The sequence below is a fragment of the uncultured Dialister sp. genome (assembly GCA_900314595.1).
Taxonomy (GTDB): Bacteria; Bacillota; Negativicutes; order Veillonellales; family Dialisteraceae; genus Dialister.
In genome coordinates, this window is the sequence record OMVW01000002.1 from 1 (window position 1) to 115,343 (window position 115,343).

The window sequence follows — 115,343 nt, forward strand, 5'->3', positions numbered from 1 at the left end:
AGTGACAGAAGCACAAGCGCGTTAACGCGCAGCCAGTAATAAAAGGCCCTTGTGGCCGCATGTGAAGAACCACCAGCTATGCTGGTGGATTTCTTTTTTTATTCCTTTTACTGATTTTCTTTAAAGTCATTTTTGTATTTGAAGGTAAAGTAAAGAAAAACAATTCCTGCCATTATAAATCCAGTCAAAGCTGTGATTTGTGCGCTTTTAAGACCAAATGCAAGGGTACCATAGTCACCACGGAAAAATTCCAGGAAGAAACGAAGAATTGAGTAAAGCATGATGTAAAGGCAGAATACGGTTCCTCTGGCATGTCTGAAACATGAGTACCAGAGGAGAAGTCCTAAAATCAGAAGATCTCCCTGGCATTCCCAGACTTCCGCCGGCCATAGCGGCTGGGCCCCATATGTTTGATAAGCAAGCGTAGTCTCAGGGTAAAGAAGCCCAAAATTTGCACCAGTGGGATGGCCGAAAGCGTCTCCGTTCATGAAATTGGCGATACGGCCAATAGCTTGTCCAAAAATAATGGCAGGTGCCACTATATCGGCAAATGGAAGGACCGGAATTTTATTTCTACGCAGAAATATATAACCTGCCGTACAGGCAAAAATAACTCCTCCCTGGATTGCCATACCACCCTGCCATACGAAAGGAATCTCAAGGAGATGGTTATGGTAATAACTCCAATCAAAGAAAAAAACGTCCCAGAGCCTCCCGCCTATAATACCTGTGAATGCAATGGTGAGTCCAAGGTCAAAAACATATTCATGCCAGCCGCGGCCATCTTTTTTTAGGAGATAATAAGCCATAATGCAGCCAAAAATGATTCCAAGGGAAAAGAATATTCCATAAAAACGAATGGGGAAACCGCCTATAAATGTGACATATTGATGCATGATTGGCTCCTTTTTATGAATAATTTTATTCATTATACAATATGAAGGTTTATTTGTTCAGTATATGGAACATTTTTACCTTAATAGGCAGTTAATTTCATTACCGGTAAAAATACATTAATTAATAAATGTTCGATAAATCACATATCAATCTAATTGCGGATTAAAAATAAAAATATTTATACCCATAGGGGTATTAGTATATTAAGAATTATTAAGTTTTTCATTTTAGGTAAATATGAATTCAGGGAAAAGAAGAAATTGATGATTTATAACGATTTTATCGGATTTTTTTACATCTATTAGTTCTGAAACAATTCTAAAATTTATGAATTATCTGCAGGATTGATGAGAATAATGATTAGACAAAAACTAATTATTTACTTTTAATTATTCAAGAAAAGACTTGAAATCGTACAATCTCATGGTATGATGATTATAGCCAAATAAAATTCAAATGATGATTTTGCTTAAGCTGCATCTCGGAAACAGCCAAAATAATAATAAAAAGTGGCAGATAAGAATAAAAAATACTTGATGCAGCATCGCCTGTTTGCTATTTTGGGAGGTATCAAAATGAGAAACTGTATTTTAGTTATTGAACATGATCCAAGCGTCAGCCGTTTTATGCAGCTCAAGTTGGAGGAAGCCGGTTTTTCCTGTATTGTTGATAATTCTGGCGATTCTGCTGTAGATATGGCGGGACAGAGGCAGGCTGAACTGATTGTACTGGATCCGGATGAGCCTTTGAAGAATGGACCGGAAATTTTAACAAAAGTTCGTGAAGTCAGTCCCATTCCGGTTATTTACCTTTCTGCAGATGGCAGTGTTGATGCCAAAGTGAATGCTCTCAATGCCGGTGCCGATGATTATATGACCAAACCTTATGCGACAAAAGAACTGATTGCAAGAATTCATTCAGCTCTTCGTCGTCACGAGGAACCAAAAGTAATAGTGGATCCTGCTTTTACTATCGGAGATTTGTCAATTTACCCGGATCGTCACGAAGTCCGTGCAGGTGATGAGATTATCGATCTTACAAAAAAAGAGTTTGATTTGCTTCTGTTCCTTGCTAAAAATAAGAACCGCGTGATAAAAAGAGAAGAAATTCTTGAAAAAGTCTGGGGGTACGGTTATGCGGGAAAAACAAACATTGTAGATGTTTATGTCCGTTATCTCCGAAGCAAAATAGATGAGAAAGTAGGTAAGAAATATATCCATACCGTCCGCGGTATTGGTTATGCTGCCAGAGACTGATTATGATCAGGCAAGTTATTGTAGTCGAGGGAAAATCTGATATAGCACGTGTACGAATGGCAGTGGATGCAGACCTTATTGCAACTGGCGGCTTTTCAATCAGGAAGGAAACGATTGAACAAATACGTTACGCCTATGAAAAAAGAGGAATTATTATATTGACTGATCCTGACGGACCTGGTGAACGCATCCGCAGACGGTTATCTGATCTTTTTCCGCAGGCTCTTCATGCATTTGTGCCGAAGAAGGAAGCATCACTTCCGGATGATGTAGGTATAGAAGATGCTTCTCCTGAATCTATCCGAAAGGCTCTTTCAAAACTTCGGCTGTATTATCAGATTGATTCTGACTTATTCTCAATGAATGATCTTTATAATGCTGGATTAGTTGGAGCTGCAGATTCATCACGAAAACGAGCCGATGTAGGTGCTGCACTGGGAATTGGTTATGGTAATGGTAAACAGTTCCTTAAACGACTGAATCATTACGGGATTACTCGGGATGATTGGAATAAGGCATTAGCACAGTGCCGGGAGGGATTTTCATGTTAGAAGCAAATCTCGCGGATCGGCAGGTCGTTCAATATATAATCAGACGATTTGGTATTCATGCCAAACATAAATTGGGGCAGAATTTTCTGATTCGTCCAGATATAGTTGCTGCTATTGCGGAAGCGGCAGAATTGGGGCCCGGTATCCCGGTTATGGAAATAGGCGCAGGTATTGGGACTCTGACTCAGGCTTTAGCTGAGACCGGTGCTGACGTTATTTCTTTTGAACTTGACCAGGGACTAGAGCGGGTGTTGTCTCATACTCTGGAACATTACCCAAATATCAGGATTATTTACAAGGATGTACTAAAGGCGGATTTGAAGGAAATCCTGGGAAATAGAGAGTGGCGTTGTGCGGCCAATCTGCCTTACTATATCACTACTCCAATTCTTTTGTCCCTGATCCAGTCAGAACTTCCGATTTCTCTTTTTGTATTCATGATGCAGAAAGAAGTAGCTGACCGGATTCTGGCGATACCCGGTTCCAAGGATTATGGGGCACTTACACTGGCGGTGAATTTTGACTGCACTGCGGAACGGGTTCTTGATATCCCGTCATCTGCATTTATCCCAAGACCACAGGTCACTTCTACCGTGATTAAACTCAGACGCCGCAGCCGTCCTGCGGTAGATGTGAAAGATAGGAAACTTTTCTTCGGCCTCATCAGGATGGGCTTCGGACAGAGACGAAAGGTCTTTACCAATGCCATGAAAGCCGGCGGAATTCCTGCCGAATGGATTCAATCCATTCTTGAAAAAGCAGGAATCGATGGTAAAAGGCGTGGAGAGACTTTCTCTATAGAAGAGTACGGCCGACTGGCTGATGCCTGGTATGATAAAATTCACGAGTGAAAGGGAAGCAGGTTCTTCGGAACCTGTTTTTATTTGCTGCAAAGTTTTGCCTTTTGTCGGACGTGGATTTTGTAATGACCTTTCCGGTATTGGCGTACTTTACAAAAGGAATGGGCGGCGCTATAATAGGAACAACGCAGGGAAAGAGAATGTTTTTCTCAGATGTATTCAGAGACAGGGCGGCCGGTGAGAGTCCTGACAAAAGAGAAAAATTTCCACTCAGGAGCGGCTGATGAAGAATCGGACGGCTGGTAACCGATAAAAGACTGTGAGCCGGCTTTTGCAAATTGGGTGGTACCGCGATGACTTCGTCCCATAGGGGAGGAAGTTTTTTATTTTATTCTCATAAAGAGAATAATGAGTCATTACAGGGAGATGTAAGTATGCTTGATATCAAGTTTATCCGTGATCATGTGGAAGAGGTAAAACAGAACCTGACTAATCGTCATAATCCTTTCGACCTTGATCAGGTGCTGGCACTGGATGAAAAGAGAAGAGAACTTCTCCAGGAAACGGAAGCACTGAAGAGTGAAAAAAATGCAGAATCCAAAAAGATTGGCGAAGCGAAGAAAAAAGGACAGGATGCCGGTGAAATTATTGCGGCTATGAGAGAAGTAGGCAAAAAGATTTCTGCTATCGATAAGGAACTGGGAGAAGTAGAAAGTACTTTGAATGAACTTCTTCTTCATATCCCGAATATGGCCGACAAGACCGTTCCCATTGGAAAAGATGATTCCGAAAATCCGGAAGTCCGCCGCTGGGGAGAAATTCCGAAGTTTGATTTTCCCATTAAAGCTCATTATGAACTTGGTGATGATCTGGGAATCCTGGATGTGGAAAGAGCAGGAAAGGTTTCCGGCACTCGATTTTATTTCTATCTTTCAGGAGCAGCCCGTCTCGAAAGAGCCGTATATAACTTCATGCTGGATCTCCATACACAGCAGAATGATTTCACCGAAGTCATTCCTCCCTATATTATCAATGGCAATTCCATGCAGGGCACGGGTCAGCTTCCGAAATTTGCTGAAGATATGTATAAAGTAGAAGGGGAAAATATGTACATGACTCCGACTGCAGAAGTACCGCTCACCAACTACTTTGCCGGTGAAATCCTGGACGGCGATATGCTTCCGGTTCATCTGACTGCCCTGACTCCGTGCTTCCGCAAAGAGGCAGGATCTGCAGGCAAAGATACCCGTGGACTTATCCGCCAGCACCAGTTCCATAAAGTGGAAATGGTGAAGTACTGCAAACCGGAAGACAGCTGGGATGAACTGGAAAGTCTGACCGCTGAAGCAGAAAAGGTCCTCCAGCTTCTGAAACTGCCATACCATGTAGTCTGCCTCTGCACTGGCGATATTGGTTTCTCCTCCGCAAAGACTTATGATATTGAAGTCTGGATGCCGGCACAGGATAAGTACAGGGAAATTTCTTCCTGCTCCAACTGCCTTGATTTCCAGGCAAGAAGAGCCAATATCCGCTTCCGCAGGACTCCGGGAGCAAAACCGGAATTCGTTCATACTCTCAACGGTTCCGGACTCGCCGTAGGCAGGACTGTGGCAGCCATCATGGAAAATTACCAGCAGGCAGACGGGACTATCAAAGTTCCGGATGTGCTCGTTCCATACATGAACGGGACTACCGTTATCGGAAAGCGAAATGGTTTCCCAAGCTCCAGACCGGTTAAAAAGAAATAATTTGAATTAAATAAAATCCCGGAAGACAGATTGCCTTTCGGGATTTTTGCTTTCTCTCAGTCTTTATAAATGGATTCCATAGTCATGGGGAGATTATTATTGATTCCTTTACTCAGGATAAACTGCCCCACATCCAGGACACCGGTACGGAAGCCCGATTCGCAGCCTCGGAGGTAAATATCCCAGAGACGTTTGAACTTTTCATCATATCTGGCGGGAAGTTTATCCTTGTGGGCATTGAACGATTCTGCCCACAGGTGAAGGGTTCTGGCATAATGGCGGCGGAGACTTTCAAATCCGATCATGCGCATTCCAAACATGGGGAAAATATTTACAGTTTCACGGATTCCGGGGATATATCCGCCCGGGAAAATATACTTTGCTATCCAGTTTTTCGTCTTCTTTTCCTGAGCATTCATGTTGATGATGAAATGAAGGAGGAACAGCCCGCCGGGTTTCAGGAGGCTTGAAACTTTATTGAAATAAAGAGGCAGATATTTTTTACCTACATGTTCTGCCATGCCGATAGAGATAATTTTATCAAACTGATAATTATCGGAATCGAGATCCAGGTAATTTTCCAGAATGACGTTAACCTGTCCGTCCAGTCCTTCATGGTGAATCCTGTCTTTTTCTGCTTTGTACTGCTCTTCGGAAAGGGTGATTCTGTCGCATGGACGCCGTATTTTTTTGCCGCGTAAATAATGAGTTCGCCCCAGCTACAGCCTATATCAAGCAGATTTTCCCCTTTATCTGGGCTTCATAAAGGCTGTTTCCGGCATGTTTGAAATAGGCACAGCTGTAAGTCCGGGTGGAATCCAGAAATGAGTCGAAGAGGTCATTGCCAAGATCATAATGGGCATGGATATTGCCTTTTTCCCGTTTTTCTTCCTCTTTTATCATTTTCTGACGAAGCGAGGCCAGATGGTAAGGGAGTTCAACCGGATCTTTTTCAAATGCAGTCGCTACTATGTCATCCAGATTTCCTTCGAAATCCACAATGCCATCCACATAAGCGGAACCCATGAGTACGTCCAGGTCTTCTTTCATGTCCGAGGCGGAAAAGTCAGGCTCCCGGTTAAAAATAATTTTAAATTTTGGAGAAGTATTTCCATAGTTCTTTTCTTTACAATCCCAAAATTTTACAGTAAAACCACCTTTTTTCTATAATTTTAATGCCATATTTAAAGCTTCTTTTTTTAACATAGGCACATAACGATATAAATTCTCTATCTATCAATAAATTATATCACTTTTAACTATAAACTGTTATTGTAAATACTTAATATAACAAAAAGAAGAATTTCGGAGAAATTAATTAGGCAAACCATTGAAATCAACACAGGTGATTTCAAATAATTTGAAAAAGGTTCTAACGAAAAGCGAAAAACTACTTTATGAAGAAATTGATGAACCCGGTCATAATTGGGGGTCATTCAATATAATGGGGTTATCGGTTTAAATCACGGTATATATGCCGTGAGTGGTAGATTCATCGGCCATGGGTATAGTATAATTAAAAAGAGGTGGTGAAATGAGATCAAATCAAATGAGCCTCGGTATTCTGATGGTCTTTCTGCTTTTACCATCAGCTTCAGTTTTTGCTTTTGATAATGGGAATATTTCCGGTATGATACTGAGTCCTGTGGCAGAAGGAGTGCTGGCTGCAATGATTTTTTTGTCCCTTCTTGCGGAGATCAAGACTGCCGGTTTTTCCGGGGGATCCGTTCTGGCAGCCATTGCCGGCTCCATTCTCATTGGTGCTCACTGGACACAGGGGAACGGTTCAATAATTGAATTTATTCTTTTCTTTGGAGGCATGGCTCTGATTCTGGCTGATATGCTGATACTTTTTACAGGTGCAGCAGCTGCCGGTGGAGTTGTTTTCATTATAGCGGGATTGTACCTTGTCTTCGGTGGAGGCGTGCAGGCACTGTACATTCTTTCAATTGCACTGATTCTTTCCACAGCAGGTATTTATTTTCTTGCGGACCACCTTTCCAGAAGCAGGCTGTGGGAGAAAATTTCTCTTAAAACGACACTTAAAGGAAAAGAAGGATATCGATCTTCTTCTCTAAATCTGAAGGAATACACGGGTTTGAAAGGGATGGCTCTTACGGATCTCCGTCCTGTTGGGAAAATCATTGTTTCCGGACGGATTGTTGATGCGGTTTCTGATGGTCTTTATATTAATAAGGGCGAATCTGTTTTTGTGCTGAAGGCGGAATCCACCTGTGTGGTAGTATGCAGAGCAAAGGAATCTTTTCTATCTGATAGGAGTGAAAATTGATGGATCTGATGGTATTTCCCGGATTTGTATTTATTGTTGCGGTGGCGGCATTGTCCATACTTCTTCATTTTGTACCGGTTGGATTGTGGATTTCTGCGCTCGCTGCTGATGTAAATATTTCCCTCTTTAATCTGGTGGGAATGCGTATCCGCAGGGTAGAACCACGGATGATTGTATTGCCCCTCATTAAGGGAACAAAGGCAGGCCTTCCATTGAATGTGAACCAGCTTGAAGCTCATTATCTGGCCGGTGGGAATGTGGATAATGTGGTGGATGCTCTCATCGCAGCACACCGGGCTCAGATTGAATTGTCTTTTGAACAGGCAGCTGCAATTGATCTGGCCGGTCGTAATGTGCTGGAAGCTGTTCAGATGAGCGTTAATCCGAAGGTAATCGAGACACCTACGATTTCAGCTGTAGCTAAAAACGGTATAGAGCTGAAAGTAAGGGCTCGTGTTACGGTCCGGGCCAATATTGATCGCCTCGTAGGCGGAGCAGGGGAGGCAACTATTATAGCCAGGGTAGGAGAAGGCATTGTAACGACAGTTGGTTCTGCTGAAAGTCATACAGACGTGCTTGAAAATCCTGATCATATTTCCAGAACTGTTTTAGGTAAGGGACTTGATTCCGGTACTGCTTTTGAAATCCTTTCCATAGATATAGCGGATGTGGATGTCGGAAGAAATATCGGTGCTCAGTTGCAGACAGACCAGGCGGAGGCAGATAAGCAGATTGCTCAGGCCAGAGCGGAGGAAAGACGTGCCATGGCTGTTGCAAAGGAACAGGAAATGCGAGCCTTTACTCAGGAAATGCAGGCTAAAGTAGTGGAAGCCCAGGCGGAAGTCCCTCATGCAATGGCATTGGCTCTGGAGAAAGGGAAGCTCGGTGTTATGGATTATTATAATTTGAAAAATATCGCTGCTGATACAGAAATGCGTGAAAATATTGCGGAAGCCGGAAATCCTGAAGGCCATAAGTAATCGATAAAGACTTAAAGCAAGGTGGAAATAATTATGACACACCAGATGCAAAATCCCGGGGATGAATATGATTTTGCTTCGCTAAGAGATAAAATAAAGAATGCCTGGGGAATTAAGAAAAAATCAGAGGATTCCGGTGCTTTGAAAAAGAAATTTCAGGAATCATTTGACGAAGAAGAAAAAAATGCTACAATAGCAGGGAAGAACAGAAAATCGAAAAGGATAGCCGCGTCTCATGCTGTATTGAAGGATAAGAAATATTTGGCTTTCAATTCTTCTCAGAATCCCGGTTTCAGGTCGGATGGGAGAGGAACTGGCAAAGTCGCTGTTTCATCCCTCTGGACGTCAGACCGGGCTGCCCAATGGGTACTGTATGAGGCTGTTTTGGGTTTGCCCAGAAGCAGAAACCCCTGGAAACCGGTCCGGTAAACCGATTATAATCTTCGAAGGAGGGATTATACACAGTGGATACATATAACGAGGAAATTTACGGTAAAGTGCTTTGGGAGTGCTGCCGGTCAAACACATATATTGTGCTTATGTCTCTGCTATATGTCATCATGAGTGCCGGCGCTATCATCATGGCCATTACGCACGATTTGAATCATGGCATTATCCTGTATATTGTTGCTCTTGCAGTGATTGCTTTTTCACTGTTTCGTATTCACAAGCTTCATTGTCCTGTCGCCCTGATTTGTGAAAAGAAACTTCTCGTTGCGGTTCCCTGGTCTTTTGTTAATTCTGATTATTATATTTCCCTCCGTTCATTTTATATGCCCGTGGATTATAAAGAGGTGGCCGGGGTTTCCAGTGGCTGGAACAGGCTGTATATTGGTGCCCGGATTACCGGCGGTATTGTGGCACTGCCGGTACAGCTTTCTTATGTATCTCTGGGGGATAAGATTTATTTTCAGGACTGGGTAGAAAGAAAGCAGGAAGAAGCAGTCTGATTTCAGGACTTCGAAGTTCGGGTTCTTTTCGATACCAGTTGATTTAAAGGACATAGTATGATACGATTATGCCATGTTTATTACTCTATGAGGTGATTGAAATGGCAGCTAAAATTACTTATACCATTCAGGAGGAACTGGGGGATCTCTCGGTTGCGTCCAATGGTTGGAAAAAACAACTGACTTATACGAGTTGGAATAACAGGGATGAAAAATTTGATCTTCGCTCCTGGAATCCGGATCATACGGCGATGACCAAGGGCTTGACTCTGACTAAAGATGAGCTGTTGAAGCTCCGGGAAATCCTGAACAATCTTGATCTGGACAAGTATTGATTATAATTTAAAAAGGCTCTCCGACAGGAGAGCCTTTTGGCGTATTTAAGGGGTTTAGGTATTCCATCTCTTTTTTTATAGTCGGACGTTATTTATAAAATGCATCGTCTCTTAGCGGTTTTAATAATAGCTGGAAAGGAGTAAATATGTCATTCTTGTTTTCAGGGCCTCAGGGGTTAAGAACGAAGCAGGCGCTGACAGTGGGGCTCGTCGGGCTTCTGGTTAATTCTCTACTTGGTTCTTTTAAAATATTTGCAGGCTGGCAGAGCGGATTTCTGTCCGTTATCGGTGACGGGTTCAATAATATCACTGATATGGGATCTGTTACCCTTCTAATGATGACTTTTTATTATGCAGCTAAACCGTCAGACAAGGAGCATCCTTTTGGGCATGGCAGGTTGGAATACATCAATTCCACTGTTATGGCTGCAGTTATCCTTTATGTGGGAATTACTCTTCTGGTAGAGTCGGCTGAGAAAATCATGAATCCTGTCGATACGGCTTTTACGCCTCTTGTTACAGAAGTTCTGATTATTGGCCTTCTGGCAAAACTTTTTCTTGCCTGGTGGTACAAGCGGGCAGGAAAGAGATTGAATTCCACTTCTTTTGATGCTTACAGTGCAGATTCCCTTTCAGATATGCTTTCTACAACAGGCGTACTCATAGCAACTCTCGTAGAGTATTTCTTCCAGATTCATATTGATGGCATCATGGGAACCTGTATGTCTCTCTTTATCCTCTGGACCGGTTATGGAATCATGAAAAATGCCATCAATGCCATTCTTGGCTCCAGTCCGGATACGGAAGTGTATAAGAGGATTAAGGACTGCATTTTGTCCTGCCCCGGTGTTTACGGGGTTCATGATCTGATTGTCCATGATTATGGACCGGAAAATCATTTCGCCACAGCCCATGTGGAGCTGGATAGTGATTTGAGTCTTGTCCAGAGTCATGAACTGACAGAAAATGTAACGACTATCCTTCGAGAAAAGCTTCATGTCCAGGCAACGATTCATGCAGATCCGAAAGCGGTTTCCAATCCCCGGGAGGCTGAATATAGAAGAGACCTGGAATCGGCCATATATCGCAGCAGTCTGCCTTTGTCCTATCATGATTTCTTTGTGGAGGAACGGAATGGAGAAATTCATGTTTCTTTCGAACTGGCCCTTAAAGGTCCATGCAGGCTTAAGGATGAAGATATTTATACAATCATATCCGGAAATCTGAAAAAGATGAATCCTGCTTATACGGCGGAAATCATGGTAGACCGCAATTTCATCAGTGGTAAAGTATATGGGGTCGATAAAGACGAAGCGCAGAGAATTGCATCTTTTACGGAGAGTCATGAAAAGAGCAGGTAGAAAAATAAGTCCTGAAAATGACAGGTTCAATCCGATTATTGATAGCAAATGGGGTAAAGGCTCGAATTTGTAAAGAAATATGATTTCGTTTGTGATAAAATATAGACTGGATTAGCATAAAATAATCGGATTCTATGAAGCCGTGCATGGGTTTTCCATAACGGAAGCAGTAAGGGAGTGCAGATATGAAAAAGAAATTATACATACTGCTACTGACAGGCATCCTCGCTTTGGGTACTGCAGATATATCGATGGCGGATTATATGATCGGTTCAAAGGGGAGTGAAGTTAAAAGTCTCCAGAAGCGACTCAATGTATATGGTTTTAAAGTAAAAACTGATGGCAATTACAATAAAGCTACCAGCAATGCGGTAAAGAAGTTTCAGAAAAGAAAACATCTTGATGCGGATGGGATTGTCGGCCCTGTCACATACAAAGCATTGATGGGAAAGGTAATGCCGGAAGGAAAGAAAGCCGGGAAAAAAGGAAAATTGGGAAATACGAATTCCCGGATGGGGATTAATGATGCTCTTGTGAAATGGCACAAGGCGGGCAAGCTCAGTGATAAGGTCCGTGCCATTATGACGGAGGCACAAAAATATGTTGGTGTTCCCTATCAGTTTGGCGGAACAACCCCGCGGGGTTTTGACTGCTCCGGATTTATTCAATATGTATTTAACCGAAAGGGAATTTTCCTGCCCCGTGCTGCTGATGAGCAATATTTTTCCGGTAAAAAGGTTTCCGTAAACTCCCTGGAACCAGGGGATCTGGTATTCTTCCAAACATACGATCAGGGGATTTCCCATTCCGGACTGTATTTGGGAGACGGGTATTTTATCAGTGCTACCAGCAGTCGCGGGGTTGCTGTAGCTACTATGAAGAATGGCTATTGGCATGATCGTTATATCGGTGCCAATCGTGTCTTATAAGATGGATTGAAAAGGCTGTATTGGAATATTTTATTTCCTGCAGCCTTTTATTCGTAAATGAACCGGGAAGTGATTGAATGAAAATAGGGATGCTGCAGATGGATGTGGCAGAAGGGAACAAGGAAAGAAATATCAGGCATGCTTTTGATATGCTGGAAGAAGCAGCCCATCAGGCCAATCTTCTAGTTATGCCTGAATTATGGACTATTGGCTATAATTTCAGGGATTTCCAGGAAAGGGTTACTCATGCTAATGACGGATTGCTGAGCAGGCTGTCATCCTTTGCAGAATTTCATCACATAACTCTGGCTGCAGGAACCCTTCCTGTTGAGAAAAATGGTATTGTGAAAAATATGGGCCTCATATTTGGCCCCGACGGACGCCTGAAGGCACATTACAGCAAACGTCATCTTTTTTATGGTTATCTCGAAGCAGAACTTATGGCGCCGGGTACTCACCTTATGTGTACCGATATCAGTGGAATCAGAACGGGGATGGCCGTATGCTATGAATTTTATTTCCCAAAGATGTGGCGAAAAATGGCCAAATCAGGAATCACTCTTGTGCTGGCACCGGCTTCCTGGCCCAGAGTTCATCTGCACCAGTGGGGAATTCTGACCAGAGCGAGAGCTATAGAAAATGGCATGTGTATCTGCGCAGTCAATATGGTAGGAACCTATCATGGTGTCCAACTGGGAGGTCATTCCATGTTTATCGATCCCGTGGGGCAGGTACAGGTGGAAGGGGACTTAGAAGAACATATTTATTATGCTGACTACGATGAAATTAAGTATAAAGATCTGGGGAGACAGCTGGCGGTCATCCGGCTGGAAAAGGAAATCCGTCCGGAAGGACAATAGGGTTTCTGAATTTTAATGGTTCCCATGAAATGTATTTGCATGGTTGCCATAAGTCATATATAATGAAGAAACAACTACTTTAAGGGGGTATATCATGAAGGGTAACGATATTCGTGAAGCATATCTGTCATTTTTCGAAAACAAAAAAGGCCATCTGAGAATGAAGAGCTTTTCGCTGATTCCGAAAGATGACCCAAGTCTTCTTCTGATTGGCGCAGGCATGGCACCGCTCAAGCCTTATTTCACTGGAAAGGTGGAACCACCCAGACACAGAGTAACTACAAGCCAGAAGTGTATTCGTACAGGGGATATTGAAAATGTGGGTCATACGGCCCGCCATCATACTTTCTTTGAAATGCTGGGGAATTTTTCCTTTGGTGATTATTTCAAGAAAGAAGCCATTTCATGGGCCTGGGAATTCCTGACAGAAGTTATCAAGCTGGACCAGTCTCGTCTTTATGTCACCATTTATCCGGATGACCAGGAAGCCCATGATTACTGGCATAAGATGATCGGGATTCCGGAAAACCATATTTATCCTTTAAGTGATAATTTCTGGGAAATCGGGGAAGGACCCTGCGGTCCGGATTCCGAAATCTTTTATGATCAGGGTGAAGAATTTGGTACGGATCCTGAAAACCAGATGGGTGGCGATGGTGATCGTTTCCTGGAAATCTGGAACCTTGTATTCAGCCAGTTTGATCGTCAGAAAGATGGCTCCTATCTGCCTCTGGCGAAGAAGAACATTGATACCGGCGCAGGTCTTGAACGTATGGCCGCTGTACTTCAGCGTAAAAAGAATAATTTTGAAACAGACCTTTTCTTCCCAATTATTGAGGAAGCAGCAGCTCTTTCAGGCGTTCCATATGGGAAAAGTCAGCAGGGTGATGTGGCTCTCAAGGTGATTTCTGACCATGCCCGTGCCATTACTAATATGATTGCTGATGGTATTCTTCCTTCCAATGAAGGCCGCGGCTACGTTCTGAGAAGAATCCTTCGCCGTGCTGTCCGCTATGGCAAACTCCTCGGCATCCAGGACGCTTTCATGGGACAGATGATTGATGTTGTTATCAATATGATGAAACCGGCTTATCCGGAACTTGTGGATAAACAGGCATTTATTAAAAGGGTAGCCGGTGTGGAGGAAGAACGCTTCCATGCAACCTTGAATGCCGGAACCGACCTCCTCTCGGAAATGCTGGAAGATGCAAAGAAACATCAGAATACTGTCCTTACAGGAGATAAGGTATTCAAACTTTATGATACCTATGGTTTCCCCTGGGAACTGACCGATGAAATTGCAAAGGAACAGGGAATGACCATTGATGAAAAAGGCTTTGAAGCGGCCATGGCTGAGCAGAAGGAAAGAGCCAGGGCTGCCCGCGCTAAGGTTTCTGCCAAAGTGGCCACCCCGGATACCACAAAACTTGATATTTCCAAATTGACTGTTGAAGATAAGGATGGAGAAACGAAACTCCTTCTTCTCGGCAGGGATGGAAAAGAAATTACTTCTGCTGCTGATGGAACCGAAGTCACTGCAATCCTCTCCAATGATCCTTTCCATGCCGAGGGAGGTGGACAGATCGGAGATACCGGTCTCATTGTTGGTGAAGAAGGCACGATTTCCGTAGAGGATACGAAAAAATTGCCCGATGGCATCGTATATGTGATTGGTACGGTAACTGAAGGCGTAATCAACGAAGGGGAAACGGTAAAAGTGACGGTAGATCGGATCAGAAGAGAAGATCTGGCCAGAAATCATACTGGTACCCATATGCTTCAGGCAGCACTTCGCAAAGTGCTTGGAGATCAGGTCAATCAGGCAGGTTCCCTTGTATTGCCGGATCGTCTCCGCTTTGACTTTACCTGGCCGGAACCGCTGAGTGACAAGCAGCTTTCCGAAGTAGAACAGATTGTCAATGATGAAATCATTAAAGCCACTGATGTGGATATCACCGAAATGCCTCTGGAAGAGGCAAAGAAAACCGGTGCTATGGCATTGTTTGGTGAAAAATATGGAGATATAGTCCGCGTAGTCACCATCCCTGGTTACAGCAAAGAACTCTGTGGCGGAAGCCATGTCAGAAATACTGGCGAAATCGGTTCTTTCCGTATCATCGGCGAAGGCGGTATCGGTTCAGGCATTCGCAGAATTGAAGCTGTTACGGGCAAAGCCGCCTATGAACTGATGAAGAAAGACCGGGAAATGCTGAAAGATGTATCCCGGCTTCTGAAAGGTAAACCGGACCAGATTACGGAAAAGACCCAAAAGCTTCTGGCAGAAGTAAAAGAACTCCAGCACGAGCTGGATAAACTGAAACAGCAGCAGACAAAAGATGAACTGGGTGATCTGCTGAAAAATGTTCAGGAAAAGAAAGGAATTCCTTACTTTGGTGCAGTGGTCCATGCAGGAAATATGGATGAACTTCGCAAGGCAGCAGATGTGGTGAAAGCGAAGCTTAAAGGCGGAGCATTCATTCTGGGTACTGTTTCCGGCGATAAAGTCAACCTTGTCGGCATGGCTTCTCCTGAAGCAGTTAAAGCAGGCGTCCATATGGGCAAAGTCGTCGCTAAAGCTGCAAAAATCTGTGGCGGCGGTGGCGGCGGTAAACCGGCAGTTGCACAGGCAGGTGGTCGTGATACGGCCAGATTAAATGACGCAGTTGCGGAAGGCATAAAGGCAATCGCCGAAATGCTTGAATAAGGAGGAATATATATGTCAGTCTCTGATGAAACAATTTTATTTAATACCAATGCAGATGAAGGTGAAAATACCCAGGCAGCCATGATCCTGCAGGAAGTCTATGGTGCTTTAAAAGAAGCGGGTCATAATCCGACAGTTCAGTTAGTAGGATATCTTGTTTCCGGAGAGCCGACATATATTACCAGTCGTCATGATGCAAGAAGGCTTATCTCCGGAATCGAGAGAGATGAACTGGTCGAGGAACTGGTGCGCTTTTATGTAAAACATAAAGGACTTTAATATGCGTATCATGAGTCTTGATGTTGGCTCCCAGACCATCGGCATTGCAGTAAGTGATATCTTTGGCTGGACGGCCCAGGGAGTGGAAACAATCCGCCATACCACCAGGGAGGCAGATTTCAAACGTCTCCGGCAATTGACTGACCAGTACAAAGTAGAGGAGTTTGTGATTGGTATGCCCCTCAATATGAATGGTACCAAGGGAGTTCGTGCAGAACGGACTGAGGAGTTTGCTGCTGAATTGGCACAGGCCTTTCCGGACATTCCCTGCCATTTCTGGGATGAACGACTTACTACGGTAATGGCACAGAAAGAACTGATTGCGGCAGATGTGAGCCGCAGGAAACGAAAAAAAGTCATTGATAAAATGGCGGCCGTAGCTATCCTTGACGGATACCTCCAGCATTTGTCTTTTAAAAACAGAGGGTAAATTTATGACGGACAATAAAGAAGAACCGGTCTGCGTCGTTATTACCAGTCCTGAAGGTATAGAAAGTGAATATGCCCAGGATACGGTCATTCCTTTTGCGGGAAAGCAATTTGCCGTCTTGGTGGAAGTACTGGATGAAAAAGATGGTGACAAAGAACCGGATATCCTCTTGGCCAGGATCGATATTGGCGAAAATGGGGAACCGGAGTATGTTCCGCCAACCGATGAAGAATATGACGCTGTAGCTGATATATACAATGCTATGTGACGAATCAGAAAGAACTGCAGATGCTGCAGTTCTTTTCTTTTGCCCTTTTTCATATAGAACATATTGGCGCCATACTTTTCAAAATATGATAGAATATATAGGAAATTGGTTTTTCAGGAGGAATCATGGGTAAACATTTTTCTTTCATCCATTGTGCAGACCTGCATCTGGGAGAGCCCTTCAGTGACATTCATATGAGCGGGAGCGGTCCCTGGAATGAGAGAATCGGGCAGGCAACTTTCAAATCTTTTGAAAAGATAGTTGATGCAGCGCTTGATAACAGAGTGGATGCTATTCTGATTTCCGGAGATGTGTACAACAGCGACCATCACAGCCTGGCTGCACAGATGGCATTTGCCCGGGAACTGTATCGTGCGGCACAGGCAGGTATACAGGTATTTATCGTTCACGGAAACCATGACCCGGGAGAAGCCTGGCGCGCAGATATTCCTCTTCCTGAATCAGTGCATATTTTTCCTTCCGGTCATGTATCTTCTTACCCTCTCATCAGAGATGGAGAGAATGTGGCAGTCGTTTATGGCATTTCCTATAAAACTCGTCATGTCAGTGAAAACCTGGCCAGAGAATTCCGGAAAAATGGGAATGATCTTTTTTCTATAGGCATGCTTCATACAGATGTCGGCTCATCTTCAGGAGACTACGCACCGTGCTCATTGGATGACTTGAAAAGTGTGGGAATGAACTACTGGGCTCTGGGGCATGTACATACGAGAACGACTCTGTCCACGGATCCTTATATTGTCTATCCCGGCAATACCCAGGGGCTTAATTCCAAAGAAACCGGGCCCAGGGGATGCTGGCTGGTTGACGTGGGGGCCTATGGTACAGTAACAATGAAGTTTATAGAAACCGATACTATCCGGTGGCTTGATATGCCTGTGGATATTACCGGTCTTGGACAGATTGAAGAATTGATCCGTCTCATTGAAAAACAGCGTGCAGGTCTGAAGGAACAAACAGGGCGGCCCAATGTTATACGTCTCATCATTGAGGGGAACGGAATACTCCATCGCGCCATCGGCAGCGAGGATGGAAAAGATTATATCCTTCAGCAACTTAACGATAGGGAACAGCATCGTTACCTGTTTGCCTGGTTTATAGATTTGCTGGATCATACAAAGGCAGGCATTAATATCAATGAACGCAGGGAGTTTCCTGACGTGACAGGTAATTATCTGAAGGCTTATGAACGTATGAGACAACGGGATGAATCTTCCCTGAAAAGAGAATTGCGCCGGATTGCGGAAAAACAGCCGGAACTTGTTAAAAATGCAAAATTAATAGACATGCTTACTGATGATGTATTAATGGATTCGTTCAATAAAGCGGAACTTCTGGGGGCAGAAATGCTTTCGGAAGAGGAGGAGCATAATGAAGATCACTGATTTGCAGCTGGAGCAATATGGCATTTATCATAATGCCTCCTGGCAGCCTTCCCAGACCGCTTTGAATGTGGTCATGGGAGAAAATGAGAGCGGTAAAACCACGATGCTCCGGTTTATCAGAGATATGTTGTTCGGTTATGGCCGCGGAAAATGGCAGGGACGCCGGGGCAGTATGGGTTTTATCAGGGCTGATGGAAATGATTACCGTGTATACCGTAACGAAAAAGAAAGATGGTTTGAAGATAAGAATCATGTGAAATATGCGGAAGAGCTGCCTGCCATATGGTGGCATGGACTGAATCGTTATATGTATGAGCAGATTTTTGCTATGGGACTTGAAGACCTGCAGGGCACTGCATTTCTTGCTGATGATACAGTGAGGAGCCGTTTCTTTATGCTTCAGGGCGGCGATAAATTATCGGATGTGAAAAAAAAGATTCAGGATTCCAAAGCGGGTCTTCTTACAGGTTCTTCCCAGGGAAAAAGGAAAATCAATCAACTACTTTCTGACTTATATGAAATTAACCGGAATCTTGACGAACTGTCAAATCAGGAAAAAGAGTTTTCAAACCTTCAGAAAAAACAGGATGAACTGAAAAAACAAACTGCTGCTCTGGCGGACAAACTGGAAAAAGATAAAGATGAAGACCGGCGGCTGGAAAAAAGGCTGGGTGCCTGGGATTACTACCGGAAGGCTGCTGAAGTCAAACGGCAGAAGGAGCTTTCCCAACAAGTGACTATGTTTCCTTCTAATGGGAAGGAGCAATGGAATAAATTGATGAACCGGATGAAAGTCCTTTATGACCAGAAAACGGCTCTTCAAGAAAAACTGGATGAGTATAGCCCGGTGAAAAAGGAAGATATTATTCCATGGGCAGGTATGGCAGGAGAGCTGGAAAAACTTTATGTGGATCTGGGGCAATGGCGCCAGACTGAAAAGGACGCGGAGGCGTTGGAGCAGGAAAAAGAAAGCTGGCGGATCCACTTCATTAATCTGGGATATACACTTCCTCTATGGGATCACCCTTTAAATCTGAAAGACGCCTGTGTCAATGTGGACTGGGAAGAAGGGCGGCGCCTTTCCAAGAGCCTCGGCGTACGGGCAAACGAGCTCCATTTCTGGAAGCGGCGGGAGCCGGAAGTTGAAAAGCTGAAGGAAGATCCGGATGAAAATGAAGGTATCCGGACTGAGGAAGAATGGCAGAAAGTGGAAACCATGGCAGCTGAACTGGAAAAACTTCTTCATCATGAGGCTGATATTCATGCTGAACTTGAACGGCTGAATGGGGAAGAGGAGAAAAGGTTTACCCCATGGCTTATAGTTTCCATCCTGTTCGTCTTTGGTGCTGCAGGAGGTTTCGCTTCATTTTACATGGCCGCTGCCGGTTATGCTGCCATATATGCAGGTATGGCTTCTATTGCTTTGGGAATTTTCTTTTATGTTCTTCATGACCGGGCGGTTCATAAAAAGGAAAATACAGTGGCCGCACTGGATAAAGAGCTGGGTGAGATAATTAAAGAAAAACATGTTATTTCTACTCGTTTTCCTGACAAAATCCCTGAAACAACGGAAGAACTTCAGGCTTTTCACAATCTGATGCAGGAAAGACGGACTGATTTTTATAAAAACCAGGCTAAAAAGCAGGCAGCTTCCTGGAAAATGGAAACCATCAGGAAACAGGAACAGGATCACCGGAAATGGGTTGAAGAAGGTAAAACACTGACCGAGAAAAAACAACAGGCTGAAAAAGACTGGAATTCCTGGCTCGAACGGAATAAACTTCCAATTACAGATCCTGAAAACCTGTCTGCTCTTCAGGAACAGTGGCAGAAAATCTATTCCGAGGAAGGCAGAGGAAAGATTCTGGATGTCCGGCTTGAGCAGATTGATGCGAAACTTGATGCATTCTCCAGGCGTGCGGCGTCAATTATTTCATCCACCGGCCTATCCTGCCCTGTCAATCCGGACAGTATTGCTCTTATTTATGAGGAAACTCACAAAAAAAGTCTTGAATGGGAAGCTTTGCAGGAAAAAAATAGGCAGCATGAAGCCTATGAAAGAGAAATGAGTGAACTTGATGATTCCTGGGATTCCTGCAAGAGAGAAATGGATACTCTCCTTAATCTGGTAAATGCAAAAAATGCAGAGGAATTTGCAGAAAAAGTAAATGCCCATGAACACAGGGACCAGATTAACCGAGATTGGGATCGAATCCGGCAGGACCTCAGGATGTATGCAGGGGGAGAAGAAGAATTCAAAGCTTTATGGAAATCTCTGGAGACCGGACAGTATGATGACTGGATGAATTCCCATAAAAACCTTTCCCGTGCTATTGAAGAAGAATCGATACACCTGGGTGAGCTGCAGAAAAGCCAGGGAGCAGTGGAAAATGAGATTTTTCGCCTGGCTGGAGATAATTCTATTACCAATGCACTCCAGAGGAAGGAAAGAATCGAAGCGGAAATCTGCAAAAATCTGAAAGAATGGCTTACCCTGACTTTTACGGAAGAAATACTGGATCAGGCTCAGGCTCTTTATGAAAGTGGAAAGCAGCCGCAGATCGTAAGGCAGGCTAATGAATTTCTTAAGGAAATGACAAGGGGCAAGTACTCCCTCCTGCTTTCTGATGACGGAAAGCGTATTGCCATAGAAGACAGTATGCATCGTCAGAGGGATGTAAAGATCTGGTCATCGGGCACTGGCGATCAGGTATATCTCTCCATCCGTCTTGCCATGGCTCTTTCTTTCGGGAGTCAGCTTGAACCTCTTCCCATCGTGCTGGATGATATATTTGTCCGCTTTGATGAAGAAAGGCAGCGGGAAACGCTCCGGTTTCTCATGGATCTTGGCAGGAATCAGCAGATATTCCTCTTTACCTGTCATGAACGGACCATGCACATTGCGGAAGAAGTGGGATATGAAAAGGGGACCGGCGCTTTCATCCGGCTTCATTCAGGTCAGATCGAACAGGCAGGCTATTAAGCGATTAGTAAAAGGCTTTGGAATATAATTCCAAAGCCTTTTACTATGATTTGTTTTCAAATGAGCTTATTGAAATAAGGAATCTTTTTGAGAAGCCATGTAATGAGTAGGCCCAGGGCATAGGCCATGATGATCCAGATGATCGCATCTATAAAGGGAATCCGGTACAAGTATTTGAGAAGCAGGCGTGCATAAATGACATGAGTCAGATTTCTTGTGATTTCTTCAAACAGCATGACACCGAAGGACATACTTCCAAGGAAAATACAGATTTTCGACATTCTTACAGACACTTGGTGCTCGTGGAACCACCAGCGGCAGGCGCAGTAAACGAAGGTTGTATTTAGGAAAAGAAAACTGTCATAGAACCGTTCTGAAATCGCTTCAGTCATACCTCCGGCAATTACACCGTGATACCAGGTCATTCCGCCGGCAATTAAAGTTCCAAAAAGAGCAGAGAGACCAAGACGGAAAATATTTTTTCCGGTGAGCCAGCTTTGGGGCAGTATATTTTCAATCCAGTATCCCATAAGGAAATAAAAAGTTGGTTCACTTACGGCAAGAAGAGGATTCAGGAAATAATTCATTTCCCCGGTCCCTTTAAAAATCAGGAAGGATGTCACCGGTATAAAGCCTACGAAGAAAATATTGAGGCAGATGAGATAAAGATAAAGCTGCTCTGTCATAGCGCTGACCAGTTTCCGCCAGATGGGCAGCATAAGCAGGAAAGAAATATAGATATATAAAAAGTAATAGGCTGTTGCCAGATCAGAAGTATAAATCATGGTAATAAATTTAGCCATATGACCCGGAATAGAGAGAGGAAGGTTGTGATAAAACCATATATAATTGATCACGGAAAAAATAAAGATGACCTGCAGAAATCTCCATATCCGTTTTTTCCATATTCGGGCAATAGATTCTTCCCGACCCAGAAGCAACGCTCCAGAAATCATAAAGAAAATAGGTACTGCTGTTTTGACCCAGAATGGCACAGCCAGATAAAGAGGATAAAAAAACGACTGCGGCCTTGCTATATACAGAGAAAAGCCTGCTGTGGATGTATGAGTGAACATTACCAGCCATATACACAGGGCTCTTAGAAATTCAATATGCAGCTTTTTCGGCTTTGGATGTGAAAAGCTGTGGGAGGATTCCGGAGAAGCGGTCATGGGAAAACCTTCTTTCTTTTAAATATGTATATATGGATATATCATATCACAAAGGACTTTGATTATCAGTCTTTGCCTCCATGGTACTAAGCGGACAAAAGTTTTCAAAGTTCAATTTTGAGGTAAAATTGTTAAAAACAGGGGAATTGAAAAAATTTTGACTTTATACTTGCAAGAATAATTTCTTTTTGATAAAATAAAAAAGCTTGAGTACACATGTCTGTGGATTCTGCATCTGTGCCGGATTGGTGTATGCGGAAGGTGAAGCAGGCAGAGGTTATTAACAGGAGGCTTTATTATGTCAGTTGTATCCATGAAACAGTTGTTAGAAGCAGGCGTTCATTTTGGGCATCAGACCCGCCGCTGGAACCCGAAAATGGCTCGCTTCATTTTCACCGAACGTAACGGAATCTACATCATTGATCTGCAGAAAACCGTTAAGAAGGTAGAAGAAGCTTACGCTTTCATTCGTGAAGTTGCTGCCAAAGGTGAACCGGTCCTTTTCGTAGGTACCAAGAAACAGGCTCAGAATTCTGTAAAAGAAGAAGCGGCCCGCTGCAATCAGTTCTATGTAAACGAACGCTGGCTGGGCGGCATGCTCACCAACTTCCGTACCATTCAGACCCGTATTAACCGTCTGAAAGAACTGGAAAAAATGTTTGAAGAAGGAACCACCGACCAGTATCCGAAGAAGGAAGTTATCCTTATGAAACGGGAACTGGAAAAACTGGAAAAGAACCTTGGCGGTATCAAAGATATGAAAAAACTTCCAGGCGCAATCTTTATCATCGATTCCAAGAAAGAAGAAATCGCCGTATCCGAAGCTCACAAGCTTCACATCCCGGTTGTTGCAACAGTTGATACCAACTGCGATCCGGATGTCATCGATTTCCCGATTCCTGCAAATGACGATGCAATTCGCGCAGTAAGACTGCTGACTAGCAAGATGGCTGACGCAGTTCTCGAAGGCCGTCAGGGCCAGCAGGAAGCTGAAACCGCTGCTGCTGAAGAAGCTGAAACTCCGGCTGAAGATGTGGAAGAAGCTCCGGAAGCTGAAAAAGAATAATCCATAATTGGGCTGTGGTTGATGGTTTAAAACCGGGCCACAGCCTTTTTTAAAAATTGACAAACACCTTGAGTTTTATGATGGAGGTCATAAGATGAAAATTACAGCTAGTATGGTAAAAGATCTGCGGACCAAGACCGGTGCCGGCATGATGGACTGCAAAAAGGCACTCGTTGAAGCTGAAGGCGATATGGAAAAGGCCGTTGACATTCTTCGTGAAAAGGGACTTTCCAAAGCCGCTAAAAAAGCAAGCCGCGTAGCTGCTGAAGGTGCAGTAGTTTCTGCAATTTCTGCTGATGGAAAGACCGGCACCATTGTCGAAGTCAACTGCGAAACCGACTTTGTTGGCGGAAACGATGCTTTCAGAGCTCTCGCATCATCTATTGCACAGCAGATTCTTGATACCAATCCTGCCGATGTGGAAGCTCTTCTTGCTACAGAAATGAACGGCAAAACCGTAAAGGATACCGTTACCGAAGCAGTAGCAAAGATCGGTGAAAATATTTCTATCCGTCGTTTCGTACGTTATGAAAGCCAGGAAGGCCAGGTTTACAGCTACATCCATGGCGGTGGCAAGATTGGTGTTCTTGTCGAACTGAAGGGCGGAGATGCTGAACTGGGCAAGGATATCGCTATGCAGATTGCAGCAGCTAATCCTTCTTATCTTGATCGTACCCAGGTTCCGCAGGCTGAAGTGGATCACGAAAAAGAAGTCCTTGCAGTTGAAGCAAGAAATGAAGGAAAACCGGAAAAGATTATCGAAAAGATGGTCATGGGCAGAATCAATAAATTCTATAAAGAAGTCTGCCTCGTGGATCAGGAATTTATTAAAGATGGCGACCTGACTATTTCCAAACTTCTTAAATCCAAGAAAGCAGAAGCTGTCCGCTTTGCTCGTTTCCAGCTTGGTGAAGGCATTGAAAAGAAACAGGACGATCTGGCAGCAGAAGTTGCAAAACAGCTGAATCAATAATCGCAAATTTGTAAGAGGACACTTTTTAGTGTTCTCTTATTTTGTAAATGGGATTTTGTAAATGGAGTAAAATACTATATAATATATAGAGGTAGTTTTATTTTACTCACGGGGGTGTAAAATGGCAGTTGAAACAAAACATTATAAAAGAGTCATGCTGAAATTATCCGGCGAAGCTCTGGCTAATGATAAAGGCTTCGGCATTGATCCGGAGGTCGTTTATCGTCTGGCAAGCGAGATCAGGGAAGCTGCCGAGTCCGGCGTGGAAATCGCCGTTGTCGTGGGCGGCGGCAATATCTGGCGGGGCCTGAAAGGAAGCCAGGGCGGAATGGATCGTGCTTCTGCCGACTATATGGGAATGCTGGCAACCGTCATCAACTCCGTGGCCCTTCAGGACGCATTGGAAAAACTGGGAGTTTCCACACGTGTTCAGACAGCTATTGAAATGCGGCAGATTGCTGAACCCTATATCCGCCGCCGTGCAATCCGTCATCTTGAAAAAGGCAGAGTTGTTATTTTTGGCGCAGGTACCGGAAATCCTTACTTTACTACGGATACCACAGCAGCACTTAGAAGCGCTGAAATAGAAGCGGATGTCATGCTTATGGCAAAGAAACAGACTGACGGTGTCTATGATGCGGACCCTAAGTTCCATCCGGAAGCAAAGATGTTTACCCATCTCACTTACAACGAAGTCCTCCAGAAACAGCTGGCTGTTATGGACAACACGGCTATCACACTCTGCATGAATAACAATATCCCCATTGTAGTATTTAATATTGATGTACCGGGAAATATCATCAAGGCATGCAAAGGGGAAACCCTTGGTACTCTTATTGAAAGGAAATAATTATGTACGAAGATGAAATGAAGCGGCTTTCCGAAAAAATGGATAAATCCATTATTGCATTAAAAAATGAATTTACTTCCATCAGGACCGGGCAGGCCAGCGCAAGCCTTCTGGACCGCGTATTTGTTGATTATTACGGTACTCGTACACCGGTTACCCAGGTGGCATCAGTGACCGTTCCCGAAGCAAGAATGCTTGTCGTTCAGCCATGGGATAAATCACTTCTGAAAGACATTGAAAAGGCTATTCTCCAATCTGATCTTGGCCTGGTACCGATGAATGACGGCAACCTGATCCGAATGGCCATTCCCCAGCTGACTGAAGACAGACGCAAGGAACTGGTGAAGATTGTCAATAAGAAATCGGAAGAAGCCAAAGTGGCAGTCAGAAACATTCGCCGGGACGGAAATGTATTCCTCAAGAAGGAAGCGAAGAAAAGCGATGTTTCCAAAGATGTCATCAAGGAAATGGAAGATAAGGTTCAGAAACTGACCGACAAGAAAATCAAGGAAGTTGAAGCTGTAACTGAACATAAAATCAAGGAAATCATGTCCGTTTAATTGAGTTTCGGAAGATTTAAAGGTTTTCCGGAGTGGTCAATTGAAGAGAAAGTTAAAGAAATCGTATCGAAGGGTACGATTTCTTTAACTCATTGTCAACCTGATTGAAATGGTACTGAGGATCTCGGCCGGCGGAATGGGATGCCTGGTTTGATTTAATAAGGAGTAAAGCCATGTCGGATAAAAAAGCTTTTCCTGAACATGTGGCCATCATTCTTGATGGGAATGGCCGCTGGGCAGAGAAGCGGGGGAGAGAAAGGACTTTTGGTCATCAGGCCGGGGCGGCCAATGTGAAAACTATTGTTCGTGCCGCGGGCCATATGGGAATCAAAGTATTGACCCTGTATGCCTTTTCAACGGAAAATTGGAAAAGGCCGGCCCTGGAAGTCCGTTTCCTCATGAGACTTTTTAAAAACTATCTGATCAGCCAGCTCCGGGAGCTTGTTGTCGATAATGTGCAGGTTCACATCATTGGAGATGTTTCAGCCCTGACGGAAAGCCTTCAGAAAGAAATCGATGCATGTGAGCGGGAAACTGCCGCCAATGACGGCATGGTACTTAATGTGGCGATCAATTACGGTGGCCGTAGAGAAATCGTGCGGGCCGCAGGCCTCATGGCGGAAAGCGTGAAAAAGGGGGAAATGGATATTTCTGAAATCACGGAAGAATCCTTTGGCTCTTTTCTCTATCCGTCTGCTTCAAGTGATGTAGATCTCCTTATCCGCACAGGCGGAGAGTCACGGATATCCAATTTCCTTTTATGGCAGGCCTCCTACAGTGAGCTTTATTTTACACCTGTCTTATGGCCCGATTTTACAGAAGCTGAACTTCGTAAGGCTGTAACCTGGTATACCACCAGAGATCGAAGGTTTGGCGGTCTCAATGAGGAGGAATCATGAAAGTACGCGTCATTACGGCGATCGTCGGCATCATCGCTGTACTTGCCCTTGTCTGGCTTGGAAGCTGGTTCCTGACGGGAGCTGTACTTATTGTTTCCCTGATTGCACTGGCTGAATATGACAGGATGCTGAAAAATATTTCCATACATATTTATACTATTCCTGCAGGCCTTGCCATGGCCATTATGATTGGTGCGGCCGGTTTTTATTCTCTGAAGATTTTAATGGCTGCCCTGCTTTTGTGTTTCTGTTTCATGCTGTTCCTGATTCTTTTCATAAAGAAAGAGAATATGACCAATATCATTTATTCTGCATTTGGAATGATCTATTTTGGCCTTGGCTTTGGGACTCTGGCTTATCTTAGAGGGTGTCATGAACTTCTTCCTGCAGGAGCAGTCAATATAGACCCCGGAATTTTTCTGATCCTTTTTGCGCTGGTTTGTACCTGGGCCAGCGATTCTTTTGCCTATCTGGCTGGGAAACGGTTCGGCCGTCATAAGATGGCTCCTCATATCAGCCCGAACAAAACCATGGAAGGCCTTGCCGGAGGTGCCCTTGGCTGCGTGATTCTTGGTTTGGCATTATCTGCAGGGTTCCAGTTCAATCTTCTTCAGGGATTTATTCTGTCTATTGTTTCTTCTGTCATGGCTCCCATGGGGGATCTTTTTGAGTCTTATGTAAAACGGGCCTGTGATATCAAGGATTCGGGAAATATCCTTCCGGGGCACGGGGGAATGATGGACCGCTTTGACAGCCTTCTCTTCGTGGCTCCTTCCCTGACAGCACTTTTAGCTATATTTCATTGATTTCAAAGGAGTTTGAATGAAAGAACTGGCAGTTTTAGGAAGTACCGGTTCTATCGGTACGCAAACTTTGGATGTAGTAAGGATTCATCCGGACTTGTTTCATGTTTCTGTTCTTGCCGCTAATACGAATGTGGAGCGCCTGCTGCAGCAGGCAAGAGAATTTCATCCCTATGCCATAGTCATCAGTAATCCGAAAGCCGGGGCTTCTTTCAGGGAAGCCTATAAAGGGAATGCTGAAGTTATCATTGGCGATGAGGGGCTTACAGAAGTCTGCCGCCGGGATGATGTAGATCTAGTCCTGGTTGCAGTAGTAGGAATTGCAGGACTTCGTCCTACTCTCGAAGCCATTGATGCCGGTAAGGAACTGGCTCTTGCTAACAAAGAAACTCTCGTAGCCGGAGGATCTCTTGTCATAGAGGCGGCACGACGGAAACATCTGCTTATACGGCCGGTGGACAGTGAACACAGCGCTATTTTCCAGAGCCTTCTCGGGCAGGATCATAAAGGTATTCATAAGATTCTTCTCACTGCTTCCGGTGGTCCGTTTCGCGGTAAAACAAGAGAGGAACTGGCTCATGTCACCCTTGGGGATGCCTTGAAGCATCCGACCTGGAATATGGGCATGAAAGTGACTCTGGACTCAGCAACCATGTTTAACAAAGGGCTTGAGGTCATTGAAGCCCACTGGCTTTTCGGTACGGATTATGATGATATTGAAGTACTTGTTCAGCCGCAGAGTCTGATTCATTCCATGGTGGAATTTAATGATGGCTCTATCATTGCCCAGCTGGGAAATCCCGATATGCGTCTTCCCATTCAGTTTGCCCTGACCTATCCGGACAGGCTCCCTTCACCATCCGGGAAATTTGTAGACTGGCGGCAGATTGCGTCTATTGCCCTTGAAATTCCCGATTATGATACATTCCGTTCCCTGAAGCTTGCTTATGAAGCCGGAAAGAGCGGGGGAGATGCGGCCACTGCTTTTAATGCTTCCAATGAAGAAGCAATCCGTGCATTCATTTCGGGAAAGATTTCTTTCCTTTCCATCTTTGATGTGGTAGAAAATACATTAAACAAGTGGGCTGTGAGTCCCATCAGAAATTATGAAGATGTTCTGCGGGCAGATCACAAGGCAAGAGGATTAGCCAATCAGGAAATCCGGAGGGTTTCTTTATGATTGTGAATATACTTGCTCCTGTATTTGTCTTTGCCGTGATTGTCCTTGTCCATGAAGGTGGTCATTTCCTCCTGGCCAAGGCAACGGGAATGAGGGTCATTGAGTTTGCTGTGGGGTTTGGTCCCAGGATTGTTTCTCGAAAAATAGGTGAAACTCTCTATTCGTTACGAATCATTCCCCTTGGCGGTTTTAATCGTATCGCCGGCATGGATTCTGAGGCGACAGAAGATCCCAAAGCTTTTTCGAAACGTCCGGTGTGGGCACGTCTGCTTGTCATTTCTGCTGGTTCTGTGTTCAATGTCCTTTTGGCATATTTTATTTATGCCGGAGTCTTTCTTTATGAAGGGTACTATTCCTTCCCCGATATACCGGTAGTGGGAACGGTTCTGGAAAATTCAGCGGCTGCGGAAAGCGGAATCCGACCGGGAGACAGGATTATTTCCATCAATGAAAAAGACATCTCCACATGGACCGATATCGGAGAGGAAACCAGACTTTCTGGAAATGGGGAAATATCCATGGCTCTTCAAAGCGGAGAAGAAAGAAGAAACCTGCATCTGTCCCTGAAAGAAAATGAAGAAGGAAGGCGTATTATTGGAATTACGCCGTATATGGAGCATCAGGAAGCCGGATTTTTCAAAGCATTGTCTCTAAGCTTTAATCGCTGCGTTTTCCTTATTCGTATGATGGGCGGCGGACTGATCAACATGATTTCCGGCCATGAGGCAGATGTAGCTGGACCAATCGGTGTGGCCCGCATGGCTACTGAGGTTGCCGATACGGGGATCCTGCCATTATTTCTGTTTATTGCCCTTCTCAGCCTGAATCTTGGCTTTCTGAATCTTCTTCCTATTCCCCTTCTTGATGGAGGAGTCCTTGTCATGACTCTGATTGAGGGAATATCGGGGAGAAAACTTCCGGAAAAAGCGCTCTACTATATACAGGCAGTGGGAGTCACCATTCTTTTAGGACTTTTTATCTTTGCTATGTGTAATGATATTAATGGATTGTTGAAATAAGGTGGATTTATCAGTATGACAAGGAAGGTTAAAGTAGGTCATGTAACAATTGGCGGGGGCAGCCCTATCGCTATTCAGTCCATGAGTACCTTCAGTCCTGTAGATACGGAATATGCGGCTGCCCAGATCAATGCTCTCAAGGAAGCGGGGGCGGATATAGTCCGGGTCGCCGTTCCTGACAGAAAAGCCGCAGAAGCACTGGGGGAACTCAGGAGTCGTGTAACCGTTCCGCTTGTTGCAGATATTCATTTCGATTATCGACTGGCTCTGACCGCCATGGAATCAGGAATTGATGCACTTCGGATTAATCCCGGGAATATAGGTCGGCGGGAAAACGTGGTCAAAGTGGTGGATATGGCAAAGGAAAAACATATCCCAATCCGTATCGGGATAAATGCAGGTTCTCTTCCTGCCGAAATTCTTGAAAGATTTGGTGGTCATCCCACAGCAGAAGGAATGGTGGAGGGAGCATTAAACCATGTGAAAATTCTTGAAGAAGAAGATTTTCACGATATCGTTATTTCAGTCAAGTCAACAGATGTTCCAATGATGGTGAAGGCTAACCGGCTCCTTCATGAAAAGGTAGATTATCCTCTCCATTTAGGAGTTACTGAAGCGGGTACCCTGTATAGAGGAACAATAAAATCAGCAATTGGAATCGGGGCACTTCTCCTCGATGGAATTGGTGATACAATAAGAGTATCTTTAACGGATGATCCCGTTAAAGAAGTCAAAGCAGCCAGAGAAATATTGAGCGCTGCAGGCATGCAGCAATATGGTCCGGTCCTTGTTTCCTGCCCTACCTGCGGTCGTACACAGGTGAACCTGATTGAAATGGCTCAGGAAGTGGAAAAGAAAATTGAACATTTCAAAAAACCGATTCGTGTAGCCGTTATGGGTTGTGCAGTTAATGGTCCCGGTGAGGCGAGAGAGGCTGATTTCGGCATAGCCGGAGGGAAAGGGAGCGGGCTCCTTTTCCGGAAGGGTAAAGTGATTCGCAGCGTACCGGAAACAGAACTGATTGACGCTTTGATGGAAGAAATTGAAACATTTGAAAATGAAGGAGAATAAACATGTTAGCATCCAGGTTATATAGTCCTACTTTAAGAGAATTACCTTCTGACGCTGTAGTTATGAGCCATAAATACATGCTCAAGGCCGGAATGATGAGAAAGATTGCAAATGGTACCTATGCTTACCTGCCTTTGGCTTTTCGGGCTATTCAGAAAGTAGAAAAGATTGTTCGTGAAGAAATCAATAAGACCGGTGCCCAGGAAATCCTCATGCCTATCGTGCAGCCTGCAGAAATCTGGCAGAAAACAGGTCGATGGGATGTTTACGGTGAAGAAATGTTTAAACTGAAAGACCGGCATGGCAGAGATTACTGCCTGGGACCAACTCATGAAGAATTGGTTACCACTCTTATTCAGATGGATACATCTTCCTACAAACAGCTCCCAGTATCGGTCTATCAGATTCAGAACAAGTACAGAGATGAAAAACGCCCTCGTTTCGGCCTTATGCGCAGCCGTGAATTCATTATGAAAGATGGCTATACTTTTGATGCGGATCAGGAAGGTCTCGATAAACAGTACAAGCTGATGTATGATGCATACACCCGTATTTTTACAAGATGCGGACTCAAATTCCGTCCAGTGATTGCGGACTCCGGTGCTATTGGCGGCAATGCATCCCATGAATTCGAAGTTCTTGCCGATTCCGGGGAAGCTGATATCGTTTACTGCAAACACTGTGATTTTGCTGCCAATATTGAAGCTGTAGAACCAAATACTCTACATTCTGATATCAAAAACGATAAAGAAAAGGAAATCGTAGAAACCCCAGGACAGCATACAATTGATATGGTATGCAATTACCTCCACGCACCGGTCAAGCAGTCCGTAAAGGCTGTTGTTTACAAACTGGATGATACCGTGGTTCTTGCTATGGTAAGAGGCGATCATGAAGTCAATGAAGTCCGGTTGCAGAATATTTATGGCGCTATCAATGTAGGTATGGCTTCTGACGAAGACCTTGATCGTGCAGGCCTTACCGCCGGCTATATCAGCCCGATTGGACTCAAAAGGACAAAAGATTTTGATATCATCTGTGATACTACTGTCATGGAAATGCAGGATGCCTGCTGCGGAGCCAATGATAAGGACAAACATTATATTCATGTCAATCCGGCCCGTGATTTCGGAGATGTCCGTGTGGATACCATCCGTCAGATTGATGCTCATGACGTATGCCCTGAATGCGGCGGTGAAATCGTATTAACCAAGGGAATTGAAGTAGGTCAGGTATTCAAACTGGGGACCAAGTACAGTGAAAAGCTGGGAGCCACTTATCTGGACAATAATGGCAAATCTCATCCCCTTGTCATGGGATGCTATGGGATCGGAGTTACCAGAACTGTAGCTGCCTCCATCGAACAGAACCATGATGATGATGGCATTATTTGGCCTGCAGCCATTGCTCCTTACGAAGTGGTTATTGTTCCGGCCAACAATAAATCGGAAGAAGTTATGGAGGCTGCCAGAAAACTGTATAAAGATATGGAAGACAGCCAGGATGAAATCGTTCTTGATGACCGTAATGAACGGGCAGGTATCAAGTTTAAGGATGCCGACCTGATTGGTTATCCCGTGCGTGTAACCATCGGTAAGAAATGGCAGCAGTCCGGCAATGTGGAAATCCGTCTGCGCAGGACCGGTAAAGTGATTGAGGTACCTCTGGCAGACTGCAAAGATAAAGTCCTGGAAATCCTGAAACACCTTCACGATAACAACCTTTAATAAAACCATTAACCCTTTCACGGGAAAAGAGCCGTAAGGCTGGAACGGGAGATAGACTATGGAAGACAGGGAACTGGATGTCCTGCGGGATTCAATCAGGAAAATTGATAAAGATATGGTTGTCCTTTTTGAAAAGAGGATTGCCCTGTCAAAAAGTGTTGCTCAGTGTAAACTGAAATCCGAAATTCCAATTTTCGATGCAAAACGGGAAGAGAAGAATATTGAAGAACTTTCCGGCATGATTGAAAATATTTCGCTTAAACCGGATTTTGTTAACTGGTACCAGATGCTCATGGATATAAGCAAAAAGGTTCAGAAAGAATTTATTCGGGGGAAGAAAAAATGACAGAAGAACTGCGCGGCACCGTCAGAAAAATCATATTTTCCAGCGATGACGGCAGGTTCTGTGTTTTTCTCCTGGATGACGAAAAAAGCGGCAAAATAGTGACTGTTTCCTACAGGGGGAGTGCGCCCTATGCAGGTCAGTGTATTCTGATACGAGGATGCTGGCAGCGGCATCCCCGTTTTGGCATGCAGTTTAAAGGGAATTCCCTGGAAAATATTAAACCGAAAGAAATGGATGAAATGCGCCGCTTTCTGGCATCCGGCATGATTGATGGCATTGGTCCCGCCATGGCGGACAGAATCGTCGATTTTTTTGGAAAGTCCACCATGGAAGTTTTTGAGCAGCGCATAGAAGATCTGATCCAGGTCCCCGGAATCGGTAAGAAAACATTGGAACGTATCAAGGAATCTTATGAGCAGATCGCCCAGCAGCAGGAACTGATTATGTTTCTACAATCCATGGGAATTTCAGAACGATTTGCCGGGGATATCCAGAAACTTTATGGTGATCAGTATGAAGAGGTTTTTATCCATGATCCCTATCGCATGATAGGAGAAGTGCCAGGGCTGGGGTTCCGTGATGTGGACAGGATTGCGCTGGAAAAAGGAATTTCTCCCAACGATTCTGACCGCATCATGTGTGGAATCAATTATATGCTTTCTATTGCCCTTGGCCAGGGGCACGCCTGCGTTCCCAGTGCGTCTCTTTACAGGAATACGGCCCGCATTCTGAACATACCGGAAGAAATTGCTGCTGCCGGCGGGGATGAGTCCATTGAAAGCGGGATGATACCGGCGGCCCGGTACAAGGACGAAATTTATCTGTACCTGCCTTTCCTCTATGAGGCGGAAACGGAGTGCAGTATACGGGTTAGGAATCTTCTGAAAGGGGAGAAACTCGGTTCTGCAAAACTTGCCATAGAAAAGTTTGAACGGGAAAACCGGCTTGAAATGGCGGAAGAACAGCGTCTTGCAGTTGAGAAAGCCATGGAGTCGGGCCTTCTTGTCATTACGGGAGGTCCTGGCACAGGGAAAACAACCATTGTCAGAGCCATTATTGCGGCAGCAGGTCAGCATGAACTCAGCGTACGGCTCATGGCTCCCACCGGTCGTGCTGCCAAGAGACTTTCCCTTTCAAGCGGAATGGAAGCAGATACGATTCATAAAGCACTGGAGGCAGAAATGCGCGAATCCGGAGGCACCTGGTTTGGGAAAAATGAATCGGAACCGCTGAATGAAGACCTTGTTATCGTAGATGAAGCTTCCATGATGGATATTTCCCTTTTCTATCATCTTTTATGCGCCTTAAAACGGGGGGCACGACTGATTCTTGTGGGGGATGTGGATCAACTGCCTCCCGTAGGCCCGGGCGCTCCCCTGAAGGCATTGATTCAATGGGGAAAAGTGCCTGTTGTGCGCCTTATCCATATTTTCCGTCAACAGGAGGGAAGCGGGATCATACGGAACGCAGGTCTGATTCGGGATGGCGAGTCCTGCGTTCCGGATGAAAAAGGCGAATTTTCCATTTACTATGTCAACTCTGAAGAAGAAGCTTTTGATGATGTCATGGAACTTTGTGACAGATATCACTATGGCGATGATGGAGTCAAAATGACCATGCAGGTCCTTTCTCCCATGTATAGGGGACTCTGTGGTGTCGACCATCTCAATCATGCTTTACAGGAAAGAATTCATCAATGCTCAGTGCCGGAAGGACCGTCTCATTTCCTTCCCGGTGACAAAGTCATGCAGAAAAGAAATGATTATGATAAGGGGATTTATAACGGGGACACAGGCGAAGTATGGGCTGTGGATAAGAATAAGCTTTTTGTCCATTTTGACAGTAAAGAAGTCATCTATGAAGGAGAGGAAAGAAATAATGTGCAGCTGGCTTATGCGTCTACTGTCCATAAATGCCAGGGCAGTGAGTATGATACAATCATATTGATTCTCCTTCCTACCCAGGATATTATGCTTCGTCGGAATCTTCTCTATACCGGGGTGACAAGGGCAAAGAAAAAAACAATTCTGATTACTACCGAAGACGCCATCTACAGGGCGGTCAGCAGGGGAGAAATGACGAATCGTTATAGCCTTTTCCTTCCTCTCCTGAAAGAGGAGGTGGAAATATGAGTTTCTTCTCTTTTTTGATTCACAGCATCAGGCATGATTTGCTTGAAACTATTTACCCAACTCTTTGCCCGGGCTGTGGGGCTTTGACGGATGAGAACCATATCTGGTGTAGTAAATGCATGAAACGTATGTGGAATCCAAGACTGATTAATTCTTCCCAATCCAGATATTTAAAAGGATGTTATACACTGTGCTTTTATAATGAACCAATACGTAAATGTATTATTCAACTGAAATATAATGACAGAACAGAGAGGAAGAGAGCGTTTTCCAGTCTTTTAAATAGATTTCCCTATTGGGAAAGACTTAAAGAATATGATATCGTGATTCCCATACCTCTCTCAAAAAAGAAAATGAGACTTCGCGGCTACAATCAGGTTGATCTGATTTTTGAAAAATGGATGAAACGACAGGGAAAGACCTATCTTCCCGACGGGTTGAAAAGAATTCGTACCGCCCAAACGCAGTCGCTCCTTTCCAGGGAGGAAAGACAGCAAAACACGAAAGGTGTATTCTGGATTAACCATAATTATGATATTACCGGAAAGAAAATCCTTATCGTAGACGATATTTATACTACCGGCGCAACCATGAACGCGGCAGCGGAGGAATTGATCCGTGCCGGGGCAAAAGAAGTATTCGGTCTGACCATTGCCAGCGGTGCCTGGTAAATTCATGGATATTTTAAAACTGTAGACTGATATAAAGAGGTGAAAGAGCATGAGAACGGTTTATACGGAACAGGCGAAGCGTACCGTAACTGAATTATGGAAGCAGTATCTTTTAACTGCTGTGGCAGGAGATATTCTCATGGGTGAGATTTCTGACCATCTGTATGTGGAAGATATTGATTTTAAAGGGCTGGCAGAGAAAAGAGGAGAAGAGTATCTCGCCTCGGCAGTTGTTGAAACTGCGTTTGGTGATACGATTGAAGATGCGGTCAGCCAACTGATGTATAACAAGGAGGAAATGAAACCCTATTCAGAACTTCTTGACTTCATGGATCCGGCGGAACTGGAAGATTGTCTTCTTTCCTATATCGCCTCGCATATCACAAGATATTCACCGTCAGCTGTAAAGGATAATCCTTATTTCCGCAATATTCGAGTCAGAGGGAAGACAGCCTGCGGCAGGATTGCATTGACTGAAAATGATTATCTGCCGGGGGAATTTATCCAGACCTATAATGGTATGTTTAATAGAAATGACCCGTTTGCCTATTGCGAAGCCGGTTATTTTGATGGCAGAATCCGATTCCCTGTTCTTCTTGAAAATGGAAATGTTTGGATGAGTATTGTCCTGAGTGAAATACAGTCCATGGCCTTACCGATAGAAAGAGCGTCCGGGAAGGTTATTACTTACGGTTTGGGGCTTGGCTACTATGTTTATATGGTTACATCCAAACCGGATGTGGAATCCATTACGGTCATTGAAAAAAATCCGGATGTAATTACACTCTTCAGAAAAAATCTGATGCCCCAGTTTCCTAATAAAGAAAAAATCCGGATTATCGAAGGGGATGCATTTGAATTCGTTAGAAAACAACAGGATGGTGAATTTAATTATGCATTCAGTGACTTCTGGGGCGGTTTTTATGATGGATTGGAATTGTATCTCCAATTTGCTTCAGAAGCAGCCAGATTTGTTAATACCATTCATGATTTCTGGATAGAAAGCTGTTTTGCGGACTTCTTTTTCCGCCCGGCCATGATGCAGTTTTTAATGGAAGCGATTTTAAAGAAGAAAATCCGTATTACTGACCAGGGGAAAAAAGTCAGGAGAATCCAGAAAAATTTTATTGATTTTTTATGTAATGAACAACTTTCATTTAGAAATACGGATGAAATTGTTCAGCTGCTTGATTATTCTTCCCTGATTCCACTGATGAGAAAGTTCGCCGTTTACTGCAGGCATAGATGAGGAAAATATGTTTAAAAAGATAGCAACTCTTCTGGGAATTCTCCTGCTCCTTTTTTCGGTCGTTGAGGCATCGGAACCTCTTTTATTAAAAGTTAAGGGAATCAAAGGCAGTCCTGTCGCCTTTGATGTGGATGGAACTGTCTATATGGAGCCTTCTTTTCTGGAAAAAGGCGGGATAGTGAAAATCCTTTGGGAAAACGAAAAACTGTATATCATTCCCGAAGGATTTACCAGCAGTGAAAAGGTGGAAATCCCTTTTAGTACAGTTAACGGTACCTCCTGCATTGACTTTTCTTATTTTTGTGAACCGACTGGTTTTAGCTATTCTTATAAAAAGGATAAACAGAAAATTTCTATTAAAAAGACGGATTTTGAAAGGAAAAAGAAAAACAGGGCCGGAAAGCGGAATTCTGATTCCACCAGGCCCCTGATTTTATGGGACCCTGTTCATTTATATACGTCTGAAAGTGCAGGCTTTAAAAAGACTTCCGGTTTTCGTATCCTGTCACCGGAGTGGGGATGTTATGACAGATTCGATACAATCATTCCGTTGAAAAATTTCTCCTACCTGAAAACAGCAAAAGACAATGAAATAGCAGTGATGCCGCTTGTTCATAATAACTTTAACCCTCCAGCCACTTCATCATTTCTGCATGATGAAAGAAAACAGGAAGAAGTGATTTCCCGGATGGCTTCTGTGGCTAGGGTGTATGGTCTGTATGGATATAATATAGATTTTGAGAATATGAATCCTGACGATAAGGACAGATTTACCGCTTTTGTAAAAAAACTGTCTGAGGCTCTTCATAAGGATGGAAAGGTCCTTACCGTGGATATTACTGTCTATAATGAATCAGCTCCTTACTGGAGCCTTTGTTATGACAGAAAAGCGTTGGCCGGGTTCTGTGACTATGAAATTGTCATGGGCTATGATGAGACGCCAAGAATCAGTCAACATGCCGGTTCGGTTTCTTCCTGGAATTGGCTGAATAAAAATCTGAATCAGCTTTTGACGATGGTTCCATCTGAAAAACTGGTTCTGGGCCTCCCATTTTATACGCGTATTTATGAAGGGAAACCGGGTTCAGTTAAATCCCGGGTGCTGCAGATGAAAGATCAGTCTTTGATGATTGCCAGATATCATTTAAAGCCGGTATGGCATTCGTCAGAAAAGCAATTTGTTGCGGAATGGAAGCATAATGGCCGTCCGCAAAAGGTATGGCTTGAAGAAAGAAAATCTCTTGCGGCTAAAGTAGAACTTGTCAGTAAGTATGGACTTGGCGGACTGGCTTTCTGGCGATATGGTTTTGAAATGCCTTCTATTTATAGTGATATAGAGACAGTGCTTGAAAATTCCGGTACTATGGAAGAAGTTCCAACGAAGGGGGACAAGAGCGACTAAGCATTGTTATGTGTACGGCTCCCAGAACAAGAGAGCTCAGGCAAAAGTGAAGAACAGTCAGCAGCAGATATTGGAAAAAGTCAGGAACATTAATAATAAACGATATGATATTTCGCAAAATTTCCCCCTTTTTCAATATTAGAAAAATCCTGTCCTTATAATTTAAGGGCAGGATTTTTATTCGTAAATTATCTGGTAATAGAATTACTGTGTAAAATCACCTTTAAAAATGCCGAGATGACTTCAGGATCAAAAAGAATTCCGGAGCCGGTCATGATATCTCTGGTCAATTCCTTAATGGATTTCATCTTAAAATCAGGTGACGAATAAATCGTATTGTCATAGTAACTGGCAACAGATATAATTCTGGCGCCTAAAGGGATATTTACGTTTTTCAAGTGCTTTGGATAGCCGGTTCCATCCCATCGTTCGTGATGAGAACGGATGTAAGGAAGAAGATCCTGACAGCCTGGAATGGATTCCAGCATGTTGGCGCCCAGTTCTGGATGTTTTTTATAAAGGGATAATTCCCTTCTTGACAGGTAAGGTACTTTTGCCAATATATGGTTGGGAATGCATAACAATCCGATATCGTGCAATAATCCGGCATAACGGATAAGCATGATTTCGTTGGAAGGAAGTCTCATATATACAGCCGTAGCACCCGCATAATTGGAAACCCGGACAGAATGATCATATAATTCCTGTGATTTTAATCGCAATAGTTCAGAGAAACTGGTGACGATTGAATCCAGTATATTTTGTGTATCCCGAAAAGTTCCGGGACTTTGAAACAGAGATGAGCTGTACATATAAAGCTCCTGATTTTAAATAAACAAACACTGTCTGCCGGGAAATTATACGGCAGCCGGGAAATGATTTCGTAAAAATAGAAGGCGCAAAGAGTCACCGACATAAAACCGATCTAGTAAAATTTTCGGAAACCCATAAGCATGTCAGCAGTTACAATGATATTTTACCCAAGTCAGAGAGAAAGGTCAAAGGAATATTCATTCGCTCTTTGGAGGAGAAATATACTATGACAGGCAACCCTTATGTTATAATCATTATACAGTTTATCCTTTAAATAATCATCTCAGTTAAAATTTATAGTCCCATAAAAAATGATGATACAAATACAAGTTCTATCTCAGGAGGAAGGAAATGAAACCATTTATAATTCACTTTTTGCATCATAGCGGTTTTATAGTGGAAACTGACCGGATAGTACTTGTTTTTGATTATTACAGGGATCCTTTACATGTTCTTGAAAGTATTCTTTCTGAACAGGAAACAATAAATAAAGCGGTTTATTTCTTTGTCAGCCATGTTCATGGGGATCATTTCAATCCGGAAATCAGAATGTATGAAGAAAAGGCAGCAGCCTATTTCATGCATGAGGATTGTCATATGCCCCTGAACAATGGGGAAAAATGTCATCTCATGAAACCGGAAGATTCTTTTGATGGAGATGATTTTTCCGTTAAAATGTATGGCTCCACCGATGCGGGAGGTTCTTTTATGGTCCGGTTGGGAGATAAAACCATATATCATGCTGGAGATCTGAACTGGTGGCACTGGGCCGGTGAACCGGATGATAATAATCGGGAAGCAGCAGAATTATTTTTCAAGGAACTTGAAAAAATTGAAGAAACCCGGGTGGATCTCGCTTTCCTGCCGGTTGATTACCGACAGCAGGTTGCCAGGGAATGGGGTGTCAGGCAGTATCTGGAGAAAATGAATATTGAGGTTCTGGTACCAATGCATTATTTTGGTACGCCATGGATTCCATCTTATGACTTTCGGTGGCATCATAGGGATCAGAAAATATGGATTCCTCAGGCTGATGGTGATAAGTTTAGAGGTGAATGGTAATGGCCTCTTCCTGGCTCTATGCACTTCCGGTTTATCTTACAGGGAGATTTATCCTTCAGTTGATTCCGCTGATGTTTTATGTGCCTGCGATATACAGCATTAATCTTGCCGTCGCATTTGTTTCATGTTTTATTTTCAAATCCGGATCAAAAAAGTCTTTCCCTATAAATATGGGGTTGATAATGATTCTTACGGCTTTAGAAATCCTTTGTGATCTGGATATTTTGTCGGGCCTCTTTTCCTGGTGTATATTTGCTGCATTCATTGCTTTTTCAATTCTGGGCAGTCGTTGGGAATAATTGAAATTCATGCAGGCGGATATACTTTATTTTCTCTTTTAAGTATAATAAAAACCTTGGGCAGGTCTGTTTCTATTGTCCTTGACAATATTTTGTAAAAATTTTAGAATTAATTCAGGTGCTGGACCAAGTGAACATTCCTTTAATGGATTGATTCTGACTTATATATAGATGCTCCTTGGAGACATGGTGTCATGGCTTGGGAGCTTTCATTGTAATGAACGGAAATATTTCCGTATAGAGGAAAATCCATCTGCTTCGGCCTTAGCATCCCCGCAGGGAGATGCTTTTTATAGTTACTGAAATGATTTTAAAACCAAAAGAAGAAAGAGGTGAATCGTTTGACACTGGATGAAGTTTTACTTTATGTAATTATCGGCTGTATTATTGCAGTGGTTATTGGGGCAGGTATTGGTTATATCCTTAGAAAACGAATTGCGGAGGCCAGAATTGGTTCTGCAGAGGAAAAGGCACGCCAGATTGCCGATGATGCTCAGAAAATGATTGATTCTGCATCTCGTGAGGCTGAAACGTTAAAGAAGGAAGCCCTGGTACAGACTCGTGAGGAAATTCATAAGCTTCGCGAAGATGTTGAACAGGAAAATAAGCAGCGCAGGGATGAACTGCAGAAGTATGAACAACGCCTTGTCCAGAAAGAGAATAATCTTGACTGGAGGAGTGGAAATCTGGAACAAAGAGAATCCCAGTTAGATAAAAAAGAGAACCAGATTAAATCCCAGAAGGAAAAACTCAATCAGCTGTACGATGAGCAGCAGAACAAATTAGAAGAAATTTCACAACTTTCTGTGGAACAGGCTAAAGAAATGATTTTGGGCCGCGTAGATGAAGAGCTTACTCATGAAAAGGCTATTCGTATCCGGGATGCTGTTGAGGAGGCAAAAAATACTGCTGATATCAGAGCCAGGGAAATTATTGCTTCTGCTATTCAGCGCAATGCTGCCGATACGGTATCTGAAACCACGGTTTCTGTCGTATCTCTGCCAAATGAAGAAATGAAAGGCCGGATAATTGGTCGTGAAGGTAGAAATATTCGGGCTATTGAAACATTGACAGGCGTAGATCTCATTATTGATGACACTCCCGAAGCGGTTATTCTTTCCTGCTTTGATCCGATCCGACGTGAAATAGCAAGGCTGGCTCTTGAAAGCCTGGTCAAAGACGGAAGAATCCACCCGGCACGAATTGAAGAAATCGTGGCAAAGACGAAGAAAGATGTAGAAAAAGCAATTCGCGAAGCCGGTGAACAAGCGGTCATGGAATGCGGTATCCGAGGCATGAATCCGGATCTGATAAAAATTCTTGGCAGGTTGAAATATAGGACCAGCTATGGTCAGAATGTCCTGCAGCACTCTATTGATACTTCTTATTTTGCTGGCATACTTGCCGGTGAAGTTGGGGCTGATGTAGAACTTGCAAAACGGGCCGGTCTTCTTCATGATATAGGCAAAGCAGTGGACCGTGAACAGGAAGGTACACATGTAGAACTGGGTGTGGAACTGGCCCAGAAATTCCATGAAGCCCCGCAAATCATCAATACGATTGCTTCTCATCATGGAGACACTGAAGCCACCTGTGTGGAAGCTGTGCTTGTGGCAGCTGCTGATGCCATTTCAGCGGCACGTCCGGGAGCACGCCGCGAAACGCTTGAAAATTATATCAAGCGCCTGACGAAGCTTGAAGATATCGCAAAATCCTTCCCGGGGGTTGCCAGCTGTTATGCAATTCAGGCAGGCAGGGAACTTCGCGTAATTGTCAAGCCGGAAAAAATTACTGAAGATCAGACTACCATTCTGGCTCATGATATTTCCCAGAGGATTGAAAAGGAACTTCAATATCCTGGTCAGGTAAAAGTTGTCGTTATCCGTGAAACAAGAGCTACTGATTTTGCAAAATAACATACTGTGCAAAAAGATTTTATCCATCTCAACAGATGGGTAAAATCTTTTTCCTTTTATGGGATTATGCTATAATTTTATAAACACATTAAAATAATCTGTCCTTGGGGCAGGGAAAGATACGAGGTTTATCAATGGATAGAGAAGATCTGGATAAACAGCTGAAAGAACATGGGGAAAACATGAATTTTGTCAGTTCCGACCATCACAAAGGAAAAGTGAAAATTGCTGCTTTGGCTCTTGCTCTCCTGGTCATCGGGGGCGCTGGTGGCTGCTTCTTTGGCGATTTTAAAACGGAAAATAAAAATCAGGGTGCTTCGTCTTCCTATCAGCTTCCTGCTCAGGAAGGAAAGAAGCTCCAGGAGCTGCCTGCTATAAGAAATACCGCAGTCGTTCAGGCGGTCAAGGAAGTCGGACCGGCAGTAGTAGGTATTACTACCAGGGTTTACGATAGAGATATTTTTAACCGCCGTGTGGAAGTGGGGCATAGCGTAGGATCCGGAGTCATTTTTGATAAAAAAGGATATATTGTTACTAATAATCATGTAGTGTCTGGAAGCAAAGATGTCAATGTCAGTCTGTCTAACGGGACTACAGTTCCTGGCAAAGTTGTTGGTACAGATGCATCGACTGACCTGGCTGTAGTGAAAATTGAGGAAAATGACAACCTGCCGGTTGCCCAGTTTGGAGATTCCGATGCACTGCAGGTTGGTGAAACAGCTATTGCTATCGGTAATCCGCTGGGTCTTGAATTCCAGGGGACGGTCACAGTAGGTGTAATCAGTGCGCTCAACAGGAGTCTTGACAACATTGACCAGCGTTTCAAGCTGATTCAGACGGATGCTGCCATCAATCCGGGAAATTCCGGCGGTGCCCTGGTTACGGCTGATGCGAAAGTTGTAGGTATAAACAGTGCTAAGATTGCCAAAGAAGGCGTAGAAGGTATGGGATTTGCCATTCCGGTTAATTCTGCCAAGGGCATTATCAGACAACTTATTGATAATGGCAGGGTTGTCCGGGCTTATCTTGGCGTATATGCGGCGGATAAGGATATCGCCATGAGGTATGGTTATAACTGGGATCATGAACATGGTGTCCTTGTCATGAAGATTGCTTCCCGGAGTCCTTTGAGTCTTACAGAGATCCGTCCTGGCGATTATATTATGGCCATTGATGGAAAAGCTTTTGATACGGTCAAGGCCATGCGGGAAATACTGGACAATCATAAGCCGGGAGACAGGATTACGCTGACCTATGAACATAATGGCAGGGAGGAAAAGACAGAAGTGCTTCTTGCTGCAGCACCGGAGAGCAATAAATAATGAAATTTACCATTCTGGCCATTGGCAAAATCAAGGAAAAATGGATGCGGGACGGTATTAGTGAATATGTGAAACGGATTGCCCCCATGGCTAAAATAGAATTCATTGTAAAAGATGAAGAAAAAATGCCTGAGCATCCTTCGCCGGCCCTCAAAGAAAAGGTTATGGAGGAAGAGGGTGAAAAGCTTCTTAAATATCTGAAAGGTGATGATTTCCTGATTCTTTTGGACCTAAAAGGAAATCCTCTTACCTCAGAAGGCCTGGCGGAAGTCCTCCAGAAAAAAATGGTGGGCGGGATCAGTCATTTTTCCTTTATGATTGGAGGACCTTTCGGAAATGGTGAAAATATCCGTAAAAGGGCTGATCTTAAGATTTCCATCAGTGCTATGACCTTTACTCATCAGATGGCAAGACTGATTTTGACTGAACAGCTTTATCGGGCCATGAAAATCATGAGACACGAGCCTTATCATTTATAATGGGAGCCCGAATATTTATATGAACAGGCCTGTATAAACCTGCAGATGATTTCATAAAATCATTTGCAGGTTTTTTGAAATTTCGTTAAAATATAAACAGGTAAGATGACCGTATATATCGATTGCTTCACATGTTTTTCTGTTGGAAGAGGGGATTGATCATGACTGCCAAATCGATGAAAGTCAAGGATTTCATGTCGAAATATGTGTTTACTGTGTCTGCGGATACCACTGTTCATGAGCTGGTAGGGCTTTTCATTACCCATCCGGTGAGTGCCATTCCTGTGGTAGGAGATGATAATGAACTTCTTGGCATTGTTTCCGAAGGGGATCTTTTATACAAAAAAGTAAATCCGAAAATTCCGCAATATGTGGATGTACTGGGAGGAAATCTGTATTATTGTGGTTTTGGACGGTATGAAAGGTCTTTTCGTAAACTTCTTGCTACCACTGCTTCGGAGATTATGACTAAAGATGTACGTTGTGTTACGTCAGATACAGATATGGAGACACTGACTACTCTGATGGTTGATGAACATTTAAAGACCGTACCGGTAGTTGAAAGAAAGAAAGTACCCAATTCCGATATCCAGCCGCCGGCCCGTCTGGTCGGTATTATTACCCGGCACGATATTCTGGGTGCTATTGCTGCCACAGAGGCAGAAGAGCTTCTTAAAAACCGGGAGCAGTTGGCTAAAGAAGGTTATCAGGACGAATGATAATGAATCTTTCCATTTTTAAATAAATAAAAAACTGCATGAGATCATGCAGTTTTTTATTTTGATTCTCCATTGTATAATATAGGAAACATGAATTTATATTCGCAGTACCGGCGCAAGGTAAAATATGTCCAGGGAAATAATTCACTTTCTGAATAAACTTCATAGAGGAGTTTTGATTTGCGGGGGATTTGCCCTTTTTATGCTGCTTGGGGCACTTCTTTTGATGCTGCCTTTTGCCCAATCTGGCACGAGAAGCATAAGTTTTATTGATGCTCTATTTATGTCAGTAAGTATTGTCAGTGTTACGGGTATGAGTATGTTTGATCTTGGGCGGGATTTCAGCCTTGCCGGTCAACTTATCATACTTTTTCTGATGCAGGTTGGCGGATTGGGGATAATGACCATTATGGCAATGGTCAGCATATCTACCGGGCGTAAAATAAGGCTGCAGGAAAGGCTGTTAATCAGGGATTCCTTCAATCTTCAATCTCCTTCCGGAATGGTTATGCTTGTTAAAAAGATTATATTATGGACTTTTACAGTAGAATTGATATCGGGAGTTCTCCTTTCTGTTTATTTTTGCTTCAAATTTGGATTAAAAGGAATTTACTTTGGGCTCTGGTATGCTGTTTCTTCTTTTACTACCTGTGGTCTCGATCTTATTGGTGAAAATATCGGCTTCCCCGGTATGGCAGCCGACAGTTTTGTAAGTACTGTTATTGTTGTCACTATGTTTTTGGGAGGCGTCGGTTTTCTTGCTTTAGATGATGTAATCAGGCACAGAAAATGGTCAAAACTTTCGTTTAATACTAAATTCGTGTTTACGCTGGAATTCATCCTCATTCTGTCAGGGGTTATTGTATTTTACCTGCTGGAAGGGGATAATCCGGCAACTCTTGGAAGGCTTGGAACTCTTGAAAAATGGCAGAGTGCCTTTTTTATGTCCCTATCATCTCGTCTGGCAGGTTTTGCTGTATTTGATATCCATTCCATGATGAATCCAACTGTACTCGTGGTTATGATGTTTATGTTTATTGGAGGTGCTCCTGTTTCTACTGGAGGCGGGATACGGACGACCACTATGGGTCTTTTAATTCTTTCCATGTTTGCATGGATTCGTGGCAGAAGAGAAGTTGTTATTTTTCACAAACAGATAGATCCCGGATGTCTTGTTAAAGCTTCTAATGTTTTTACTCTGGCGATGATATTAACTTTCTTTACAGCTTTTCTGATATTTCTGCTGGAACCAGCTGACTTTAATTTTGAAAATGCTCTTTTTGAGTCTGTATCGGCTTTCAGTACGGTGGGATTCAGTATGGGACTGACCGGGGAGTGGAATACATCATGCAAGATCGTACTGATTGTTGCTATGTATATAGGGCGAATAGGCGTAATGACGCTGGCGATTGCCTTCGCCGGTCATCATAATAGATTGATGAAATATCCAAAGGAAAATGTAGTCATAGGATAGAGGTTATTTATATGGGACAGAAACTTCAGTTTTTTGTTGCCGGTTTGGGAAGATTCGGAAAAAGTGTTGCTGTAACACTGGAAAAAATGGGCTATGATGTTATGGCCATGGATATTAATGAAGATGTCGTGCAGGATTTATCAGATACGCTGGGATACGTAGTTTGTGCAGATTGTTCGGATGAAAAGAATCTGACAGCCATTGGTGCCGGTAATGCAGATGTGGCGGTTGTTTCTCTTGGCGATTTATCAGCCAGTCTAATGACAACCTTGATCCTTAAAGATATGGGAGTTAAAAAGATAGTCGTTAAAGCTCTGGATCCACTCCATGGTAAAATGCTTCAGAAGATAGGGGCGGATAAAATCATATATTCGGAAAAGGAAATGGGAGTCCGGGTAGCGCATAACCTGATTTCACCCGGGATTGTAGATTATATAGAAATGGAAAATAATATCACCATCCTTTCTATTCATGTTCCTTCCGATTGGATCGGCAAAAGTATACTTGATATCGATGTCCGCCGAAAATATAATATTACTGTTGCAGCTATTAAACGGAGAGGAGATATGTATGTCAATCCCAGACCGGATATGGAAATGACATCAGATGATATGCTGATTATTTTGGGAGACTCAGAAAGCGTTAAACGTGTTACGGAAAGTCTGGAACAATAACGAAATTTTCGAAATTTCCGGTTGGTGTCAGTTATTGGCACTCCAATAGGTCTTCTTGAAATCATATAGGATTTTTGCTATGATACGTATGATTCTATGATAGTGGGTTCTGAAACACTTTAAGTGGAAAAAATTATCAGATAAGATTAGAACTTGATTTAAAAATTTAAATAAGTAATGTAGATATCGTTACGTTAAAGCTGAACAGTCATATTGTAGTTTGAACAGTAGGAGTGATTCCTTTTGGAGAAATTAGTAATTCATGGCGGTCATCCACTTCGTGGACATGTTCGTGTATCCAGCGCAAAAAATGCGGTACTTCCTATTATCGTTGCCACATTGCTCCCGGATACGCCATCATCCATTGTAGATGCGCCAAACCTTGATGATGTAAGCACAATCTGCAGTGTTCTGGAGTCTTTGGGCGTCAAGGTTATAAAAGAAGATAATGTAATAACCTTTGACTCATCAATGCTGGAGAATACGGAAGCTTCTTATGAACTTATGAGTCGAATGAGGGCTTCTTTTCTGATCATGGGACCACTCCTTGCAAAGCGTGGGCATGCCAAAATTGCCTTGCCCGGAGGCTGCATGATAGGAAGCCGTCCTATTGATCTCCATCTCAAAGCTTTTGAAGCGTTAGGCGCTGAAATTAATGAAAGCAATGGTTATGTGGAAGGCTTTGCTCCCCATGGGCTTAAAGGCACTACTATTTATCTCGATTTCCCAAGTGTTGGAGCAACAGAAAATATCCTGATGGCTGCCGCTACGGCTGAAGGCAGGACGATTATAGAAAATGCGGCGGAAGAGCCCGAAATCGTTGACCTTGTTACTTTTTTAAATTCCATGGGTGCCAATATCAAAGGCGCGGGAACTAATGTTATTCGGGTCGAAGGCGTCAAGGAGCTGCAGGGAGTATCACATACTGTCATTCCAGATAGAATTGAGGCAGGAACTTTTATGATTGCTGCCGCTATGGCTGGTGGTGATGTGGTTGTTGATAATGTTCTTAAAGAACATTTAAAGCCACTTCTGGCTAAATTAAACGAGGCCGGGGTCAAAGTTATTACGGATATTGATAGTATCCGTGTGATTAGTGATGGGCATATTCGATCCACTGATATTAAAACACTTCCTTATCCCGGGTTTCCAACAGATTTACAAGCTCAATTTATGGCTTTAATGACTATAGGAAACGGGATTAGTCGTGTGACAGAAACAGTTTTTGAAAATCGTTTTATGCACGTAGGTGAATTGCAGCGAATGGGTGCTTCCATTATGGTGGAAGGCCGTTCTGCTATCGTCAGGGGAGTTCCATTCCTTACTGGCGCATTTGTACGTGCAACGGATTTACGCGCGGGTGCAGCCTTGACAATCGCTGGTCTGGCGGCACGTGGTGAAACAGAAATAGGCGAACTTCACCACATCGATCGTGGATATGATCACCTCGTTGAAAAACTGCAGGGGTTAGGAGCGGACATTGTCAGAGTCGACAGGGATTAATCTTATTTCCCGAAAATTCAGGATATCCAACCCAAATTCTCTCATGGATTGGATAGGTTCTTTCGGCACAGAAGATATCGGAGTAGATATAGGAACATCTAATACGGTCCTTTTTGTAAAACATAAAGGGCTGGTATTTCCAGAAGCTTCCGTGATAGCCAGAAATGATTTGACAAAAGAATATTTTGCCTTTGGAACAAAAGCAGAGGAAATGGAAGGGAAAACTCCATCAGCGGTCAGGGTTATCCGGCCAATGAAGCAGAGTGCAATTATTGATTATAGTGGTGCCGCCTATCTTCTGAACTGTATCGTTAATCATTCTTATTTAAAAGGACTCTTCTTTCATCCTCGTCTAATGATGTGTGTTCCTACTGGTATTAATGGTGTTCAGCGCAGGGCACTCCTTGAGGCGGCTGTTGCTATTGGAGCAAGAAAAACAGTCTTGATTGATCAGCCGATCGCGGCCATGATGGGAATTGGGATTGGGAAACAACCGAAAGAAGGAACCATGATTGTGGACCTCGGGGGAGGTTCTACCAAGATTGCAGTCTTGTCTAAACATGGTATTGTGGCTAGTCATTTTTCTATTGCCTCAGGTTCAGAAATGGATCAGGCAGTGCTTAATACGGTGAGGGATAGGTACCATATACTGATTGGACGCAAGTCGGCAGAGAGTCTTAAAATTGCTCTGGGGGCCCTGTGGGATTTGAAGAGTGGTCCACAAATTGCTGAGATAAGCGGATTATCTATTGTTTCAGGACTCCCTGTTAAAATGGCAGTAACAGGAGAAGATATTGCTCATGCAATCAATCCTGTTTTGTATAAAATATTTAAAGATATCCGGGATGTCCTCCAGCGGACTCCACCATCTCTTCTTCAAGCCATTAAGGAAGACGGAATTATCCTGGTAGGGGGAGGAGCTCAACTTCGCGGGATTGATAAACTTATTTCCCGTGTCATAGGGGTTCCTGCTTATGTTGCTGAAAGGCCGTCATATGTTAATGCAGTGGGAGCAGGTTCGGCCCTCGATTACATTAATGAATTTCGGGATTCTCTCCAGGATCTCCATTGAACAAAGTAAAAGGCAGCAGGAATGCTGTCTTTTACTTTGCCATAAACAAGAATTCAGGATATGAAAATATTATGCAAAAAATTTGAAGAACGAAAATATAGAAAGAATTATCAGGAAAATATTATTTAAGCGTGGTAAAATAAAAGCAAAACAACTATTTATTCGTCTTAATGACAGTGAGGTACTTATGAATAGAACAAAAATAATTGGATTGACCGCAGGAATTGCTGCATTGCTTGCAGGCAGTGCCGGGGCTGCAGAAATTTCTCAGAATGCTGTGATTTCAGGAATGGTCACTTCTGTAGTTGAAGCGAATGTCCACGTCAAGGAAGGACAGGTACTGGCTACAGTGGATTCACTGGTAGGGCCTGTGCCTGCGGCAAGGGCAGATTCAGATGGTTTGGTGAAGAAAGTGCTTGTTACTAAAGGACAGCAGATTGGCAAGTCAGACACTGTAGTTATTATTGAAACTGAATAGTTCAGGGAGCAGACAATGCATGTGATTTTGAAAAAGAACATTAAAAGACTGTGCATTTCTTTATTCCTGTCTTTAAATTTAATTGTTCCGGCTTCGGCAGCTGCTGAGGAATTTATGCCTCTTGCAGAAGTCCGGGAGGGCATGCATGGATATGCAAAAACGGTGATTCATGGCACCCGGATTGATACTTTTGACGTCGATGTACTTGGGATTATGAAAAACAAGGGCGCTGCCGGTGGTGATCTTGTGCTGGTGCGCGTTTCCGGACCTGTCATTGATGAGTCCGGCGGGATTGCTCAGGGGATGAGCGGAAGCCCTGTATATATAAATGGCAAACTTCTTGGGGCGATAGCTTATGGTTTCCCGCAGTCAGATGGCAGGATTGGCATGGTTACTCCAATTTCAGATATGCTTCGACTGTGGACTGTAGATAATAGCAGAGACAAGAATGTTTTGAATCATGCAGATGGATTTATTCCGCTGGAAACTCCAATCATGGCCTCAGGCTATACATCAAATGGCATGGCTTTCCTGACTGGTCAAATGAAAGATTTCAATATGGTACCCTGTTCAGCTGCTTCAACAATAGCGGATGACAGTCCATTTCCTCTGGAAGCAGGTGGATCCGTTTCTGCAACTCTTGTAACCGGGGATTTAAAACTTGGGGCGGTAGGGACTGTGACTTATGTAGATGATGACCATGTGGTAGCCTTTGGTCACCCTTTTATGAATAAAGGCAGTTCGCATTATTTTATGCACAATTCCTATATATTTACTGTTATACCCAGCAGAAATATTCCATTCAAACTTGGCTCAGTCGGAGCGGAAATTGGTACAATTACAGAAGACCGCGGAGCCGGTATAAGTGGAATTAACGGTAAAATTCCCCAATCCGTCCGGCTTCATGCCGAAGTGAATGATCTGGACACAGGGAAAACCGGAAACCTGAATGTACGAATGATACAGAACGAAGCGTTGCTGCCAATGCTTTCTTCTACATCTGTTTATAATAATGTCAGCAATACATTGGATAGGACTGGTGAGGGCACAATTTCTTTATCCTATACTCTATTCCCTGAGAATATGAAAAAGAAGCCTTTTACCCGCTCAAATATGTACTGGTCCTCCAAAGATATTGCCGCCAGAAGTGTAGATGAATTGTACAATGTGGTAAGGATTTTGGAACAGAACCGGTTTGAGCCATATAAGCTGCGGAATATTGCCGTTCATATGGATGTAACGCAGAATAGAAAAACTGCCAAACTTCTGGATGCATCTGCCGCTCCTACTGTGGTGAGTCCCGGTGACACTATTTATGTACGTGCCAGACTGGAACCCTGGCGTGGAGAAATCTTTTACAAAGAGTTGTCTTTCAAAGTCCCTGAGGACCAGCCTTTGGGAAATATGATTCTCGAAGTGAGAGGTGGAGGGGTGACACCACTTCCATATCTTCTCCAGCAGCAGAAATACAACCTTACCGATGAGATTCTTGAAAGACTCCGGAATTATGAGGATTTTGATGATCTTTTTGATAAACTTGAAAATGAAGACAAGAACAATCAGATTGTTGTTGAAATTCTGGACCCCAATGTCAGTATGATATCCAAGGATGAAAGCGATGGGGCTAAAGCGGAAATTCAGGATAAGCGTCCTTCAAAATCACCGGAATATCTGAAAGGAGAGTCAAAACCTGTAAGAGGAAACGATAAGGAAGATGATTCACCAAAGAGCAGGGTAGATACGAATTATGTCATTTATGGGGACGGGCAATTTACATTCCATGTTATGACCCCTGATGATAGAGATAGAGAATTAAAAAAATTATCACATTCTAATAAAAAGTTGTCAGCTGAAATGAAAGATAGTGAAAAGAATTCTTCATCTGGTGAATCAGAGAGAATTAAAGATTCAAAGCAAAATAATTCATCCGGTCCGATCAATAAAAATTAAAATCTCCGATTGATTTGTAAAAAATAGAAGGGAGGGGTATGCTTGGGGTTCTTGGAATTACTTGGCCATTATACTCTCAGCATTTTTCATCAGCTGGGAGCGGTTATACTGCTTTTGGTTCAGGCACTTAAAGAGTTGGGAAGTCTTCGCATTAATGAAACCTGTAAGCAGTGCCTTGCGCTAGGCGTACTTTCCTTTCCTATAGTGGCATTGACACTCCTTTTTACAGGAATGGTTCTTTCCGTGCAGATAGCAGGGGAACTGACCAAGTATGGTGCTGATTTTACAGTAGGCGCAATCGTGGCAATAGGTATTGGACGTGAATTGGGACCTGTATTGTGTGGTGTAGTACTTGCCGGCAGGGTGGGTGCTGCTATTACAGCAGAAATTGGCACTATGAGGGTAACTGAACAGATAGATGCCCTTCGTTGCATGGCAGTAAGTCCTGTGGGTTATCTCGTAGTTCCTCGTCTTCTTGCCTGTATGTGCATGCTTCCTCTCTTGAATGTATTTGGCGTTACCATTGGTGTTGGCGGAGGTATGATTGTGGCATCTTTATCTCACGGGGTTTCTTCCTATGTGTTTATGCATTCCATTCATACATTCTGCGTTCCATCTGATTTATACATTGGAGTCCTTAAATCTGTGGTCTTTGGCGCTATCGTGGCTCTTGTTGGTTGTGACAGAGGTATGACCTGTACAGCCGGAGCTGAGGGGGTAGGTAAAGCCACAACCCAGTCAGTCGTTTATTCCATCATTATGCTTTTTGCGGCAAATTATCTTCTTTCGTCGATACTCTTCTGAGGACTGTTATGATTGATATAAGACATGTATACCAGACCTTTGGTACGAGAAAAATCCTGAAGGACGTGAGCCTTACAATCAGGGATGGAGAAACTATGGTCATCCTGGGGGCTTCGGGTTCAGGAAAATCAACCCTTTTAAAACTGATTATCGGTCTCCTGAAACCTACTTCAGGAGAAGTTCTCGTTGATGGAAAAGATATGGCTCTTCTGAGCGAGGCAGAACTCAACCATGAGCGCCGCCATATGGGTTTTGTATTTCAATATTCTGCCCTTTTTGATTCGATGAATGTAAAAGAAAATGTGGCTTTTGGCCTTCGAATGCATACAAAACTTCCTGAAGGGGAAATAGACAGGATTGTCAAAGAAAAACTGCATCTGGTAGGACTTGATGGTATAGAAAACCTGATGCCTGCGAATCTTTCCGGCGGCATGAAAAAAAGGGTGAGTCTGGCCAGAGCTATAGCTCTGGAACCAAGGATTATTCTCTATGATGAGCCGACGGCCGGACTTGATCCTATTCGTTCCACCGATATCAGTTTATTGATTAAAAATACACAGAAAGCCATGCATGCAACAAGTGTCGTAGTTACCCACGATCTGAAGTCAGCTGAAATGATTGCTGACCGGATGGCTTTTCTATATAAAGGCTCTTTCCTGGCCATTGGCAGACCTGATGAATTGTATCAATCGAAGGATCAGAGAGTTCGACAGTTTATGGAGGGTCTGCCATCAGACCCGGATTTTTTGAAGGAAGGTGATGTTGGATGAAATGGTCTACTGAAGCGAAGGTAGGTGCTTTTTCATTAGCCGGAATCGTTTTGTTTGCATTGATCATCATCCAGCTCAGCAGTCTTGTTATATTTGGGAAAAGCGGCTTTCATGTGACAGGCTATTTTAAGGAGGCAGAAGGCATTGAACCGGGAAATCCTATCCACTATGCAGGTGTTGAAGTAGGAATGGTAGATGGTATTTCCGTAGAAAACGGGGAAGCCGTTCTAAAGCTCCGATTTTATAATGAAGCAAAAGTACCAAAGGATGCGGATTTTTCCATTCAGACCAGCAGTGTGATGGGCGGTCGGTTCGTAAAAGCTTCCGGTGGACATCAGGACAGGGGATACCTGTCTGACGGAATGACTGTGGAGGGGAAAGCGGTTCCCGGCATTGATCAGGCAATGGATAAAATGGATAAACTGATTAATTCTGCTCAGACCATGCTTGATGGAATTAATACGGTCGTAGGAGATCCTGCATCTCAGAAAAATGTGAGAAACAGTCTTAGTAATTTTGACGCCGTATCCCAGAACCTGGCTATCTTGACTGCTCAGGGGATACAGACGGCTAATGAAATCGAAGGCATTACTGCACAGATTAATTCCATGCTTTATCAGCTGAATGGGGATGGTAAAGCTGTGGCCGATGCAAGGCAGATTATGGATAATCTGGCAGTGGCATCGGAAAATGCAAAAGCTATTTCCAGTGATGCCAAAAATATTTCCGGAAAAATTAACGGAATTATGAGTGGAACAGGCGATTTGGGTATATCTGTTTCCGGAGAATTGTTATATAATACTAAGAAAGATGATTTTTCACCAAATCTGTCTCTCCGTTTTGGGAAAGACAGTTACGGAATTCTGGGGATAGAATCCGCAACCAATGATCCCGTGTATGATGCTATGTTTGGCCGAATGAGAGGGAGCTACGGCATTCATGCAGGGATTATCCGAAACAAGCTTGGCCTGGGAGCCGATTATGAGAAAGACAGATGGAAGTTTACAGCTGATTTGTTCGATCCGAATGATGTATCCATGAGGATTGGCGGAAAATATGCGCTGGATGATCATTTCTTTATTACCGGTCAGTCGATATTCCCACATCGCCGGAGAGGTGGCGGAGAATACTTCGGCGTCGGTTACAACTTTTGAATAAGAAGACATCTGTCTTAGAAGGGATGAATTTTTATGAATAAATACACCTGCCGTATTTTGGCGGCATCCATTGTCATTGCTCTCTCCTGCGGGATGATGGGTGTAGAGGCAAAAGGTTCAAAAACAAGGATTACTACAGATCCGGTGTTGACGGAAAAAGCGCTGGCTGCTCAAATGGATCAGGTCAGCACTGATAAAAATGTCAATTTTAATAATATGCTTCTCCAGAAAAATATCTCCGATTCCCTTGGTGAAGTTGCTGCACCGGAAGCTTCCAGCCTGGATATTGATCTGAAAGGTGCGGTTGTTACTTCTATTCAGAACAATCGAGACATCACAATTGCTGACTTGCAGAGAAAAGAAGCTGAATCTGATGTGAGAAAAGCAGCAGCGGCTAAAAATCCACAAATCGGTTACAGCTGGAGCGGTAATCAGTTTAAAACAGTTTATAATCCGGCAACTGGTCGTTCTACTAACCGTTCCTATAATCAGGGCGTAAATGTTTCTATGCCAATCTGGACTGGCGGAAATATAGAAGGTGCTATTAATCAGGCTAGATATGCAAAGAATATTTCTGATTTGGAATACTACAAAACGGAAGCGGATACCAAATTATCAGCCGTGGAAGCTTACTATAAGTATCTGGAAACTATTAAACTGGCAGGTGTGCAGGCTGAATCGGTCAGCGATTATGCCAGCCATCTGAATAATGTACAGCAGCAGTTTGATGCAGGTATCGTGGCAAAACTTGATGTGTTGACTTCCAATGTTTCTTTGGCAAATGCGAAACAGAAGAGCATTGCTGCTGATAATGCAAGAGATTTGGCCGAAGCGAATTTGAATAATATTATGCGTATTCCTATGAATACGAAACTGAATCCCCTTGACAAAGATTTCCCGGAACCGGAGTTTGACCTGACTCTGGAACAGGCTATTGCTATGGCGGAGAAATACCGCTGGGAACTGATTGAATCTGACTATAATGTTCGTATTGCGAAAGAAGCTCTTCGCATTGCAAGATCCGGCTATATGCCCACGATTTCCGTAGGTGGCGGATACAGCTGGGATGAAGCTGCTTTATCAAAAATAGATAAAGATGATTGGGCTTTACTGGGCAAAATCAGCTGGAGCATCTGGGATGGTGGTTCTACTGATGCGGCAATCAAGAAAGCCAATGAGGAAATCAAGGTGGCTCAGGAACAACTGTTGCAGGCAAGAGAGGGTGTAGAGCTTGAGGTCCGTCAGGATTATCTGAATATCCTTTCTGCCAAGGAACAAATTCGTGCTACTGAAGCAGCTGTTGCGCAGGCAGAAGAAGCTTACAAGATTGCTACCGTCCGTTACAGCAGCGGTGTAGGTATCAACCTGGATGTGCTGGATGCTGAGTTACAGCTCAATACGGCAAGAACGAACTATATTACTGCTCTTTATGATTACAATATCGGTCTGGCAACTCTGGAACACGCCATGGGGATTCCGGCAGTGATTCATCCTGAATTTGCCAACGCAAAATAAGTGAAATGATTGTGTGAAATCATTTCACCCAATCATTTTCAAAAAACTGGGGAGATTATTTTGAAGCATAGTATGAAATGGTGGATAAACACCATAGCGGCTGCCATTTTTATGGTGCTCGTCGTGATTTATCTGCTAATCCGGCCTATTATCGTGCAGAATCTGGAACCTGTACTGGCTGAAAAGCTGGGAGACAGGGTGAATGGTACCCTGTCCTGGTCTTCCATCGATCTGGACCCAAACCTGGATCTTTCTTTTGCCTATCTGGAACTGAAAGATGAAAAGGGGGAGGATGTTTTAAAGACACCCTCATTGACCGTAGGCTGGTCCATGTCTTCTCTATATAATTATCTCCTTCACGATGACGGTATCGCTACTGTTATTCGTGATGTAACTATTGAAAAGCCGGAACTTTCTCTTTCCCAGAAGGCCGATGGAACCTGGAATATCAGTGATATCCTTAAACCTTCTGATGATTCCGACAGTGGGAAGTTTACGGGAAAGGTCATCATTACAAAGGGAAGGGCCCTGATAAAGACAAATGAAGCTGGTCAGTTCGACTTCACAAAGGTGGAGGGCACTTTTGCCTGGGATAAGGATGCCCATATTGATGGCAGTCTAACGGGAGCCATCTTTGACAGCTCTTTTGATGGCAGGCTGAAATATACTGACAGCAATAATCTGGAAGTGAATATAAAGACAGATCCGATTCCATTGAAATCCCTGCAGCCGCTTATTGAAAAACTGCCGCAGTTTCAGAAAAAGCTGACACCGCAGGATGGGACGGGAAGCATAACGGAAGCCAAAATCTGGAAAAGCGACGGGATCGTCGTTTACCGGATGACCGGCTCTTTTAATCATGCTGCTCTTGGCTATGAAAATTACATTCTGGCTGATGGAGCGGCTTTTTTTAATATTGAAAATAACAGGGCAGATGTCACAAAAATTTCCGGAACGGTGAATGGGCAGAAAATCAGCGGTGAGGTCCATGTGGATCTTGCCGGAGAGGATACTCCTTTTTGGGGCACTGCTGCTTTATCCAAAGTTGATATAGCAAAAGTTGTCCCGGATTATGAAGCAAAAGGGATTGTGACAGGGGATCTTTCTTTCTCCGGAACAAAGGAACATCCATCTGTCAGTGGCGATATTTCCATTGTCGATGGAGCCTATGAAAATCTTTCAGTGGAAAAAGGAAAAGTATCTTTTTCCTATGATGATGGTTCCATCACTATACCGTATCTGGAAGCAGATGCCGCAGGAGGGCATATTCTTGGTCATGGCAGCTATAGCATGGATGCCGGATTGTTTTCGATTCAGGCCTTTGTCGATCACGTTTCTATGGATCAAATCCCTGCAGGACAGGTTTTGAATGGACTTGTGAGCGGTTATTGCCAGGCAGAAGGTTCCTATAAAGATGGTATCCTCAATCTAGTCAGGGCGTCAGCCAACGGGGAAGCACTGAATTTGGATTTTAACGGTCTGTCGGCAGGAAATCTACGGGGATTTGGCAATTATCGGAATGGGAACTGGGATGGAACCCTGAATGGTCAGAATATTTCTTATAAAGGGGTATTCCTGAATAATATAGCGGCATCCATTTCTGAAAAAGACGGTGTTATAGATATTCCTTATGCCAGCGGAATCAGCGGTAATGGCGCATTCTTTGCCACCGGTTCTTATGGCGGGGATCTGATGAATATAAATGTGGACGCATCAGATATTGATATGTCCATGTTTACGCAACTGACCGATGAAGATATAGCCGGTATTGCATCGTTCAAAGGTAATATTTCCGGGACACTGGATCAGCCGGATGGAAATGGTACTATCAGGGCCAGAAATGGCCATTTCCGCAAAGCGGCTTTTGATACTGTTGATGGAAGTATGGCTCTTCATGATGGAAAACTGAACATTCCTTTATTAAATGTGGCTGGGGCCTCTGGAAATCATGAATTCAGCGGTACCATAGATATCCACAACTATGATATGAATATAAAAGTAAAGACTGATAAAGCAAGGATAGAAAATCTTCTATCCATAGCTGGGCTGGATTATCCTGTGACTGGCTGGATTTCAAATGAACTTACGGTCACCGGAAAACCGGAGAACCCGAAAGTTCAGGGAGATTTTCATGCCTGGAGCGGTTCGGTCATGGGGGAATTATTCCAGAGTATTTCCGGTCAGTATGGTTATGATAATAAAAAATTTGATTTGAAGAACTGCATGGGCTATATGTATGATGGGGTAATCGTAATAAACGGTGGTGCAGAAGAGAACAATCTGAATCTCACTGTTTCCATGACGGATATTGATATTGAGCGTGTGCTGCCTGACAAAGGCGTAAAAGGCAAAATTACACTTAACGGTCTCGTTAAGGGGAATTTTGACAGCCCTGATTTTGATGGTACGGCATCATCCCGGGAAATTACGATTGCCGGAAATACGATTCGGAATGTTTCTACCGGTGTCCATTATAAAGATCAGATTGTAACTGTTGATGAAGGCTCTTTCCATCAGAAGAAAGGAACTTTCCTCTGGAAGGGAAGTTACAATCTCTCCAGTGATGCATTGAATGGTTATCTGGATTTCAATGGCTGGAACATCCGGGATATTATGGCCTTCTTTGGGCGACCTGATGAATCTGTGGACGGACTTGTTGAAGGCGGTATGAAAATCAGTGGCACAAGAGATTCGCCTAATGTTAATTTCAGGGCCCATATTCTTGGTGGTCATTTAGGAAATACTGCTCTTGGAGAAGGAAATATTGATTTCTCTTATATGAATGGGGCGCTTTCTATTCGTCAGTTTTCAATACCCGTGGGTGATGGTATCCTTGCGGCTAAGGGATCCATGAATAGCAGGGGGGATCTTGATATCCAGGCTGCAGCCCGAAATATGGATATTTCCTGGATTCCTCAAGTGATTGGAAGGAAAGATATTTCAATAGGTGGTAATCTGACTGCGGCTGTTTTCCTTTCCGGAAATAAATCAGCTCCGGAAGCAGATGTTTCCGTTGGTCTTGATCATCCGAAATATGGGGATATAGCTTTTGACAGCATGTCTCTTATGGCCAATGCCTCGAATAATGTGATCACTATACAGAATGCTCTGATTTCCAGAGATGCTTACAGGGCCAGTATGAAAGGAACCATGCCGGGGAATATCTTTACCGGCAGTGAAACTGACAAGGCTGTCCCCCTGGATCTGGATATCAATCTGGACGAAGCGGATCTCAATATGCTTGCTCTTTTCTTCAAACCGGTTACGTCGGCCAGCGGTCCTATTCAGGGACATTTAAAGGTGGCCGGCAGTTATAAAGACCCGTTTCTACTTGGTGGTGTGAGCGTAAAAGATGGCGAATTTACGCTGCTGACGCTGAATGAAGTTGTGAAACCGGTCAATATGAATATGGAATTTAATGGAAATTCAGCTCATGTAGAAAGCAGTGCTTCTATAGGTAATGGCGCTGTTACCGCTAATGGAACGGTTTCCTGGGATCATATGAAGATTTCCCAATATAATGGAGATTTCCATATTCATCTACCTGCTCTGGATTCCCAGTATTATAAAGGGAAAGTAGATGGAGACTTTACTTTGGGCGAAATTGCGGGACTGGAGAGACCGGGAATTGACGGGAATCTGAAGATTCAGGATGCGGTAATAGATGTTCCTTTAGCACTACTTAGTGATTCCGATACAACCCCATTGGATATACTGACACGTATCAATATCCAGGTTGGAAATAATGTGCGCCTTTATAATTCGGCTCTTTATGATCTTCTTGTGAGAGGAAATATTTCCATGATGGGGCCGCTTTCGGAACCTGTCATGGCTGGACGGGTTAATGTAGAGAAAGGTACTGTCAAAATCAATACTTCAGAATTCAAAGTAGATACGGCCAATGCCATCTGGGGGGGTGAGCCGGGGTCTTTCCTTCCTGTTGTTCACGCCAAAGCATTTACTAAAGTTGGTCATTATTCCATTACAGCTGAACTGGATGGTCTTCCCGGTGAAATGAAGACCACTTTCCACAGTGAACCGGCATTGAATGATTCCCAGATTCTTATGCTTCTTGTTTTTCACCAGAATCCGAAATCTGATAACGATGGAGCTATGGAAGGCGCACTTTTCAATGCGGGACTCACTATGCTTTTGGGGAACGGGGTACAAGATTTTATGAAAGATAAGATAGGACTTGATCTGATTTCCATAACTTCCAGCCTGACCGATTATTATGACAATGAAAAGGATAACAATGACAGTTATTATTATCTGAAAATCGGAAAGTATCTTTTTAATGATTTTATGCTTACTGCAACTATGGGGATGAACAATAATGAGACAAGTTATGGCGCTCATTATGATTTGAACTCGCGAACTGGCATTTCCACGTGGTATAATAATAAACATGACAGTTATATTGGGATTGATTGGAGTTTTAAATTCTAGGAGAGGTACATGCTGGAAGAATATATGGCTTCTCTTTCTGCAATTCATAAGCTTGGCAGGAAGGAAGAAGCCGACCTGTGGAAACAGTATAAAAAGTCTGGGCTGATTGAAGCAAGACAGTCTCTTATTGAACATTACCAGCCTCTTGTCTTCGGTGAGGCAATGAAATATTCTCTTCAAGAAGCAGTGACACTGGACCTGATTCAGGAGGGGACTGTGGGATTGATGGAAGCTGTCGAAAGGTATAATCCTGATACTGGAGTGGCTTTTTCCCTGTATGCTCTTCATCGGGTTCGTGGGAGAATGATTGATTTTCTGCAGAAGAATGGCAGAGAACTCCTGCTGGAGGATGGTCAGGAAGAACAAATCTTCTTTTCCAAAGCTGGGCCGGATACGGCTTTTGAAACAGCTGATAGAAATTCGCTCCATATGAAAGTCAGTCAGGCTGTTGACCGCCTTCCTGTGAGAGAACAAGATGTAATTAGGAGTGTCTATCTCAAGGAACAGACTGCCCAGGAAACTGCGGATGCTTTGGATGTCAGCACAGCCTATGTTTACAGGTTGGAAAAAAGAGGAATTAGGCGGCTGAGAGGGATGCTATCCCGGGTGATTCATGACAGAAAATGATTCTACATTGTGTATTCATTTGAATTTAAAAGATAATTGATGAAAATAGAAGAATTATGTGGTTAACGACTGTTCATTTATACTTCTCTTTTTCTGATTATGTAATAATAAAGAAATCACTATGCTCTTTTTGATACGGGCAAAATTCCTTATTATTGGGAGGTATCATGTCAGGAGATAAGATCAAACGGGTCCGGGCAGTAAGAAAATGGCTTGAAAAAGCCGAAAATTCTTATTCCAGCCACAGGGAAATAACAGGTGAAATAAACTTGATCATGGCACAGGCGGAAATGCAGCGGCTTCATGAGACAAGAAAAGAGTCCTCGACCAGACGCTGGGGCTTGAGGATTGTTGCTATGATTGCTGCCTTTGGCATATTTCTGGGAATCAATGCGTTCTGGAATTTACTTAATTCTCCTGTTGAGCCACAACAGAAACCTGTCCAGATTGTTATTAATGAAGTGACTTCGGCAGAGCCATCTGAGACAATATCTAATTTAGATAAAACAGAGGTGGTCTTGAAGGAGAAAGACAGCTCAAATGTTTATTCTCGCGAGGTATCGTCTGAAAACTTACGGGCGGCAGCTTATTCTGAGCCTGTACAGATACGGACAAAGGAGCAGGCTGCAGTTCCATCCCGCTATGTACCTGCACCAGCCTTATCAGATAAAGAAATTCAAAGTGTTGTTGGAGAGGCAGGAAGGGCCCTACGTGGTCAGGCTTGACTTTTAATAAATAAAATTAAGCAGAAGTAAATGCTACTCAAAAATTAGGGAGGATTTTATGATTACTTTTGAAAACAAAAAGGCTCTTATCCTGGCAGCAATTTTTACAGCGGTTAGTGGTGCAGGAGCATTGGCCGATAGTCCGGATATGACATCAGGGCAGGGAAACATGTCTCAGAGTGATATGATCAGCGTAAAGAACGGTCAGGCTGTTGGAACATCCGGTCAGATTTCTGATGAAACTGAAGCTAAAGTGGAAGATTCTTCACTTCAGGTTCAGCAGTCCCAGCAGACCGTGGCTGTCGGAGATGCATCTTTATATTTAACAAAAGCTGATGACGAAGCTATTGAAGCACAAGTAGGAAAGACGATTACTTCTGTTGATTTCTCAGGAATTCCCGAATCAGTTAAACCGAAACTTGCTCCATTGCTTCAGAGCAAGCCTGGTATAAAGATTAGTGAAGAAGGGATTCGCAATGATGTGGCATCTCTTGGATCTACCGGGGTCTTCGCCCAGATTACTCCCGCATTCAATACTGTTAAGGAAGGTGTGGATGTCATATACCAGCTCGTTTCCAATCCGGTTGTTCATGATGTCGACTTTTCAGGGAATACCGTTTTTACCGGAGATTATCTGAAGTCTATCATGAATATTCCACAGGACAGCGTGCTTAATTTTGTTCTTGTTAACCAAAAGTTAAAGGAAATTGAAAATCTCTATCTTAAGCAGGGATATATGCTGGTTTCCATTCCTAATGTTCAGGTTTCTCCTGATGGGATTCTTCATGTCAACATTTCGGAAGGTACCGTCGAAGATATAGTCCTTGTAGGTAATGAGAAGACAAAAGATAAGGTCATTACACGTGAACTAAAACTCAAAAAAGGACAGCCATTTAATAAGTTCCTTGCCAGCAGGAGTATGGAAAGATTATACAACCTGGGTTATTTTGAAGATGTAAATATGAAACTTCTCCCAGGTAAGGAGAATGAGCATAATGTCATTATTGAAATTGACGTTATCGAACAAAAAACAGGTGTTGTAACGGTTGGTGCAGGTTACTCCGATTCTGATGGTACCGTTGGTATTATTGAACTTGGCGATACAAACTTCCGTGGAACTGGCGATAAAGTTAATTTCCATTGGGAATTTGGCGGTGCCGGTGATGGCAAGAACTATACGATTTCTTACACCAGACCCTGGATCAATTCCAATGGCGACTCCCTGGGTGCATCCATTTTCAACCGTATCTACACCTACGATGATTATGATGCCAAAGGTCATGAAATTGCTGAATACGACAAGAGAAGAAAAGGCTGGAATCTTACCTGGGGTCATGTAAGCAGCGAATACCGTACCAACTATTTCAATTTTGAATCATCCAAGGAATCCTATGATGATCATGATGGATTTGAATGGGGCGGAGCAGCGGAAGGCAAATTTAATAATGCAGAAAAGTATGGCTATACTGCAACAACGGATTCTGATGGTAATACTGTTTCTGCTCGTGAAAATATGAAAAAAGCCTGGCGGAAGGCTATTGATGATAACTTCGGAACCACAAACAGCTTTACTTTCACGCATGTATTTGATAATCGTGATAATTACTTCAACGCGAGCCGTGGCAGACGTATTTCTTTCGCCCTCCAGTATGGCGGCCATGGACTTGGCGGGGATTATGATTTCTATAAATTCACCACAGAAGGCCGCTTCTATAAGGGGCTGGGCAATGGACACATCCTTGCGCTGCGCTTGATGGGTGGCTATATAGATGGAGACGTGGCATATGGCAACCTCTTTGATCTTGGTGGCTCCAATACACTTCGCGGCTATGAAGATGATCAGTTCAAAGGCAAGAAGATGTATGCGGCTACGCTGGAATATCGTTTCCCAATTGCCAAGAAAGTTCAGGGTGTACTCTTTACCGATGTCGGCAGTACCTGGGATATTGATGATGGTAAGATTCCGTGGTATGATGACGATGATTCTATAAATTGGTCCGTAGGTGTCGGCCTTCGTCTCCAGACCCCAATCGGACCTATTCGCCTTGATTATGGTCATGGTGATCAGAACAAGTTCCATTTTAGCTTTGGTACACAGTTCTGATTGAGAGAGGAGGAACATGATTTCTTCCTTGAAAAGGAGTATGCTTGGGGCAGGCCTATTTCTGATGACGGGAGTTTTTTCTGGAAGTGTTAGTGCTGCCTCTATTCAGAATGTGGATGTCCATCTTTCCGTAACTGATGGAAATGTTCCGCCAGTTGTGGCAAAACGGATTGTATCAAGTATATCTTCCATCGGAAATCGTATACTTATCGGAAAAGAGGAAAATCTTTTTCGCCTGAACAGTGCCGAATACAATAAAGTGATTGCTGATATCATCAATCGTGTTGTTATTGGTTATGTAGTTTCAGACCTTTCCGTGGATTATGGTAGCAATACGTCTATCAATGTGTCCCTTCAACCGGTTGGCAGAATGATTCGACATGTGAATACAGAAATCGATTATGGAAATCTTTCAGGAGATGCAGAACGGTATATTAAAGCGGAAACTGCGGAAGTACCGGTTCTTATGAATAATCTTTTGATTGGGCTTCCTGTTGATTCCGTAGGATGGGCGGAAAGTGTTTCCCAGTCGGCAGGTCGGGATCTTCTTAAGCAGATCCTTCCGGAATTTCAGGCTAATTTTGAGGTTCTCTCAGGTGAAGATACGAAAGTAAAGATTTACTTGATTCCTCAAGGAAATATTATCAGGTCCACCAGGCTTACACTGGAAAAATCTACCGTACCTCGGCTCCTTATGCTGAGGGCGGTGGATGAAACGGAAACTGCTCTTAAGAATCTGGAAGGTCTTCCCGTCGGCTTTGTAAGCAGGAATCAGGGAAAAATTGCTTCTGAACTCAATGGAATCCTGAGCAAAGATTTCTTTGTTGAGAAATATGGCATTGAAACAAGGTCAAGGCTGATTCCGGGAGAAAAAACGGAACTTGTAGTTGATGCCCTGACAGACCACTGGATTATCCGGACGGAAGCCTGGCTTGATGCCGGCCGTGACGGAGACCGCAATACTACGATTGAGGGCATGCTCGGTCATTTTGTGGGTGGAAACAATGTGGTATTCGGAGAGGCCCGTTTTTATCCCGGACCGGTGGACTGGGATGTATATGGGGGATTTTACCATCATTTCCGGGGTCTTATGGATCTCGGCTACAAATATAATTTTATCGAGAATAGTAATCATGTCTTCGGAATAGTTCCCATTGGGAGTAAATTTTCGCTCCGTTATGAGCGGGATTTTAAAGATGACGAGAATGAATTTGGTCTTTCCTATAAAGTTCATAATTATATGACTCTTGAATATGTGTATAATGATGAAGATGGAAAATGGCTGCGACTTGTAGCCAATTTATAAAGGAGTGATTTAAATCATGATGACAACTCTTGGAAACAAGAAGAATGTTAAGATTTTCTCTTTCGCCCTGGCGGGAGTATTTATTGCATCCGTAGCTGTGATGGCGGTTGTATCCATGGGGGATACGGCCAGTGCTGCGCCAACTACGGATATTGGCGTAGTTGATCAGAGAGAAGTGATTTCCTCCAATGGACAGCTTGCCATTGATTATCAGACCAAAATGAAGCAGACTGCTGAAGAAATGCAGAAAGATTTTGATGCAAAATCTGCAGGCATGTCCGATGCGGATAAGGAAAAGCTTTTTGCTGATATGCAGCAGCAGTTTAACCAGAAGCGGACTGCTATTGAAAAGGATATGGAAGATCAGGTAACTGGGGCAGTAAAATCTGTAGCCTCCAAAAAGGGTCTTTCTCTGGTAGTTGATAAATCTGCAGTCATTTATGGTGGTACCGATATTACCAGAGAAGTGTCTGAAGCGTTGAATAAATCTGTTTCCTCTGCACAGTCTGTGGCAGCTTCCCAGAGTAAGTAACAGGAGTGGTTACCATGCGTTCCGGCTCTTTTGCCCGAATAGCTGCAACTGCGATGATTGTTTTTACTTTTGTCTTTTCCGGCTGTGGACCCAGGAAAGAGGAAACTCCTCCGCCTGCTGTCCAATATGGTGTGGCAGACCTGGAGACAATGGTGAAAGCACATCCCCAGTACAGCAGCTACTTCAAATTGCAAACTGAATATAACCAGTTACTGGAACAATACCGGAATGAACGGAATCGATTGATTCAGGCCGCCTCTCAGCAGAAAAGAATCAATGCGGCTTTGTCCGATCAGACACGGCGTCTGGCAGCAGAAAATGAACTGAAAGCCAGGGTAAAAGCTAAAGAAGATGAATTGAATGATGGTCTTAAGAAGCTTTACTCTGATATCTCTAAAAATCATGCTGCATCTTCCTCTTTAAATGTGGAAACGCTGACACCGGAAGAAAGGGCGGAAATGGCCAATCTTCAAATGAAGCTTACGATTCTTGGTGTAACAGGGGAAGAAAAAGAAAAGATTAAGGATAGACTTCATTTCCTGATGGAGCTTCGGGCGTCCCGTGAAAAAGCTGATATGACTGGCTGGACAGCAGACGAGGTTAAGCGGATGAAAAATGCTAAGGAGAAGGCTGAATCTGAACTTACCGAATTCTCTCGTGTTACTGCCGAAGACATTAAAAAGCGGCTGGCATCTGACAATAAAGCCCATTTGGACCCAATTGAACAGAGCTTTGATGCGGGTAATCAGGAATGGAATAGGGCCTGGCAGTCCCGTATCGATTCCAAACAGAAACAGATGGCCGATTTGAAAAAACAGATTATGGCTGATATAGAGAAGGAGGCGGCGCGTGTCGCTTCTGATAAGCAGCTTGCTATGATTTTTGTAAAGTATAAAGCTAATATTAACGCGACCGATGTAACCGGAGATATGGTTAATCGGATTGTAAATATAAAGCAGGAGGAAATAAATGGATAAGGCTGTGTTGAAAAAGATAGCCTGCGTGGGATTACTTGCTTTTGCAGCTGTATTTTCCGGCTGTGGCAGTGAACATAAAGTAGCAGTTATTGATTATCAGAAAATTGAATCCCAATCTCCTAAAATCAAGGCAATACAGAAGGAGATTACTGACAAGGATAAAGAAATCAGTGCCCGTCTGGCAGAGGATTCAAAAAAGGGTCTTTCTGATGAGGAAATGCAGAAAAAAGTACAATCTGCACAACAGGAAAGAATGATTTTCATTCAGAGCAAGCAGAAACAAATTGAATCAATGATTCAGTCCCATTGCAGCTCCATTGCAAAAGAAAAGAATCTTGGAATCGTTATGAATAAAATGGCTGTACCGAGTGGGGCAGTCGATATTACAGATGAAGTTCTGGCTAAAATGGATGGAGGATCATCCAAAGCAGCTTCTTCAGCAACCAAGTGAGGAAGATTATGAAAAAATCAGCAGGCGAATTGGCTCAAATTGTAAGCGGTACGCTTTACGGAGATGAATCGGTTCTTATTGATGATGTGCGCAGTGCAGAAAGTGCAGGCCCCTCTCATATTACCTTTGCCCGTGGCGTCTATGCCGAGCACATAGAAGAAATACAGGCCGGCGTTATTTTGGTGGATGAGCTTCCAGCCCATTATACTAAAAATTTGATTGTGGTTCCTGACTGCCGCCGTTCTTTTGGAGAGCTGGTTGAACTTTTTCATCCGGAAAACCATATTAAACCCGGGATTCACCCGACTGCTGTAGTAAGCGATACCGCTGAAATCGGACAGGATGTTTGTGTGATGGCTTATGCAGTCATTGATGATGGAGCCATGATTGGTAATAGAACTATTATTTATCCTTATACTTATATTGGGAAAAACGCTCATATAGGAGAGGATTGTGAAATTAACCCCGGTTGTGTCATTCATGAAAATACAGAAGTCGGTAATCGTGTCGTTTTACGGGCACATGCGGTTATCGGTGGTCAAGGTTTTGGATTTTCTACAGATGATAAAGGGCATCATCATCATATACGTCAATTAGGAAAAGCTGTTATCGGTGATGACTGCGAAATCGGAGCAGGTTCTACTATAGATAATGGTGCCTTGAATGATACGGTAGTAGGCAGAGGAACCAAAATTGATAACCTTGTCCATCTTGGTCATAATGTTCAAGTTGGTGAAGACTGTTTTATTTGTGCACAGACTGGCGTAGCAGGCAGCACAACTATTGGCAGCCATTGTATTCTTGCGGGCCAAGCGGGGGTTAATGGACATATAAGCATCACAGACCATGTTGTCCTTGGCGGGAAAGCAGGTGTTATTGGTTCCATTAAGGAACCTGGAGTATATATTGGCTATCCTGCAAGGACTCATGCCCAGTGGGGAAGGGTTGAAGTAGCTGTATCTCATCTTCCTGAATTGATGAAGAAGATGCGCCTTCTGGAAAAGAAACTGGCAGCACTGGAGAAAAAATGAAACTTTTATGACTTGCGTATTTCGCCTTGTCTTAATTTTGAAATGTATTGAAAGGAAGATGCAGGGTCCTCTATCCTCGGATTTGGACAGGGCCTTGTATTTTCTTTTATTTTTCAATGAGGTTTTCCATGAGCGCTACTTACAGATTACTCAAAATGCTTGGATGGATTGCCTGTCATTTGCCGCCGGGGTCGGCTGAATCCATGGGGCGGGGACTTGGTAAGTTTTTTTGGACTTTTGTTCCATCCAAAAGGAAAAAACTGGCGGTCAATAACATAATACGTGCCGGTATCACGGATGAAAAGGATAAAGCCATTGAGATTGCCAGGGCTTCTTCAGTTCGCTTTGGCCCTTTGGGAATTTCCATGTTCCGTTTCCCTCTTTTGACAAAAGATAACATCAGCACCTATGTAACTATCAGGGGAAGAGAAAAACTGGATGCTCTTGTAAAAGAGGGTAAAGGATGTGTATTGGCTGCCACTCATTGTGGAAATTGGGAAATAGAAGGAGCAGCACTGGCCTTGTATGGATATCCGCTTCTTTCTGTGGCCATGAAGCAAAAAAATAAGGGCTTTGATCGTTTCCTATGCGAATATCGTTCTATGCCCGGACAGGTAGTGGAATACAAGACCGGAGTCCGTGATATGCTCCGAAGGCTCAAAGAGGGGTATTTCGTGGGCCTTTTGTGTGACCAGGACCCTGGTGATACAGGTATACTTTCCGATTTTATGGGACAAAAAACGTTAACTGCTACTGGTCCTGCCCATTTTTCCCTGCTTACCCATCTTCCGGTTATGACTGCACTTATCCATCAAACTGGTCCCTGGCAGTATGAAATCATTATCGGGGATCCTATCACGGCTGATCCGGGATTGAAGAAGAAGGAAGCTATTCAGAATATTACCGATAAAATCAACAGGAGACTTGAGGCCTGGATTTATAAGTATCCGGAGGAATGGTTCTGGCTCCATAACCGGTGGAAATGGACGGACCATTTCTATCCGGAACTGAAAGGAGTACCTGTCGTTCATGATTCGGCTGAACATTGAAAAAACTTTTTGTAAAGATATTCCTGTCATCATTGTGCATCCATTTGGTGAAAGTCTTGGACCTGCTGTTTTCTATCATGGCTGGAGCAGCCGGGGAGAATACCAGCTTAGCAAAGCCGCTGTTCTTGCTGCTAACGGGTATACCGTATATCTGCCTGATGCCATCAATCATGGAATGCGTAACCAACTCTGTGATTACTACAAAGTCGAAGATTATCAGGTTTTCTGGGAAACCCTGTTTCAAAATGTAAATGAATTTCCAAAGCTTGTAGAATTTATCAGGAACAGGGAAACGGAAAAAATCGTTATTTGTGGTCATTCTATGGGCGGGATGACGGTTCTTGGAATCGCCAGTCGGTATGCTGATGATTTAAAAGCTGTTGTTTCATTCAATGGATCCGGAGACTGGCTCCTGACCCATCTCTTCATGCAGGCCAGGTTTGGCGTATACATGAAACGGGATTGGGAAATGTATGGGAAAATAGAAAATCAGTCTCCATTGGCCCATATAAAGGATATGACCGGAATTCCGATACTTCTGACGAATGGGGAAAGTGATACTTCCATCGACCCCAGAGCTCAGGCTCATTTTTATGAATCCTTAAAAGATGGGGGAGGATGTGTCGAACGTATTACATATCCCGGGTTGGGTCATTTTGTTACCACAAATATGCTGGATGATGCCATGAATTGGCTTGACAGTCTGAAATTAAAATAAATCCGGTTATTTAGTGTGCAGATGCATAAATCCATTTGATGAAAGGAGGAACTTTGGTTAGAAATAAAAGTATCATCATTCTGGTAGCCAGCATGTTCCTCGTTTCTTCAGGATATACCATGGTTATTCCTTTTCTGCCCTTATATCTGGGGCAGCTTGGTGTACCTTCTGAAGAACTGTCTCTTTGGACAGGATTTGTTTTTTCGATTTGTTTCTTCATTGCGGCAGTTATGGGTCCGCTTTGGGGGAAACTGGCCGATACGGACGGTAAAAAGAAAATGGCTGTCCGAGCTGCTATTTTATTGGGATTTTCATATTTATTCTGCGGCCTGTGCCAGAATCAGTATCATCTGCTTGCTGCTCGCGCTTTTCAGGGATTTGCCAATGGTTTTGTGGCGGCTGCCATGGCAATTATTTCAGACAATGCGGAGCCGGGAAAACTTGGCGTTACTCTCGGAATGGCCCAAACTTCACTTGTGGTCGGAGGCATCCTGGGGCCTCTCATGGGTGGGGCTTTATCGCATGCAATAGGGATGAGGAATACATTTTTCCTGTCAGCAGCTTTTCTGTGGGCTGTGGCCCTGACAGTCATATTTTTTGTTTCTGAAATTAAAAAGGGACTTCCTCCAGAGATGAGGAAGTCCACATCCATTAGTCAGGACCTGATTTATGCCTGGGAAAACCATGATCTCCGTGGACTTCTTTTCATTACATGCCTGCTTCAGACAACGATTCTGATGATCCAGCCGGTAACAGCTATTTATGTAGGAAATATTATGAATCATTCCGGAAATATCGAACTGGCGGCAGGAATCATTATGTCGAGCGGTGGAATTGCCGGTGCCCTGACTACGACTCTCTGGGGTAAGTTTGGCCAGTCCAAAGGTTACTATCGTGCTATATTTGTAACTCTTGGGGCTGCTGGCGTATTGACTATAATCCAGTCTTTTCCAAATACTATCTGGGGATTCGGGCTTTGCCAGTTTCTGGTGGGCTGCTTTGTAATTGGCGTCAATCCTTCCCTCAATGCGGCACTTGTAAAATATTCCCCCTCTGATTTCAGAGGAAGGATTTTTGGACTTTCCAATATGGCTCAGCAATTTGGGAACATGACCGGTCCCCTGGTGTCTGCAGCGGTTTCCATGTCCCTGGGAATATGGGAAGTTTATGTTTTTGCAGGAATGATTCAACTCTCGGCTGCGTGTGTCATCTATTTTAAACGGGTGAGGTCTCCTCTGCAAAATAAATAATTTCATTCTTATAAAAAACAGACAAGCTATCCGGGATAAGCCTGTCTGTTTTTCTTTTGAGAAAATTATTTTACGGTATTGCGTAGAGTGCCGATTGGGTCGATTGTGATTTCGACTACATCTCCCTGCTGCAGGAACTTTGGAGGATTAAAGCCCATGCCCACACCCTGGGGAGTGCCGGTCGCTATGACATCTCCGGGAAGGAGAGTCATTCCATTGGAAAGGACTTCAATCAGTCTGGCAATCGGGAAAATAAGATCAGTAGTGGAACCTTCCTGACGAAGTTCACCATTCACTTTTGTATAAATTGTGAATGGTACTGGCCAATCTCCAATCATGACTGTCGGCCCCATGGGGCAGAAAGTGTCCAGACTTTTGCCGCGGAACCACTGGGAGTGTTTTTTCTGGAGGTCTCTTGCAGTTACATCGTTGACTATTGTATATCCATAAACATACTTCATAGCATCTTCGGCACTTACGTTGTAGCAGCGTTTTCCAATAATGACACCCAGTTCGCCTTCATAGTCTACCTGGCTGGTAGCATAGGGATGGCGGTCTATTTCTTCATCGGGACCAATAACAGAGGTCGTGGCCTTGGTAAAGAAAATGGGATTTTCCGGATTTTTAGCATTCACATTCTGATCAAATTCCTTAACATGGGCCTGATAGTTCTTGCCAACGCAGAGAATATTTCTCCGTGGATAAAAAGGAACTTCCAAACGTACCGTGCTGAGAGGGACGGGTTCAATGGATTTATCCGTCTCATTGAGCTCAAGTGCCTTTGCCAGATTAAGAAGGCCTTCTTCACCGGACTGTATGAATTCTTCCATTGTTTCTCCGAGGGGAATAAAGTATGTTTCTTCCAGTTCCTCAGCCGGATAGATAAACTTGCCGTCGGTGCTTAAAATACCCCACTGGCGCTGACCATTCTGATTATAAGATACGAGTCTCTGCATAATATACCTTCTTTCTTTAATGTTTACTGGTATTATACCATAAAGAAAGACTTGTCATATCTGATGAATATGAAGTATTTTTTTAATAATCAGTTCGGTGTATAATCCTATCTATGTCACATAAAATCGATAGAATTGTGGTATAATTAAAAAAAATAACTATGTGTTTTTATGAATGGAGGAAGATGAAATGGAAGAAAATAAAACGGCCGCTAATTTTATCGAAGCGGAAATCAATAAAGATATTGCCAATCATGTTTATTCCAATGACCGGGTGCTGACCCGGTTCCCGCCGGAACCAAATGGTTACCTGCATATAGGTCATGTGAAGAGTATCTGCCTGAATTTCGGGATTGGTGAAAAATATCATGGAGAAACTAACGTTCGTTTCGATGATACAAATCCGACCAAGGAAGACGTGGAATATGTAAACTCCATCCTTGATGATGTGAAATGGTTAGGATTCAAGTGGAAGGAACCCGTTCATTATGCTTCTGATTACTTCCCTGAACTTTACGAATTTGCGTGCAAGCTTATACGTATGGGGCTTGCCTATGTTGATGATCAGAGCAGCCAGGAAATTCATGATACCCGCGGGGATCTGGAACATCCGGGTAAGGAAAGTCCCTGGAGAAACCGTTCTGTAGAAGAGAACCTGAAGCTTTTCCAGGAAATGAAAGAAGGCAAGTACAAGGATGGTGAAAGATGTCTGCGTGCTAAAATTGATATGGCATCTCCGAACGTCGTTATGAGAGATCCGGTTATTTATCGTATACTTCACGCAACCCATCATCGGACGGGGGATACCTGGTGTATTTATCCGCTCTATGATTTTGCACATCCACTTTCTGATGCTCTTGAGGGAATTACTCATTCCATTTGTACTCTTGAATTTGAAGAAAGACGCCCTCTCTATAACTGGTGTCTGCAGGCCTATGAAGGCAAGGAAAAACCGAGACAGATTGAATTTGCCCGTCTGAACGTGACTACTATGATTACCAGTAAGAGAAAGCTGCGCAAGATGGTAGAAGCAGGACTGGTATCCGGTTGGGATGATCCTCGTATGCCTACGGTCAGCGGTATCCGCCGCAGAGGTTATACGCCAGAATCGCTCCGCCATTTCTGCGATCTGATCGGAGTAGCAAAAGCTGATAATATGGTAGATGTATCGCTCCTTGAATACTGCATCCGGGAAGATCTGAAGGCCAAAGCTCCCAGAATCATGACAGTTATTGATCCTGTCAAAGTTATTCTTACCAATTATCCAGAAGAGAAGATTGAGTATGTGACTATGGAGAATAATCCGGAAGTCGAATCCATGGGCAGCAGGCAGGTTCCATTCAGTAGAAATCTTTATATTGAAAAAGATGACTTTATGGAAACTCCTGTGAAGAAATTTTTCCGCATGACCCCGGGTAAGGAAGTCCGGCTGAAAGGCGCTTATATCGTCAAATGCGATGAAGTTATTAAAAATGAAGATGGAAGCATCAAAGAAATCCATTGCACTGTTGATTTTGATACCAGAAGTGGTACTCCGGGGGCCGATCGAAAAGTAAAAGGGACCCTGCACTGGGTATGCGCTGATAAAGCGGTGGATATTGACACACGGCTTTATGATTACCTGATTCCACCGGATGATACGGATGACGGCCGTGATTTTATGGAAAAAGTCAATACCCATTCTCTGGTTGTCATGCATAGCAAAGCTGAACCCGCAATTCTTGATTATAAGGTGGGGGATCGTTTCCAGTTCCTGCGGAAAGGTTACTTTATTATTGACAAAGATACCACAGAAGGTCATATAGTCTGCAACCGTATCGTGGGTCTTCGTGATTCCTGGGCAAAAATTCAGAAAAAGCAGAATAAGGAAAACTAAGCATGAAGCGGTCTACTGTAATTGGTATTTTAATGACTCTTGGATTAATGGCAAGTACCTGTGCTGTTCACGCAGCTGATGTGCTGACCTTGCAAGGCATTGGAACTATGTCGGTTCCCAAAAATATTTCTTTTGTAGAAGGTGTTCAAAGTGCCCTGCCTTTTCTCAGCGAAGGAGGGACGAAAAGGTATTTTATACGAAACGGTTTCACAAAGAGTCAGTATTTTACGATGACTTATAAGGATGGTCCGGATTTCTCTTACGGCTGGGCTATGTCCCATGAAATCGGGATTCCTTATCTCTTGGAAATTGGTGAAATCAGGCACAAAAATGATTCCGCAGAAGAGCAGATGGATGTGGTTGCAGCTTATCTGAACCAGAAACTTGCTGCAGATGGAGTTGTATTTACGGGGCCATCTCCGCTGGTCAAAGTCAAAGACAATAAATATCCCCGCTGGGAGGGGTCTTTTGTTAAAGAAACCAGGGAAAATGGTATCATTTATCGGGAAGCCTATGTAGTGGTCCTTCAAAGTGACGGATATTTCAATACTCTTGGAATCATTAATTCTGATGCAGATCGTTCAGATATTACGGACGCATTAAAGAAGATGATGGCAAAACGCAAATTCCCCAAACGATCAAGTGTAATGAATTTATCCAGCAGAGTTCCTTCCCTCACGGAATTTGAATAACCGGTGATTTTCAAATTGACAAGAGCCGATTGAATCAGTAAGATAAAGAAGTAAGCAAATTTTTAATTTTGCATTGATAGGAGGAAATTTTAAATGGCAAAGATTGCAATTGTATATTGGTCCGGTTCCGGTAATACGGAAGCTATGGCTCAGGCTGTAGAAGAAGGTGCAAAAGCTGCAGGAGCAGAAACTGAACTGAGCTTCGTCAGCGATACATCGGCTTCTGATGTAGCAGCATTTGATCACATCATTCTTGGCTGCCCGGCAATGGGAAATGAAGAACTGGAAGAATATGAATTTGAACCGTTCTTTGAAGAACTTCTCCCGCAGCTTGGCGGTAAAGTTGTTGCGATTTTTGGTTCCTATGCATGGAATCAGGGCGACTGGATTTTAAACTGGAAGAATCGTTTCGATGAAGCTGGAATTAAACTGGCTGCAGATCCGGTCAAAGCTTACAGCTATCCGGATGATGATGCACTGGAAGCATGCAAAGCTTTGGGCGAAACCGTGGCAAAGGCATAATTTAAAGCGGAAAAAGGGCGTTCTCTTCAGAGCGCTCCTTTTTTTACATGGAAAAAGGAGGGTTTCCATATGAGAAATAAAGTGGCAGTGGTTTATTACTCGGCAACAGGCAATACAGAAGCTATGGCAGAAGCTGTGGCAGTCGGTGCAAAAAGAACAGGTGCGGAAGTAATTCTGGCCCCGGTTTCCGATGTGGATCCTGTTGAAATCGGAAATACTTGTCACCATATCATACTTGGCTGTTCTGCCTGGGGCGTCGAAGTAATAGAAGAGACACAGATGCGGCCTTTCTGTGATAAGCTGAAGCCCTATCTGAAAGGTAAGATTATGGGGATTTTCGGCTCTTGTGGCTGGAGCCGAGGCGCATGGCTGAATTCCTGGTATAACGAACTTCATTTTGCCGGGGCTGTATTTCCCGCTCAGCCGCTTCTGGCTTATGGCTACCCGGATGAACCTTCACTGAAAAAATGCGAAGAACTTGGTGAAAAGGTGGCTTCTGCAAAATAAGAGCCATTCCGTTTCCCGGCATCACTGATGTGTATATTTTATATTCTGAAGTAGAGAGGATTTAATGATGGATTGGGACTCAAAAGTCGCATCAAATATCAAGGCAGTGGAATTTTCAGGTATCCGTAAATTCTTTGATCTAGCCAGCACAATGAAAGATGTCATTTCTCTTGGGGTGGGTGAACCTGATTATTCCGCACCGGATCCGGTGATTGAAGCCTGTATAGCTAGCCTGAAAAGAAAGGAGACATCATATACTTCCAATTGGGGCCTTCTTGAACTAAGAAAAGAAATCGGCAAACTCTTTGAAACCAGGTATGGTGTGAAATACAATCCGAATGATGAAATTATGGTGACGGTTGGGGTTTCTGAAGCTATCGGTGTTATCCTGACTGCCATATTGAATCCGGGTGATGAAGTCCTGATTCCGGATCCTGCCTATCTGGCATATCCGGCCTGCGTTTCCATCGCTCATGGGAAACCGGTATTGGTTCCGACTTTTGCTAAAGATGAATTCCGGTTGATTGTTGAGGAACTGGAAAAGAAGGTTACTCCCCGCACTAAAGCCATTCTTATCGGATATCCTAACAATCCAACGGGAACTGTTATGAACAGAGATTCCCTTATGAAAATCGCATCTTTTGCAGAAAAACATGATTTGATTGTTATCTCTGACGAAATCTATTGCGATTTAACTTACGAAGGGCAGCATACCTGTTTTGCATCTTTTCCCGGTATGCATGACAGGACTTTTGTCATGAACGGATTTTCTAAATCCTATGCCATGACAGGACTACGAGTTGGATATATCTGCGGACCTGCACAAATCATGCAGCAGGTATATAAGGTTCATCAGTATGAAATCCTCTGTACCAGTGTGACCAGCCAGTATGGTGCCATTGCCGCACTCAAATATTGTGATGATGATGTAAAAGCTATGTTCAGGGAATACAAAATCCGAAGAGATATTGTTTATGATGGTTTGTGCCAAATGGGACTTTCCGTAGTTAAGCCGCAGGGGGCGTTTTATATTTTTCCGGATATCAGCGTGACCGGTATGAATGATGAGGAATTTGCAGACCGGCTTTTAAAAGAGGAAAAGGTCGGGGTTGTACCTGGCAGTTGTTTTGGCCCGGGAGGGAAGAATCATATACGAATTTCTTACGCAGCAAGCCGGGAAAATCTTGTGGAAGCTTTGAAAAGAATGGCCCAATTTGTAAAAAAATACAAAAAATTGAATGATGCGGGACACCTGTTTCCTTAAAATATTGTCATTAAGGAATGGAGATTAATTATTCTTGGGTATAAGTCAAAATATTCCGATATAACGAGATGGTGCTGATCCTTTTGTGGACAGTGCCGTTTTCGGCTTGACAGATAATCATAGGACTAGCATAATAAGGATTATGTTCTGAAAAGAGAGGTGACTGCCATGAGATTCCAATTGAAAAATGTTTTGACAGTTTTAACCGTATTGGTTTTACTTCCGTACTGTTTCAAGTATGCCGGAGCTGAAGATCCTGCTGGGCATCATGAAGGTGATGGTTTTTCATTGAATGGCAGCTATTCAGGCAAGATGCAGGAAGAAGTTCTGAATGATGGCAATTCTCATCATAGTGATGAAAGAAAGGAGAATGCCCTGATCTCTTTTGATTTATCTCCATTAGGAGATAAAGATTTTGGCATTGGTGGAATCAGCCTCATGGATCCTTTGAAGCGAAGTATCGATTTAAAAGGACAGCCGGATTCCATAGTAAAAGGTCCTGTTATTGAAGAATATAGGTGGAAAGGGCTTGATATACGCCGATATAACCCATTCCTTTTAAAATATACCGGACGGGAAGATTTGCCTTCTGATTTCAATTCCATTAAAGCAGGAATTTCAGAAATCCGTTTGAATGATGGCGGTGAGCACACTTCCAGAAATATAGGGATAGGAAGCAGACGGGAAGACATACTTCGAAGTTATGGACCACCGAACCGGGTTTTTTGGAATGAAGTTCAGGGAAACCTTTATTTTATTTATGCTTTGGATAATCGGGAAATTGATTTTTCTTTAAAAGAAGGTAAAATTTCCGGAATTCACGTTCTATTTAACGATAAAAATGTTTCCGATTCGTTTTACGGGATTCTGCCGGAGAGGAAAAAATTAATTTCCGACAAGGATTTCTATATTGCCGGTTATAAGCCTGGAGACAGGTTTAATTCCCAAAATTCCGGTAACTGGGAAAAGAAAATTGCCAATCCCAAAGAGGAGATATGGTATTATGCCGGATATGCAGTTCGTATGTCAGCTAAAGGACAGGATATCTCATCTCTTCTGCTTACGGATGATCGTATGGTCACATCACGCGGTATAACATTGGGAGATGATATATCTACGGTGGAAGCCATTTATGGAACACCTCACCGTATGGAGATGGATATCTCCGGCAGCAGCCCGAAAACCACCTATATTTATTTTTCTTCCGGTAAAAATCGCATATTGATGTTTGGGTTTCTGAATAACAAAGTAGATGGTGTGATTAGTGCATTAAATCCAAAGAATTAGGACCGGATATTTTCGGGATAATTTTAAAAATTCTTATATTGAGGTGTAATGTGTACGAATATTTCTGCGCTTTGATTGTAGGCATTGTGGAGGGGCTTACGGAATATATTCCTGTATCGTCTACAGGACATATGATCATCATTGGGCATATGCTGGGGTTTGAAGGGACACTTGCAGATCTTTTTGATGTATTTATCCAGCTTGGAGCCATCCTTTCGGTGTTGGTTATATATCATAATAAATTTACTTTTATTATGAATACGCATCATTGGTTTCGTAAAAAAGGCCCCTCTGTTTTTAATCTTTGTGTTTCTATGTTTCCGGCATGCCTGTTAGGTCTTATTTTTCATGATTTCATCAAGTATTATCTTTTCAGCCCGTCTACTGTCATTGCCGGACTGGTCCTGGGCGGTTTATTTATGATTTTTGCCGAAAAAAGCCGCAGAGGCAAACCATTTGCAATTAAAAGCGTAGACAAGATTACATCAAAACAAGCTTTAATTATAGGCTTGTTCCAGTGCTTGTCACTTTGGCCCGGCTTTTCCCGAAGTGGAAGCACGATAGCTGGTAGTCTTCTTCTTGGAATCTCCCGTAAAGCCGGTGCGGATTTCACTTTTATCATGGCTGTTCCGCTAATGTTTCTGGCCTGCTTTTATGATTTATTAAAGGTCATTGGAAGTCTATCTTTTTCCGACTTCGGAGTGCTGGCAGTTGGTTTTGTAACTGCTTTCATTGTGGCATATATTTCAATCTTGTGGTTCCTGAAATTTCTTAACACTTCTACTTTGACAGGTTTTGCTATTTATCGTTTTCTGGTGGCAATATTTGCATTTATTTATTTTTGGTAGTTATAATCGGGATATCCTTGTCGGGATATCTCTTTTTTATGATCATCTATTCAATAAATATATGCAGTACTGGTAAAAATATAACATTGATGATATCATTAAACATATAGTAGTGTGTTTTTATTCTTCCGGAGGAAGTTCATGAAAGCTTATATCCGCATCAGGCATACGGGAGAGTTTTACGATCCAAGCTGTTATTATGCTTTCACTGGCTGTAAACAGATGGGAATACCCGTTGTCAAGTACAAAGCCGTATATTCAATTACGGATAATGGTCCGGAAGATCCGGTAGTTGGTACCGTTTCAGATGTAGAAGTAGCCTTGGAACGTTTTGGCGTCAAGCTTGCTCCTCTGGATTATCCTGAAGAGCTTATGCCTTTTACGGGAAGGAAGATTTGGAAATCAACATTGTTTACAATTACAAGTCATCCGGAAGATTGGCATGTATTTGTAAAACCGGTAGAAGATATCAAACGTTTTCGAGGCACAGTCCTTGACAAGTCTGAAGATTTGATAAAGCTTGGTGGCGGTCTGGAAGATATTGATGTATGGTGTAGTGAAAAGGTGAATTTCATTTCTGAGTGGAGATTATGGGTACTAAACAGGAAAATTGTCGGACTGACTCCATATAGGGGACGCTGGGATGTTTTTCCTGATGTTTTTGTTTTGAAATCTGCAGTTGAATCTTATACCAGTGCACCTGCCGGTTATGCTATAGATTTTGGTATTACGGATAAGGGGCAGACATTATTGGTTGAAGTAAGTGATGGTTATTCATTGGCTAGCTTTGGCTTACTTCCCAGTCTTTATATGAATGTTCTCTCTGCCCGTTGGCATGAATTAACCCATAATGCGGCAATGGGTATTAATTAAATACCAGATTGCATTGTGATGAGCACCGATGAGTGAATTGTTAAGTAATTCCCTTATGTATCGGTGCTTCCTTAGTCTGTTTTTATGTTTGCCTCATAAAAGAGTGAAATATATAAAATCGGGGAGAGTTATGGCTTATTTTGACAATGGCTTTCTACAGCGATTAAAAGAGAATATTAATCTTGTTGATTTAATCGGTTCATATATTAAACTTCAGAAAAAGGGACGCTATTATTTTGCATCTTGTCCGTTTCATGGTCCTGAAAGAACGCCTTCTTTTTCAGTATCTCCGGATAAGGGCTTTTATTATTGCTTCGGATGCCATGCTGCTGGTAATGCAATAACCTTTGTCATGAAAATGGATAATTTGACTTTTACAGAAGCTGTTGAAAAACTTGCACAATATGCGCATATGGAAATTCCCAGACAGGAAGTTACTCCCGAAGAGAAAGAAAAAGCGGCTTTAAAACAAAAACTTTATGAAACGACGGAATTGGCAGGATCTTATTTCTACAACTGTCTGACAAAGACGAATATGGGTAGAACAGGTCTTGATTATTTCAGTAAACGTCACTTGTCAAAAGATACGATTGATTATTTTAAACTTGGATACGCCCCTCCTGAATGGCATAGGCTCTATCAGGATTTTACAGTAAAGAAGAATATAGATAAGGATATACTTGTTAAAGCGGGATTATGTGCTTATAAAAATGGTCACTATTATGATGTGTTCAGAAATCGGTGTATATTTCCTATCTGGAATTTAAAAGGGAGAATTGTGGCTTTTGGCGGGCGGGTTCTAGACGACTCTAAGCCCAAATATCTTAATTCACCGGAAACAATCATTTTTAATAAAAGAAAACTCCTTTTTGCTTTGTATCAGGCATTACCTTCTATACGACGGAAAAAACAGGTCATTATGGTAGAAGGATATATGGATGCGATTTCTCTCCATGCACATGGAGTAACAAATGCAGTGGCTTCTCTAGGAACTGCATTCACAATTGAACAGGCCAGATTGTTAAAAACATATGCAGATGAAGTTGTATTCAGCTATGATATGGATTCTGCCGGACAGAATGCTACAAAACGGGCATTAAGTATTGCCAGTTCCATTGGACTTAAATTAAGGGTAGTCCACCTTGGCCAGGGAAAAGACCCGGATGAGTTTGTTAATCTGAATGGAGGAGAGGCTTATTTAGAAGCCGTTAATCAGGCTGAACCGGCTTTGGATTTTCTGTTTCATTCTTTAATGAAGCAATATGATGGGACAACTCTTGATGGCCAGCATCATATTCTTGAAGAAATGTTTTCAATTTTGCTTGAACAGGGAGATGCTTTTCAATTTAATTCTTTTATTAGAAAAATGGCAAATGTTATGCATATGGACGAAGGAATGATACGCAGTGAGGCGCTCGTGTTTGCCAAGAAAAATCATTCATCTTTGTATGTTTCACAAAGAGTTCCTGTGGAAAGTGATACTGTCAGAAACGATCCGGATAAGCAGCGTCAGAGTAAGCTGGAAGCCGCATTTTTAAATTATTGTATAGTACATCAATCTCTTCCGGATGGATGGGAATTATTAAATGATTATCGCTTTGTTGACGAATTTTATGGCAGGTTATTTGGAATTTTAAAAAATCTTTCTGAAAGTGGAAACCCGCTCAGTGATAAGTTGATAGAAGAAAAACTATCAAGTGAGGATATCATCCATTTTGCCCGTCTTCGTATGGAAAGCGGTCAACTTGGAACAATACCTAAGGAGGAGTATATCTTGCCGATGAAAAGGATATATCTTCAGGATGAATACAGATTACATACTAAACGGGCACAAGAGTTGATGATTACTGATCCAAACAAAGCCAGAGAGGAACAATTACTATGTATTAAATTAAGCAGGGAAATTATGACGTTGGGAAAAGTGTAGATCAGAGATTGATATTTTAATAATATTTGGTCCTTATTACTTTGCAAGCCTGTTCCGGGTTTTCGGGAGGAAATACTATGACAGAACGTTCTGTTTTAATTGATAAGTGGCTGATTGAACTGAAAAAGAAATCCAGGAATGGCGTTGTATCTAATAAGGATATTATGGATCTTATTGAAAAAAAGGATCTTACGGAAGATGATTTGTCATCTCTTTATGAAGCGCTTCATACGGATAATTATGAAGTGAATTTTGATGCTGATGTCTCCGATGAAGATCTGGAACAAATAGAGGAAGAATTTGAAATAGAGGAAGCTAAGGAAGGCGTTCTCAATGATGAGTCTTCAGTAACTATTGATGATCCGGTTAAAATGTATCTAAAAGAAATTGGTGCGATGAAGCTTCTGGATAGCGAAGAAGAAATCAGGCTGGCCAAACTTGTAGAAAAAGGTGCCCGGAGTGATGCCTCTTTAGAAGATAAGGCGGCGGCAAATGCGGCGAAAAAAGAGTTAGCTGATAGAAATTTGAGGCTTGTCGTATCTATCGCAAAAAAATATCTGGGCAGAGGCATGCAATTTCTTGATTTAATTCAGGAAGGAAATCTGGGACTTTTAAAAGCCGTGGATAAATTTGATTACACAAAAGGTTATAAATTTTCTACTTATGCCACATGGTGGATCAGACAGGCAATTACGAGGGCTATTGCCGATCAGGCTCGTGTTATAAGAGTTCCTGTACATATGGTTGAAACTATCAATAAACTGAACCGTATAGCCCGTCAGTTGCTTCAGGAAAAAGGAAGGGAAGCGACGAATGAAGAGCTTGCAAGGGCTATGGGAGTAACAGCAGCCAAAATAAGAGAAATTAAGAAAATTGCACAAGACCCAATTTCTCTTGAAACACCTATTGGCGAAAAAGAGGATTCTCATCTGGGGGATTTTATTGAGGATCATGAATCAGTTTCACCTGATGATGCAGCCGGTTCAATTCTTCTTAAGGAACAGATAGAAGGATTATTGCAAGGATTAACAGAACGGGAAAGACAGGTTCTTGAACTTCGCTTTGGCCTTGTCGATGGAAGAACAAGAACCCTGGAAGAAGTTGGAAGGTACTTTGACGTAACAAGAGAAAGAATTCGTCAAATTGAAGGAAAGGCCTTATCCAAGTTGAAGAAGTCAGCAAGAAATTTGATTAATCAGTGAATTTGCATAGATATTTTATTTTCATTTGACAAAAGAAATTCTAAACTGTACTGATTTAATTATCCTTGTTCACTTGAGTATCAGACTGCTTAACTTGACGCATATCCAATTAGCTGATAAAATAACATAAGTTGGTGAATGCGGGCCCATAGCTCAGTTGGTCAGAGCCGACGGCTCATAACCGTCTGGTCCCAGGTTCGAGCCCTGGTGGGCCCACCAATTTTAAATTTTCAAAGCTGAGCATATGCTCAGCTTTTTTGTTTTGACTGTTATATTATTTATTGATAAAACTCTTTACGAGGAAATATGAAACTGACACCCCGTTTAATGAAGATTGCAGAAATGGTTCCTCTTTCAGATTCCATGGCCGATATTGGCACTGATCATGCCTATTTGCCCATTTTTCTGCTGGAACAGGAAAAAATAAGAAGAGCAGTGGCATGTGATATCCACAAGGGCCCTCTTCTTCGGGCTGCTTCCAATATAGCGGACCGAGGAATGAACGGCCTTATCACGTTGCGTCTGGGCAGCGGATTTGAAACGCTGAGATCGGGTGAAGTGAATGGGGCTGTTATTGCGGGAATGGGCGGTCTGATGATGATTGATATCTTAAAAAAATCGCCTGTCGTATCTTCGTCCTTTCAATGGATGATTCTTCAACCGCAGAATCATGTGGCGGAATTGAAAAAATATATTTGTGAGCATTATTTCCAAATCGTTAAGGAATGTCTTGTGGAGGAAGCGAATCAGCTATATGAAATTATGAAAATCGTTCCGGGGAAATCGTCTATGATTACTCTTTTTGAGGCTGAAATTGGGGTTACAAATGATTATAGACGAGACCCTTTATTTGCAAAACATATAGGAAAACTGATAAAGAAAAGGGATTTTCTTATAAATGGCATAGCTTCGGATACTGATAATGATATTAATCGGAGGAAAAGAGAGAAAGCTATGAATGAAAAAAAGGAACTGGAGGAATTGATATGGCAGTAAAAGCTGGTGATCTGATTTCGCTCATGAATGAACTTGCTCCACAGGAACTGGCTGAGAAATGGGATCATCCCGGTTTACAGATAGGGAATCCGGAATTGTCGGTGAATAAGGTGCTTATCTCGCTTGATTTAACAGAATCGAATGTTGATTATGCGATTCAGCATGGAATTTCTATGATAATTTCCCATCATCCGTTTCTTTTTCATCCCATTCAACAGCTTGATTTAAGAACTGCCAAAGGCCGTATTATAGAAAAGCTGATAAAGAATGATATCCTTTCTTTTGCTGCGCATACGAATCTTGATACCGTTTCCGGAGGGGTTAATGATGCATTGGCAGCAGCCCTGAATTTATCAGATTTAGAAGGCCTCGTTCCGGGGAAAAAATATAAATCATTCAAGATTGCCGCTTATACCAGCGCTGTGAAGGCAAGGCAGTTCCGCCGTGAGCTGCAGGTTAAATATCCCGATGATTCAGGATATTTCTATCTTCTGGATGATGATGATGACCTGACAACTGAGGAAAAAATGGAATTTAATGTTTCCGAAAAAGCACTGGCTTCCGTCATTTCTGATATGGGAAGAATATGCGGCACTCTTCATTATGATATATATCCGCTTGAAAATAACGGAAGGCAAGAATTTATGGGGAGGATAGGCATTCTGCCATCACCATTGTCTGGTCGGAAAGCTTTGGAATATGTCAAGCAAAAGCTCGGAATACCGGTATTACGATTTTGCGGTAATACGGAAATTACTGTTAAAAAAGTGGCCGTCCTTGGAGGTGCAGGTAGTGAGTTTGCAGAACTTGCAAAAATGAGGGGTGCAGATTTATATGTGACCGGAGATCTTAAATATCATGAGGCCCAGGATGCAGCTTCACATGGACTCCTTGTGGCAGATGCCGGACATTTCTACACAGAGCGTGTCATTATCTCCCGTCTTGCAGAAGAACTTGGGAGGAAAACTAAAGCAAGGGGATGGGATATTTCTATTATTAAGGATCCCTGTGCTGCTGATATTTTTGATCAGTTGTAGGCGGCAATGGCATTTATTCAATGTGCGTGAATTTAAAAATGTGTTGAATTTTGGCTTATACAGTGTTATACTCTAACACGCGAGCAGGAAAGATGATTGCGGGCCGTAAGGCGTGAGGAAAGTCCGAGCTTCGCAGGGCAGGATGCCGGATAACGTCCGGCGGGGGTGACCCCAGGGAAAGTGCCATAGAAAAGGAAACCGCCACACTAGTGGTAAGGGTGGAAAGGTGCGGTAAGAGCGCACCAGCAGTCGGGAGACCGGCTGGCTTGGTAAACCCCATCTGAAGCAAGACCGAATAGGGAAGGGTTGAGGCTGCCCGCTGACCTTCCGGGTTGCGTCGCTTGAACAGTTAAGCAATTAGCTGTCTAGACAGATAATCATCACCGCTTTGGCGGTACAGAACTCGGCTTATTGAATGCTCGTTCCAAAAAAAGGAAGCAGGAACCCTGGTGGATTCTGCTTCCTTTTTTGGTTTATATTATCCTGCTTTTTTTAAGACAGATTGAATTTCAGGATACAATAACAGGAGAGTGGTAAAAATCTTCCTTTCCTTGACGATATTTTTCCGAATGAGCGAAACAGGACCTTATATTGCTGGCGGAAATATCCATTTCTAATTGTTTGGCAACAGGTGACGGCAGATTTTTTAATGCACGGGCCGCGCTGGTAATTACAGGTATACCGGTCTTTTTTATCCGTCTCAACATCGGGCTATTTTCCTGCTTCAGGGCAAGAAGTCTGGCGTAAAGAGGATAATTTCCGGCAACAAAGGAAGAAGGGAATTCATTAGTTAGTAAAAGACAGGCACCGATTCGTTTCAGCCGGCTGTAAAGGTAACGTTTGCTTTTGATAGAATCGAGCATCTCTAAATAATTATTTCGTTCTGATTCCCGAAACCATTTATTTTCCAATCCTTCCTTAAATAATCCGGAAGCAGACAATTCTTCGAGAGAATACAGTCTTGATAAAAGATGGCATGCATCTTGGTATCGTATATAATCCGTATAATTTCCTTCCTTCAGAAGATTTATAACCTCATCGGCTTCCCTGTCAGGGAGTCCGGAGACATCCTGATTCTGTAATATATTTTTACGGATAAGGGAAGCGGATATGTTATGCTCTATATCTCTATGACAGACAATGATTTTCATATCGAGACCATAAGATTGTATTGTTTCCAGATAACGGTAACCCAAAAGATTGTTGGGTTTTGTTAATTCTTTCGAAAGAGGAACCGAATGTGAAGCCATGGAAATGGATGATGCCTGTGCATAGGAATGACCTGCTTTCAGGCTCGTTTTGAAACAGGCGTGGTATTCTGCAGTTTGAGAAAACGATACTGCCTCCTCTAATTGTTTTTGCCCCAGAGATTCTGTGGAAAATGCGATGGCATTGCACCCCATAGAGGCCAGCAATTTTGTACCTGCTTCTGCAAAACGGTCAGCACTTTGCAGGACTGATAATACAGGCAGCTCAAATACTGCATCCACCCCATGCCTGCATGCCCAGACTGCACGGCTCCATTTGTCAAAAAGGGCAGGCTCTCCCCGCTGTACGAAAGAACCGCTCATAACTGCGACTATTGATGAGTGAGGGTAGTTCATTCTTATTTCACGGATCATTTTTTCATGACCTTTGTGAAAAGGGTTCCATTCTGCCACAATGCCGATCATAGCTGGTTCTGTCATTCGATGTTCTTCCTCCTTTGACTTCCTTTTTTATTTTATCATAGCCAGAAAGGATTAAAACAGTTAAAGAAATCATAATGCAGCAATTATAATGAAAGAAAAAATGGAAACCATAGGGGAAATCTGAAAATCCAGTCTCTGGATTTTTATTCTCTGCAGCGGATATGTTCCCGTTGTTGTCTAATATTTGCTGTAACGTCTAAACCGTTTTGATATGTTATAATAGAAAATAACTTGAGCTTTAAGAATTTTGAATATTTAATTGATGGAAAGTGTTAAGCTAATGTTTTTAAAAAAGATAAAGCCTCTTTTGTCTGCCATGTTTATATGTGGAACACTTCTGTTTTCCGGCTGCGGCACGATGAATGTCAATGATGATTTTATTTTTGGTAAAAATCGGATACACTGTGCCGGGGAAACCATAACCATTGTTACCCCGTTTGAACTGGTTTCTGAAGGCAAACAGGTCGATCTTGGTGATCGGAATACCACTCGTGTCAATGCAGAGGGGCATAATAATAATCTGCAGATTCTGGTTACTGGTAATGCAATATCAGAAACTTATAATGTGGAAAAGCTCTCAAATGAGGCTGTGAATGTTCTGAAAAATAATCCATCTCTTTCAGAGCTGAACACCAGGGTGGATTCGGTTCCCGTTGGAAACACTACGGGAAAACTCCTTACATTCACGTTTACTGAATCCGGAAAGGGTCATAAGACCGCTCTAACCGTTAAAGAATATATTTTTAGCGGGAAGAATACGGTGTGGCGTGTGATATATCAATACCGGACTGGTGATGAACTGGGAAAAGGACTGGCTGAACGTGTCACAGGCAGGATTTCATCGGGCAGTGAATTTTAAAAAATGATTTCTTCTTTTCTTGCTATTTGGACAACAGGAGAATTTTATGCACTTTTCTAAGGGCTTGCTTTCGTTATTCCTCTTTCTGGCGGCCGGTGCGCTGATTGGCGGCATTGTAAGTCAGTTGATTCAGGGCGCTGATTTTGTTGGCCTTATGCCTTATTTGACCAGGACATATGAGATTTTTGATATCAAGGATATTTTTTTAAATCTTGGAATCATGCAGATTCATTTCGGTATCCGGTTTGCACCAAATTTAATCAGTATCATAGGTATTCTGATCGCTGCCTGGCTTTACAGGAAATTCTGACAGTATTTTTTATCGATTACTATCTGCCTGGTCATATGGTTTCCATTCTGCCTGAAATCTCTTATTGGAACAGTTTGTCAAGATTCTGATGAACCCATTCATTGGTTTCTGATTGCTCACGGATTCTTCGCTTTCGATTGTTTGATTTCTAACCGGGGTGATAAGATTATGCTGATACGAGAAATGCGGACTGAAGATAAGCCAAGAGAAAGGTTTGCCCAATCCCCCTCGCTGGCAAGCAATACAGATCTCGTTGCGATTCTGCTCAGGACTGGCAGGCAGGGACATTCTGTCATGGAGATTGCCAAGGAAGTTGTGGATATGCTTGAAACAACTTCCGGGATTAACGGCTATGAGGATTTGAACTGGCGTGATTTGACTGATATTAAAGGTATTGGTCCGGACAAGGCCATTACCATATGTGCTGCCGTCGAACTGGGCCGCCGCCTTTCCTTCCTTTTTGACAGGCGAAAGCTAATCAGCTTTAATACTCCGGACAAAGTTGCTGATTTTTTTATGGAAAAACTTCGCCATGAAAATCAGGAACATTTCCTGGTTTCATACGTCAATGTAAAAAACCGGCTTCTTGGATTTCAGGAAATAACAAAAGGTAATCTGAATGCGGCTCCTGTGGACATTAAAGAGGCTATGAAATGGGGAATCCGCTATAAGGCTTATGGTCTTATTCTGGTTCATAATCATCCTTCCGGATATCCGGAACCATCGAAGGAAGACATTTCTGTAACAAAGGCTTTTGCGGAAGCCTCCAAACTTCTTGATATGCAGGTACTGGACCATATCATTATTGGAGATGGCACTTTCGTCAGCCTTCACGAACGGGGATGCTTGTAGAAATATTCAACTTGCATACTTGATGATTATTTTGTAATATTTTCTGCATACAGTTAACTAAGATGTTATAATAGGTAAGGTTAAAATTCTTTGTAAAGGATAGGTGCTTTTTATGGAAGAAATGGAAAAAGGAAAAAGATATTCTGCTGAATCTAAAGGCTATAATGATAAAATCTATGAAATCCGGTTCATTCCGGTTATGGAACGCCCTGAGTACCAGGAAGGCCCTACAAGAGAAGCTTTGGAAAGATTGAAAAAAGAGATGTCTGATAAGGACTTTGAAAAATATATCAATAACAGTCTTGCTCGTGTTACCTATGATGGAAGCCGTCTACTGCTGATTACGACTTCTGAAATATACCGGACCATGCTCTATGGACCTTTCTTTAATGTAATCTGCAAAGCATTCAACGTAGGTAATTTCCGCGTTGTGAGCCAGGTTAATGGATATTGATGAATAGGCGGTATGATTTCTCTTATTTCTATACTGTGGATGATGTTTTCATTCACAGTTTTCTTTTTGCATTTTAAATACTTCACAAATAATATCCGGCATATAAATTGTTTTGGATATAGTAGAAAAGTCATGGTACAATAATACATATTAAAAATACGCTTTGCATGTTTATTATCAAATCATGGATGAAAGCGGACAGGAGGAGATTTATGAAAAAGGGAAAATTATATGGAATCGGTGTAGGGCCGGGGGATTCAAAGCTTCTGACTGTAAAGGCGGTAGAGACGATTCAGAATGCGGATATAATCATTACGCCAAAGACAGAAAAGAAAGAAGGATCGGTTGCATTTAATATCGCCAAACCGTATATTTCTGTAAAAACAGCTATCCTTCCTATGGTATTTCAGATGAATACGGATATGGATGCTGTTGAAAAACAGTGGAAAGAGAACAGGAAAATAATAGCAGAAAAGCTGGACGAAGGGAAAAATCTGGTATTTCTGACTCTTGGAGATCCTATGCTTTACAGTACATATATGTACATTTTTAATGAGTTTAAGGATTCTGACGAATACGAAGTTGAGACGATTCCAGGCATTCCTGCATTTCTTGGAATTGCATCATATATAGGGCTTCCTGTTACGGAATGGGAGGAAAACGTACTCATTATCCCTGCTACAGCAGATCCTGAAAAATTTGATAAAGCCCTTGCTGCATCTGATAATGCTGTCATTATGAAAGTATATAAGAGTTTTGCTTTCGTTCAGGAAGAACTTAGAAAGCATCATATGATCAAGAAGGCGGTTATGGTTTCCCGGGCAGGACTTCCGGATGAAATTATTCAGAGAGATATTGATAGCCTTCCGGCAGATTACAAACCGAATTATTTGAGTACGATTATCGCAAAGAGAGATGACTGAATATGCGTAATCTCGAACGTCCCCGTATTGTTATTGCCGGAACTAACAGCGGTGTTGGTAAAACTACGATTGTAACGGGTCTCCTTGCTTATTTTCATTCCATTGGATTTGCTGTACAGCCTTTTAAAGTGGGCCCGGATTATATCGATCCTGGTTTTCATGGCCTTGCCGCAGGAAGAAATTCCTATAACCTTGATACCTGGATGAGCCCTGAGGATCATCTGCTCTCAAATTTTGCTTATCTTTCGGAAGGCGTAGATATTTCCATTGTGGAAGGTGTTATGGGGTTGTACGATGGCGGTGCAAATGGAATCAGCTCTACTGCAGATATTGCAAAGCGCCTGAAAGCCCCCGTCATTCTTGTACTGGATTGTAAATCTGTAGGTTACAGTATAGCCGCTACTGCTTTAGGTTTTCGTAAATATGATCCTGATGTTAACATTGCCGGGGTTATTTTAAATCGTCTTGGCTCGGATCGGCATGAGGCCATGGTTCGGGAGGTTATGGATAAAATTCATATGCCTGTCCTTGGTGCTTTTCACAGGGATGAGGGGCTTAAGACTCCTGAACGTCATCTTGGCCTTACACCGGTAACGGAGATTGAAACATCCAACCTTATTCATCATATGGGAGAGGATGCAGGTAAATGGGTGGATACGGATAAGCTGATACAGATAGCCAGAAGCGCCCCATCTATTTCCGTGGCTGATGAGAAAAAAGAGAATATAAAGAAATACGTAAAAATTGGTGTTGCAAAGGATGCAGCATTCAGTTTTTATTACCCGGCCAGTCTACATGCTTTAGAAATACTGGGTGCAGAACTGATAGATTTCAGTCCTGTCAAAGATTCAGCTATTCCCGATGTAGATGGTCTGGTATTTGGCGGTGGGTTTCCTGAGATGTTTCTCAATGAACTTGAGGGAAATGATTCCATGAAGAATTCTATTCGCAAAGCAGCTGCTGATGGTATGCCGGTCTATGCGGAGTGCGGGGGGCTCATGTATCTCTGTGATAAAATTCAGGGATTTGATGGACATCAATATGAGATGGCGGGACTTGTTCCAGGAATCTGCGAGATGCAGAAAACGCTTCAACGAGTGGGGTATGTAACCGGAAGAGCACTTCGGGACAGTATCATTGCAGATCAGGGAGATATTCTAAAAGGACACGAATTTCATTTTTCTCTTTTGCGCTGTCATGAGGATTTTCCGTGGGCCTATGATTTGCAGGGAACTCGCCAGTCTCTTCCCCATCAGGAGGGATTTGCTGAGAAGAATGTCCTGGCCAGCTATCTCCATCTTTCTTTTGAGGGAAATCCGAAAGCTGCGGAGAAGTTCCTTAAGTCGTGCGAGACTTATAAAAACGGGAAAGCCGGAGGAAGGTAAAATGCAGGGAAAACAAAAAGGTCTGGTCTTGATTAATACGGGCACCGGAAAAGGAAAGACGACGGCTGCGCTTGGGACAGCTATGCGTGCCTGGGGAGATGGACAGCGGGTTCTCATTCTTCAATTTATCAAGGGTGCATGGAAGTATGGTGAATTAAAAGCTGTGGAGGCACTCAAGAGTATCGATGGTCGTATTGAAATCCGCCCTATGGGAGATGGGTTCGTTTTTCATAATAAAAATGATCAGGACGATGAGGAGACATTTAAAAAGAAGGCTTTGCTGGCACAAAAAGCCTGGACTATGGTTAAAGATGAAGTGATGAATGGTAATTGGGACCTGGTTATTTTGGATGAGGCTAATTATGCAATTCATTTTGGGATGCTATCTGTAGAAGAGGTTGTAAATTTGATTAAAAACAGGCCGGAGCATTTGAATATCATATTGACTGGTCGGTATGCTCCGCAGGAACTTATTACTCTGGCGGATACAGTGACAGAAATGACCCTTGTAAAACATGCTTACCAGCAGGGGATTCGTGCAAGGAAAGGAATCGAATACTAACAAGCCTTTCCTCAGAGTTTCTATTGCCTTTTGTTTCCTGTTATATTTATTGGTTTTGCCTGTTTACGCTGTTAAGGTATCCCGCGCGGGAAATCATATTTCTATTGATGCGGTTCTGTTATTGATTTGATTCGTTTTATAACAATTCTTCTTTACAGGATATCAAGGGCATGATAAAATTCTAAAAGTTATAGATGGTAATTACTTGTTGAACGAGGGATGTAAATGGCGCTTTATGTAAAGAAGTTTGGTGGAAGCTCAGTTGCTACACCGGAAAAAATGCTGAATATTGCTAACCGTGTGCTTCGGGACAGAAAGCCTGGAGATAAAATTGTTATCGTTGTATCAGCCATGGGAGATACGACTGATGATCTGCTGGATCTTGCAGCAAAGGTTTCAGACGTTAATCATGGCAGAGAAATGGATATGCTTCTGGCTACCGGTGAGCAAAAATCCATTGCTTTAATGGCCATGACATTCCGCAAACTGGGCGTCCCATCAATTTCTTTAACCGGTCCCCAGGCAGGAATTATTGCTGGTGGAGCTTATGGCAAGGCCCGGATTGATGATGTGAAACCGGATCGGGTATTTAAAGAACTGGAAGAAGGAAAAATTGTTATCGTTGCCGGTTTTCAGGGAATTATGCCTAATGGCGACGTGGCCACGCTCGGCCGCGGCGGTTCCGATGCTACAGCCGTAGCATTGGCCGGGGCTATGCATGCTGACATGTGTGAGATTTTTACTGATGTAGATGGTATTTATTCTGCTGATCCCCGTCATGTTAAAGGCTGTATTAAAATGAAAGAAATAACGAATACTGAGATGCTAGAAATGGCCAGACTGGGAGCTGGTGTCATGCAGCCAAGAAGTGTTGAGCTTGGAATGAAATACCACATTCCGATTCATGTAAGATCTACATTCACCGATGAAGAAGGTACCATTATCAGGGAGGTTTGCACAATGGAAGGCAAGAATGATTCAGTAAGAGGTGTGGCTCAGGATGCGCATGCTGCCCGCATAGCGGTATTGGGACTTAGGAATATTCCTGGCGTTGCTTATACAATTTTCTCCGCCCTTGCGGAAGATAATATTACCGTTGACATGATTGTACAGAGTGTTAGAAATTCCAATGATGACAAAACAGATATTATTTTCACCATTGATGATACAGATATGGATGATGCCAAACGGGTATTGGAACAGATGCGTGATGAAGGCAAACTGGAGGAAGTCATTTATGATGATGATACTGCCAAGGTTTCTGTTGTGGGAGCAGGCATGCTTGGCACTCCGGGAGTCGCTGCCCGTATGTTTGGCGCTCTTGGCAGAGCAAATATAAATATTGATATTGTCAGCACTTCTGAAATCAGTATCTCCTGCCTTATTTTAAGAAAAGACCTGGATCGGGCTGTTCAGGCTATTCATGACGAATTCTTCCCACAGGCAAAGTCTGAATAATTCACATCAAATAAAAAGCACAGGTATATGCCTGCGCTTTTTCTGTTCATTAAGGGAGGCTTTTATGAAATGGAAAAAAGGAGACCAGGTGCATGGGTTTCGTGTAACTGCCGTGTCTCATATTGAAGAAGTTAATTCAGATGCATATCAGATGGAACATGTCAAGAGCGGAGCCAGGTTAATGTATCTGGGCAATGATGATGATAATAAGGTTTTTTATATCTGCTTCAGGACAACTCCGGATAACTCCAAGGGGACGCCGCATATTATGGAACATTCCACCCTTTGCGGATCTCGCAAATATCCGTTAAAAGAACCTTTTGTCGAATTGGCTAAAGGATCACTTAATACATTCTTAAATGCTATTACCTGGCCGGATAAAACCATGTATCCGATTGCCAGCAGAAATGCGGTAGATTTTCATAACCTGATGGATGTTTATCTGGATGCAGTCTTTTACCCCGACTGTATTAAAAATCCGCAGATTTTGATGCAGGAAGGCTGGCATTATGAACTGGAAAATAAAAATGGGCCTCTATCCTATAATGGCGTGGTTTACAATGAAATGAAAGGAGCTCTTTCTACTCCGGATGCTATTATTGAGGGGAAAGCCATGGAAAAACTTTTCCCGGATACAACTTATGGAGTGGAATCAGGCGGAGATCCGGAACTTATTCCAACGCTGTCTTTCCGCGAATTTACTGAATTCCATCGTCGATTCTATCATCCTTCCAACAGTTACATTTATCTTTATGGGGATATGGATATCGATGAAACTTTAAAATATATTGACCATGACTATCTTTCAGCGTTTGACCGGAGGAATGTGGATTCCGGAGTTAAAACGCAGGCTCCTTTGTCTGGACGGGTGTCTTTTGTTACACCTTATGGAGTGGCAGAAAATGACAGTCTCCAGAAAAAAGCGATTCATGCTCTCTTTGTCGCTTTTAATGATCATATGTCGACCATGGAATCGCTGGCTTTCCGCATCCTTAATTATGTACTAATTGATGTAGATGGTGCTCCTCTCAAACAGGCCATGCTTAATGCGGGTATAGGCAGTGATCTTTCCGGAGATTATTGTGACAGTTACAAACAGCCCGTATGGACGTTGGAACTTACCGGTTCAGAGGTGGAAGACCAGTACAGGTTTGCCCAGATTCTTGATAATACTTTACGCAACATTGCCTTGAAAGGTATTGATAAAAATATGCTGGAAGCAGCGCTGAACCGTACTGAATTTACAGCACGCGAAAATGATTATCAAGGCCGGCCAAAAGGACTTTTTTATGGTGTACGCGCCATGGACATGTGGCTTTATGATCGGAATCCGTTTGATGCGCTCCGTTATATTGATGATATCGATACTTTACGAAAAAATATCAGAACTAACTATTTCGAAAATCTTTTAATCAAGTACATTATCAAGAATCCTCATCAGGTCCTTGTCACAATGAAGCCGGAGAAGGGACTGACGGAAAAAGTCAATCGTGAAACCGCCGAAAAACTTGCTTCCTTCAAAAGCAGTCTAAGTGATGAACAACTGGATAAAATTATTGAATCGACCAGGCTTCTTAAGGAAAGACAGGCTTCCGGTGAAACAGAAGAAGCATTGAAGACAATTCCACTTCTATCCCGAAATGATCTCAATCGAAATGTGGAAAAGGAACAATTGGATAAAGATGTCATTTCCGGAATCAATCATTATCATTACAATGTACATACGACCGGAATCACTTATATTAATCTTTATTTTAAACTCGTCAATTTAAAAGAAGAAGACATTCCTTATGCAATCCTGCTTTCAACTCTTCTTAGAAGTCTCAGCACTACAAAACACAGCTTTGGAGAACTGGCAAGGTTGTCCAATGCTTATACAGGTGGCATGAGTTTTTCAGTCGGCTCTTATGGGAATATAGATAATGAATCTGACTACATGCCGATTCTTACCGTTCGCGGTAAGGCTCTAACTCCCAAAGTGGATAGAATGATGGATCTTTTAGGGGAAATTATAAATCATACCCTGTTTACGGACACTAAGAGACTGAAAGAATTACTCCTCCAGGAGAAGTCAGAATGGGATATGACTGCTTTTTCAAGGGGTCATGATCTTGTTATGACCCGTTTGGCATCTTATTTCTCCAAACAAGGTGAATTTTCTGAGCAGGCAGGCCTCAGTTATTATTATTTCCTCACAAATCTTGTACATAACTTTGATGATGACTATGAAATACTGCAAGAGCGTCTGACAGATGTTTCTCGAAAAATTTTTACTAGAAAAAATCTTTTCTTTGAAACAATTGGTGAAGCGGAAGAGAAAAAAGCGGTCACCGATACCCTGTCTTTTATTACAGACGACCTACCGGAGGGGAAGCTTCCTGAATACCGGCGGTTAAGCTTTTTGCCAAAATTCATCAATGAAGCTTTCATGACTTCTGGAAAAGTTCAGTACGTTGCTAAAGGTGGAAATTTCAAAGTCCACGGCTTTACCTATAGCGGAGCACTGGCGGTTATGGAAACGATTCTGCGATATGAATATCTATGGAAAAAAGTTCGAGTCCTTGGTGGTGCCTATGGTGCATTTACCAGATTTCTCCGGAATGGAAATTCCGAGCTTTGTTCCTATCGGGACCCCAACCTGGCAGAGACCATTTGCGTTTATAAAGAATTGCCGGAATATCTCGAGAATCTCGTACTTTCGGAACGAGAAATGACGAAGTATGTTATTGGCACTATGGCTGCTTCAGAAATTCAATTGACCCCGTTTATGAAAGGTGAAAGAGCGATGACTCATTATCTTACCGGTAACACGCGGGAATCCCGTTTAAAGATTCGTAATGAAATTATTGATTGTACTGTTCAGGATATCCGAAATCTGGCTCCTTTGGTAAGAAGTGTTATGGAAGATTCTTATCTTTGCGTGATGGGGAGCGAAGAAAAAATCCGGAAAGATAAAGAACTCTTCAATATCGTCCAGTCGATGCCGGACTGATGGAAATACGAACTCGATTTGCACCTAGTCCGACCGGTTATATGCATTTAGGAAACTTGTGGATAGCCTTTTTAAACTGGCTGTGGACGAGGCAGCATAAAGGCAAAGTTATTCTGAGAATAGAAGATATTGATAAGCAGCGCTGTAGTGATATCTTCACCCGGGGGATCCTGCATGATCTGGAATGGATGGGACTTGATTATGACGAAGGACCTGAAAATCAATATAGCTATGGAAGTACTGTGCAGAGCCACAGGCTTCAGGTGTATGAATCTATACTCCGGTTTCTGGCGTCATCTGGAGACATTTATCCCTGCTATTGCACTCGCGCCCGAATACATCAGATATCTTCAGCTCCTCATGAGGGGGAAGAAAGACCTGTTTACGATGGGCATTGCCGTAGTTTGACCGCTGAAGAACGAGCGAAAATTAATAAGAAACCATCCTGGCGGATGAAGACGGAAAAAATGGATGTTTCCTTTTCGGACTTGTTTTTCGGTAGACAGGTCAGGATGATTCGTCCAGGCATGGATGATTTTGTCGTTAAAAGGGCAGATGACATGATAGCTTATCAGCTTGCGGCTTCCATTGATGACAAGGCTATGGGGATTACCCATGTTCTGCGTGGAAATGATTTGATCGAATCAACATTCTTTCAGGTGTACCTTTTAAAAAAATTGGACAGCCGGATTCCCGTATATGGACATTTGCCTCTTCTCATTGATTCAAACGGTGTAAGACTATCAAAGCGGCAGCATGGAATCACAATTCGAGAACTTCGTAAGGACGGATTAACGTCAGAAGATCTTATAGGCTATATGCTTTACTGGGCGGGCGGAATATCGTCATTGCAGCCGGTGACTTTGAACGAAGCACTTTCAATTCCTTTTGATCATTTTAAATATCTAAAAAACAAACATATTATGATTTCCAAACCTGTGAAATTAATGTAGAATACACCAGTTATTTTTATATTTCCTTATCCTCCACTTGAGAAAGTGGAGGATTTTATTTTGCCATAATTGGGCTAAATCCACAATTTTTTATTGACTTTATTTACCGTGAATGGGCGAAAATATAGTATTTATCGATTCACCAACATATAATTCCATTTTCTGCCAACCACCAAACAAAATTTTTTCGTTGTTATAAAGTGGGGAAATGTGGTAGAATGTGGGTAAATGTGGAGGAGGTGGAAGGATTATGTTTATGAATCAGTATTCCCATACAATCGATACCAAAGGACGCATGATCCTTCCGGCTAAATTCAGGGAAGAACTGGGAAGTACTTTTGTGCTGGCTCCGGGACTGGATACCTGCCTAAACATTTATCCCAAGGAGAGATGGGATGCATTGATTACCCGTCTTCAAAAACTGCCATTTACCAACCATAAAGTAAGAAAAATTATGAGACATTTGATTGGTAGAGGCATGGAAATGGAATGCGACAAGCAGGGGAGGATACTTATTCCTCAACATTTACGTACTTTTGCACAGTTAAAAAAGGATGCCTGCATTGTAGGAACAGGTCCTATTATAGAAATTTGGGATCCTGTTCTGCTCAATTCGGATGAAAACTGTGGAGAATCTATTGCTGATATAGCAGATTCTCTGGAACTCCCATTGAACTTTGAATTGTAATTACGGGGGCGTGCTTCATGGAATTTCAGCATACTACGGTTTTGCTGCATGAGATGATTGATTCGGTGATTACTAATCCTCATGGTATATATGTAGATTGCACACTCGGTGGTGGCGGTCATTCGCTGGCACTCTCGCAAAAACTGGCCGATGATGCTTTAATTGTTGGAGTCGACCAGGATGCCGAAGCCATTGCTGCTGCATCTGAGCGATTGAAGGATGCAGGATGCAGGACCTTATTCATAAGAGATAATTTTTGCCATATAAATCGGATACTTGATTCTCAGAACTTAGAGCAGGTAGATGGATTCATCTTTGATTTAGGAGTATCTTCTCACCAGCTTGATGATGGGGAACGGGGATTTTCTTATATGCATAATGGCAGGCTGGATATGAGAATGGATCAGCGTAACCCACTCACTGCATATGAAGTTGTGAATACTTATTCTGAAGATGAACTCACTAGAATTATCAATGAATATGGGGAAGAGCGGTGGGCTAGAAGGATTGCACAATTCATTGTTCGTTTTCGAGAAGAACACCCGATAGAAAATACTGATTCCTTTGTCTCTGTAATTAAAGCTGCGATACCGGCTAAAGCAAGAAGAACAGGGCCTCATCCGGCAAAACGTACTTTTCAGGCTATACGGATTGAAGTTAATAATGAACTTGGGATTTTAAAACAAACGATGGAAGATTGTGCCAGCCGACTGACAACGGGGGGACGCCTGGGAGTTATTACATTCCAGTCATTGGAAGACCGGATTATAAAAAAGACTTTCAGGGAAATGGAGAGAGATTGTATATGTCCGCCTGACATTCCTGTATGCGTTTGCCATCATCACAGAATTGTGAAAAGCGTAGGTAAACCTGTTAAACCTTCAGATCAGGAAATCGAGGATAATCCTAGAGCAAGAAGTGCAGTTTTAAGGGTAGTTGAAAAATGTTAAGACCAATTTGTGGACAAATCATCAGGTAGGAGAGAGACTAAATGATTACTCAGACATTACAAAATGTTAATTATATAAATTCTATGCCGGCAGATATAGTTATTTCCCAAAGGGAAGAAAATGAATCTTCTCGAGGAATATTTCACAATGTCATTCTGGGAATTCTGATGATTCTGATGCCTTTTATGATTAGTACATTTTTAAATAGCGTCAATGTACAGTCTGAATATAATATGCAAAGAATTCGTTCAGAGGTTATGGCTCTTGAAAGGAAGAACGTAGTAACGAAACTGGAAGTCACTAAACTGGGGGCCCCTGTTCGAATTCAAAAAATAGCTGAAACAAAACTTGGCATGAACCTGCCTGTTCGAAATATTTATGGAAGTACTGACAGCAGCAGAACTGCTGGACAAAACCATCGCTGAATGTCGGGTAATTGGGATTACTATTTGAATTTTCGCTTTATGGGTGAGGTAAATTTTTATGAATGATTCCATTTTTATTCCTTGCATGATATTTAACTAATTTAAAGCGGCCTTTTTGGAGGCCGCTATTGTACTTTTAAGTGGTTTAAGATATCATAAATAATGACGCATAATTGAAGCTTTCAAGAGGTGATTTAATTGAAAAAATTATCTGATTTAACTGCAATGACTTCCGTTGTCAGTGTAAAAGGCAGCACGGAAGTCATCATAAATGATATTACAGCGGATTCCAGGCAGGTTAATAAAGGCAGCCTTTTTATCTGCCTTTCCGGGGCTCATGTGGATGGTCATGATTTCGTTAATTCTGCAATTGAGAAAGGCGCATCGGCTATTGTGGCAGAAAAAGATATCAAGGTGCCAGATTCCGTAACTGTTGTATATGTAAAAGATACCAGACAGGCTATGGAGGATATGGTTCCTTATTTCTTTGATTACCCATCAAGGAAAATGAGGATGATAGCCCTTACCGGGACCAATGGAAAAACGACAACCACCCATGTGGCTGCACATCTTCTCCACTATGCTGGTTATAAAACTGGGGTTATTGGTACTATTCATGCGCTTATTGGTGAGAAGGAACTGCCTACTCATAATACAACTCCCGACGTGATTGATTTGGAACGTCTTTTGGCCCAGATGGTTGAAGAAAAAGTTACTCATGTCTGCATGGAAGTATCTTCCCATTCGCTCGTCCTTGGACGCGTTAGAGGTTGTGAATTTGATGATGCTGTTTTTACCAATCTGACTGAAGATCATCTTGATTTTCATAAGACCATGGATAATTATGCCAGAGCGAAAGCAATTCTCTTTAACATGGTATCTTCTGAAGGGCAGTGTAAAACAGATAAGTCTGCCTGGATTAATGAGGATGACCCATATGCTCATGTCATGGCCGAAGGCGTGAGGAACAGAAATATATGCAAACTTCATTCTTATAGCATGAAGAATCCGGATGCAGATCTTTATGCTTATGACAGTCAGTTTAACGGCAAGTCTTCTTGTTTCAAACTGAAGTATGATGGTAAAACCTACACTGTTAAAACCAGGTTGGCGGGAAGATTTAATATTTACAATACACTGGCAGCTATTGGTGCTGCTCTTTCTGAGGGCGTTTCTATAGAAGCAATTCTGGAGGCTGTGAAAGATTTCCATAGTGTTCCTGGACGGTTTGAATTGATTGATGAAGGCCAGCCTTTTGCGGTCGTTGTTGATTATGCTCATACACCGGATGGACTCGAGAAAATACTTACTACTGCCCGTGAAATTACAACAGGGAAAATCATCGTGGTGTTTGGCTGCGGTGGTGATAGGGATAAATTGAAGCGGCCTATTATGGGACGTATAGCTGCCCGCAATGCGGATATTGCGATTGTGACAAGTGATAATCCCCGTTCTGAGGACCCCAATGTCATAGTTCGGGAAGTGGCTGCCGGAGTGGAAGAAGTAAAAAAGGAAAAATCTTCATTGCATTATGAGATCCTGGTAGACCGCCGGACGGCGATTAATCGTGCTATCAGGCTTGCCGGGCCTGCAGATATTGTCCTGATTGCGGGAAAGGGTCATGAAGATTATCAAATCCTGAAGGATCGGACCATTCATTTTGATGATCGGGAAGAAGCAAGAAAAGCACTTAAGGAGATCTAAAATGGCTTCATTTACTGTGGATGAAATAATTAAAGCAACGGGCGCAGAACTTTTGCAAAAGGGAACGGCAGGCTACGTAACTGCTGTGAGCACTGATACCAGGACAATCAGGACGGGGGAACTTTTTATCGCTCTCACCGGCGATAATTTTAATGGTCATGATTTTCTCACAAATGCTGTATCTGCTGGTTGTGCTGCAGTAATTATTTCTGATAAATCCTATGTAAAGAAACTTGGAAAAAATGTCTCAGCATTTATTGTTTCAGATACTAAAAAAGCATTGGAACAGTTGGCTCATTTTCATCGGATGCGCTTCCGTATACCGGTTATAGGCGTTACCGGATCTAATGGAAAAACAACTACAAAAGATATGATTTATTCGCTCCTTTCCACTCGTTTTAAAGTTTGCGCAACCCAAAAGAATTTTAATAATGAAATTGGCCTTTCTGCTACTCTTCTTTCTATGGCTGATGACACTGATGTTTGTGTTGTGGAGATGGGAATGCGGGGATTTGGTCAAATTGCAGAATTGTGTTCTGTAGCTTCTCCAAATATAGGAGTAGTAACCAATGTGGGAACTTCTCATATTGGTATTCTCGGAAGTCAGGATAATATTGGAAGGGCAAAAAAAGAATTGATCGATGCTCTTCCACCTGATGGCATAGCGATCCTTAATGGAGATGATCCCAGAGTCAATGCTATGGGGGATCATTTTGATGGAAAAGTAATCGAATATGGAATTAATGGCAGATATACGGTACGGGGGAGCGATATACAATATGGTCCATCTGATACTCGCTTTATCTGTACCTGCTTTGACGAAGCATTCAAAGCGAAACTGAATTTGCTCGGGATTCATAATGTATATGATGCACTTGCTGCAACAGCAGCGGCACGTGTTCTTGGTATCAGTCCGGAAAAAATTCAGAAGGCGCTTAGTGAATTTCATAACTCAGATCAAAGACAGTCCATATTGAATATTCATGGTATTTCTATAGTTGATGACTCGTATAATGCAAATCCTTTGTCCATGGAAATGGCATTTCGTTCTGTGCGTCAGCTGAAAGGCAATCGCTATTTTCTTGTTTTAGGTGATATGGGAGAATTGGGCGACTTCAGTGAAGAACTTCATTATAAGACGGGACGGAAAGCAGCAGAACTGGGTTTTGATGCAGTTATAACGGTGGGGACTTTAAGCCGGCTCATTGCCCGTGGAGCTTTAGAAGGTGGTATATCTGAAATTTCATCTTTTGATTCCTGCGAGGAGGCGGCTTTCTTTCTTGAGAAAATGGTCCATCCTGGTGATGTGGTATTGATAAAAGGTTCACATTATATGCATATGGAAAAAATTCCAGCTTTATTGAGAGGAGCTTTTGATAAGGATGGAGAGTAATTACTTAATTTATCTGGCAGAAGCCGCAGTTGTTACTATTATTCTAGGCACATTGGGGATTCCCCTGTTAAAGAAATTAAAGGCTCGGCAGTCTGTCCGTGAAGAAGGACCAAAGTCTCACCGGATTAAAAGTGGAACACCTACCATGGGTGGTATTTTCATGCTGTTTGCCTCTTTAATTGTGGTTATTTTCAACAAAATGATAGATCCATCTGTTTTATGGCTTTTGTTTCTGACTTTAGGTCATGGAATTCTTGGATTTCTTGATGATTTTATTAAAGCAGAAAAGAAAAGAAATCTTGGATTGACTGCAAAACAAAAAATGCTTGGGCAGCTTATTCTTGCCGGACTTTTCTGCTGGGGGGTGGTTGATACACTCCAGCTCCCATTTTCCATTGCTATTCCTTTTGTACAGTCGGATATTTCGATCGGATGGTTTTATTATCCTTTCGTTGTGCTGGTTATTGTGGGAACCTCGAATGCTGTTAATCTCACGGATGGTCTTGATGGGCTTGCATCCGGATGCTGCGTCATCGCATTTTCTGCCTATGCCATTTATTGTTATATGACGGGTTTTAACGATTTAGGGTATTTTATAATTACTCTTGCGGGAGCATGTGTAGGCTTTCTTTTCTTCAATTATCACCCCGCAAAAGTTTTTATGGGAGATACAGGATCTTTGGCTTTAGGTGGAGCTATTGCCGGAATTGCCGTAATTACCAGAACAGAGCTTCTGCTGGTTTTTTTAGGTTTAATTTTTGTCCTTGAAGCATTATCAGTAATCATTCAGGTAGCATCTTTCCAGCTTACCGGGAAAAGGGTGTTCAAAATGAGTCCCCTGCACCATCATTTTGAGTTGTCCGGTTGGAGTGAAGTCCATGTTGTCTGGGCATTTTGGATTTTTGAAGGGCTTGCTTCCTGTCTTTCTCTGATTTTGGCAATCCGCAACTTATAACTTTATTGCTATATTTGATTCGAAATTTTAAAATATGAATTAAAATATTATTGATTGCAATTCTATATTTCGTATGCCAATAAGGGAGGCTGGCAAATGAAAAATGCATTGATTCTGGGGGCCGGAATTAGTGGTCTTGGCGCAGCTCATGTTCTTTTGCGCCATGATATCCATGTATTGATTTCCGACTTAAAAGATAACGTTCAGGATAAGAAGGAAAGGGCTGCATTATTAGAGCAGGGGGCGGTTTTCCAATTCGGACCACAAGGTGAAGGTTTACTGGAAAATATTGATACAGTTGTTGTTTCACCTGTCATACCGGCGGAAAATATTATCGTTCAGGCTGCCAGAAATCGTGGAATTTCAGTTATTAGCGAAGTTGAGCTTGCTTATCAGGTGACAAAAGCACCTATTCTGGCAATTACCGGTACTAATGGTAAAACAACAACTACTACCCTTTTAGGTAGTATGATCAGCAAAAGCGGAAAGCCTTTTGCGCTTGCAGGCAATCTTGGTATTTCACTTAGCAGGGAAGCAGAGCTTGTCCCTGCTAATGGCCTGATTGCGGCTGAGGTTTCCAGCTTCCAGCTTGAATTTATAAAAACATTCAAACCGCGTGCGGGAGTTATTTTGAATATAACTCCAGATCATCTGGAACGTCATCATACTATGGAGGCCTATGTGGCAGCCAAAGCTCGCATATTTGAAAATATGGATGAGTCAGACTGCATCCTTCTTAATGCAGACGACCCATATACACCTGAACTTGCAGAAAAAGCAGCTGCTCATACTCATGTCTGCCTGCTTTCAACAAATCATGAGGTGGAAGAAGGAGCGTTCCTGGATAAAGACATGTTGACGTTACGCCGTTCAGGTAAAGTTATTCATCTCTGCACGATTAATGAAATGAAACTGAAGGGAAAACAGAATTATGAAGATGCTTTGGCGGCTTCTTTCCTTGCTAATGAGGGAGGAGTTGACAGAGATGTTATTGTTTCTGCTTTAAAAGAGTTTTCATCTCTCCCAAACAGAATTGAATACGTACGTACACTGCATGAAGTTGAATATTATAATGATTCCAAGGCCACTAACACAGATGCTGCCATCAAGGGAATGAGTGCATTTGATAGACCCGTTATTCTTATTGCAGGCGGATACGATAAGGGTACTCCGCTGGGAGATTTTATGGCTGAAGCCAAAGTCCATACATCCCATCTTATCCTGTTGGGTGCAGCTGCAGACCGTTTTGAGGAAGCTGCAAAAAAAGCAGGAGTAACTTCCATTTACCGCGCTGGATCCATGGCGGATGCTGTAAAGTTGGGCCAGAAGCTGGCATCACCGGGAGATATTGTCATTTTATCTCCTGCCTGCTCCTCTTTTGATATGTATCATAATATGGAAGAACGGGGTATGGATTTCAAACGTCTTGTAAATAGTCTTAAATGATATGGTGATTATATGAAGCGGATTATTTTATCAGGTGGTGGAACAGGTGGGCACATATATCCGGCTGTTACTATTGCCAGAGAGATAGCATCACTGGAAGATGTTGAATTCCTTTTTGTGGGTACCCCTAATGGCATGGAATCCAGAATTATTCCCAAAGAAGGGTATAAGTTTGCATCTATTCCGGCGTACGGTCTTAAAAGATCTTTAACGGTAGAAAATGTCGGGATTCTTCTTAAAACAGCTGGAAGTTTGTTTAAAGCAAAGTCCATATTAAAACGCTTTAAACCGGATGTTGTTATCGGAACCGGTGGCTATGTGTGCGGACCAATTCTCATGGCGGCAGCCCTCAGCCATATTCCAACCCTTATCCAGGAACAGAATGTGATACCGGGTATTACGAATAAAATTTTAAGTCGTTTTGTTGATAAAATCGCTTTGGGCTATGAGGAAGCAAAACCTCGCTTTCCTCATCCTGAAAAATGTATATATACAGGAAATCCAATCAGACCTGATATCGTAGCCGCAGTCAGAGAAGAATCCAGAAAGAAACTTGGAATACCAAAGGATACTTTCATGGTACTTGTTACCGGGGGCAGCCGGGGTGCTCGTTCTATTAATAATGCGATGACCGATGTCCATAATTATTTCCGGAATTTTGATAACCTCTGCCTTTACCATGTGACTGGTACATTGGAATACGACAAAGTGCTGAAGGCGGTCCGGGCTGATGATAATGGCAGAGTCGGTAAAGCAGGCAGAATTATAAAATATGAATATGATATGCCATCTGCTCTGGCTGCGGCAGATTTGATTATCTGCCGTGCGGGAGCCATTAGTCTTGCTGAACTTGCCGCAAGAGGACTGCCGGCTATACTGATTCCATATCCATACGCGGCCGAAGACCATCAGACCTTTAATGCACGGGTTTTTGTAGCTGCAGGTGCGGCAAAAATAATAGTCGATAAATATCTTACCGGTAAAGAATTGATTCAGGATATCGAATATTTGAAAAACATGCCGGCAGCACTTAATACCATGTCGGACGCCGCTTTTGGCCTGGGCAGGGTTCATGCAGGTCAGGATATTGCCAGACTGGCGCTTGATTTGTGTAAATAAGGGGGAACTGTCATGGATTTGATAAAATATAAACGCTTCCATTTTATTGGTATTGGCGGAATGGGAATGCGTGCCCTTGCAGAAATTCTTTTAGAAAAGGGTTTTACAATTTCTGGCTCCGATTTATCTGATTCTCCTGCGATTGAAGACTTCAGGGCCCGCGGAGCAGCAATTTTCATTGGCCATCATTCTTCTAATATAAAAGGTGCAGATTGCGTGATTGTTTCTTCTGCTATTTCTTCGGATAATCCTGAACTGGTAGAAGCGCAATCAAAAAACATACCGGTTTTTCATCGGTCTGACGTGCTCGCTGCGCTTCTTGAAGCAGGTAAAGGGATATCAGTTGCCGGTGCTCACGGGAAATCTACAACATCTGCAATGGTTGGACAGATTTTTTCAGAAGCCGGAATTGACCCTACTATTGTTCTGGGCGCTGTTGCTGATTATATTCATGGTAATTCAATACTTGGGAAAGGTGACTATGTAATTGCCGAGGCGGACGAAAGCGATGGTTCATTTCTGAAATTCCATAACTATATCACTATTGTTACTAATGTGGAAGATGATCATCTGGATCATTATAAGACTGTGGAAAATATCAGGAAAGCCTTTACGGATTTTGTAAATCATATTTCGTATTCTGATGGTGCTTCTTTTATGTGCCTCGACAGCGAGGGCGTAAAAGCCATTTTGCCAGGGATTCATTCGAAAGTAATTACGTATGGCCTTGATGAACAGGCAGATTACAGGGCTGTTAATATTCATTATATTAACCGTCTATTGTATTACGATGTTCTTTATGGAAAAGACAGGTTGGGAACCGTATGTCTCCATGTTCCTGGAATGCATAATGTCCGGAATTCCCTTGGTGCCCTTGCGGCTGCCTTATATTGTGGAATTTCTTTTGAGGTGTCTGCTGAAGCGCTGAGTCATTTCCGTGGGGCTAAACGACGTTTTGAAACCAAATTTCATAATGCCGATCTATGGATAGTGGATGACTATGCTCACCATCCTACCGAAATCAAGGCCACTCTAAAAGCGGCTAAAGAAACTGGCGTCAAACGTATCGTATGTGCTTTTCAGCCCCATAGGTATTCCAGGACCCATCTTTTAAGAAATGAGTTTTCCGAAGCTTTCGACGATGCAGATGTACTTTTTTTTACTGACATCTATGCGGCCAGTGAAAGCCCGATTTCTGGAGTAGATGGACATACAATCCCGGATGTTGTCAAGGAGCGACTACCAAATCGAGAAATTCATTATATACCTGATGTCGGAAATATGGCTGATGCGTTGTATCATTGCTTAAGGCCGGGAGATATGGTTATTACAATGGGGGCAGGCAATATTTTCAAATCTGGAGAAGCCTTAATTCATTTGATAAAAGAAAAGGGTATGAAAAAGTGATTACCAAGGATTCAAAAGTTGTTGTATTAATGGGCGGCCCTTCAACTGAGGCTGCAGTATCCAGAAATACTGGCAAGGCTATTGCTGAAGCTCTTTCATCTTTAGGATATAAAGTTATATCAATGGAGTATGATCCCTGTCATGTAGTGGAAAACCTGAAAGCTGTAAATGCCGAAGCTGTATTTATCGCACTGCATGGTAAATTTGGGGAAGATGGTACTATTCAGAGCGTACTTGAACTTGCTGGTATTCCGTATACTGGTTCGGGTGTAACATCTTCTGCCATTACCATGGATAAAATAATGAGCAGTTATTTATTCAAACAAGCCGGAATTCCTATGGCACATTCAAAACCATATTATTTGAAAGATGGTATAGTTTATATCATGAATGATATAAAAAAGGAGTTCAGTCTTCCTGTAGTATTAAAGCCGGCTTGTGAAGGGTCAACTATTGGTATTGAAATTGTCAAGGAGAATGAAAATCTGCAGGCTGCACTTGAAAGAGTATTTAAGGTGGAACCTCGAATCCTGGCAGAGGCATATCTTGAAGGTGATGAATTTACCGTTTCTGTTCTGGACGGCATTTCCCTTCCTGTTATACAGATTTGTCCTCATTCCGGTCAGTATGACTATCACTCCAAATATACTAAGGGTGCTACGGATTACATCGTCCCGGCGCCTGTTTCAGAAGAGTTGACAGCACAGATGAAAATAATGGCCGAACGTGGCTACAGAATCGCGGAATGCAAAGGCGCGGTTCGCTTTGATTTTAAAACTGATAAAAAAGGAAGGCCGTTTATACTCGAAGCCAATTCCATCCCCGGCATGACTTCGACCAGTCTTGTGCCTAAGGCGGCGGCAGCAGCAGGTATTTCTTTTCCTGCGCTTTGTGAAAAAATTCTGCTGGAAGCCGGGCTGGGTAAAGTTTGATTGGCTGATATCTGGTTATAACCATGAATAATTTCAAAAGTTTTAATCAATTTATTGAGGAACAGCATAATAAACCAATTAATTCTGCGGACTCCAATCTTAATCCCCCAAGGGAGATAGGAGTAAAACCCATTTCTATCACTAGAAAAACTACTTCCTCAAAATCTCAGAAAAAACATAAAAAGAGACAGAAAGCCTTTTTCAGGCATCCTGTACTTTTGGTTCTGGCAGTGATTATTATTTTTACTATATTTGTACTATTTCTGCTGCCTGTTCCTTTAGGGTATATCGTTTTAAAGGGATCTGAGGTTTTGACCCTAGATGATATTCTTTTCGATGGTCAAATCCGACGTCCGGTTAATGTGCTCCAAATCAGTACTTCAGAACTTGAAGAAAGGCTTTCCCATGATATTCGGATTGACTCTGTACGGGTTTCCAGAAAATTTCCTTTTGTTCTGGAAGTGGATGTGCAGGATCGAATCCCTATAGCGATTGTTCAGGGGGAATTTGGATATGCACTTCTCGATAAGGATGGTATTGTCATGGATACTGTCCAGTCTATCAAGACGATAAATGTTCCTATGATTACAGGAAAGCGATTTGGAAATCTTCTTTTAGAAGAACGTATTTCGGATGGCGATATAAATGAAGCACTTAATTTTTTGAATCATCTTTCACCGGAAGGAATCAAAGTTTTCTCGGAAGTTAATATCGGGAATCCGGAAAATATAAATGCTTATACCAGAGAAGGAATTACAGTACGCCTGGGCGATGGCGAGCATATGGAAGAACGAGCACGTCTGGCAGAGGATATGGTGGGGGACGTCAAGGCCAGGGAACTTTCGGTGGAATATCTGGATGCCAATCCGGCCTCTGCTTTGATTAAGCTCAAGAAGTGATATTTAATGAAAATTTATTTATTGTTTGTCTATAGTTGTGGCGAATTCCTTTAAATTATTGTACAATGTAAAATATGATTGACAGGAAATGATGGCCAGATATGTATTGACCACAGGCTTTGGAACAACAAACTGAAATCCTGAAGGAGGAGCAAACATGGAAGAGACCAGAATGGCAAATATTAAAGTTATCGGTGTAGGTGGCGGTGGAAATAACGCTGTTAATCGCATGATTGATGCAGAAGTAAAAGGTGTTGATTTCATTGCGGTCAATACTGAATTACAGGTTCTTAATAAATCACAGGCAGAAACCAAAATTCAAATTGGGGAAAAATTAACTAAAGGTCTTGGCGCTGGTGCAAAGCCTGATGTTGGTGAGCAGGCGGCTGAAGAGTCCAGAGAAGAACTGACAAAAGCTCTTTCCGGTGCAGATATGGTTTTTGTTACTGCTGGTATGGGTGGTGGAACTGGGACCGGAGCAGCTCCTGTTGCCGCTCAATGCGCAAGAGAACTTGGTGCGCTTACCATCGCTGTTGTGACGAAACCTTTCAGCTTTGAGGGAAAGGTGAGAGCCAAGAATGCTCTTGAAGGCATTGAGAGACTGAAGCAGAATGTCGATGCTATACTTGTTGTTCCTAATGATAGGTTACTGGGTTTTTTGGACAAGAAGGTCTCTCTCAAAGATGCATTTAAAACGGCAGATGATGTACTTCGCCAGGGTATTCAGGGAATTTCTGACCTTATTACTGTACCTGGAATCATTAACCTTGACTTCGCTGATATTAGAACAATTATGAGCGATCAGGGGGATGCTCTGATGGGAATTGGTGAAGGTTCCGGCGATGATCGTGCGACTGTTGCAGCAAAAGCTGCTATTGAAAGCCAGCTCCTTGAACGCAATATTGAAGGCGCTAAAGGTATTATCATCAATATTACCGGTAATGATGATCTGGGCCTGTTCGAAATTAATGAAGCTGTTCAGATTATCACTGAGGCAGCTGATCCTGATGCAAATATCATTTGGGGTACATCCGTGGATCCGGAAATGGATGCAGATTCTATAAAAATTACTGTTATTGCAACAGGGTTTGGTGATAAGAAGAAAGCTCCGACATCTGCAGGAGGAAACAGATTTAGCAATGCTGTTCGTCCGTCTACAGGCATTGCGGTTCCTGAATTCCTCAGAAAATAAGATAGTCTTCTAAAACCACACCGCAATAGCAGTGTGGTTTTTCTATTAAACAGTAAAAGGAGAATAATAATGAAATGTCCTTATTGCAGCAGTCCTGATACAAAGGTTACGGATTCCCGGGACACGGATGATGGAGCTTCTATTCGTCGCAGGAGACAATGCCTTTCTTGCGGACGTAGATTTACTACTTATGAAACAGTAGAACAAATGCCAATACGTGTTATCAAGAAAGACGGAAGCCGCGAACTTTTCAATAAAAACAAGCTTCGGAGTGGATTGATCCGGGCTTGTGAAAAGCGTAATATTACATCTCAGCAGATTGAAAATATCGTTGAATCAGTAGAAAGAAAAATAAGAAATGATTTTAAGCAGGAAGTTTCGACTGTCGAAATAGGAAATTTCGTAATGGATGAGCTTAAAAAGCTGGATCAGGTTGCTTATGTCCGGTTTGCTTCTGTTTATCGGGAATTTAAAGATCTTGGAAGCTTCATGGATGAACTTCAGGCTTTAATGGATAATCAGAAACACTCTGGAGAAAAGGAACTTTTAAATGGAGATAATTCACATGAATAATGATATTATCAGACAATGTTTTCTTTCTCATGAAGAAGTTGTGGCTAAAAGCAGATGTCTGTTCCCTGTGATTACTTCTATGGCCGCTATCTGTTATAAGGCATTGGCTGGTGGGCATAAAATTCTGATATGTGGCAATGGCGGTTCTGCTGCTGATGCACAGCATATAGCAGCAGAGTTCGTAGGCCGGTTTTATAATGAAAGAATATCTCTTCCGGCTATTGCACTTACTACGGACACATCCATTATCACGGCTGTGGCCAATGATTATAGCTTTGACCGGATTTTTGCCCGTCAAGTCGAGGGTCTTGGTGTCCAGGGTGATGTTCTCTGGGGCATTTCTACAAGCGGAAATAGTGCGAACGTAAATGAAGCTCTGAAAACAGCTCGCAAAAAAGGTCTGATTACTATTGGCTCATCCGGAAAGTCGGGTGGCAGAATGATCGATTTATGTGATGAACTACTTCTTGTGCCTTCTGATGTGACTGCCAGAATTCAGGAAGTACATATGCTCGCTGCTCATATTATTTGTCAGATGATTGATAATGCCGGATGGACTAATGATTAATAAAGCTGTCTTTTTTGATCGGGATGGTGTGCTGAACGTAGATTCCGGTTATCTCCACTCTATGGACCAGTTACAATGGATTGAAGGAGCCAGGGAAACCGTAGCCTGGCTTACAGCGGAGGGCTGGTTAACTTTTGTTGTAACTAATCAGAGCGGAGTCGCCAGGGGGTATTATTCTGAACAGGATGTAAGGAATCTTCATCTTGGGATGAATGAGGCTTTCGAACAATATGGTGGAAAAATTACGGAATTTTTTTACTGTCCTCATTTGCCGGGAGCGGCTCTGCCACAGTATGATAAAATCTGCAATTGTCGTAAGCCTTCTCCGGGAATGATTCTCCAGGCTATGCAGAAATACTCTTTGCCGCCGGAAAGGTGTTTTCTTTTCGGAGATGGTCAAAGAGATATAGAAGCCGCTAAAAGAGCAGGAATTCATGGGTTTCTCTTCCATGGGGGAAATCTCGAATTATTCGTAAAGAAAATGTTGCCGGTTATAAGGGATTAAAATATGAAAAAGAAGTTTAAAAATATTTTAATTATAAAAATGAGCTCCCTGGGAGATATCATACACGCGCTTCCTTCCCTGTATGTACTAAGAAAAACTTATCCGGATGCCCATATAACCTGGGCGGTCCATGAAGCTTTTGCAGGCATCCTTCCGGGTGAACCATGGATTAATGAAATTTATATCGTAGACAGGAAAAGGATAAAAAGTTTTTCTTATTTACACCAGGTTCACAGAGATTTAAAATCTCATCATTTTGATCTGGTCATCGATTTACAAATGATAGCGAAAAGCGCTATTATTTCTGCCATATCCGGCTGCAGTGTGAGGATTGGGTATCGCGATGCCAGAGAGGGGAGCTTCCTCGCCAGCAAGCCCATTTCGGGAAATCATAAAAACGATCATATCATTGAACAACTTCTTGATGTCATGCGCTATCTTGGCTGCCCGGTTTCTGAAATTGAATTTCCGCTTCACGATTTTTCGAAAGAGATTCATTCTGTCTCAAATCTCCTTTTGGAAAAAGGGGTACAAAAACCTTATGTGGTCCTTGTACCGGGGACTAGAGGAGAGGTTAAGAAATGGCCGGTTCAAAACTGGGGTATTCTCGCAGCAAAGTTTTCATCGCAAAAAATTTATAATATTGTGGCTGGTTCCAAAAGTGAAATTGAAATGGGAAGAGCTATACAGGAATATTCTTCATCACCTTATACAATTAATTTAATGGGAAAAACCAGCCTTCTTGAACTGGCTGCTTTAGAGAAGATGGCAGGCTTGCATATCTCAAGTGATACGGGTCCTTTGCATATTGCCAATGCGGTACATACACCCATTATTGCACTATTTGGTCCTACCCTTCCTGACCGGAGCGGTCCCTATGGAAATCCTCATTGCCACGTATTTCTGGCTGATCATTCCGGGACCAAAGAAAGTCATATGGACACGATTCCTGTTGAACCGGTTTATTCAAAAGCTTTGGAGATGCTTCATTCATAAATGTGGGGACTTATATGGAGAATATAACCAGTAGAAATAATCATTTGATCAAGGTTGTACTACAACTGAAACAAAAAAAATACCGCGATCGTTATGATGCTTTTCTTCTCGAGGGACTTAGAAGTGCAGAGGACGCCTGCCTGCAGGGTATTACTGATTGTATTGGTTTCATCAGTGAAGAAATTATAGATAATCCGCGATTGAATAAAATTATGGATTCGGCAGAACTTCTCCATTGGCAGCTCTTTTCAGTAACTGCCGGTATTATGAAGCTGATTTCAGGTACCGAGCATGGACAGGGAATCATGGTAATCTCTCATAAGAAAAAATATGATTGGAATGATCTTTTAAAACCACTGAAAGGTCATTATGTCATTCTTGATTCTGTGCAGGATCCTGGAAATATGGGAACCATACTCAGGACTGCAGCTGCTGCCGGCGTTCACGCTGTTATTCTGACAGAAGGATGCACCGATGCTTATGCTGAAAAGGTCGTTCGGAGTTCTATGGGGAGTATATTGCGGATCCCTGTTTATGAACATGCAGATTTTGATTTTTTACTGAAATTCAAAAATGCATGTGGCATTCCATTTTATGGAACGTCACTTCATCAAGCAGTGCCTTATAAAAATATTGGAGAAGTCCCTGATGGGGTTTTTGTATTTGGTAATGAAGGTAATGGTATTCGCCCGGAAATTCTGAATATGACCGATAAAAACTTGTACATACCACTTCAGGGATCAGTGGAATCATTAAATGTTTCCATTGCTGCTGCCGTTATACTGTTTCATTTTTCCTGAAATTTCAATATGAATATCTTTTTCCGGAAAGGACGATTATGGCTAAATTTCTGATAGTTAACGCAGATGATTTCGGTATCCATCCTGCAGTGAATCGTGCAGTTTACCGTGGATTTGAATCTGGAATCCTGACAAGCACATCCTTGATGGCAGGGGGTACTGCCTTTGAGGAGGCTGTCCATATGGCCCGTTCTATGAAAGAAATCGGCATTGGAATTCATCTGACCCTCGTCGGGAGCCTTCCATCTGTCCTGCCTGCAGAAGAGGTTCCCACTATCACTTGGGAACATGGGCGGCTATGTTCCAATTATATTGATTTGATCAGGCGAGATTTAAATGGTTTAATCCGCGCAGATGATGTTTATCGTGAATGGGATGCACAAATCAAAAAAATACTGGATACCGGTCTTCCAGTTACTCATATTGATGGACATCAGCATATGCATATGTGGAATCATTTTTTCCCCATTGCTATGACGCTGGCTAAAAAGTATCATATTCCATGTATGCGTGTTCCTGATGAACAACTCTGCTTCGGGTTTAGCATTAAGCCACAACAACTTTTCCGGTTTACAGCCAAGGGCGGGCTATCTACGATGGCCAGACTTCATCGAAAACAACTCTATCAAATGGGAATAATGACTAATGATTATTTTTGGGGGATGATGTATGGGGGACATTTTTATGAATCCCGTATGCTCGCTATTATTGATCGGTTAAAGGATGGAGTCAGCGAGTGGATGTGTCATCCTTCGGCTGATGAATTAGCAATGGAATCCGAATTTCATTGGGGATATCGGGGCGAAGAAGAGTTAAAAGGACTCACTTCATTATCCGTACGAAATAAAATTAAGGAAAATTGTGTAAATCTTATTTCTTATAGAAAGTTAACCGATTCCTTTATTAAAAATAGTTCTTTGTGATTTTTACCGGTAGGTCAAATTCGGTTATTGCCGGAGTGATTTGATATGAAAAAAGATGACAAGCAGTTT

The 115,343-nt window shown here is 42.6% G+C and carries 109 protein-coding genes, 1 tRNA gene and 1 other RNA gene (1 of these 111 running past the window's edge); 104 read left to right on the plus strand and 7 right to left on the minus strand.

Going from position 1 to position 115,343, the window contains the following annotated elements:
• Nucleotides 1–107: 107 nt before the first annotated feature.
• Entirely contained in the window at nt 108–896 is a 789-nt protein-coding gene (lgt, locus tag QZN42_RS00960) for a prolipoprotein diacylglyceryl transferase (RefSeq protein ID WP_296953776.1), read from the minus strand.
• 576 nt (nt 897–1,472) lie between these two features.
• On the opposite strand from lgt, the gene QZN42_RS00965 reads away from it, so the two are divergent.
• The 4 genes from QZN42_RS00965 (at nt 1,473) to serS (ending at nt 5,252) form a co-directional block, all read left to right on the plus strand.
• Entirely contained in the window at nt 1,473–2,153 is a 681-nt protein-coding gene (locus QZN42_RS00965) for a response regulator transcription factor (protein ID WP_296953779.1), read from the plus strand.
• Between the two features lie 2 nt (nt 2,154–2,155).
• Nucleotides 2,156–2,704 (plus strand): ribonuclease M5, encoded by a 549-nt coding sequence (rnmV, locus tag QZN42_RS00970; RefSeq protein ID WP_296953782.1) that lies wholly within the window; start codon nt 2,156–2,158, stop codon nt 2,702–2,704.
• Nucleotides 2,698–3,555, plus strand: a complete 858-nt coding sequence (gene rsmA, locus QZN42_RS00975) for a 16S rRNA (adenine(1518)-N(6)/adenine(1519)-N(6))-dimethyltransferase RsmA (protein WP_296953783.1) — start codon at nt 2,698–2,700, stop codon at nt 3,553–3,555. The genes rnmV and rsmA overlap by 7 nt, the downstream gene beginning before the upstream one ends.
• Nucleotides 3,556–3,938: 383 nt before the next feature.
• Nucleotides 3,939–5,252, plus strand: coding sequence for a serine--tRNA ligase (gene serS / locus QZN42_RS00980; protein WP_296953786.1), 1,314 nt, complete (start codon nt 3,939–3,941; stop codon nt 5,250–5,252).
• A gap of 56 nt (nt 5,253–5,308) precedes the next feature.
• Here serS and QZN42_RS00985 read toward each other — a convergent pair whose 3' ends face one another.
• Together QZN42_RS00985 and QZN42_RS00990 are read right to left on the minus strand one after the other, a co-directional pair.
• The gene (locus tag QZN42_RS00985) at nt 5,309–5,971 is read right to left on the minus strand and encodes a cyclopropane-fatty-acyl-phospholipid synthase family protein (protein ID WP_363916033.1); all 663 of its coding nucleotides are present in this window, start codon (nt 5,969–5,971) and stop codon (nt 5,309–5,311) included.
• A gap of 7 nt (nt 5,972–5,978) precedes the next feature.
• Nucleotides 5,979–6,278: a class I SAM-dependent methyltransferase gene (locus QZN42_RS00990; RefSeq protein WP_296953788.1), complete on the minus strand. Its 300-nt coding sequence runs from the start codon at nt 6,276–6,278 to the stop codon at nt 5,979–5,981.
• A gap of 508 nt (nt 6,279–6,786) precedes the next feature.
• Between QZN42_RS00990 and QZN42_RS00995 the strand changes: the two genes are divergently transcribed.
• The 14 genes from QZN42_RS00995 to QZN42_RS01060 all read left to right on the plus strand — a co-directional run bounded on the left by QZN42_RS00995 (nt 6,787) and on the right by QZN42_RS01060 (nt 21,027).
• Nucleotides 6,787–7,542, plus strand: a complete 756-nt coding sequence (locus QZN42_RS00995; RefSeq protein WP_296953790.1) for an NfeD family protein — start codon at nt 6,787–6,789, stop codon at nt 7,540–7,542.
• Entirely contained in the window at nt 7,542–8,522 is a 981-nt protein-coding gene (floA, locus tag QZN42_RS01000) for a flotillin-like protein FloA (RefSeq protein WP_296954025.1), read from the plus strand. Before QZN42_RS00995 ends, floA begins: the two co-directional genes overlap by 1 nt.
• A 33-nt stretch (nt 8,523–8,555) precedes the next feature.
• Entirely contained in the window at nt 8,556–8,951 is a 396-nt protein-coding gene (locus QZN42_RS01005) for a hypothetical protein (RefSeq protein WP_296953792.1), read from the plus strand.
• 35 nt (nt 8,952–8,986) lie between these two features.
• The gene (locus QZN42_RS01010) at nt 8,987–9,472 is read left to right on the plus strand and encodes a hypothetical protein (protein WP_296953794.1); all 486 of its coding nucleotides are present in this window, start codon (nt 8,987–8,989) and stop codon (nt 9,470–9,472) included.
• Nucleotides 9,473–9,573: 101 nt separating this feature from the next.
• Nucleotides 9,574–9,807, plus strand: a complete 234-nt coding sequence (locus QZN42_RS01015; RefSeq protein ID WP_296953796.1) for a YdbC family protein — start codon at nt 9,574–9,576, stop codon at nt 9,805–9,807.
• 146 nt (nt 9,808–9,953) lie between these two features.
• The gene (locus tag QZN42_RS01020) at nt 9,954–11,168 is read left to right on the plus strand and encodes a cation diffusion facilitator family transporter (protein WP_296953798.1); all 1,215 of its coding nucleotides are present in this window, start codon (nt 9,954–9,956) and stop codon (nt 11,166–11,168) included.
• 185 nt (nt 11,169–11,353) lie between these two features.
• Nucleotides 11,354–12,097 (plus strand): NlpC/P60 family protein, encoded by a 744-nt coding sequence (locus tag QZN42_RS01025; protein WP_296953800.1) that lies wholly within the window; start codon nt 11,354–11,356, stop codon nt 12,095–12,097.
• Nucleotides 12,098–12,174: 77 nt separating this feature from the next.
• Nucleotides 12,175–12,957, plus strand: a complete 783-nt coding sequence (locus QZN42_RS01030) for a nitrilase-related carbon-nitrogen hydrolase (protein WP_296953802.1) — start codon at nt 12,175–12,177, stop codon at nt 12,955–12,957.
• Between the two features lie 94 nt (nt 12,958–13,051).
• Nucleotides 13,052–15,661, plus strand: coding sequence for an alanine--tRNA ligase (gene alaS / locus QZN42_RS01035; protein WP_296953804.1), 2,610 nt, complete (start codon nt 13,052–13,054; stop codon nt 15,659–15,661).
• A 12-nt stretch (nt 15,662–15,673) separates the two neighbouring features.
• Complete coding sequence (locus tag QZN42_RS01040; RefSeq protein ID WP_296953805.1) at nt 15,674–15,940, plus strand: IreB family regulatory phosphoprotein; 267 nt, start codon at nt 15,674–15,676, stop codon at nt 15,938–15,940.
• A 1-nt stretch (nt 15,941) separates the two neighbouring features.
• The gene (gene ruvX / locus QZN42_RS01045) at nt 15,942–16,370 is read left to right on the plus strand and encodes a Holliday junction resolvase RuvX (protein ID WP_296953807.1); all 429 of its coding nucleotides are present in this window, start codon (nt 15,942–15,944) and stop codon (nt 16,368–16,370) included.
• A 4-nt stretch (nt 16,371–16,374) separates the two neighbouring features.
• Nucleotides 16,375–16,638 carry a DUF1292 domain-containing protein gene (locus tag QZN42_RS01050; RefSeq protein WP_296953809.1) on the plus strand — a complete coding sequence of 88 codons (264 nt, stop codon included), beginning with the start codon at nt 16,375–16,377 and terminating at the stop codon, nt 16,636–16,638.
• 125 nt (nt 16,639–16,763) lie between these two features.
• Nucleotides 16,764–18,044: a DNA repair exonuclease gene (locus QZN42_RS01055; RefSeq protein ID WP_296953811.1), complete on the plus strand. Its 1,281-nt coding sequence runs from the start codon at nt 16,764–16,766 to the stop codon at nt 18,042–18,044.
• Nucleotides 18,031–21,027: an AAA family ATPase gene (locus QZN42_RS01060; RefSeq protein WP_296953813.1), complete on the plus strand. Its 2,997-nt coding sequence runs from the start codon at nt 18,031–18,033 to the stop codon at nt 21,025–21,027. The genes QZN42_RS01055 and QZN42_RS01060 overlap by 14 nt, the downstream gene beginning before the upstream one ends.
• Nucleotides 21,028–21,083: 56 nt before the next feature.
• Here QZN42_RS01060 and QZN42_RS01065 read toward each other — a convergent pair whose 3' ends face one another.
• Nucleotides 21,084–22,199 (minus strand): acyltransferase, encoded by a 1,116-nt coding sequence (locus tag QZN42_RS01065; RefSeq protein ID WP_296953815.1) that lies wholly within the window; start codon nt 22,197–22,199, stop codon nt 21,084–21,086.
• A 298-nt stretch (nt 22,200–22,497) separates the two neighbouring features.
• Between QZN42_RS01065 and rpsB the strand changes: the two genes are divergently transcribed.
• The 15 genes from rpsB (at nt 22,498) to QZN42_RS01140 (ending at nt 38,147) form a co-directional block, all read left to right on the plus strand.
• Nucleotides 22,498–23,265 carry a 30S ribosomal protein S2 gene (gene rpsB / locus QZN42_RS01070; RefSeq protein ID WP_296953817.1) on the plus strand — a complete coding sequence of 256 codons (768 nt, stop codon included), beginning with the start codon at nt 22,498–22,500 and terminating at the stop codon, nt 23,263–23,265.
• A 94-nt stretch (nt 23,266–23,359) separates the two neighbouring features.
• Nucleotides 23,360–24,238: a translation elongation factor Ts gene (gene tsf, locus QZN42_RS01075; protein ID WP_296953819.1), complete on the plus strand. Its 879-nt coding sequence runs from the start codon at nt 23,360–23,362 to the stop codon at nt 24,236–24,238.
• A 121-nt stretch (nt 24,239–24,359) separates the two neighbouring features.
• Nucleotides 24,360–25,088, plus strand: a complete 729-nt coding sequence (gene pyrH / locus QZN42_RS01080; protein ID WP_296953821.1) for a UMP kinase — start codon at nt 24,360–24,362, stop codon at nt 25,086–25,088.
• A gap of 2 nt (nt 25,089–25,090) precedes the next feature.
• Nucleotides 25,091–25,648 (plus strand): ribosome recycling factor, encoded by a 558-nt coding sequence (gene frr, locus QZN42_RS01085; RefSeq protein WP_296953823.1) that lies wholly within the window; start codon nt 25,091–25,093, stop codon nt 25,646–25,648.
• A 173-nt stretch (nt 25,649–25,821) separates the two neighbouring features.
• On the plus strand, nt 25,822–26,547 hold the full coding sequence (locus QZN42_RS01090; RefSeq protein ID WP_296953825.1) for an isoprenyl transferase: 726 nt from the start codon (nt 25,822–25,824) through the stop codon (nt 26,545–26,547).
• Nucleotides 26,544–27,353 (plus strand): phosphatidate cytidylyltransferase, encoded by an 810-nt coding sequence (locus QZN42_RS01095; RefSeq protein WP_296953827.1) that lies wholly within the window; start codon nt 26,544–26,546, stop codon nt 27,351–27,353. The genes QZN42_RS01090 and QZN42_RS01095 overlap by 4 nt, the downstream gene beginning before the upstream one ends.
• A 16-nt stretch (nt 27,354–27,369) precedes the next feature.
• Nucleotides 27,370–28,530: a 1-deoxy-D-xylulose-5-phosphate reductoisomerase gene (locus tag QZN42_RS01100; protein WP_296953829.1), complete on the plus strand. Its 1,161-nt coding sequence runs from the start codon at nt 27,370–27,372 to the stop codon at nt 28,528–28,530.
• Nucleotides 28,527–29,549 carry an RIP metalloprotease RseP gene (gene rseP / locus QZN42_RS01105; RefSeq protein WP_296953831.1) on the plus strand — a complete coding sequence of 341 codons (1,023 nt, stop codon included), beginning with the start codon at nt 28,527–28,529 and terminating at the stop codon, nt 29,547–29,549. Before QZN42_RS01100 ends, rseP begins: the two co-directional genes overlap by 4 nt.
• A gap of 15 nt (nt 29,550–29,564) precedes the next feature.
• Nucleotides 29,565–30,620 carry a flavodoxin-dependent (E)-4-hydroxy-3-methylbut-2-enyl-diphosphate synthase gene (gene ispG / locus QZN42_RS01110; protein WP_296953833.1) on the plus strand — a complete coding sequence of 352 codons (1,056 nt, stop codon included), beginning with the start codon at nt 29,565–29,567 and terminating at the stop codon, nt 30,618–30,620.
• A 2-nt stretch (nt 30,621–30,622) separates the two neighbouring features.
• Nucleotides 30,623–32,347, plus strand: a complete 1,725-nt coding sequence (locus QZN42_RS01115) for a proline--tRNA ligase (RefSeq protein ID WP_296953835.1) — start codon at nt 30,623–30,625, stop codon at nt 32,345–32,347.
• Between the two features lie 58 nt (nt 32,348–32,405).
• The gene (locus QZN42_RS01120) at nt 32,406–32,693 is read left to right on the plus strand and encodes a chorismate mutase (RefSeq protein WP_296953837.1); all 288 of its coding nucleotides are present in this window, start codon (nt 32,406–32,408) and stop codon (nt 32,691–32,693) included.
• Nucleotides 32,690–34,825 carry an ATP-dependent RecD-like DNA helicase gene (locus tag QZN42_RS01125; RefSeq protein WP_296953839.1) on the plus strand — a complete coding sequence of 712 codons (2,136 nt, stop codon included), beginning with the start codon at nt 32,690–32,692 and terminating at the stop codon, nt 34,823–34,825. The genes QZN42_RS01120 and QZN42_RS01125 overlap by 4 nt, the downstream gene beginning before the upstream one ends.
• 323 nt (nt 34,826–35,148) lie before the next feature.
• Nucleotides 35,149–35,496 (plus strand): ComF family protein, encoded by a 348-nt coding sequence (locus QZN42_RS01130; RefSeq protein ID WP_296953840.1) that lies wholly within the window; start codon nt 35,149–35,151, stop codon nt 35,494–35,496.
• Nucleotides 35,497–35,545: 49 nt separating this feature from the next.
• Complete coding sequence (locus QZN42_RS01135; protein WP_296953841.1) at nt 35,546–36,745, plus strand: hypothetical protein; 1,200 nt, start codon at nt 35,546–35,548, stop codon at nt 36,743–36,745.
• A 7-nt stretch (nt 36,746–36,752) separates the two neighbouring features.
• Nucleotides 36,753–38,147 (plus strand): glycosyl hydrolase family 18 protein, encoded by a 1,395-nt coding sequence (locus QZN42_RS01140; protein WP_296953842.1) that lies wholly within the window; start codon nt 36,753–36,755, stop codon nt 38,145–38,147.
• A gap of 188 nt (nt 38,148–38,335) precedes the next feature.
• Here QZN42_RS01140 and QZN42_RS01145 read toward each other — a convergent pair whose 3' ends face one another.
• Complete coding sequence (locus QZN42_RS01145) at nt 38,336–38,959, minus strand: HD-GYP domain-containing protein (protein ID WP_296953844.1); 624 nt, start codon at nt 38,957–38,959, stop codon at nt 38,336–38,338.
• A gap of 352 nt (nt 38,960–39,311) precedes the next feature.
• On the opposite strand from QZN42_RS01145, the gene QZN42_RS01150 reads away from it, so the two are divergent.
• The 28 genes from QZN42_RS01150 to QZN42_RS01285 all read left to right on the plus strand — a co-directional run bounded on the left by QZN42_RS01150 (nt 39,312) and on the right by QZN42_RS01285 (nt 71,373).
• Nucleotides 39,312–40,022, plus strand: a complete 711-nt coding sequence (locus QZN42_RS01150) for an MBL fold metallo-hydrolase (RefSeq protein ID WP_296953846.1) — start codon at nt 39,312–39,314, stop codon at nt 40,020–40,022.
• Nucleotides 40,022–40,321, plus strand: coding sequence for a hypothetical protein (locus QZN42_RS01155; protein ID WP_296953848.1), 300 nt, complete (start codon nt 40,022–40,024; stop codon nt 40,319–40,321). The genes QZN42_RS01150 and QZN42_RS01155 overlap by 1 nt, the downstream gene beginning before the upstream one ends.
• Nucleotides 40,322–40,662: 341 nt before the next feature.
• Nucleotides 40,663–42,237: a ribonuclease Y gene (gene rny / locus QZN42_RS01160; protein ID WP_296953850.1), complete on the plus strand. Its 1,575-nt coding sequence runs from the start codon at nt 40,663–40,665 to the stop codon at nt 42,235–42,237.
• 134 nt (nt 42,238–42,371) lie between these two features.
• The gene (locus QZN42_RS01165; RefSeq protein WP_296953852.1) at nt 42,372–43,559 is read left to right on the plus strand and encodes a S1C family serine protease; all 1,188 of its coding nucleotides are present in this window, start codon (nt 42,372–42,374) and stop codon (nt 43,557–43,559) included.
• Nucleotides 43,559–44,038, plus strand: a complete 480-nt coding sequence (gene rlmH, locus QZN42_RS01170) for a 23S rRNA (pseudouridine(1915)-N(3))-methyltransferase RlmH (protein ID WP_296953854.1) — start codon at nt 43,559–43,561, stop codon at nt 44,036–44,038. Before QZN42_RS01165 ends, rlmH begins: the two co-directional genes overlap by 1 nt.
• A 161-nt stretch (nt 44,039–44,199) precedes the next feature.
• A complete protein-coding gene (locus QZN42_RS01175) occupies nt 44,200–44,757 on the plus strand; it encodes a CBS domain-containing protein (protein ID WP_296953856.1) in 558 nt (185 codons plus the stop codon).
• A gap of 127 nt (nt 44,758–44,884) precedes the next feature.
• The gene (locus QZN42_RS01180; RefSeq protein WP_296953858.1) at nt 44,885–46,231 is read left to right on the plus strand and encodes a TrkH family potassium uptake protein; all 1,347 of its coding nucleotides are present in this window, start codon (nt 44,885–44,887) and stop codon (nt 46,229–46,231) included.
• Nucleotides 46,232–46,242: 11 nt separating this feature from the next.
• Nucleotides 46,243–46,905, plus strand: a complete 663-nt coding sequence (locus QZN42_RS01185; RefSeq protein WP_296953859.1) for a TrkA family potassium uptake protein — start codon at nt 46,243–46,245, stop codon at nt 46,903–46,905.
• Between the two features lie 243 nt (nt 46,906–47,148).
• Nucleotides 47,149–48,408 (plus strand): UDP-N-acetylglucosamine 1-carboxyvinyltransferase, encoded by a 1,260-nt coding sequence (gene murA / locus QZN42_RS01190; RefSeq protein ID WP_296953861.1) that lies wholly within the window; start codon nt 47,149–47,151, stop codon nt 48,406–48,408.
• Complete coding sequence (locus QZN42_RS01195) at nt 48,386–49,480, plus strand: rod shape-determining protein (protein ID WP_296953863.1); 1,095 nt, start codon at nt 48,386–48,388, stop codon at nt 49,478–49,480. Before murA ends, QZN42_RS01195 begins: the two co-directional genes overlap by 23 nt.
• A gap of 82 nt (nt 49,481–49,562) precedes the next feature.
• Nucleotides 49,563–49,958, plus strand: a complete 396-nt coding sequence (locus tag QZN42_RS01200; protein WP_296953865.1) for a hypothetical protein — start codon at nt 49,563–49,565, stop codon at nt 49,956–49,958.
• Nucleotides 49,959–50,072: 114 nt separating this feature from the next.
• Complete coding sequence (locus tag QZN42_RS01205) at nt 50,073–51,908, plus strand: SpoIVB peptidase S55 domain-containing protein (RefSeq protein WP_296953867.1); 1,836 nt, start codon at nt 50,073–50,075, stop codon at nt 51,906–51,908.
• A 42-nt stretch (nt 51,909–51,950) separates the two neighbouring features.
• Nucleotides 51,951–52,712: an ABC transporter permease gene (locus QZN42_RS01210; RefSeq protein WP_296953869.1), complete on the plus strand. Its 762-nt coding sequence runs from the start codon at nt 51,951–51,953 to the stop codon at nt 52,710–52,712.
• An 8-nt stretch (nt 52,713–52,720) separates the two neighbouring features.
• A complete protein-coding gene (locus QZN42_RS01215) occupies nt 52,721–53,482 on the plus strand; it encodes an ABC transporter ATP-binding protein (protein WP_296953871.1) in 762 nt (253 codons plus the stop codon).
• Complete coding sequence (locus tag QZN42_RS01220; protein WP_296953873.1) at nt 53,479–54,636, plus strand: MlaD family protein; 1,158 nt, start codon at nt 53,479–53,481, stop codon at nt 54,634–54,636. The genes QZN42_RS01215 and QZN42_RS01220 overlap by 4 nt, the downstream gene beginning before the upstream one ends.
• 36 nt (nt 54,637–54,672) lie before the next feature.
• Nucleotides 54,673–56,154 carry a TolC family protein gene (locus QZN42_RS01225; protein ID WP_296953875.1) on the plus strand — a complete coding sequence of 494 codons (1,482 nt, stop codon included), beginning with the start codon at nt 54,673–54,675 and terminating at the stop codon, nt 56,152–56,154.
• A 72-nt stretch (nt 56,155–56,226) separates the two neighbouring features.
• On the plus strand, nt 56,227–60,603 hold the full coding sequence (locus QZN42_RS01230) for a translocation/assembly module TamB domain-containing protein (protein WP_296953877.1): 4,377 nt from the start codon (nt 56,227–56,229) through the stop codon (nt 60,601–60,603).
• 9 nt (nt 60,604–60,612) lie between these two features.
• Nucleotides 60,613–61,230 carry a sigma-70 family RNA polymerase sigma factor gene (locus tag QZN42_RS01235; RefSeq protein WP_296953879.1) on the plus strand — a complete coding sequence of 206 codons (618 nt, stop codon included), beginning with the start codon at nt 60,613–60,615 and terminating at the stop codon, nt 61,228–61,230.
• A 167-nt stretch (nt 61,231–61,397) separates the two neighbouring features.
• Nucleotides 61,398–61,955 (plus strand): hypothetical protein, encoded by a 558-nt coding sequence (locus QZN42_RS01240; RefSeq protein ID WP_296953881.1) that lies wholly within the window; start codon nt 61,398–61,400, stop codon nt 61,953–61,955.
• Nucleotides 61,956–62,013: 58 nt separating this feature from the next.
• Nucleotides 62,014–64,059, plus strand: a complete 2,046-nt coding sequence (locus QZN42_RS01245) for an outer membrane protein assembly factor (protein WP_296953883.1) — start codon at nt 62,014–62,016, stop codon at nt 64,057–64,059.
• A gap of 16 nt (nt 64,060–64,075) precedes the next feature.
• Nucleotides 64,076–65,365, plus strand: a complete 1,290-nt coding sequence (locus QZN42_RS01250; protein ID WP_296953885.1) for a Tat pathway signal sequence — start codon at nt 64,076–64,078, stop codon at nt 65,363–65,365.
• Between the two features lie 16 nt (nt 65,366–65,381).
• The gene (locus QZN42_RS01255) at nt 65,382–65,897 is read left to right on the plus strand and encodes an OmpH family outer membrane protein (RefSeq protein ID WP_296953886.1); all 516 of its coding nucleotides are present in this window, start codon (nt 65,382–65,384) and stop codon (nt 65,895–65,897) included.
• A 14-nt stretch (nt 65,898–65,911) separates the two neighbouring features.
• The gene (locus QZN42_RS01260) at nt 65,912–66,874 is read left to right on the plus strand and encodes a hypothetical protein (protein WP_296953888.1); all 963 of its coding nucleotides are present in this window, start codon (nt 65,912–65,914) and stop codon (nt 66,872–66,874) included.
• Nucleotides 66,867–67,325: an OmpH family outer membrane protein gene (locus QZN42_RS01265; protein WP_296953890.1), complete on the plus strand. Its 459-nt coding sequence runs from the start codon at nt 66,867–66,869 to the stop codon at nt 67,323–67,325. Before QZN42_RS01260 ends, QZN42_RS01265 begins: the two co-directional genes overlap by 8 nt.
• Nucleotides 67,326–67,333: 8 nt before the next feature.
• Entirely contained in the window at nt 67,334–68,356 is a 1,023-nt protein-coding gene (gene lpxD / locus QZN42_RS01270; RefSeq protein WP_296953892.1) for a UDP-3-O-(3-hydroxymyristoyl)glucosamine N-acyltransferase, read from the plus strand.
• 128 nt (nt 68,357–68,484) lie between these two features.
• On the plus strand, nt 68,485–69,405 hold the full coding sequence (locus QZN42_RS01275; protein WP_296953894.1) for a lysophospholipid acyltransferase family protein: 921 nt from the start codon (nt 68,485–68,487) through the stop codon (nt 69,403–69,405).
• Nucleotides 69,386–70,123, plus strand: coding sequence for an alpha/beta fold hydrolase (locus tag QZN42_RS01280; protein WP_296953895.1), 738 nt, complete (start codon nt 69,386–69,388; stop codon nt 70,121–70,123). The genes QZN42_RS01275 and QZN42_RS01280 overlap by 20 nt, the downstream gene beginning before the upstream one ends.
• 53 nt (nt 70,124–70,176) lie before the next feature.
• Nucleotides 70,177–71,373 (plus strand): MFS transporter, encoded by a 1,197-nt coding sequence (locus QZN42_RS01285; protein WP_296953898.1) that lies wholly within the window; start codon nt 70,177–70,179, stop codon nt 71,371–71,373.
• A gap of 65 nt (nt 71,374–71,438) precedes the next feature.
• Here the strand turns inward: QZN42_RS01285 and QZN42_RS01290 are convergent, their stop codons facing one another.
• The gene (locus QZN42_RS01290; protein WP_296953899.1) at nt 71,439–72,329 is read right to left on the minus strand and encodes a fumarylacetoacetate hydrolase family protein; all 891 of its coding nucleotides are present in this window, start codon (nt 72,327–72,329) and stop codon (nt 71,439–71,441) included.
• 190 nt (nt 72,330–72,519) lie between these two features.
• On the opposite strand from QZN42_RS01290, the gene QZN42_RS01295 reads away from it, so the two are divergent.
• The 14 genes from QZN42_RS01295 (at nt 72,520) to rnpB (ending at nt 85,786) form a co-directional block, all read left to right on the plus strand.
• Nucleotides 72,520–74,205: a glutamine--tRNA ligase/YqeY domain fusion protein gene (locus QZN42_RS01295; RefSeq protein ID WP_296953902.1), complete on the plus strand. Its 1,686-nt coding sequence runs from the start codon at nt 72,520–72,522 to the stop codon at nt 74,203–74,205.
• A 2-nt stretch (nt 74,206–74,207) separates the two neighbouring features.
• On the plus strand, nt 74,208–74,897 hold the full coding sequence (locus QZN42_RS01300; protein WP_296953903.1) for a hypothetical protein: 690 nt from the start codon (nt 74,208–74,210) through the stop codon (nt 74,895–74,897).
• A 93-nt stretch (nt 74,898–74,990) separates the two neighbouring features.
• The gene (locus QZN42_RS01305; RefSeq protein WP_296953905.1) at nt 74,991–75,419 is read left to right on the plus strand and encodes a flavodoxin; all 429 of its coding nucleotides are present in this window, start codon (nt 74,991–74,993) and stop codon (nt 75,417–75,419) included.
• A gap of 69 nt (nt 75,420–75,488) precedes the next feature.
• Entirely contained in the window at nt 75,489–75,926 is a 438-nt protein-coding gene (locus QZN42_RS01310) for a flavodoxin domain-containing protein (RefSeq protein WP_296953907.1), read from the plus strand.
• Between the two features lie 67 nt (nt 75,927–75,993).
• Nucleotides 75,994–77,190, plus strand: a complete 1,197-nt coding sequence (locus QZN42_RS01315; protein ID WP_296954026.1) for a pyridoxal phosphate-dependent aminotransferase — start codon at nt 75,994–75,996, stop codon at nt 77,188–77,190.
• A 168-nt stretch (nt 77,191–77,358) separates the two neighbouring features.
• Nucleotides 77,359–78,477, plus strand: coding sequence for a hypothetical protein (locus QZN42_RS01320; RefSeq protein ID WP_296953908.1), 1,119 nt, complete (start codon nt 77,359–77,361; stop codon nt 78,475–78,477).
• A 50-nt stretch (nt 78,478–78,527) separates the two neighbouring features.
• Nucleotides 78,528–79,325, plus strand: a complete 798-nt coding sequence (locus QZN42_RS01325) for an undecaprenyl-diphosphate phosphatase (RefSeq protein ID WP_296953911.1) — start codon at nt 78,528–78,530, stop codon at nt 79,323–79,325.
• Between the two features lie 141 nt (nt 79,326–79,466).
• Nucleotides 79,467–80,198: an ATP-grasp domain-containing protein gene (locus QZN42_RS01330; RefSeq protein WP_296953912.1), complete on the plus strand. Its 732-nt coding sequence runs from the start codon at nt 79,467–79,469 to the stop codon at nt 80,196–80,198.
• A gap of 130 nt (nt 80,199–80,328) precedes the next feature.
• Entirely contained in the window at nt 80,329–82,125 is a 1,797-nt protein-coding gene (dnaG, locus tag QZN42_RS01335) for a DNA primase (RefSeq protein WP_296953914.1), read from the plus strand.
• A gap of 77 nt (nt 82,126–82,202) precedes the next feature.
• Nucleotides 82,203–83,327: an RNA polymerase sigma factor RpoD gene (gene rpoD, locus QZN42_RS01340; RefSeq protein WP_296953916.1), complete on the plus strand. Its 1,125-nt coding sequence runs from the start codon at nt 82,203–82,205 to the stop codon at nt 83,325–83,327.
• 142 nt (nt 83,328–83,469) lie between these two features.
• Nucleotides 83,470–83,546, plus strand: a tRNA-Ile gene (locus QZN42_RS01345).
• Between the two features lie 87 nt (nt 83,547–83,633).
• The gene (locus QZN42_RS01350; RefSeq protein ID WP_296953918.1) at nt 83,634–84,323 is read left to right on the plus strand and encodes a class I SAM-dependent methyltransferase; all 690 of its coding nucleotides are present in this window, start codon (nt 83,634–83,636) and stop codon (nt 84,321–84,323) included.
• On the plus strand, nt 84,314–85,360 hold the full coding sequence (locus QZN42_RS01355; protein ID WP_296953920.1) for a Nif3-like dinuclear metal center hexameric protein: 1,047 nt from the start codon (nt 84,314–84,316) through the stop codon (nt 85,358–85,360). Before QZN42_RS01350 ends, QZN42_RS01355 begins: the two co-directional genes overlap by 10 nt.
• Before the next feature lie 80 nt (nt 85,361–85,440).
• Nucleotides 85,441–85,786, plus strand: an RNA gene (gene rnpB, locus QZN42_RS01360) — RNase P RNA component class A.
• 83 nt (nt 85,787–85,869) lie between these two features.
• Here rnpB and QZN42_RS01365 read toward each other — a convergent pair.
• Nucleotides 85,870–87,048: a nucleotidyltransferase family protein gene (locus tag QZN42_RS01365; protein WP_296953922.1), complete on the minus strand. Its 1,179-nt coding sequence runs from the start codon at nt 87,046–87,048 to the stop codon at nt 85,870–85,872.
• Between the two features lie 265 nt (nt 87,049–87,313).
• On the opposite strand from QZN42_RS01365, the gene QZN42_RS01370 reads away from it, so the two are divergent.
• The 29 genes from QZN42_RS01370 to QZN42_RS01510 form a co-directional block, all read left to right on the plus strand.
• On the plus strand, nt 87,314–87,910 hold the full coding sequence (locus QZN42_RS01370; protein WP_296953923.1) for a hypothetical protein: 597 nt from the start codon (nt 87,314–87,316) through the stop codon (nt 87,908–87,910).
• Between the two features lie 46 nt (nt 87,911–87,956).
• Complete coding sequence (locus QZN42_RS01375; RefSeq protein WP_296953924.1) at nt 87,957–88,220, plus strand: DUF4321 domain-containing protein; 264 nt, start codon at nt 87,957–87,959, stop codon at nt 88,218–88,220.
• A 168-nt stretch (nt 88,221–88,388) separates the two neighbouring features.
• On the plus strand, nt 88,389–89,072 hold the full coding sequence (gene radC, locus QZN42_RS01380) for a DNA repair protein RadC (RefSeq protein WP_296953926.1): 684 nt from the start codon (nt 88,389–88,391) through the stop codon (nt 89,070–89,072).
• 112 nt (nt 89,073–89,184) lie between these two features.
• Nucleotides 89,185–89,526 (plus strand): hypothetical protein, encoded by a 342-nt coding sequence (locus tag QZN42_RS01385; RefSeq protein ID WP_296953928.1) that lies wholly within the window; start codon nt 89,185–89,187, stop codon nt 89,524–89,526.
• Nucleotides 89,527–89,738: 212 nt separating this feature from the next.
• Nucleotides 89,739–90,449: a precorrin-2 C(20)-methyltransferase gene (gene cobI, locus QZN42_RS01390; RefSeq protein WP_296953930.1), complete on the plus strand. Its 711-nt coding sequence runs from the start codon at nt 89,739–89,741 to the stop codon at nt 90,447–90,449.
• A gap of 2 nt (nt 90,450–90,451) precedes the next feature.
• Entirely contained in the window at nt 90,452–91,834 is a 1,383-nt protein-coding gene (locus tag QZN42_RS01395) for a cobyrinate a,c-diamide synthase (RefSeq protein WP_296953931.1), read from the plus strand.
• 1 nt (nt 91,835) lies between these two features.
• Nucleotides 91,836–92,396: a cob(I)yrinic acid a,c-diamide adenosyltransferase gene (gene cobO / locus QZN42_RS01400; RefSeq protein WP_296953932.1), complete on the plus strand. Its 561-nt coding sequence runs from the start codon at nt 91,836–91,838 to the stop codon at nt 92,394–92,396.
• A gap of 225 nt (nt 92,397–92,621) precedes the next feature.
• On the plus strand, nt 92,622–93,854 hold the full coding sequence (locus QZN42_RS01405; protein ID WP_296953933.1) for an aspartate kinase: 1,233 nt from the start codon (nt 92,622–92,624) through the stop codon (nt 93,852–93,854).
• Nucleotides 93,855–93,918: 64 nt separating this feature from the next.
• Nucleotides 93,919–96,846 carry an insulinase family protein gene (locus QZN42_RS01410; RefSeq protein ID WP_296953934.1) on the plus strand — a complete coding sequence of 976 codons (2,928 nt, stop codon included), beginning with the start codon at nt 93,919–93,921 and terminating at the stop codon, nt 96,844–96,846.
• The gene (gene gluQRS, locus QZN42_RS01415) at nt 96,846–97,799 is read left to right on the plus strand and encodes a tRNA glutamyl-Q(34) synthetase GluQRS (RefSeq protein WP_296953935.1); all 954 of its coding nucleotides are present in this window, start codon (nt 96,846–96,848) and stop codon (nt 97,797–97,799) included. The genes QZN42_RS01410 and gluQRS overlap by 1 nt, the downstream gene beginning before the upstream one ends.
• A 250-nt stretch (nt 97,800–98,049) precedes the next feature.
• Entirely contained in the window at nt 98,050–98,487 is a 438-nt protein-coding gene (gene mraZ / locus QZN42_RS01420; RefSeq protein ID WP_296953936.1) for a division/cell wall cluster transcriptional repressor MraZ, read from the plus strand.
• 17 nt (nt 98,488–98,504) lie between these two features.
• Nucleotides 98,505–99,437: a 16S rRNA (cytosine(1402)-N(4))-methyltransferase RsmH gene (gene rsmH / locus QZN42_RS01425; protein ID WP_296953937.1), complete on the plus strand. Its 933-nt coding sequence runs from the start codon at nt 98,505–98,507 to the stop codon at nt 99,435–99,437.
• A gap of 41 nt (nt 99,438–99,478) precedes the next feature.
• Nucleotides 99,479–99,862: a cell division protein FtsL gene (locus QZN42_RS01430; RefSeq protein ID WP_296953938.1), complete on the plus strand. Its 384-nt coding sequence runs from the start codon at nt 99,479–99,481 to the stop codon at nt 99,860–99,862.
• A gap of 225 nt (nt 99,863–100,087) precedes the next feature.
• The gene (locus QZN42_RS01435; RefSeq protein WP_296954027.1) at nt 100,088–101,566 is read left to right on the plus strand and encodes a UDP-N-acetylmuramoyl-L-alanyl-D-glutamate--2,6-diaminopimelate ligase; all 1,479 of its coding nucleotides are present in this window, start codon (nt 100,088–100,090) and stop codon (nt 101,564–101,566) included.
• Between the two features lies 1 nt (nt 101,567).
• Nucleotides 101,568–102,959, plus strand: coding sequence for a UDP-N-acetylmuramoyl-tripeptide--D-alanyl-D-alanine ligase (murF, locus tag QZN42_RS01440; protein ID WP_296953939.1), 1,392 nt, complete (start codon nt 101,568–101,570; stop codon nt 102,957–102,959).
• Entirely contained in the window at nt 102,949–103,914 is a 966-nt protein-coding gene (gene mraY, locus QZN42_RS01445; RefSeq protein WP_296953940.1) for a phospho-N-acetylmuramoyl-pentapeptide-transferase, read from the plus strand. The genes murF and mraY overlap by 11 nt, the downstream gene beginning before the upstream one ends.
• Before the next feature lie 96 nt (nt 103,915–104,010).
• On the plus strand, nt 104,011–105,360 hold the full coding sequence (murD, locus tag QZN42_RS01450; RefSeq protein ID WP_296953941.1) for a UDP-N-acetylmuramoyl-L-alanine--D-glutamate ligase: 1,350 nt from the start codon (nt 104,011–104,013) through the stop codon (nt 105,358–105,360).
• Nucleotides 105,361–105,372: 12 nt separating this feature from the next.
• Nucleotides 105,373–106,479: an undecaprenyldiphospho-muramoylpentapeptide beta-N-acetylglucosaminyltransferase gene (gene murG, locus QZN42_RS01455; protein WP_296953942.1), complete on the plus strand. Its 1,107-nt coding sequence runs from the start codon at nt 105,373–105,375 to the stop codon at nt 106,477–106,479.
• 12 nt (nt 106,480–106,491) lie between these two features.
• The gene (gene murC / locus QZN42_RS01460; RefSeq protein ID WP_296953943.1) at nt 106,492–107,886 is read left to right on the plus strand and encodes a UDP-N-acetylmuramate--L-alanine ligase; all 1,395 of its coding nucleotides are present in this window, start codon (nt 106,492–106,494) and stop codon (nt 107,884–107,886) included.
• Nucleotides 107,883–108,818 (plus strand): D-alanine--D-alanine ligase, encoded by a 936-nt coding sequence (locus tag QZN42_RS01465; RefSeq protein ID WP_296953944.1) that lies wholly within the window; start codon nt 107,883–107,885, stop codon nt 108,816–108,818. The genes murC and QZN42_RS01465 overlap by 4 nt, the downstream gene beginning before the upstream one ends.
• Before the next feature lie 23 nt (nt 108,819–108,841).
• Nucleotides 108,842–109,717: a cell division protein FtsQ/DivIB gene (locus tag QZN42_RS01470; RefSeq protein ID WP_296953945.1), complete on the plus strand. Its 876-nt coding sequence runs from the start codon at nt 108,842–108,844 to the stop codon at nt 109,715–109,717.
• A 157-nt stretch (nt 109,718–109,874) separates the two neighbouring features.
• Nucleotides 109,875–110,909 (plus strand): cell division protein FtsZ, encoded by a 1,035-nt coding sequence (gene ftsZ / locus QZN42_RS01475; RefSeq protein ID WP_296953946.1) that lies wholly within the window; start codon nt 109,875–109,877, stop codon nt 110,907–110,909.
• 69 nt (nt 110,910–110,978) lie between these two features.
• On the plus strand, nt 110,979–111,482 hold the full coding sequence (gene nrdR / locus QZN42_RS01480; protein WP_296953947.1) for a transcriptional regulator NrdR: 504 nt from the start codon (nt 110,979–110,981) through the stop codon (nt 111,480–111,482).
• Nucleotides 111,475–112,050: a D-sedoheptulose 7-phosphate isomerase gene (locus tag QZN42_RS01485; protein WP_296953948.1), complete on the plus strand. Its 576-nt coding sequence runs from the start codon at nt 111,475–111,477 to the stop codon at nt 112,048–112,050. Before nrdR ends, QZN42_RS01485 begins: the two co-directional genes overlap by 8 nt.
• Nucleotides 112,043–112,555 carry an HAD family hydrolase gene (locus QZN42_RS01490; RefSeq protein WP_296953949.1) on the plus strand — a complete coding sequence of 171 codons (513 nt, stop codon included), beginning with the start codon at nt 112,043–112,045 and terminating at the stop codon, nt 112,553–112,555. The genes QZN42_RS01485 and QZN42_RS01490 overlap by 8 nt, the downstream gene beginning before the upstream one ends.
• 3 nt (nt 112,556–112,558) lie before the next feature.
• The gene (locus QZN42_RS01495) at nt 112,559–113,551 is read left to right on the plus strand and encodes a glycosyltransferase family 9 protein (protein ID WP_296953950.1); all 993 of its coding nucleotides are present in this window, start codon (nt 112,559–112,561) and stop codon (nt 113,549–113,551) included.
• Nucleotides 113,552–113,565: 14 nt separating this feature from the next.
• Nucleotides 113,566–114,351, plus strand: coding sequence for an RNA methyltransferase (locus QZN42_RS01500; protein ID WP_296953951.1), 786 nt, complete (start codon nt 113,566–113,568; stop codon nt 114,349–114,351).
• 38 nt (nt 114,352–114,389) lie between these two features.
• On the plus strand, nt 114,390–115,274 hold the full coding sequence (locus QZN42_RS01505; protein WP_296953952.1) for a ChbG/HpnK family deacetylase: 885 nt from the start codon (nt 114,390–114,392) through the stop codon (nt 115,272–115,274).
• A 45-nt stretch (nt 115,275–115,319) separates the two neighbouring features.
• Nucleotides 115,320–115,343: the start of an amino acid-binding protein gene (locus tag QZN42_RS01510; protein WP_296953953.1), read on the plus strand. Its footprint extends 432 nt past the window's final position; the window shows 24 of its 456 coding nt (coding positions 1–24); its start codon is at nt 115,320–115,322; its stop codon lies beyond the right edge, outside the window.

What these genes read in the sequence shown, in the direction of transcription:
- gluQRS (WP_296953935.1), top strand. Translation starts at nt 96,846, where the DNA reads ATGGAAATACGAACTCGATTTGCACCTAGTCCGACCGGTTATATGCAT.
- QZN42_RS01175 (WP_296953856.1), top strand. Translation starts at nt 44,200, where the DNA reads ATGACTGCCAAATCGATGAAAGTCAAGGATTTCATGTCGAAATATGTG.
- QZN42_RS01355 (WP_296953920.1), top strand. Translation starts at nt 84,314, where the DNA reads ATGGCAGTAAAAGCTGGTGATCTGATTTCGCTCATGAATGAACTTGCT.
- QZN42_RS01505 (WP_296953952.1), top strand. Translation starts at nt 114,390, where the DNA reads ATGGCTAAATTTCTGATAGTTAACGCAGATGATTTCGGTATCCATCCT.
- QZN42_RS01055 (WP_296953811.1), top strand. Translation starts at nt 16,764, where the DNA reads ATGGGTAAACATTTTTCTTTCATCCATTGTGCAGACCTGCATCTGGGA.
- QZN42_RS01215 (WP_296953871.1), top strand. Translation starts at nt 52,721, where the DNA reads ATGATTGATATAAGACATGTATACCAGACCTTTGGTACGAGAAAAATC.
- QZN42_RS01120 (WP_296953837.1), top strand. Translation starts at nt 32,406, where the DNA reads ATGGAAGACAGGGAACTGGATGTCCTGCGGGATTCAATCAGGAAAATT.
- QZN42_RS01095 (WP_296953827.1), top strand. Translation starts at nt 26,544, where the DNA reads ATGAAAGTACGCGTCATTACGGCGATCGTCGGCATCATCGCTGTACTT.
- QZN42_RS01435 (WP_296954027.1), top strand. Translation starts at nt 100,088, where the DNA reads ATGACTTCCGTTGTCAGTGTAAAAGGCAGCACGGAAGTCATCATAAAT.
- QZN42_RS01275 (WP_296953894.1), top strand. Translation starts at nt 68,485, where the DNA reads ATGAGCGCTACTTACAGATTACTCAAAATGCTTGGATGGATTGCCTGT.
- rnmV (WP_296953782.1), top strand. Translation starts at nt 2,156, where the DNA reads ATGATCAGGCAAGTTATTGTAGTCGAGGGAAAATCTGATATAGCACGT.
- QZN42_RS01260 (WP_296953888.1), top strand. Translation starts at nt 65,912, where the DNA reads ATGCGTTCCGGCTCTTTTGCCCGAATAGCTGCAACTGCGATGATTGTT.
- ruvX (WP_296953807.1), top strand. Translation starts at nt 15,942, where the DNA reads ATGCGTATCATGAGTCTTGATGTTGGCTCCCAGACCATCGGCATTGCA.
- QZN42_RS01125 (WP_296953839.1), top strand. Translation starts at nt 32,690, where the DNA reads ATGACAGAAGAACTGCGCGGCACCGTCAGAAAAATCATATTTTCCAGC.
- ftsZ (WP_296953946.1), top strand. Translation starts at nt 109,875, where the DNA reads ATGGAAGAGACCAGAATGGCAAATATTAAAGTTATCGGTGTAGGTGGC.
- cobO (WP_296953932.1), top strand. Translation starts at nt 91,836, where the DNA reads ATGCAGGGAAAACAAAAAGGTCTGGTCTTGATTAATACGGGCACCGGA.
- QZN42_RS01180 (WP_296953858.1), top strand. Translation starts at nt 44,885, where the DNA reads ATGTCCAGGGAAATAATTCACTTTCTGAATAAACTTCATAGAGGAGTT.
- serS (WP_296953786.1), top strand. Translation starts at nt 3,939, where the DNA reads ATGCTTGATATCAAGTTTATCCGTGATCATGTGGAAGAGGTAAAACAG.
- QZN42_RS01405 (WP_296953933.1), top strand. Translation starts at nt 92,622, where the DNA reads ATGGCGCTTTATGTAAAGAAGTTTGGTGGAAGCTCAGTTGCTACACCG.
- rsmH (WP_296953937.1), top strand. Translation starts at nt 98,505, where the DNA reads ATGGAATTTCAGCATACTACGGTTTTGCTGCATGAGATGATTGATTCG.
- QZN42_RS01255 (WP_296953886.1), top strand. Translation starts at nt 65,382, where the DNA reads ATGATGACAACTCTTGGAAACAAGAAGAATGTTAAGATTTTCTCTTTC.
- QZN42_RS01495 (WP_296953950.1), top strand. Translation starts at nt 112,559, where the DNA reads ATGAAAAAGAAGTTTAAAAATATTTTAATTATAAAAATGAGCTCCCTG.
- QZN42_RS00990 (WP_296953788.1), bottom strand. Translation starts at nt 6,278, where the DNA reads ATGGGTTCCGCTTATGTGGATGGCATTGTGGATTTCGAAGGAAATCTG.
- frr (WP_296953823.1), top strand. Translation starts at nt 25,091, where the DNA reads ATGTACGAAGATGAAATGAAGCGGCTTTCCGAAAAAATGGATAAATCC.
- QZN42_RS01050 (WP_296953809.1), top strand. Translation starts at nt 16,375, where the DNA reads ATGACGGACAATAAAGAAGAACCGGTCTGCGTCGTTATTACCAGTCCT.
- QZN42_RS01025 (WP_296953800.1), top strand. Translation starts at nt 11,354, where the DNA reads ATGAAAAAGAAATTATACATACTGCTACTGACAGGCATCCTCGCTTTG.
- QZN42_RS01040 (WP_296953805.1), top strand. Translation starts at nt 15,674, where the DNA reads ATGTCAGTCTCTGATGAAACAATTTTATTTAATACCAATGCAGATGAA.
- QZN42_RS01395 (WP_296953931.1), top strand. Translation starts at nt 90,452, where the DNA reads ATGCGTAATCTCGAACGTCCCCGTATTGTTATTGCCGGAACTAACAGC.
- QZN42_RS01430 (WP_296953938.1), top strand. Translation starts at nt 99,479, where the DNA reads ATGATTACTCAGACATTACAAAATGTTAATTATATAAATTCTATGCCG.
- QZN42_RS01100 (WP_296953829.1), top strand. Translation starts at nt 27,370, where the DNA reads ATGAAAGAACTGGCAGTTTTAGGAAGTACCGGTTCTATCGGTACGCAA.
- rsmA (WP_296953783.1), top strand. Translation starts at nt 2,698, where the DNA reads ATGTTAGAAGCAAATCTCGCGGATCGGCAGGTCGTTCAATATATAATC.
- QZN42_RS01330 (WP_296953912.1), top strand. Translation starts at nt 79,467, where the DNA reads ATGAAAGCTTATATCCGCATCAGGCATACGGGAGAGTTTTACGATCCA.
- QZN42_RS01090 (WP_296953825.1), top strand. Translation starts at nt 25,822, where the DNA reads ATGTCGGATAAAAAAGCTTTTCCTGAACATGTGGCCATCATTCTTGAT.
- QZN42_RS01290 (WP_296953899.1), bottom strand. Translation starts at nt 72,329, where the DNA reads ATGCAGAGACTCGTATCTTATAATCAGAATGGTCAGCGCCAGTGGGGT.
- QZN42_RS01155 (WP_296953848.1), top strand. Translation starts at nt 40,022, where the DNA reads ATGGCCTCTTCCTGGCTCTATGCACTTCCGGTTTATCTTACAGGGAGA.
- QZN42_RS01365 (WP_296953922.1), bottom strand. Translation starts at nt 87,048, where the DNA reads ATGACAGAACCAGCTATGATCGGCATTGTGGCAGAATGGAACCCTTTT.
- QZN42_RS01305 (WP_296953905.1), top strand. Translation starts at nt 74,991, where the DNA reads ATGGCAAAGATTGCAATTGTATATTGGTCCGGTTCCGGTAATACGGAA.
- QZN42_RS01350 (WP_296953918.1), top strand. Translation starts at nt 83,634, where the DNA reads ATGAAACTGACACCCCGTTTAATGAAGATTGCAGAAATGGTTCCTCTT.
- QZN42_RS01485 (WP_296953948.1), top strand. Translation starts at nt 111,475, where the DNA reads ATGAATAATGATATTATCAGACAATGTTTTCTTTCTCATGAAGAAGTT.
- QZN42_RS01140 (WP_296953842.1), top strand. Translation starts at nt 36,753, where the DNA reads ATGTTTAAAAAGATAGCAACTCTTCTGGGAATTCTCCTGCTCCTTTTT.
- QZN42_RS01490 (WP_296953949.1), top strand. Translation starts at nt 112,043, where the DNA reads ATGATTAATAAAGCTGTCTTTTTTGATCGGGATGGTGTGCTGAACGTA.
- QZN42_RS01250 (WP_296953885.1), top strand. Translation starts at nt 64,076, where the DNA reads ATGATTTCTTCCTTGAAAAGGAGTATGCTTGGGGCAGGCCTATTTCTG.
- QZN42_RS01295 (WP_296953902.1), top strand. Translation starts at nt 72,520, where the DNA reads ATGGAAGAAAATAAAACGGCCGCTAATTTTATCGAAGCGGAAATCAAT.
- rpsB (WP_296953817.1), top strand. Translation starts at nt 22,498, where the DNA reads ATGTCAGTTGTATCCATGAAACAGTTGTTAGAAGCAGGCGTTCATTTT.
- mraY (WP_296953940.1), top strand. Translation starts at nt 102,949, where the DNA reads ATGGAGAGTAATTACTTAATTTATCTGGCAGAAGCCGCAGTTGTTACT.
- murF (WP_296953939.1), top strand. Translation starts at nt 101,568, where the DNA reads ATGGCTTCATTTACTGTGGATGAAATAATTAAAGCAACGGGCGCAGAA.
- QZN42_RS01280 (WP_296953895.1), top strand. Translation starts at nt 69,386, where the DNA reads ATGATTCGGCTGAACATTGAAAAAACTTTTTGTAAAGATATTCCTGTC.
- murD (WP_296953941.1), top strand. Translation starts at nt 104,011, where the DNA reads ATGAAAAATGCATTGATTCTGGGGGCCGGAATTAGTGGTCTTGGCGCA.
- QZN42_RS01230 (WP_296953877.1), top strand. Translation starts at nt 56,227, where the DNA reads ATGAAATGGTGGATAAACACCATAGCGGCTGCCATTTTTATGGTGCTC.
- QZN42_RS01145 (WP_296953844.1), bottom strand. Translation starts at nt 38,959, where the DNA reads ATGTACAGCTCATCTCTGTTTCAAAGTCCCGGAACTTTTCGGGATACA.
- QZN42_RS01225 (WP_296953875.1), top strand. Translation starts at nt 54,673, where the DNA reads ATGAATAAATACACCTGCCGTATTTTGGCGGCATCCATTGTCATTGCT.
- murC (WP_296953943.1), top strand. Translation starts at nt 106,492, where the DNA reads ATGGATTTGATAAAATATAAACGCTTCCATTTTATTGGTATTGGCGGA.
- QZN42_RS01410 (WP_296953934.1), top strand. Translation starts at nt 93,919, where the DNA reads ATGAAATGGAAAAAAGGAGACCAGGTGCATGGGTTTCGTGTAACTGCC.
- rseP (WP_296953831.1), top strand. Translation starts at nt 28,527, where the DNA reads ATGATTGTGAATATACTTGCTCCTGTATTTGTCTTTGCCGTGATTGTC.
- QZN42_RS01370 (WP_296953923.1), top strand. Translation starts at nt 87,314, where the DNA reads ATGGAAAGTGTTAAGCTAATGTTTTTAAAAAAGATAAAGCCTCTTTTG.
- QZN42_RS01185 (WP_296953859.1), top strand. Translation starts at nt 46,243, where the DNA reads ATGGGACAGAAACTTCAGTTTTTTGTTGCCGGTTTGGGAAGATTCGGA.
- cobI (WP_296953930.1), top strand. Translation starts at nt 89,739, where the DNA reads ATGAAAAAGGGAAAATTATATGGAATCGGTGTAGGGCCGGGGGATTCA.
- QZN42_RS01240 (WP_296953881.1), top strand. Translation starts at nt 61,398, where the DNA reads ATGTCAGGAGATAAGATCAAACGGGTCCGGGCAGTAAGAAAATGGCTT.
- QZN42_RS01265 (WP_296953890.1), top strand. Translation starts at nt 66,867, where the DNA reads ATGGATAAGGCTGTGTTGAAAAAGATAGCCTGCGTGGGATTACTTGCT.
- alaS (WP_296953804.1), top strand. Translation starts at nt 13,052, where the DNA reads ATGAAGGGTAACGATATTCGTGAAGCATATCTGTCATTTTTCGAAAAC.
- rlmH (WP_296953854.1), top strand. Translation starts at nt 43,559, where the DNA reads ATGAAATTTACCATTCTGGCCATTGGCAAAATCAAGGAAAAATGGATG.
- lgt (WP_296953776.1), bottom strand. Translation starts at nt 896, where the DNA reads ATGCATCAATATGTCACATTTATAGGCGGTTTCCCCATTCGTTTTTAT.
- QZN42_RS01115 (WP_296953835.1), top strand. Translation starts at nt 30,623, where the DNA reads ATGTTAGCATCCAGGTTATATAGTCCTACTTTAAGAGAATTACCTTCT.
- pyrH (WP_296953821.1), top strand. Translation starts at nt 24,360, where the DNA reads ATGGCAGTTGAAACAAAACATTATAAAAGAGTCATGCTGAAATTATCC.
- murG (WP_296953942.1), top strand. Translation starts at nt 105,373, where the DNA reads ATGAAGCGGATTATTTTATCAGGTGGTGGAACAGGTGGGCACATATAT.
- QZN42_RS01315 (WP_296954026.1), top strand. Translation starts at nt 75,994, where the DNA reads ATGGATTGGGACTCAAAAGTCGCATCAAATATCAAGGCAGTGGAATTT.
- QZN42_RS01310 (WP_296953907.1), top strand. Translation starts at nt 75,489, where the DNA reads ATGAGAAATAAAGTGGCAGTGGTTTATTACTCGGCAACAGGCAATACA.
- QZN42_RS01300 (WP_296953903.1), top strand. Translation starts at nt 74,208, where the DNA reads ATGAAGCGGTCTACTGTAATTGGTATTTTAATGACTCTTGGATTAATG.
- QZN42_RS00965 (WP_296953779.1), top strand. Translation starts at nt 1,473, where the DNA reads ATGAGAAACTGTATTTTAGTTATTGAACATGATCCAAGCGTCAGCCGT.
- QZN42_RS01245 (WP_296953883.1), top strand. Translation starts at nt 62,014, where the DNA reads ATGATTACTTTTGAAAACAAAAAGGCTCTTATCCTGGCAGCAATTTTT.
- floA (WP_296954025.1), top strand. Translation starts at nt 7,542, where the DNA reads ATGGATCTGATGGTATTTCCCGGATTTGTATTTATTGTTGCGGTGGCG.
- radC (WP_296953926.1), top strand. Translation starts at nt 88,389, where the DNA reads ATGCTGATACGAGAAATGCGGACTGAAGATAAGCCAAGAGAAAGGTTT.
- QZN42_RS01060 (WP_296953813.1), top strand. Translation starts at nt 18,031, where the DNA reads ATGAAGATCACTGATTTGCAGCTGGAGCAATATGGCATTTATCATAAT.
- QZN42_RS01205 (WP_296953867.1), top strand. Translation starts at nt 50,073, where the DNA reads ATGCCTCTTGCAGAAGTCCGGGAGGGCATGCATGGATATGCAAAAACG.
- QZN42_RS01235 (WP_296953879.1), top strand. Translation starts at nt 60,613, where the DNA reads ATGCTGGAAGAATATATGGCTTCTCTTTCTGCAATTCATAAGCTTGGC.
- QZN42_RS01220 (WP_296953873.1), top strand. Translation starts at nt 53,479, where the DNA reads ATGAAATGGTCTACTGAAGCGAAGGTAGGTGCTTTTTCATTAGCCGGA.
- QZN42_RS00995 (WP_296953790.1), top strand. Translation starts at nt 6,787, where the DNA reads ATGAGATCAAATCAAATGAGCCTCGGTATTCTGATGGTCTTTCTGCTT.
- QZN42_RS01385 (WP_296953928.1), top strand. Translation starts at nt 89,185, where the DNA reads ATGGAAGAAATGGAAAAAGGAAAAAGATATTCTGCTGAATCTAAAGGC.
- mraZ (WP_296953936.1), top strand. Translation starts at nt 98,050, where the DNA reads ATGTTTATGAATCAGTATTCCCATACAATCGATACCAAAGGACGCATG.
- QZN42_RS01020 (WP_296953798.1), top strand. Translation starts at nt 9,954, where the DNA reads ATGTCATTCTTGTTTTCAGGGCCTCAGGGGTTAAGAACGAAGCAGGCG.
- rpoD (WP_296953916.1), top strand. Translation starts at nt 82,203, where the DNA reads ATGACAGAACGTTCTGTTTTAATTGATAAGTGGCTGATTGAACTGAAA.
- lpxD (WP_296953892.1), top strand. Translation starts at nt 67,334, where the DNA reads ATGAAAAAATCAGCAGGCGAATTGGCTCAAATTGTAAGCGGTACGCTT.
- QZN42_RS01375 (WP_296953924.1), top strand. Translation starts at nt 87,957, where the DNA reads ATGCACTTTTCTAAGGGCTTGCTTTCGTTATTCCTCTTTCTGGCGGCC.
- nrdR (WP_296953947.1), top strand. Translation starts at nt 110,979, where the DNA reads ATGAAATGTCCTTATTGCAGCAGTCCTGATACAAAGGTTACGGATTCC.
- tsf (WP_296953819.1), top strand. Translation starts at nt 23,360, where the DNA reads ATGAAAATTACAGCTAGTATGGTAAAAGATCTGCGGACCAAGACCGGT.
- QZN42_RS01500 (WP_296953951.1), top strand. Translation starts at nt 113,566, where the DNA reads ATGGAGAATATAACCAGTAGAAATAATCATTTGATCAAGGTTGTACTA.
- QZN42_RS01165 (WP_296953852.1), top strand. Translation starts at nt 42,372, where the DNA reads ATGGATAGAGAAGATCTGGATAAACAGCTGAAAGAACATGGGGAAAAC.
- QZN42_RS01150 (WP_296953846.1), top strand. Translation starts at nt 39,312, where the DNA reads ATGAAACCATTTATAATTCACTTTTTGCATCATAGCGGTTTTATAGTG.
- QZN42_RS01470 (WP_296953945.1), top strand. Translation starts at nt 108,842, where the DNA reads ATGAATAATTTCAAAAGTTTTAATCAATTTATTGAGGAACAGCATAAT.
- ispG (WP_296953833.1), top strand. Translation starts at nt 29,565, where the DNA reads ATGACAAGGAAGGTTAAAGTAGGTCATGTAACAATTGGCGGGGGCAGC.
- QZN42_RS01030 (WP_296953802.1), top strand. Translation starts at nt 12,175, where the DNA reads ATGAAAATAGGGATGCTGCAGATGGATGTGGCAGAAGGGAACAAGGAA.
- QZN42_RS01320 (WP_296953908.1), top strand. Translation starts at nt 77,359, where the DNA reads ATGAGATTCCAATTGAAAAATGTTTTGACAGTTTTAACCGTATTGGTT.
- dnaG (WP_296953914.1), top strand. Translation starts at nt 80,329, where the DNA reads ATGGCTTATTTTGACAATGGCTTTCTACAGCGATTAAAAGAGAATATT.
- QZN42_RS01135 (WP_296953841.1), top strand. Translation starts at nt 35,546, where the DNA reads ATGAGAACGGTTTATACGGAACAGGCGAAGCGTACCGTAACTGAATTA.
- QZN42_RS01065 (WP_296953815.1), bottom strand. Translation starts at nt 22,199, where the DNA reads ATGACCGCTTCTCCGGAATCCTCCCACAGCTTTTCACATCCAAAGCCG.
- QZN42_RS01015 (WP_296953796.1), top strand. Translation starts at nt 9,574, where the DNA reads ATGGCAGCTAAAATTACTTATACCATTCAGGAGGAACTGGGGGATCTC.
- QZN42_RS01005 (WP_296953792.1), top strand. Translation starts at nt 8,556, where the DNA reads ATGACACACCAGATGCAAAATCCCGGGGATGAATATGATTTTGCTTCG.